The organism is Streptomyces sp. NPDC048257, from assembly GCF_043201855.1.
Classification (GTDB): Bacteria; Actinomycetota; Actinomycetes; order Streptomycetales; family Streptomycetaceae; genus Streptomyces.
The window spans coordinates 222,687-333,525 of record NZ_JBICZI010000005.1 but is presented as its reverse complement, the minus strand read 5'-3'; the positions used below and the strand labels follow the sequence as shown (position 1 = coordinate 333,525).

The following is a 110,839-nucleotide window of genomic DNA, read 5'->3' as shown; positions in this document are numbered from 1 at the left end:
ACCCCGTCCTCAGCGAACTCCGGCTCCACCTCCGAGAACAGCACACCGAGCGCGGCCTCCGCGTCCATCCGGTGCACGGTGGTCTCGTGGGCCTGCCGCCGGGCCCAGAACGCCAGCGGCGAGGGCGGCGCCGTCGGGAGGAAGGTCCAGCACTGAACGTCGGCCGGGGCCTCGGTCAGGGTCCGCACCAGGTCCGCGTGGCCCTCCCGGAACCAGGCCAGCAGCTCGCCGCCGACCAGCTCCGGTGCGTCCGGGAAGCCCACCGGCTCCAGCCGCCGCTCCGCGACGTACGCGGCGGCCCAGCGGTGCACCGCCCCTGTGTGCCGCAGCAGGTCGGTGACGCGCCACCCCGGACAGGTGGGAACCGCGGCGTCCGTACCTGCGCGTTCGGCCACCTCGGCGAGCAGCTCGCCCTCGCGCGCGAGGGTCTTCAGATGTTCGGTGATCTCCATACCGTGAGTCTTATCAGCCCGCCCGCGACAATGGAGAGCATGGACGGGGAACTCTTCCCGCGCGAGCGGACCGTGATCGCCCCCGGCGCCGTGCACGTGCCCGACTGGCTCGGGCCCGGGCGCCAGGGTGAGTTGCTGGCGGCCTGCCGCGCCTGGGCCCGGCCGCCCGCCGGCCTGCGCACCGTACGCACCCCGGGCGGTGGAGTGATGACCGCCCGCCAGGTGTGCCTCGGACTGCACTGGTACCCGTACGGCTACGCCCGCACCGCCGTCGACGGCGACGGGGCGCCGGTCAAGGCGATGCCGCCGTGGCTCGCCGGGCTCGGGCGGGAGGCGGTGACCGCCGCGTACGGCCACCCGCCGGAGCCCGGGGACACCTACGACATCGCGCTGATCAACTTCTACGACGGCGACTCCCGCATGGGCATGCACCGCGACGCCGAGGAGAGGTCCACCGCGCCGGTGGTCTCGCTCAGCCTCGGCGACACCTGCGTCTTCCGCTTCGGGAACACCGCCTCGCGCGGGCGCCCGTACCAGGACGTGGAGCTGCGCAGCGGGGATCTGTTCGTCTTCGGGGACGCGAGCCGCCTCGCCTACCACGGGGTGCCGAAGGTGCTGCCGGGCACGGGCCCGCGCGAGCTCGGGCTGACCGGACGGCTGAACATCACGCTCCGGGTCGGCGGGCTGGGCTGAGCGGCGGCGCCCGGCACCCTCCGATCATGCGAGGATCGATGCCATGAACGGCAACGGGGCCCCGCCGCGGGTGGGGGATGTGACCACGCCATCCGCGTCCGGCGCAGCCACACGGAGCAGGCTGGAACGGGGTCGCGGCGCGCTCGGGCCGGCGCTGGAGCTCGTCCACACCGGCCGCGCCCCGACCCGCGCCGTCCTGACGGCCGAGCTCGGGGTCACCCGCGCCACCGCCGGAGCGGTCGCCGCCGAGCTGGAGGCGCTCGGGCTGATCCGCGTCGACTCCCGCCCCGGCGGCGCCGGGGGGACCGGCGGCGCCCAGGGCCGCCCCTCCCACCGGCTGTCGGTGGCCGAGGACGGCCCGGTCGCGCTGGCCGCCCAGGTGCACTCCGACGGCTTCCGCGCCGCCCTGGTCGGCCTCGGCGGCCGGATCGTGGCCACCGCCCCCGGCAAGGTCACCGTCTCCGCCGATCCGGCGCAGGTGCTCGGCGCGGTGGTCGAGGCGGGCGCGGCGCTGCTCGCCGAGAGCGGTCGCCGCTGTGTCGGCGCGGGCCTCGCGGTCCCCTCGGCGGTCGCCGAGCCGGACGGTACGGCGCTGAACCCGCTGCACCTGGCCTGGCCGGCCGGTTCTCCCGTACGGGCCATCTTCGCGGAGTGCGTGAAGGCGGCCGGGATCGACGGCCCGGCCCTGACGGGCAACGACGTCAACCTCGCGGCCCTGGCCGAGCACCGGCACGGCGCGGGGCGCAGCGCCCAGCACCTGCTGTGCGTGGCCACCGGGCACCGTGGGGTCGGCGGGGCGCTGGTGCTGGACGGCCGCCTGCACAGCGGGAGTTCGGGCCTGGCCCTGGAGGTCGGCCACCTCACCGTGAACCCCGAGGGACGCGCCTGCCACTGCGGAAGCCGCGGCTGCCTGGACGTGGAGGCCGACCCGCTGGCCTTCCTCACCGCGGCGGGCCGCAGCCCGGGCCCCGAGGTCTCGCTCCTCCAGCAGGCCCGTGACCTGCTGCGCGACGAGCCGGCGGAACCGGCCGTACGGGTGGCCGCCGAGGAGCTGATCGACCGGCTGGGGCTCGGCCTGGCGGGCCTGGTGAACATCCTCAACCCGGACCGGATCATCCTGGGCGGGCTGCACCGCGAGCTGCTGTACGCCGATCCGGAGCGACTGCGCGCCGTGGTCGCGGACCGCAGCCTGTGGGGGCGGAGCGGTGGGGTGCCCATCCTGCCGTGCACCCTGGACCACAACAGCCTGGTCGGCGCGGCGGAGCTGGCGTGGCAGCCGGTGCTCGACGACCCGCTGGGGGCCCTGGCCTAAGGGCTGTCCCGTAATCCCCGGCGGGCGCACGACGACAGCTACGGCACCTCGCTGCGTTGTCGGAGCGCCCGAATACGCACAGTATGAGGACGGCCTCCGCCTTGCGATGCACCGCATCTGACGCCGTGCGCTGATCCACCGGGGATTACGGGACAGCCCTTAGGGGTGTCTGGCCGATCGGGCCGGGCTCGCGTCACCTGGCACGCACGCCCGCCGCGTTCTCGTCGGTCGCCGACGCTCCGCGTCGCCTCCCTCCTCGGCCTTGCGATCCCCCGCACCAGGCACCGCTCCCTGATCCGGCCCGACCGGCAGGACACCCCTAGACGGTGTCCTGCCGGTCAGGCCGGGGCCCGGCCGTCGCGTTCCGATCGGGCCGGGCCCGGGCGCCGGCGGGGCGTCACCCGGGGCGGGCGCCGACCGGCGATGCCACCGGCAGTCCTGTCGCGACGGCTCCGGGGTCGACGGCCAAAAGCACCGCGCGCGCGGGTTCCCGTACGGGCGTGGCCTTGATCGGGACCGGCCGTGCGGGCGCCGCCTGGGCCGGGGCCGCGGTGAGCGAGAACCACACCGCCTTGCCGGGTCCGTCGGGCCGCCGGCGCGTCCCCCACGCCTCGCTGAGCGCCGCCACGAGGGCCAGCCCGCGTCCGCAGGTCTCCAGCGCCTCCGCCCGCGGCTCGTGCAGGACCGGCAGGCGAGGATCGCTGTCGATGACCGAGACCGTGAGCCGCCCGAGCCGGAGTTCGATCTCGACGGTGCAGGTCTTGTCCGGCTGCGCGTGCCGGTGGACGTTGCTGAGCAGTTCCGTCACGCCGAGCGCAGCCCGGTCGATGAGCGGGTCGAGCTCCCAGTGACGCAGTTGCGCAGAAACGATTCTGCGGATTTGGCCGATCCGCGACGGCAAGGCCTGCAGTTCGACGACGCAGTGCCTGCGGGAATGACTGATCACGGCTGCGACTCCCCGACATGAGTGTTACGGGTGCTGCACCCTCGGTAATGCTCCACCAGGGTCACCCACGGTGCCGCGCAGTGCAACCGAACGCGATCGAAAGGGATTCGCATGGATCCCCAAAGCGAACGTTTGTGCAGGTGGGAGGGGTACATTGCGAGGAAGGGGGGCGAAGTTCACCCACGAAGGAGCGCGGCACATGAGCACCACCGGCACCACCAGAACCACCGGTATCACCGGTACGACTGCCACGACCCTCGACGTCGATCGCAGCGACGCGGACTACCGTGCCTGGCTGAAGGAGGCCGTCCGCAAGGTCCAGGCCGACGCCAACCGCTCCGCCGACACCCACCTGCTGCGCTTCCCGCTCCCCGAGGAATGGGGCATCGACCTCTACCTCAAGGACGAGTCCACGCACCCGACGGGCTCCCTCAAGCACCGCCTCGCGCGCTCGCTCTTCCTGTACGCGCTCTGCAACGGCTGGATCCGCCCCGGCCGCCCGGTCATCGAAGCGTCGTCCGGCTCCACCGCCGTCTCCGAGGCGTACTTCGCCAAGCTCATCGGCGTCCCCTTCATCGCCGTCATGCCGCGCACGACCAGCCCGGAGAAGTGCCGCCTCATCGAATTCCACGGCGGCGAATGCCACTTCGTGGACGACTCCATGAAGATGTACCAGGAGTCCGCCGAGCTCGCCGCCCGCACGGGCGGGCACTACATGGACCAGTTCACGTACGCGGAGCGGGCCACCGACTGGCGCGGCAACAACAACATCGCCGAATCGATGTACCAGCAGCTGCGCCTGGAGCGGTACCCCGAGCCCGCCTGGATCGTGGCGACCGCCGGTACCGGTGGCACCTCGGCGACCATCGCGCGCTACGTGCACTACATGCAGCACGACACCCGCATCTGCGTCCCGGACCCGGAGAACTCCTGTTTCTTCGACGGCTGGACCAACAACGACCCGGACGCGAGCAGCGATTGCGGCTCGCGCATCGAGGGCATCGGCCGGCCCCGGATGGAACCGAGCTTCGTGCCCGGGGCCATCGACCGGATGATGAAGGTCCCGGACGCGGCGAGCGTCGCCGCCTGCCGCGCCCTGGAGACGGCCATAGGGCGCAAGGCGGGCGGCTCCACCGGCACGGGCCTGTGGAGCGCCCTGAAGATCATCTCGGAGATGGTGGCGGAGGGCCGCACGGGCAGTGTCGTCACCCTGCTGTGCGACCCGGGCGACCGCTACCTGGACAAGTACTACTCCGACGAGTGGCTGGCGGCGCAGCGGCTCGACATCGCCCCGTACGCGAAGACCCTCGACACCCTGCTGACGACCGGGGTCTGGAGCGAGCCCACGGCCTGACGCCGTGCCGGGCGAGAGGGGCCGGGCCCGGGCGGTTCTACTGGTCCGCCCCGCGCCGGGCGGTGAGGCGCCGGTCCAGGGTGCGGACCGCCGTGCGGAAGGAGTGGCCCAGGCCCGGGCGGGCCGCGGTCAGGCCGAGGCGGAACGGGGTCGGGCCGTCCGCGGCGAAGGTCCAGCGGACGTGCGTTCCGGAGCCCGCCGGTGTCAGCCGCCACTCCTCCAGCAGAGCCCGCACCCCGGGCGCGTTGGTGGTGTCGACCCGGTACGCGTAACGCTGCTCGGGATCGGCGGCCATGACGGTCTCCTGGAAGCGCACGCCGCCCTTCAGCCGGATCTCGCGGCCCGCGCCCCCGCGCGTGGGACGGGCCAGGGTCACCGCCCCGAACCATCCGGGCCAGCCCTCCACTTCCTCGGCGAGCGCCTGGTACACGGCCTCGGGCGGCGCCACGGTGTCGGTGGCGAAGACCAGCCGGACCGGCGCGTCGTCGATGAAGTCCAGCCCCACCGGGCGGAGTCGGCGAGCCATGGGCGGTACCCCCTGGGGTGAGGAGCTGAACGGCGTGCGCGCCACCATAGCCCCGCGCCCGTGAGAAGTCCGTAGCGATCTCGACCGATCCTGATCGGACTTCGCCGATCTCTGCCGATCCCCGCGCGGGACCTGGGCAGCGGGCCCCTCGCGCGGGATGCTGGAGTCGCGCCGATCCCGCCCCGCGAGCGGAGGCCGCTGTGCCCGAACGCCCCCAGCCCGACACCCCCCTCGCCCTCGAACTGCTGGTCCACGGAGTCGCCGGCGCCGCCCCCGCCGAGCTGCTCGGAGACCCGCGCACCGTCCGCCTCACCGGCGACTCCACCGCGGCCGTCTTCCGCCGCACCGAGGACGCCGACGCCGAGGCCCACCCCGAGCGGTACGCCGGACGCCCCGTCCCCGAGGCCTACTGCTGGTCCCGGCTCACCTCCGGCAACGGCGCCCGCGCCCTGTGGCTGCTGCTCCTGCCCTTCATGGTGGCCAACCTCGCCCACTGGGCCCGGCCGGCCACGCCCGCCGCCGACCCCGCGCCGCGCGCCGTGCGCACGTACGGGGTCCTCGTACGGATCCTCGCGCTCAGCCTGACCGTGCTGCTGATCGCCGCCGCCTGCGAGGTCGCGCTCGACCTCCTCGCCTGGCAGTGCGCCGGCTCCGGAAGCTGCGCCGGCTCCCACTCCTGGCTCGAATTCATGTCGCCCGGAGGCGGCTGGTGGGCCCAGCCCGGGCGGCGCCTCACCCTTGGGGCCCTGATCCCCGCCGCGCTGACCGGCCTGCTCTGGTACCTGTCGAACCGCACGTGGAGCGCCTACGAGTCCCAGCCCCCGCCCGTCGGCGCCGCCGACCCGGACACCGCCTCGGACACCGCGCCCGCGCTCGGGCGCCCCGGATTCTGGTACGGCCGCCGGCTCGTGGCCCGGCTGCGCGCCGCGCACACCGCCGCCGGACTGCTCACCGTGGCCGTGGCCGTCTCCGTCCCCACCGCCCGCTACGACCGCCGGGCCGGCGCCCCCGTCCTCGCCGCCCTCGGCTCGGTCACCCAGGCCCTGCTCGCCGCCGGGGCCCTCACCGTGGCCTGGGTCGTCTGCCGGCGCGGCCGCACCGAGGCCCGGCCCGACCACCGGCTCGACCGGGCGGCCGTCACACTGCTGCCCGGCGCCGCCCTCGCCCTGCTGGCCGCCGTCCTGCTGCACGCCTGCTGGTCCCGCCCCGGCTGGACCTCCACCGGACGGCTCCCCGGAGACCTGACCTTCGGCGTGCTGATGCTGGGTCAGGGGGTCTGCGTCCTCGCCCTCGCCGCCGTCGCCCGGTCACTGCACCGCCGCGCCCCCGACCCGTCGGCCGCCCTGCACGGCCTCGGCGGGCCCGCCGTCGCCATGCTCGGCTGCGCGCTCGGCGGGGTGATGTCCGGCGGGGTCGCCCAGCGCGTCGCCGACTGGCTGGACGGGGGCGCCACGCCCGGGATGCCCGGCGCCCCGCTGCCCGGGCCGCCCGTACTGCTGTCCTGGCAGGCCGCCGTGCTGCCCCCGCTGCTCCTCGTACTGGCGCTGCTCGCGGCCTGGTTCGCGGTGCGCGGAGCCCGGGCGCGGGGCCGTCTCGCCGCCACCGTGGCCGCCGAATACCCGGGCGAGATCCCGGACCGGGCCCGCAGCCGCCGGATCGCCGGGGCGCGGACCGCGGCCGCACTCACCGACTCCGCGCCCTGGTTCGTGGCGGCCGTCTCCGGGATCACCCTGTTACTGGGCGCGGGCGCGCTCGCCGGAGCCTGGCTCAGCGGACGGGTCCCGGGCGAGGCGGCCCGCGGCACCGGGCCGCTGCTCGAAGCCGCCGCCCGCGCCGCCCAGGACGCCGGGTCCTGGCTCATCGGGCTCGGCATCGCCGCCTTCGTCACCTGGGGCCGCCGCGCCTACCGGGACCCCGCCGCCCGCCGGACCATCGGCATCCTGTGGGACGTCGGCACCTTCTGGCCACGCGCGGCCCACCCCTTCGCGCCGCCCTGCTACGCCGAGCGCGCCGTCCCCGACCTGACCTGGCGGATGGCCGGCTGGACCGGCCGCACCGGTGGCCGCCTGGTCATCTCCGGCCACTCCCAGGGCAGCGTGCTCGCCGCGGCGGCCGTCTGGCAACTGCCGCCGCCCGCCCGCCGCCGGGTCGCCCTGCTCACCTACGGATCCCCGCTCTGCCGCCTCTACGGCCGCTGGTTCCCCGCCTACTTCGGCCCCGGGCCGCTCACCGCCCTGCACCGCGAGGTCGACTGCTGGCGCAACCTCTGGCGGGCCACCGACCCCATCGGCGGCCCGGCACTGCCCGGCGCGGGACCGGACGTCGACCGCGGCCCGCTCGCCGACCCGCTCGCCTACGGGCGCAGCGCCCGCCACCCGCTGCCCGCCCCGATCCTGGGACACTCCGACTACCAGGCCGATCCGGCCTTCGCCGCCGAACGCGCCGCGCTGCTCACCCGGTTGGACACGGCCGCACGGGCCGACGTACCGGGTCAGCGACCCGTCGTCAGCACGGAGCGGGCAGAACCGGCAGAGCGGGCAGGTCCGCCGGGAACAGCAGGGTGAGCTCGTCCGTGCTGGGCTCCGAGAGCTGAGCCACCCGCCCCGCGTGCCGCTCGACCATCGACTCGAACGTCTGGCGTGCCGTGCGGCCGTTGCCGAAGGCCGGGCCTTTGGGCAGCTCGGTGAAGTACGTCAGCAACGCCTGCGAGGTGCCCTCCCCGAGCCGGTACTCGTGCTCCTCCGCCTGCTGCTCCACGATCCGCAAAAGCTCCTCGGGCCCGTAGTCGCCGAAGGTGATGGTCCGGGAGAACCGTGAGGCCACCCCCGGATTCACCGTCAGGAAGCGCTCCATCTCCGCCGTGTACCCGGCGACGATCACGACCACCGCGTCCCGGTGGTCCTCCATCAGCTTCACCAGCGTGTCGATCGCCTCGCGCCCGAAGTCCCGGCCCGAATCCTCCGGCGCCAGCGCGTACGCCTCGTCGATGAACAGCACCCCGCCGCGCGCCCGGTCGAAGGCCTCCTGCGTACGGATCGCAGTGGAGCCGATGTGCTCGCCGACCAGGTCCACCCGGGACACCTCGACCAGATGCCCGCGCTCCAGCACCCCGAGCGAGGCCAGGATCTCCCCGTACAGCCGGGCCACCGTGGTCTTGCCCGTGCCGGGGGAGCCGGTGAACACCAGGTGCCTGCGTACGGAGGCGGCCTTGAGGCCCGCCTGCTGCCGCCGCCGGCCCACCTCGATCATGTCCGTCAGCGCCCGCACCTCGCGCTTGACGCTGTCCAGGCCCACCAGCGCGTCGAGCTGGCCCAGCATCTCGCCGGAACCCCGCGCGAGTGCTGCGGAGCCGCCCTCCGCCTCCTCCACGGGCAGCGGTACGGGCGGTGGGGGTGCCTGAGCAGCACGCACCGCCGGGCTCTGCACCCCGGTGACCGTACGGATGCCCGCCTGCGCCCCGACGGGGCCGCCGCCGGGGGCGGACCGGTCCGCGAGACGTGCGCCGGTCTCGTCGCTGGTGCACTCGTGCGCGGTCGGCCCGTCCTCCGCGAACTCATAGCCCCGGCGGGCGCAGCGCTCGGTGTGGCAGCGCGTCAGCGTGGTGCGGCAGCCGTCCATGACGTGGAAGCCGAAGCCGGAACTGCCCGTCACCCGGCAGGCCGTGAAGGTGCCCCGGCCGCCCGCCGACACGTAGAAGCCGGCCTCGGCGGGGGAAGTGACCGTGCACCGCTCCAGGGTGGGGTCGGCGCCCTTGGTGACGATCACCCCGGTCTGTACGGCGTCGATGGTGCAGCCGGCGAGCGTGCCGCCGCTGCCGTGGTCGCGGAACCAGGCCCCGGTCGCCGCCTCGCGGATCCGGCAGTCGTCGAGCTGCGCGGTGGCTCCGTCGCTCACCGAGACGGCGCTGTTGCGCACCTGGGACAGATCGCTGTCGACCACGTCGACGCGCGACCCGCGGTCGAGCACGAACAGTGCGTCCGGCACGTCGTGCACCCGGCAGGAGTCGAGGGAGACCGTGGCCCCGTCACTGATCCACACCGCCGGATAGTCACCCGTACTGTCATGGATCTCGCAGGACTCGGCGTCCACCCGGGTACCGGGGTCCCACACCGACAGTCCGTTGCGGCCGAACCGGCGCACCTTGGTGCGGCTGAGGGTGAGCACCGAACGGGACCGCAGATCGACCGCGTTCTCCGGGATGTCGTGGATGTCGCAGCCGGCCAGGGCGAGCACGGCGTCCGTGTCGAGCGTGACCCCGTCGGCGGAGGTGCGGTGCACCGAGCAGTCGGTGAGCCGGGCCGTGGCGCGCGCGGCGATCTGCACCCCGGCGCCCTTGACCTCGTACACCTCGCAGCCCAGCGCCTCCAGCCCGGACCCCTCCCCGGTGACAGCGATGCCCGCGCCCGTGGCGTGGTGGATCCGGCAGCGCTCCAGCCGGGGCCGGCCACCGCCGCGCACCGAGACGCCGTTCTGCCCGGCGGCCACGACCTCGCACTCCTCGAACACCCCGCCGCCGCCGTCCAGTACGGCGATGCCGACGCCGGCGGGATTCTCCACCGTGCACCGCCGCACGAGGGGCCGGGCGCCGGCGCCGCGCACCTCGATGCCGGCCGCGGAGTGGGTGCTCACGCGCAGATCGGTGAGCTCGGGGGAGCCGTCCTCCACCAGCAGCGCGGGGGCCGCCCGGTCCTGGCCCTCCAGATACAGGTCCTGGATCACGGCCGAGGCGCGCACGGTCAGCGCGACGCCGTCGAGCGGGGCGATCCGCACCGACCCCGCGCCGCCCTCGGGCCCGCGCAGGGTGACGGCATGGTGCAGCACCAGGTTCTCGCGGTAGGTGCCGGGGGCGATGGACAGCACGTCCCCGTCGCCCGCGACGGCGAGAGCGGCGGTCAGTGTCGGATACTCACCGGAGCGGCGCCGCCACCGCGAAGACCCGCCGTGCGTCACCTGGACCGTGCCCTGAACCATGGTGCTGTCGTGCCCCCACCCTCGTACTCGCGCTGCCGATACGACCGAAGCCACTGAAGCGGCTGAAGCCTGAAGTCACCGAAGCCACTCACGTCACTGGAGCGACCGGTCCGGCCGCTCCACCGTAGCGCGCGCGGAGCCGATGAGCTGCCAGGTCAACTGCCCGCACCCGCTCGGCCCCAGTCCGGTCCGGCGGCCGCCCAGGCCCGGTCCAGACGTATGTACCGCCGATGCATGAGCCGCCGTACGACCAGCCGCCGGACCGTCTCCACCAGCGTGGCCACACAGATCGCGGCGGCCAGGCCCGCCATCCCCGCGTGGAACACGGCCGCGGAGGGGTCGAGCGGCTGCCCCACCAGACGGCCGCGCGCATCGGTCCAGATCCGGAACCGGTCGCCGGGCCGCGGCGGTTCCTCCGCGGCCGGCACCGTGCCCTGGTGGCTGCTGCCGTCCGGTGCGGTCCACGCAGCCACGATCCGCGTCCGCTGCGGGGCGGTCCGCTGCGCCGACGGGTCGGCGGACGTGCCCGCGGCCGCGGCCGTCTCCGGGGCCGGCCGGACCACCACCGCCGGCACGAGATGACGCTCCTGGCGCTGCACGTGCGCGGCCCGCTGCAGCGTACCGTCCACCTGAAGCCCCGCCACCCAGCCGATGGCCGGAGCCACGACCAGGACACACACCAGCGCGGCGAACGCCATCCACGCCTCGAAGAGATCGGTCGGCCGGCGCAGCGGATTGCGCCGCCAACGCCACACACCCATTGCTGTCCGCACGGTCCGGCTCCCCCAACCTGTGCCAGTCTCCGCCTGTCTGCGCCTCTGTCCTGACTGATCCAACGGCCTGGTCGTGCCTGTTGGTTCCAGCTCGGGCGCCGAGCCCCTCGAAGGTGTCAATCCGGTCGGCCGGTCGCCGGTCCGCGACCGCCCGCCCCGCGCCTCACACGTCCTGCGCGCCCGCCCCGCCCACCCCGGGACGGCACCGGACGCGTCATGCGAGGACGCGGACCTCGTCGCCGACGCGCACCGTCCCGAGGCGCACCGGGGCCAGCATCCGCCCGAACGTGAGCGACCGGCCGATCCGCCGGTGCCTCGCCAGGGTCTTCAGCGGCTCCTTCCCCCGCTCCGCCGTCTCCTGGTCGGTGGTGGTGACGACGCACCGGCCGCATTCCCGCACGCCGCGGAACACAGCGTCGCCGATCCCGATGCGGAGCCAGTCGTCCTCCGCCCACGCCTCGGCCCCGGAAACCACCACATTGGGCCGGAAACGGTTCATCGGCAGCGGGCCCTCCTCGGGATGGTCCCCCTGTGCGATCAGCGAGTTGAGCGCGTCCAGCGAGGCGAGGGTGGTGATCAGCAGCGGATAGGCGTCGGCCAGGCTCACCGTCTCGCCCGGCAGGGCGTAATCCGGATCCACGGGACGGCGTACGGCCGGGTCATCCAAGTGCACCAGGCGTACCGGCTCCCCGAGGTACGCGCTGAACCAGTCGGCCGCGGCGGTCGCCGCGACCACGATCTCGACCTTCTTCCCGAACAGCACGGCCGGCTCCAACGGGCCCGGTTCCGGCACCTCGACGCACAGCTCCGCCATGCCCGGCGCGGTCAGGGCGATCCGGCCGCCGCCCGCCGGACGGGCCGCGGCCAGGGCGAGGCGCGGATGGCGGCGCTGGGTGAGGACCGTGCCCTCGGGGTCGATCAGCGCCCAACGCCGGTCCCCGGCCAGACCCCAGGGCTCCACGGCCACCTCGTCGGGAGCGGTCCCCGCTACCGATTTGACGGGATGGATGTGCAGCGCCTGCACGCGCAAGTTCGACATGGGGGCATCCTGCCAGCCGCTGCGCCGCCCCGCGTCCGGAGCCCCGTCAGTAACCGCGTCCCTGGTAGGGGCGGCCGTACGGGTCCTCGTACGAGGCGGCCGGCACGGGTGCGGGCACCTGCATCGGACGCGGCGCGGCCGGGCGCATGGCCTCGTACCCGGTGGCCATGGCGGCCGGGCGGGGCTGCTGCGGCTGAGGCTGCGGTACGTACCCGCCGCGGGCCGCCATCGGCTGCTGCTGCGGGATGTACGGGGCCGGGGCGTGCTGCAGCGGCATCGGCTGCGGGGCCGACTGCTGCTGGTAGGGATATCCGTAGGCCGGGGCCTGCTGTTGCTGGGGCTGGGCCGGCGGCAGCGCGGGCATCGACGACGCGAGAGCCGGCAGGTACCCGCCGCTCGAGTATCCGGCACTCGGGGACTCGTAGGCGGCCGGGACGCGGATCGGGGCGATCTGCGGAGTGCCGCGTTCGGCGACGAGGGAGTCGTAGATGGGGGTGTCCGGGAAGGAGGGCGCGGAGTAGTAACCGCCGCCATAAGTGGAGCGGGGGGAGGTCATGGGACCTAAGTTAAGCCCACGACTTCACCGGGTCCATAGCGAGGTGTCGTCAACACCGCCCTGACCTGCATATTCGCAGGTCAGGGCCACAGCTTTCACTTGGCGTCCACGTGCACGATTCGCCACTTCCGCCCCACCTTGTTCCTACTCGTACTCACCGGTTGGGTGTTGCACCGACTTCGCGCTGACGCAGCGTCACAATGCGGTGACCTCGGATGACGCCCTCCCGGGCAGCAGTTCGCCGTTTCAGGCATCACTGGGACGGGCATAGGTACGGCCCTTCCAGGACGCCCCGCGGCCCCGGTAGTGCTGAACCGCCGAATCGGCCGTCATCAGGAGGTACAGCAGCGCCGTGAGCGGAAGCAGCGGCGCGAGCACGGCCGGCTGGCGGTAGTACCGCAGCATCGGTACGTAGGTGCCGGTCATCAACAGCCAGGCGAGGCCGCCCGCCCAGGCGATGGCCGGGCGTCCGGTCGCGAGGCCCGCCGCCAGGGCGGCCGGGGGCACGAGGTAGACGAGCACCAGGCCGGCCACCGTCCCGGCCAGCAGGAGGGGCTGGTGGCGCAGTTGTGCGTAGGCGCTGCGCGAGACCATCCGCCACAGGTCCGCGAGCGCGGGGTACGGGCGCACGCTGTCCACCCGCTCCGCCAGCCCGAGCCAGATCCGGCCGCCGGAGCGCTGCACCGCGCGGGCCAGGGAGACGTCGTCGATGACCGCCTGGCGGATGGAGTCGGGGACGCCGGCCCGCACGGCGGCCTCGGTGCGCAGCAGCACGCAGCCGCCCGCGGCCGCCGCCGTCCGGGCGGAGGGCCGGTTGATCCGGCGGAAGGGATAGAGCTGGGCGAAGAAGTAGACGAAGGCCGGTACGACGAGCCGCTCCCACAGGCAGGCCACCCGCAGCCGGGCCATCTGGGAGACGAGGTCCAGGTCGGCGGAGGTGGCGGCGGCGACCAATTCGCGCAGACTGTCGGGTTCGTGTGCGATGTCGGCGTCGGTGAGGAGGAGGAAGTCGGGCTCGGCGGCGTGCGCGGTGCGCGCGATCCCGATGCCGTGCCGGAGCGCCCAGAGCTTGCCGGTCCAGCCGGGGGCGGGGTCGCCGGGGGAGGCGACGGTGAGGGGTAGTCCGGGGTGCTCCGCGGCGAGCCGGCGCGCGAGATCACCCGTGCCGTCCGTGCTGCCGTCGTCGACGAGGACGATTTCGGCCTCTCCGGGATAGTCCTGGGCGATCAGCGAGGGCAGGCTCCGGGGCAGCACCTCGGCCTCGTCCCGGGCCGGGACGACGATCGCGACGGACGGCCAGCGGGTGGGGGCCGTGCGCGGAGGGAGGCGCACGTCGGTCCGCCAGAACATGCCCTGGGCGAAGGTGAGCCAGAGCCAGGCGGCGAGGGAGGCGTAGGCCGCGCAGGCGGCGGTGATGAGGCCCATGGCGGCAGTGTGCCGGGCCCCGGCGGGTGTGTCGCGCATCCGCGCGCCCCGGTGCGGCGGCCCCGTCCGGCCGTGGTCCGCGGGCCTGCGGGTGTTGCGGAGGAAGGGCCGCGCGGGGGCGCCCGTCGACTAAGGTGGCCGGGTGAAGATCGCGCTCATGGACTCCGGAATCGGCCTCCTCGCGGCGGCCGCGGCGGTGCGCCGGCTGCGGCCGGACGCGGATCTGGTCGTGTCCTCCGACCCCGACGGCATGCCGTGGGGTCCGCGGACCCCCGCCGACCTGACCGGGCGGGCTCTCGCGGTCGCCCGGGCCGCCGCCGCACACCGCCCGGACGCGCTGATCGTCGCCTGCAACACCGCGTCCGTGCACGCCCTGTACACCCTGCGGGCGGAGCTGGAGCCGGCCATCCCGGTCATCGGGACCGTGCCGGCGATCAAGCCCGCCGCGGCCGCCGGGGGCCGGGTGGCGATCTGGGCCACCCCCGCCACCACCGGCAGCACCTACCAGCGCGGGCTGATCCGCGACTTCGCCACCGGGGCCCGGGTCACCGAGGTGCCCTGCCCCGGGCTCGCCGACGCGGTGGAGACGGCCGACGACGCCGCCGTCACGGCCGCCGTCGCCGCGGCCGCCGCGCTGACCCCGCCCGATGTCACCGACGTGGTGCTCGGCTGTACGCACTACGAGCTGGTCGAGAGCGCCATCAGGGCCGCCCTCGCCGCGCGGACCCAGGGGGCGGAGCTCGTCTACCACGGTTCCGCCGAGCCCGTGGCGGTCCAGGCGCTGCGCCGCCTCGGCCTCGGACCCGCGTCCGGGCTGCCGCGCACGGGCGGACTGACCGTGCTGCGCAGCGGGCGCGAGGGGACCCTGCCCGCCGCCGCACTCGCGTACGCCGAGGGCCGGCTGCTCGCGGGCCAGAGCGCCCCCGTCGGCTGACGACGGGCGACGGACGCCCGACCCCGACCACCCCTGGCGAGACGAATCGTCTTGCATGTGATCCGGACCTGATCTACGGTTGTCGATGTAACGAGACGCAACGGTTCGTCTCCGATTGCGCCTTTCGCGTCGTCTCTTGCTTCGTTCCATCGCCTGGAAGGATCGCCCTTGCCTGCTCCACTTGCCACCAGCCGGATCGTCCTGTCCGAGGTCACCAAGAGCTACGGCACCCGCGTCGTCCTGGACCGCGTCAGCTGTACGGTCCGGCCCGGCGAGCGGGTCGGCGTCGTCGGCGACAACGGCTCCGGCAAGTCCACCCTGCTCACGCTCCTCGCCGGACGGGAACGGCCCGATCACGGCGAGGTCACCGTCACCGCCCCCGGCGGCCTCGGTCACCTCGCGCAGACCCTCGACCTCCCGCCGACCGCCCGCGTCGGCGAGGCCGTCGACCTCGCCCTCGCCGACCTGCGCACCCTGGAACGCCGCATCCGCGCCGCCGAATCCGGCCTCCACCGGGCCGGCCCCGAGGAGCTCGCCGCGTACGGAGACCTCCTCGCCGCCTACGAGGCGCGCGGCGGCCGTGATGCCGAACGGCGTGTCAGGGCCACCCTGCGCCGCCTCGGCGAACGCGGCGATCCCGACCCGGACCGCCGGCTCGCCACCCTGTCCGGCGGCCAGCGCTCCCGGCTCGCGCTCGCGGCGACGCTGGCCGCCGAGCCGGAACTGCTGCTGCTCGACGAACCCACCAACGACCTCGACGACGAGGCGGTCGCCTGGCTGGAGGAGCATCTGCTGGCGCACCGCGGCACCGTCGTCGCCGTCACCCACGACCGGCTCTTCCTCGACCGCGTCACGACCACCATCCTCGAAGTGGACCAGGACCACCGGACGGTACGCCGGTACGGCAACGGCTACGCGGGCTACCTCACCGGCCGCGCCGCCGAACGGGCCCGCCGGGAGCGGGAGTACGAGCAGTGGCGAGAGGAGGTCCGCGATGCCGAGCGCCTCGCCGACACCAACATCGGCCGGTTCGCCGCGATCCCCCGGAAGCTGCCGCGCGGCTTCAGCGGAGCCGGCGCCTTCCGTGCCCGGTCGCGGAGCCACGGCGCCGCGAGCCGCATCCGCACCGCCCGCGAACGGCTGCACCGGCTGACCGAGCACCCGGTCGCGCCGCCCCCGCGACCGCTCGTCTTCACCGGGCGGTTCGCCGAGGGCTCGGCGGGGACGGTGGAGATCGCGGATGCGGCCGTGCCGGGGCGGCTCGCACCCCTCTCGCTCACGTTGACGCCGGGCGAGCGGCTCCTGGTGACCGGACCCAACGGCGCGGGGAAGTCCACCCTGTTGCACCTGCTCGCGGGGGAACTGGAGTCCGCGCAGGGCGGCGTACGGACACCCCCGCGCGTGGGACTGCTCCGGCAGGACGATCCGTGGCAGCGCGAACTGCGCTCCGTCGTCGAGGTGTTCGGCCAGGAGTACGCCGATCAGGTGGCCGCTGACGGTCTGCTCGCCCCGGAGGACCTCACCCGACCCGTACGCGCCCTCTCGGCCGGTCAGCGCCGCAAGCTGGAGCTGGCCCGGCTGGTGGCGCGGCCGCTCGACCTGCTCCTCCTGGACGAGCCGACGAACCACCTGGCCCCGGCCGTGGTGGAGGAACTCGAGGCGGCCCTGGCCCACTTCGGCGGCACCCTGGTCCTGGTCACGCACGACCGGCGGCTGCGTGCGGCCTACCGGGGACGGCGCCTGGAACTTCAGCGGGAGCCGGCCGCCGCGAGCCGCTGAGCCAGCGCACGCAGGTCGTCCGCGTCCAGGGCCCGGTCCCCGAAGCCGGGCAGCGGCACATGGAGCGCGGCCGTCCAGTGCTCCGGGACCGCCCCCTGGCCGTACCGGGCCCCGGCCAGGGCTCCGGTCACCGCGGCCACCGTGTCGGTGTCCCCGCCCAGGTCCACGGCGGCCCGTACGGCCTCCGCGAAGGTGGCGGTGGTCCGCAGGGCCCACACCGCCGAGCCCAGGCAGGGCCACACCGCCCCGTTGAACTCGGTGGCCAGGTCCGGATGCCAGTCGGGCGCGAGCACCCGCCCGTACCGCTCGCGGTGGTCCGGGTGCACCGCGGCGAGCGTCGCGGGGAGCTCGGCCAGCGGATCGGCTCCCGCCAAGGCGACGCGGACGAGCTCGTGCAGGATCGCGGTCCCCTCCCAGGCCGCCCGGTCGCCGTGCGTCAGCGCCGCGATCCGCCGGGCGGCGTCCATGGTTCCCCGCTGTCCGGCGGGGGCGAAGTAGAGCGCAGAGGTGGCCGCCCTCATCAGGGAACCGTTGCCCGCGGCCCGTGCGTTGCACTGGAAGCGCAGGGCCGCGGCGCGATCCCAGGGCTCGCCGTTCGTCAGCACGTCCTCGGTCTGCAGTCCGATGTCCTTGGGCTGCCCCGCCGCCCATCGCCGGAACCGGCCGAAGATGTCGGGCAGTTCGAGACCGCCGCACTCCAGCAGGGACTGCGCGACCAGGACGGCCATCTGTGTGTCGTCCGTCGCCTCGCCCGGGTCCCAGCCGCCGCCCCCGGCCATCTCCGCGCCACGCGCGGTCAGTTCCCCCGCCGCCCCGAACTCGTAGGGAGCCCCCAGCGCGTCACCCGCGGCCGAACCGAGGACGGCTCCGACGGCCCGGTCCCTCCGCGTGATCACGAGGCCCTCTCCGCGCACACGGCTGCCAGCAGTTCGTGTGCGAAGCGGTCCAGGTCGTCCAGACCGGCCGCGGCCAGGGTCGCCGGAGCGCCGGTCAGCAGGTGGAGGAGCGCGCCGTGCAGAGCGAGGGTCAGGGAGCGGCCCCGCTCCGGTCCGGCCGGCAGTCCGGCCGTGCGCAGCAGATGCGCGTGCGCCGTGAAGTCGGCCGCCGCGACCGGGTCCAGCAGCGCGGCCAGCCACGGCCGCCGCGTCGCCTCGGTCCGGAGCTCCAGATAGGCCAGTGTGCGGGGGCGTCCGTCCCCGGTCGCATCCCGCAGCAGACCCGCGAGCAGTGCGGCGAGCTGCGCCGCATCGGTGGGCCCGGGCCCCGTCAGGGCGGCGGCCAGCGCCCGGTACTCCTCCGCGCAGCGTTCGGCCGCGCCCCGCAGCAGGGCGTCGCGGGTCGGGAAGTAGTTCTTGGCGGTGCCCGGCGGCACGGCGGCGGCCGCGTCGACGGCCCGGTGCGTCAGCCCGCGCCCGCCCGCTTCCGCCAGTACGGCGATGGCCGCGTCCCGCAGCCGGTCCCTCCGGTCCTGATTCACGTTGCCAGCTTAACCACACCCGTGGTACTACAGATGTGGTACCACGGGTGTGGTGGTCGTGGGCGGACGGTGCGGCGAAGGGGATGGCCATGGGCGAAACCGGGAGCGAGAACGACAGCGGGGCGGGCACGGCCGTGGTCGTCGGCGCGGGAGTCGGCGGACTCGCCACCGCCGTCGGCCTGCGCCGCGCGGGCTGGGAAGTGACCGTTCTCGAACGGAGGACCGAGCTCGAACGCTACGGAACCGCCTTCGGGATCCACCCCACCGCCCAGGCCGCGCTCGACCGGCTCGGCCTCGGCGAAGCGCTGCGGGCGCGGGCGGTTCCGTACCGGGGAGCCCGGATCCGGCGCCCCGACGGTTCGGTGCTGGCCGCCCTCCCGCTCGAACGGATCGAGCGCAGGGCGGGCCGTCCCGAACTCCTCATCGCCCGGCCCCACCTGATCGACGCGCTGCTCGCCGGGCTCGACCGGCTCGGCGGCGTGCGGATCGCGTACGGGCAGCACCTCACCGACCCGGCCGCGCTCGGCGCCGATTTGGTCGTCGGTGCCGACGGCATCAACAGCGTGGTCCGTACGGCGTACCTCGGCCGCGCCGGCGGTCCGCGCCCGATCGGCACGGTCGCCTGGATCGGCATCGCCGGATTCGAGACCGGCGTGTACGGCGAGACCTGGGGCCAGGGTCGCTTCTTCGGCATGACCCCCGTCGAGCCCGGCCGCACCAACTGGTACGCCACCGTCCCCGCGGCCACCACCGCCCAGCAGGTACGGGAGGCCTTCGCCGGCTGGCACGACCCCGTCCCGCGCGTGCTGGCCGAGACCGACCCCGCGACCTGGATCCGGTACGAGATGCGCCACCTGTACCCCGCGCTCCCCACCTTCGTCGCCGACGGCCGGGTCGCCCTCGTCGGAGACGCCGCCCACGCCATGACCCCCAACCTCGGCCAGGGCGCCTGCACCGCCCTCCTCGACGCCGAGGCCCTGACCCGCGCCGTCGCCGCCGGGGGGCCGGCCGGGCTGCCCGGCGCCCTGCGCGCGTACGACACCGAGCGCCGCCGCAGCGCCCAGCGCGTCGCCTTCGGCTCGCGGAACCTGCACCGCTTCATGACCGGCCCCCGCCCGGCCCTGCGCGACGCGCTCGTCCGCCTGCTCCCGGGCAGCCGGACGGCCCGCCGCGCCGAGCCGCGCTGAACCGACCGGACGGGAGACGGTGGCGGGCAAGCGGAACGTGAGTACGCTGCTACTCATGACGGGTCACCCTCCGGGTCCGCTCTGGGCGGGCCGGGCCTCCAACCGTGCGCAGTGGCTGCTCGCAGCCGCCGGTGCGGCCTGTCTGGCGCTCGGCATCGAACTCGCCGTCGACAACGCCTGGACCGCCGGCATCATCCCGCTGCTCATGTCCGTGATCGGCTGCCTCGCCGCCGGGCTGCTCATCCTCTACGGCACCCTCGCCTTCGTGCACGTCGCCGTCACCGTCGACGCCGAGGCCCTGGAGGTGCGCTGCGGTTACATAGGGGTGCCCCGCCGCCGGATCCGGCTCACACAGGTCGCCTCCGCCGAGTTCGTCCCCAGCATCACCCCGCAGCAATGGGGAGGCTGGGGCCACCGCTGGCGCCCCGAGAAGGGCACCGCGATCATCGTCCGGCGCGGCGAGGGCATGGTCCTCGTCCTCGACGACGGCAAGCGGTTCACCGTCACCGTCGACGACGCCGAGAACGCGGTCCGCGTCATCCGCACCCACCTGCGCGCCCTCGCCCGCTGAGCCGCGTCCCGCTGAGCCGCGTCCCGCTGAGCCGCGCCCCGCGGCCGGGTGCTTACCGGTCTGCGAGGCGCGGGGACGTACACTCCGCCAGATGAGCAGCAGTGTCACCCGCGCCACCGGGAACGAGCCCTCGCAGTCCCCCGACGGGCCCCCGGCCGAGACGGCCGTGCCCCCCGTCACCGGCCGGTCCGGCGCCCCGCGGAAGGGGGCCTGGCTGGTGCGCGCCGTGCTCGCCGCCGTCTCCGGCGTCCTGCTCTACCTCAGCTTCCCGCCCCGCCCGCTGTGGTGGCTGGCCCCCTTCGCCCTCGCCCTGCTCGCCGGCTGCCTGCACGGGCGCCGCGCCCGGGCCGGCTTCGGCCTCGGGCTGCTCGCCGGGCTCGGCTACCTGCTGCCGCTCCTCGTCTGGACCGGTGAGGAGGTCGGCCCGGTGCCCTGGCTGGCGCTGTGCACCCTCGAAGCCCTCCTCATCGGCCTCACCGGACTCGGTATCGCCCTGGTCAGCCGGCTCCCGGCCTGGCCGGTGTTCGCCGCCGCAGTCTGGGTCGCCGGCGAGGCGCTGCGCGCCCGCGCCCCCTTCGGCGGATTCCCCTGGGGCAAGCTCGCCTTCGGACAGGCCGACGGCGTCTTCACCCCGCTCGCCGCCCTCGGCGGCACACCGCTGCTCACCTTCGGTGTCGTCCTGTGCGGATTCGGCCTCTACGAAGCCCTGCGCACCGCCCGCAACCACCCCGGCCGCACCACCGCCGCGCTGACCGCCCTCACCATCGCCGCCCCGATCGGCGCCGCCCTCGCCGCCCGCCCGCTCGTCTCCGACGCGGCCGAGGACGGCACCGCCGTGGCCGCCGTCATCCAGGGCAACGTGCCCCGCCTCGGCCTCGACTTCAACTCCCAGCGCCGGGCCGTCCTCGACAACCACGCCAGGCGCACCGTCCAGCTCGCCGAGGACGTCAAGGCCGGGCGCGTCCCGAAGCCCGACTTCGTCGTCTGGCCGGAGAACTCCTCCGACCTCGACCCCTACGCCGAGCCCGACGCCCACGCCGTCATCGACCAGGCGGTCAAGGCCATCGGCGTGCCCGTCGCGATCGGCGCCGTGGTGGCCCCGGAGACGGGCCCGCTGCGCAACACGATGATCCTGTGGGACCCGGTCAAGGGCCCGACCGTGACCTACGACAAGCGCAAGATCCAGCCCTTCGGCGAGCGCATCCCGATGCGCTCCGTCGTCCGGCTCTTCAGCTCCGACGTGGATCGCGTGCGCCGCGACTTCGGCCCCGGCAAGGACCCCGGCGTCTTCGACATGGCAGGCAGCGGCGTCGGCATGGTCACCTGCTTCGAGGCCGCCTTCGACGACGCCGTCCGCTCCACCGTCCAGGACGGCGCCCAGGTGATCGCCGTACCGAGCAACAACGCCACCTTCGGCCGGACCCAGATGACCTACCAGCAGCTCGCCATGGACCGGATCCGGGCCGTCGAACACAGCCGGACCGTCCTCGTCCCCGTTACCAGCGGGGTCAGCGCGGTCATCCGCCCCGACGGGAAGGTCGTCTCGCAGACGAAGATGTTCACCGCGGACGCGCTCGTCGCCGAGATCCCGCTGCGCTCCGGCCGCACCCCGGCCACGGTCGTCGGACCGCTGCCGGAGTACGGGCTGCTCCTGCTGGCCGCCGGCGGCTTCGGCCTGCTCCTGACCCGCCGGATCCGCGCGCGCCGCGCCGCCTGAGACGGACCGGGGGCGGTGGCCTCGTAGGGTCGGGGCATGAGCACACCCGAGTTCATCCGTCAGATCCGCGCCAGTGCCGGACACCAGCTGCTCCTGCTGCCCGGGGTCACGGCGATCGTCTTCGACGACCTCGGCCGGGTGCTGCTCGGCCGGCGCTCCGACACCGGGCAGTGGGCAGTGATCGGCGGGATCGCCGAGCCGGGGGAGCAGCCCGCCGAGACCGCCGTGCGCGAGGTGTACGAGGAGACGGCGGTGCGCTGCGTCGCCGAGCGCGTGGTCCTCGTCCAGATGACGGAGTCGATGACCTATCCCAACGGGGACGTCTGCCAGTTCCAGGACATCACCTTCCGCTGCCGCGCGACGGGCGGCGAGGCGCGGGCCAACGACCACGAATCCCTTGAGGTGGCGTGGTTCGCGGTGGATGCGCTGCCGCCGCTGGATCCCTTCGGCCTGGACCGGATCCACCGGGCCCTGCGCGACGAGCCGACCTGGTTCGACGCCCCTGCCGAGATCATGGAGTAGCACCCGCCGGCACTGGCCGACAAACCGGGGCGTACCCGTCCCGGCCGCCGGGCAGGCGCTGTGAGCTGCTCGGACGTGCGTTGTAGGGTTCCGCTGACCTGAGGCGGTAATCGGACAGTCGTACGTTGGAGGAGGGTGGTCGGGGGATGATCTCGCGCAGTTCAGCCGGAGAGTCGCGGGTGGGCGGCGGCAGCCGCGCGCCTGCCGGAGCGGCCCCCGGCGGGCGCCTGGCGGTCCTCGACGGGGTCCGGGTCCTCGCGGCACTCGGGGTGCTCTTCTACCACTACTTCGCCCTGTCCAGCGCCTGGGGCGAACCGCCGGAGGGCATCTTCCCGGTCGCCCACCGGTTCGCCGTCTACGGCTGGCTCGGCGTCGAGATATTCTTCCTGGTCAGCGGGTTCGTCATCTGTATGAGCGCCTGGGGCCGGACCGTGGGCGACTTCGCGGTGTCCCGGGTCTCGCGGCTCTTCCCCGCCTATTGGGCGGCTGTGGCCTTCACCACCCTCGTGCTCTTCACCTGGCCCGAGGTGCGGGAGGTCAGTGCGTTCAGCGATGTCGTGGTGAACCTGTCGATGCTGCAGGGCGGCATCGGGGTCCCGAACATCGACGACGCGTACTGGACCCTCTTCGTCGAGCTCAAGTTCTACGTACTGTTCGCGATCGTGGTCATGCGCGGTGTGACCTACCGCAACTGCGTCCTGTTCTGTGCGGCCTGGACCCTCGCCGGCGTCGTGGCCCCCACCGCCGACAGCGGCGTGCTGTCCTTCTTCGCGGTCTCGTCCTCCTCCCCGTACTTCATCGCCGGCATCGGCTTCTACCTGATGCGCCGCTTCCGGCCGAACGCCGTCCTGTGGGCCGTCGTCGGCGTCCAGTTCCTCCTGGCGCAGCACCATGTGCACGCCCGCATGATCTCCAGCCTGGGCCGGGCCGCCACCCACCAGACGCCTGCCTGGCCCGCCCATCTGGTCATCGCGCTGGGCTTCGCCCTCATGGCGGCGATCGCGCTCGGCGCCCTCGACGGCGTCCGGTGGCGCTGGCTCCCGCACGCCGGATCGCTCACGTACCCGCTCTACCTGATCCACATGATGGCCGGGCTGACCCTCATCCACACCTTCCGCCGCGACGTGGCGCCCCTGCCCCTGGTCATCGGGGTGACCGCCACGATGCTGCTGCTCGCGTGGCTCATCCACCGGTTCGTGGAACGTCCGCTCGGCCGGCTGCTGCGCGACGGGCTGCGCCGCGGGCTGCAGGACATCCGCTCGGGCACCCCCCGCGGGCCGTCGATCGGCCGGCTTCCCGCCCAGTCCCCGGCGCCCGACACGGAACGCGTCCCGGCCCGCCGCTGAAAAACATCTCCCTACACTGACCGGCATGGCATGCCGCATCAGTGAGCTGGTCATCGACTGCGCCGACCCCGAGCGGCTCGCCGCGTTCTGGAGCGAGGTCCTCGGCTACGCGGAACTGGGCCGGGAGGACGGCGGAAGCATCGAGATCGGACCGCCCTACGCGGGCTTCGGCGGACCGCAGCCCACCCTCGTCCTCAGCCCCAGCGCCGATCCGCGATCCGGGAAGCTCCGGCTGCACATCGACGTCAACGCCACCGACCGCGACCAGGACGCCGAGCTGGAGCGGCTGCTCGCGCTCGGTGCCAGGCCCGCCGACGTCGGGCAGACCGGCGCCGAGGGCTGGCACGTCCTGGCCGATCCGGAAGGCAACGAGTTCTGCCTCCTGCGCAGGCGGCTCCCGCCGCTCTGACCCCACTCGGCCGGACACGGTTCACGGCTGCGCCTGCCGGTACAACTCCACCGCTTCCTCGCCCAGCACCGCGCTGTACGAGATCTCCGGGACGCTCCCGCCGCCCTCGTAGCCGCCGAGCACGCCGGCCAGCGCGCCGTCGACCAGCCAGGGGCTGCCGCTGGTGCCGCCGCTGAGGTCCGGGCAGCCGATCCGGCGCTGCGTCCCGGAGAACAGGGCCGTGGTGTTCGCGCAGCGCAGCGGGGCCTCCAGCGTCCGCGGGTAGCCGATGACCGTCACCGTGGCGTCCTCCGGCTGCTCGGCGGCGACCGGGAACCCGCCCACGAGGTCTTCGACGGCCGAGGCCGGCCCGCCGTCCACCGGGGCCACCGTCGCGAAGGCGATGTCGTCGTCCGGGTCCTGCCCGTCCGTCCAGCCGGGCGCGATGTACGCGCCGGTGATCTTCCAGACGCCGTACGGAGCCTTGCCGTCGCGGTAGCCCGGCGCGAAGACGGTGGTGTAGGGACTCTCCAGGCAGTGCGCGGCGGTCGCAATCACATCGCGCCCCTCGCTGTGCACCACGGCGGCGGTGCAAAAGTGCCCGCCGTCGAGCCCGCCCGCGAAGAGCGCGCCCACCCGGTCCGCGGCGTCACCGGGCCGTGCCTGCGCGGTGACACCGAGCGGCGGTCCGGCCGCGGCGTCGGGCAGGTCCACGCCCAGCAGCGCGGCCATGGCGGTGAGCGCGAGCAGGATCCGGGACGCCCGCCGCGCACGGGTGCGCCGGGCCGTTCGGGGGAGCGTGGAGTGGATCATTTTTCCACCCTGCCCGCCGAACCTATGTCCGGAGGCTGGTCTTCCGTATGAATCTCCTGTGAATCCCGTGAACCCGGTGTGAAACCCGGGACATGCCCGGACAGGCCCCTTTTCGTCGGCTATCAGCGGCTATCGGAGGCGATCCGCCGGCTACCCGAGCCGCTCGTACCGTCACCCGGCGCCCCCGCACCTGCCGGTCCGCCACCACCGCGAAATGCTCCCGCAGCACCGCCGCCTTGGCCTGCTCAGCGGAGGTAGCCACGACACCTGTTCGGACTGGCCCCGGCTGAACAGGATCAGCGGCAGCGCCGCCCCCCGCAGGAGCAACCGAGTCTATGGACGCCACGGACGGTTTCCGGGCCGGGTGTTGTGCAGCACGGTGCGTGAGCATTCCGCCCACCCGCCCCTAGCCTCGCCGCAGGAGCACGAACGAGGGGCGGTACCCGGTGAACTGGCTCATCCACGACTACCGCGAGAGCGATCTCGCAGCGGTGGTCCACCTGATCGACACCACGGCCGAACTCGGCCAGGAGTCCGTCTTCTCGCTCGCCGAGTGCATCAGCGCGCTGACCGACCGCCAGCCCTGCGTGGTGGCCGTCCACCAGGGCGTCCCCATCGGCGCCGCACTCGCCTGCGTCACCGGGGAGCGGGCCTGGGTCATGCGCATCGCGATCGCCGCCGGCTGGCGCGGCCGCGGCCTGGCCAGCGCCCTGCTCGTCGAGCTGGAGCGACGGCTCATCGCCGCCCGCGTCGGCCGCATCGCCTACGTCCTGCCCGAGGAGGACATGCTCGGCGAGGGCCTGCTCAACGCCGGGTACACCCGGCAGCCCGCCGTCGCCTACTTCGAGAAGACCGAGCCCCTGCACGGACCTGCCGCCGGACTCCTCGACGACCTGGGCGGCCGCTTCCTCCAGGGCGACCTGTGGGCGAAGGTCGCCGGCATGGAGAAGGAGAAGGACCTCATCGAGCGGCGCGTCGTGCTGCCGCTCGCCGAGCCCGAACGGGCCGCCGCGCACGGGGTGCGGCCGCCGCGCGCCATCACCCTCTTCGGCCCGCCCGGCACCGGCAAGACCACCTTCGCCCGGGCCATCGCCTCCCGGCTGGGCTGGCCCTTCGTCGAACTGCTGCCCTCGCGCCTCGCCGACGAGGGCAACCTGGCGGCCGCGCTGCGCGACGCCTTCGCCCGGATCGCCGAACTGGAGCGCGTCCTCGTCTTCATCGACGAGGTCGAGGAGATCGCCCCGGTGCGCACCGAGCCCGCGCAGCCCGGCGGGATCCACGGGGTGACGAACGACCTGCTGAAGCTGATACCGGGCTTCCGGGAGGGCGACGAGCGGCTGCTGGTGTGCGCCACCAACTCCATCCGCTCCCTCGACCCCGCCTTCCTGCGGCCCGGCCGCTTCGACTACCTGATCCCGATCGGGACCCCCGACGCCGGAGCGCGCGCCGCGATCTGGTCCCGCTACACGGCGGGGCGCGCGGACGTCGACGTGAGCGCCCTGGTGGCGGCCACCGAGCTGTTCACACCGGCCGACATCGAGCACGCGGCGCGGATCGCGGCGCAGGTGTCCTTCGAGCGGGACCTGGAGGCGGTGGGCGCGCGGGGCGTGGCGGCCGCGCAGCCGGGCGCGACCACCCGGGACTACCTGGAGGCGGTCCGGCAGTGCCGGCCGACCGTGACCCCGGCGATGACCGGCGAGTTCGAGGCGGACATCACCGCGCACGCCCGGTTCTGACCCCGGTCGCCCTCCCTGACGTCCGTCCTCGTCATGCGCGACGACGAGGAGGACGGCGCACCGCCGCGCACCCGGGTGGACCTCGCCGGCGGGCTCGCCGTCATCCGGCTGCCCGCCCCGGCCGTCCCGCCCGCCGTGCCCGCTACGGGGAGCAGCGGTACGTGAAGTCCACCGCGGCCGTGCGCTGCTGCGGGGAGACCAGCCGCAGCTCAGCCTTCGCGGGGTAGGTCCCCGTGCCGTGGAAGGTCCACAGCAGGTGCAGCCGGGCCTCCCGCTGCCCGCGCGGCACCCGCTCCGTGAGCTGCTCGGACTGTGTGCCGTCGCTGCGCACCCACCGGTAAGTGAGGGTGCCCGGGCGTCCGTTGGTCCCTACGACGGCCACGACATCGGCCGTCGCATCACAGGCCGGCCCGTTCGGATCGGTGCTCACGGCCACCTCCCGCACCTCGATGCCGGGCCCGAGCCGCTGCCACCCGAGATACGCGATGACCGCGGCCAGGACCACCGCCGCGAGGGCGTACCGCCGCAGACCGGCCCCCCGGCGCGGCCGGGGCGCAGCCGCGACTGCCACGGCCGCGTCCAGCGGGAACGGCGCGGGCATGGCCGCGGTGACCCCCGGCCCGAACCGCAGTACGGACCCCTCGACCCGGTCGGGAACCACGGCCTCGGCCGCGGCCGGAGGGCCGCTGAACCAGTGGCTGCCGAGGACGGTGGCGCTGTAGTCGTCGCCCTGGGGGGCGCCGGAACCGCTCATCGGGGCACCTCCACACAGCGCAGCAGGTACTGCGAGGCCGACGCGGACTTGTTTCCGGCGGTGGGCTTGGTGGTGACGCGCACGCCGCCGTAGCAGCCGCGCTCGCGCGAGAAGCTGTGCGGCTTGACCACGGTGGCCATGGAACCGGCCGGGACCTCGAACGACTCCGAGCCGTCGGGGACGGAGTAGGAGCCCTGCGCACCGCCCAGGAACCACTCCACCACCACCGTGACCGACCCGGCGCCCTGGCTGGCGACCGAGATGGTCGCGTCCCCCCGGTAGACCCCGGTCTTCAGCGACACGGCCACGTTCGTGACCTTCAGCGTCGGTGTGGGCGTCGGTGTCGGGGTCGGCGGCCAGCTCACCGTCGGCTTCGGGGTGGGGCTCGCCGACCACGACGGGGAAGCGGCCGGGGACGTGGACGGTGAGGGGCTCGGGGACGCCGAGGTGCTCGGACTCGGCGAAGGAGAGGCGGAGACCGTCGGGCCCGGGGTCGGCGAAGCCGATCCGGGAGGGGCCGCGCTCGTCGTCGCGAAGGCGCTCACCGCCGAGGCCCCGTCCGGGGCCGCGCCGATCGCGTCCGTCGTCAGGATCAGCACCGTTCCCATCACCAGCGCCACTCCCGTCGCGAGCCAGCCGCGCCGCCCCGGAGCCCAGCCCGAGCCACTGGGAACCGTGGTCGTCGCCACCGCCGTGGTACCCGCTGCCGGTGCGCCCGCCGAGGGGAACAGCAGCGGCAGCAGGGCGGCCAGCGCCGCCAGCTTGCGCTGTCCGCGTTCCTCCCACTCGGGCCCGTACGCCGCCAGCGCCACGCCCTCCAGCTCCGCCACGAACGCCTCGGCGTTCTCCGGCCGCTGCTCGGGCGCCTTCGCGAGGCCGCGCCGGATCAGCGGACGTACGGGCTCCGGCGCCTCGGTCTCCGGCACCGGCGCCTCGATGTGCTGGACCGCGAGCTCCGCGAAGTTCTCCCCGTCGTAGGGCTTGCGGCCGGTCAGGCACTCGAAGAACGTCGCCGTCGCCGCGTACACGTCCGCCGCGGGCGAGGCCGGCCGGCCCTGCCACTGCTCGGGAGCCATGTAGGCGGGGGTTCCGGCCACGCCGGGCGTGCTGCCCCGGTTCGCCGCGATCCCGAAGTCCACCAGCTTCGACGAGCCGTCCGCCGCGACCAGCACGTTCTCCGGCTTGTAGTCCCGGTGGACGACGCCCGCCCGGTGCGCTGCCGCCAGCCCCAGCAGCGATCCCTTGAGGACCACCAGGGCGGCCTCGGCGTCGGCCCGCCCGGACTGCTTCAGCAGCGCGCGCAGGGAGATGCCGTCGACCAGCTCCATGACGATGGCCGCGCCGCCGGACGCCTCCACGTACTCGTACAGCCGGACCACGTACGGGGTCTCCAGCCCGCCCAGGAGGCGGGCCTCGGCCCGGAACTCCCCGACGAACGCCGGGTCCTGGCGGAGCCGGTCACTGAGGTACTTCACCGCGACCGGTGTGCCCGTGCCGTCGTGGACGGCGAGGACCACCCGGCCGCTGCCGCCCGAGCCGAGCTCGCGGACCTCGGTGTACCCGGGGACCGACCATGCCGCCCGCGTGTCGTTCATCGTTCTTGCCCCCTGCCTGCCGTGTGGCGCCGCCGTGCCGATCGGACCACCGGTCCGGGACCGGCCGTCCACCGGCCCTCCCCGGACCGGACGCCACCTGGGACGTGGTTCGCGCCGTGGCCGGTTCCCGGCCACGGCGCACGTCTCACGCCGCGGCCGCCAGCGCCCCGATCAGGGCGTGCAGCCGGTCGGCGGCCGCCCGCCCGAAGGCCGGGTCGTTGATGTGCGTGTCGTAGTCGTAGAGCCGGGCGGCGCTGCCCCGCAAGCCGTCGCGCAGCGCCGAGAACAGGGCCCGGTCCGCGCCGGGGTCATGGTACGGGCCGCCCGGCGCGCCGAGCGTGGACAGTCCACGGAGCGGGATGCACACGGCCGTCGGGCCGCTCGCCGCGCGCAGTTTGGCGGAGACCCGCCGGCCGAGCTCCGCGCACTCGGCCGCGGTCGTACGGGTCACCGTGATGGACGGATTGTGGACGTGGACCCCGCGGTCGCGCACCCGCCGGGGCAGGCTCTCCAGCGGGCCGAACTTCACCATGTCCAGCGCCCCCAGGCTCACCACCTGCGGGATGCCGGCCCGCCCGGCCGCGCTGAGCCGGTCGGGGCCCGCCGTGAGGATGCCTCCGCACAGGTCGTCGGCGAGCTCGCTGAGGGTGAGGTCGAGGACGCCCGCGAAGACCCCCTCGCCGGCCAGCGTCTCCAGGGTGCGGCCCCCGGTGCCGCTGACGTGGAAGACCAGCACCTCGTAGCCGAGTTCCGTCAGCCGCTCGCGCGCCGCGTCCACACCGGCCGTGGTCACGCCCGCCATGCTCGCCGCGACCAGCGGGCGGCCGCCCGCCCCCAGCCGGGGCGGGCGGCCCTCCGCGGAGGTGCGGGCGTAGGCCCTGGACATCCCGGCGATCGCCTCCACGGCGTTCGCCAGGACCGGCGCGGAGACGCTGTTGATTCCCGCGATGTCCACCACGCTGTACATCATCGTGATGTCCGAGGAGCCCACGTAGGGGCGGACGTCCCCGGACGCCATGGACGAGACCATCAGTTTCGGTACGCCCAGCGGCAGGGCGCGCATCGCCCGGGTGGCGATGGAGGTGCCGCCGCTTCCGCCGATGGCGAGCACCCCGTGCAGCCTGCCCTCGGCGTGCAGGCGTAACAGCGTGGCCTCCGCGCCCCGCGCCATCGTGGTCACGGCCGCCCCCCGGTCGGCGGCCGTGCGCAGTTCCGACAGTTCCGTTCCCGCTGCCCGGGCCACCGCGTCACGCGGCACATCGGCGGGCACCCGGGGTTCGCCCATGATTCCTGTGTCGACCAGTACCACTTCGACGCCGGCGCGCAGCAGCCTCTCGCGCAGCCAGCCGTACTCCACACCCTTGGTGTCCAAGGTTCCCACCAGCACGACGTTCGTCATGTGTGCAATGTCCATGCAGGTAAGGGTGTTGGCAAGTGCAAGTGTGGGTCAAACCTTGAGTAGCTCCAACAGCCTTTCGATGAAGGGGAGTTGCGAGGGAATCAGCAGGCTTTGCGCCAGCGGTGGAGCAAACCAGGCCACCCGGTCCAGCTCGGGGAACTCCTGTACGTTTCCGGAGTGCGGCGGCCACTCCATGGTGAAGGTCCCGGGCACCATCACATCGGGGTCGAGATCCGCTTCCACCGCCCAGATGGTCACCACCTTTCCGCTGGTCAGCCGTACCTCGCCCAGCGGCAGGTACGCGCCCTCCGGCGGCGGTAGCCCGATCTCCTCGGTGAACTCCCGGCGGGCCGCGGCCCGCGGGGTCTCCTCCGGCCCGTATTCACCCTTGGGGATGGCCCAGCCCCCGGCTTCCCGCCCGGCCCAGAGCGGGCCGCCCATATGGCCGAGCAGGACCTCGACACCGGTCTCAGGCTCCGTGCCGGTCCGCCGGAACAGGAGCAGTCCGGCACTGCGCTTGTGCGTCATGGCTCCATGCATGCCCCGTACGGGCCCCGGCCAGTGCTCCCGGGCCGGTGATCCGCGGGACCGGGCCCGCGGGACCGCGGAACGCGACCGGGTGCGCGGTCGCGTTCCGCGGTCAGTGCTCGTGCGGGCCCTGCCGGTGGACGGGTCCGTGCGCGTCCGCGCAGTGCGCACCGGGCGGGCCCCCGCCCGCGCGGCCGACCGTCAGGAGGGAGTCCTGGGCGTGGTCCACCTGGAGGGTGGTGTGCGTGATCCCGTACTCCTTGTCGAGCAGCTGCTCCAGTTCCCGGCGTACGGCGTGGCAGTCGCCCTCCGGTTCCACCAGCACGTGCGCGGAGAGCGCCGCCTGACCCGAGGTGATCGTCCAGATGTGCAGGTCGTGCACCTCGGTGACGGGCGGCTGCCCGACCAGCCGGTCGCCGACCGCGTCCGGGTCCACATGGGCGGGGGCGGCCTCGAGGAGTATCCGGCCGGACTCGCGGATCAGCCCGTAGCCCGCCTTGAGCATCAGCAGCACCACGACCAGCGTGGCGATCGCGTCCGCCTGCCGGAAGCCGGTGGTCAGCACGATCAGACCGGCGATCGCGGTCCCGATGAAGGCGAAGAGGTCGTTCAGGATGTGCTGGTAGGCGCCCTCGACGACGAGCGTGGAACGGTTCGCCCGGGAGATGCACCAGGCCGCGGCCACATTGACGGCGATGCCCGCGAGCGCGGTCACCACGACCAGCCCGCCCTCCACCGGCGGCGGGTCCATCAGCCGCTGCACCGCCTCGTAGGCCAGCCAGACCCCCAGCAGGATCAGCGTCAGCCCGTTGGCCTGGGCGGAGAGTATCTCCGCCCGCTTGAGGCCGTACGTGAAGCCGCCGCGGGCGGGCCGGGCGGCCAGCCGCATGGCGATCAGCGCCAGGACGATCGAGACGGCGTCGGTCAGCATGTGGGCCGCGTCGGAGATCAGGGCCAGCGAGTTCGCCAGGACGCCGATGACCACCTCGACGGCCATGAACCCGCCGATCAGGGCGAGCGCGATCGCCAGCCAGCGGCGGTCGGCGTCGGCGGCCACGCCGTGGCTGTGCCCTCCGGGTCCGTGCCCGTGCGACTGCCCGTGTCCGTGGTCGTCGTGCGCGTGGTGCGCGTGGTCGTGCCCACTCATGGCGTCCCCCGTCTCCTCGCGGCACCCGTGTGTTCGGTCCCGTCGCGTGAAGTGAAGCGCACCCCGGCGCGATCGGCAAAGGCTGCAACGGGGACCGTTGTCATTACCCATAAGAGGCCTCTGACCTGCGGTGATGCCCGGCCGGTGCCGGACCCTCGGGATCGTGGGAAAATCTGTTCATGGTCCAGCGCCCCGGAGTGCCGACCGCGCCCCAGCTCGTTCTGGTGACCGACTGGGGCGCCACCGAGATGGATCCCGACCGGATCTACCACGTCGGTCGGGACCCCCTCTGTGAGATCTGCCTCGACGATGCCCGCGTCTCCTGGCACCACGCGATCCTGCGCCCGGACGGCGACCACTGGACGCTGGAGGACGAGGGCAGCACCAACGGAACCTGGGCCGACGGCCACCGCATCCACGAGTGGAGCGTCGGCGTCGGCACCGAACTGCGCTTCGGCAGCGCCGACGACGGGCCGCGCGCCGCGGTCGTCGGTGCCGAGCCGCCCGCGCCGCCACCCCCCGCACCCGCCGCCCCCGGGACCGGCAGCCCGTCCCGGGTCACGACCCCGGCGATGACCGGCGCCTTCCGCCAGCCGACGACCGTACGCCCGCTGCCCGTGCGCACCGCCGTCCGGATCGGCCGCGCCCCCGACAGCGACCTCGTCGTCGACGACCTGACCGTCTCCCGCCGGCACGCCGAGCTGCACGCCCTCGCCGACGGCAGCTACCAGATCGTCGACCTCGGCAGCCACAACGGCACCTACCTCAACGGCACCGCCGTGAACCGGCCCACCCCCGTCACCGAGGGCGACATCGTCGGCATCGGCCACTCGGTCTTCTGCCTCGTCGGCGACCAGCTCCAGGAGTTCGTGGACACCGGAGAGGTCTCCCTCGACGTCCAGGACCTCACCGTCGCCGTCGACAAGGGGCGCAAGGTCCTCCTCGAACGGATCTCCTTCCCGGTCGGCGCCAAATGCCTGCTCGCCGTCGTGGGCCCCAGCGGAGCCGGCAAATCGACCCTGCTCGGCGCACTGACCGGCCTGCGCCCCGCCGACGAGGGCACCGTCCTCTACGACGGACGCGACCTCTACCGCGACTACGCCGAACTGCGCAGCCGCATCGGACTCGTCCCCCAGGACGACATCCTGCACACCCAGCTCACCGTCCGGCGTGCCCTCACCTACGCCGCCGAACTGCGCTTCCCGCAGGACACCGCCGAGGCCGAACGCCAGGCCCGCGTCGACGAGGTGATCGGCGAACTCGGCCTCGAACAGCGCGCCGACCAGCCCATCCACAGCCTCTCCGGCGGCCAGCGCAAACGCGTCTCCGTCGCCCTGGAACTGCTCACCAAGCCCTCCCTGCTCTTCCTGGACGAGCCCACCTCCGGCCTCGACCCCGGCATGGACCGCTCGGTGATGAACATGCTGCGCGCCCTCGCCGACGACGGCCGTACGGTCATCGTCGTCACCCACAGCGTGCTCAACCTCGAAGGCTGCGACCGCCTCCTCGTCCTCGCGCCCGGCGGGCGCATCGCGTACTACGGCGCCCCCGGGGAGGCCCTCGCCTTCTTCGGCTTCGACCAGTGGCCCGAGGCCTTCGAAGCCTTCGAGAACGAGCGCGAGCGCGACTGGGCCGGAGAGTTCCGGGACTCGCCCCTGCACCGCCGCAACGTCGACGTGACCGCCGGCCGGCTCCCGCTCACCGGGCAGGCCGAACGGGCCGCCGGCAGCCCGCCGAAACCGCCGCCCAAGGCCCAGAGCTGGGGCTCCCAGCTCTCCACGCTGATCCGCCGGTACATCGCGGTGCTCAAGTCCGACCGCACCTTCCTGGTCATCATGGTCGGGCTGCCCTTCGTCATGGGCGCCATGACCCGCGCCCTGTCCGGCAGCGCCCTCACGCTCGACACCGCGCTGAACGCCCTGTTCATCCTGTGCGTGGGCGGAGTCCTGATGGGCGCCGCCAACGCGGTGCGCGAACTCGTCAAGGAACGCGTCATCTACCAGCGCGAGCGCTCCGTGGGCCTGTCCCGCTCGGCCTACCTGATGTCCAAGGTGGTGGTCCTCGGCGCGATCACCGTCGCCCAGGCCGTGGTCCTCACCGTGGTCGGCCTCGCCGGAGTCAAGACCAATGCGCCCAATGGCCGGGGCCTCTTCATGCCACCGCTCGTCGAGATCACCCTCGCCGTCGCCCTGCTGTCCGTCACCGCGATGCTGCTCGGCCTGCTGATCTCCGCCCTGGTGACCAAGGAGGAGGTCACCATGCCCCTGCTGGTCCTCCTCACGATCGTCCAGGTGGTCTTCTGCGGCTCGCTGCTGAAACTCACCGGAGTCCCGGTCATCGAGCAGTTCGCCTGGTTCGTACCCGCCCGGTGGGCCATGGCCGCCATGGCGGCCACCATCGACCTCGGCGCGATCATGCCCGGCACCATCACCGAGGACCCGCTGTTCGACCACAAGCCCAACCTGTGGCTCATCGAGATGGGCCTGCTCGTCGCTCTGTCCGTGCTGTTCGGCTTGCTGGTCGCCCGGCTGCTGCGCCGCCACGAGCCGACCATCATGCGGAAGTAGGCTTCATGAGCAGCTCGATGGGACGCCCGGGAGGTGAGGTGGAGGACTTCCGACCCACCCATGTGGTGCCGCAGGAGGGCATGCCCGCCTGGGAGGGCCCCGACGTCACCCGGCCGACCGTGCCCCTGGACGCGTTCCTGCCCGTGCAGCTGCTGTCCCGGCGCGGGGAGTGGGGGGAGGTCCTGTGCGCCAACGGGTGGTCCGCCTGGGTGGACGGGCGGCTGCTGGTCGCCGTGCCGCACCCGCCACCGACGGCCGGGGGACGGCCCCCGGTGCGCTCCGAGGACCCCAGGCCGCTGCTCACGCGCGGCGCCGAGACCCTGGAACGCTACCGGCGTGCCGTCGACGAGCTCGCCTCGGGACGGATCGACACCGACGCCTTCCGGCGCTCCGTACGCGGGCTGCGGGCCGGAGTGGTGATCGAGGGGGAGTCGGTGTGGCTCTACGACGAGAAGTCGGGACGGTGGCTGTACGACGACGGGGACCGCCTGACGACCTACGCGGTCGTGGCCGGGCCCGGGGGCGGCGCGCCCGGACCCGGGCCCGGACCCGGCCGGGGGCCGCAGCAGCCGCCCGAGGACACGGATCCGGGCGGCGGCCGGGGCGCCGTACGGAGGCCTCCGGCACCGACCGACGCGGTCGGGGTCCCGCGCGAAGGGGCCGGGGACCGGCCCGACCGGGCGGTGGCCCATGACCCCACGCGGATCGTGGACACCCACGACCCCGGAGGCGGCTGATGGGGGAGGCGGCACGGGCGGAACCCGGCGAAGGATCCCCCACCGACCTGAGCGGGAAGCAGATCGCCGGGTACCTGGTGGAGAGCGAGCTCGGGCGCGGCGGGATGGCCGTCGTCTACCGGGCGCGGGACCTGCGGCTGGACCGGAAGGTGGCACTGAAACTGCTCGCCCCCGAGCTGGCCCGGAACGACACCTTCAGGAAGCGGTTCGCCCATGAGTCGAAGGTGGCCGCGACCATCGAGCACCCGCACATCGTGCCCGTGTTCGAGGCGGGGGAGGCGGACGGGCTGCTCTACATCGCCATGCGCCTCGTCGAGGGGCCGGACCTGCGGGTGCTGCTGGACCGAACGGGCCCGCTGCCGGTGGAGACGGTCGCGCGGATCGCGGGCCAGGTGGCGTCGGCCCTGGACGCGGCCCACGCCCACGACCTGGTCCACCGGGACGTGAAGCCGGGCAACATCTTGATCGCCCCGGGCACGGACCGGGACCACCCGGAACACGCCTACCTCACGGACTTCGGGCTGACGAAGAAGTCACTGTCGCTGACCGGGTTCACGACCGACGGGCAGTTCGTCGGGACGGTGACCTACGTGGCGCCGGAACAGATCTCCGGGAAGCCGGTGGACGGCCGGTGCGACGTCTACAGCCTGGGGTGCGTCGTCTACGAGGCCCTCGTCGGGGAACCGCCGTTCCAGCGGGACGACGACATCGCCCTGCTGTGGGCCCACCAGTACGACGCTCCGCCGCCGCCGAGCTCCCGGCGCCCCGGGCTGCCCGAGGCGGTGGACGAGGTACTGGCGAAGGCGCTGGCCAAGTCGCCGGAGGACCGGTGGAACAGCTGCCTGGAATTCACCGGGGCCCTGCGGCGGGCGGGCACGGGCGCCGCACCTCCCCCGAAGGGGCCGGCAGCCGGTGCGGCCCGGCCCGAGCCGGGCGCGCTGCCCGCCCCGCCGCCGGTGCCGCGATGGGCGCTTCCGGTGTTCACCCTGCCGGACTCCGAGGGGCCGGGGACCGACTAGGCCGTCTCTTTCGGATCTTGCCGGATGAGCCCGGGTCGTCCGGTGCGGTGCATCGCAAGGCGGAGGGGCGCCCGGGTACTGGACGTACTCGGGTGCCCCGACATCGCGGCGAGGTGCCGTGCCGGGCGGGCCGGGCCCGGCAAGATCCGGAAGAGACGGCCGGGAGGCAGGCTGGCGGCGTCCCCACCGAGGCGCGTCCCCAGCTACCGGGGTGCCGCGCGGGTCGCTGCGGACGGTTCGTCGACCCGGCCGCGGCGGCGCAGGGGACGGGCCAGCAGGGCGCCCAGGAAGCCCGCCACGGCGCCCCACAGGAGCCCGAGCCCGACCGTGCGCCACAGCACCGGATCCAGTTCGACCTGGGCCCCGAGGCCGTCCACGTCGCCGATGCCCACGAGGGAGAGGCCGAACTGCGCCTGGATCCGGCCCAGCAGACAGACCGCCAAGGTCGCGAGGGCCAGGGCCACGCCCAGGTGCAGGGCGTGCTGCCAGGCGCGGACGTGCGCGGGGGAGCGTACGGCCGCCAGCACGCCCGTACCGAGCAGCAGGACGGCAGCCACCACCACCAGCCACCACGCCCGGGAGTCCTGCTCCGCGAGCGAGGCCACGTCGACCGTGGACGGGTCGGAGCCGCGCAGGACCTCGTCCAGCAGCTGGGGCATCGGCAGCCCGAAGGGGCCCTCGACCCGGCCCTGCCAGGCGCCGCCGAAGCCCAGGGTGAGCGCGAGCCAGGCGAGGTTCGGCAGCCCGAGCAGGATCACGGCCGCGGTCCGGTCGGCATGGCCCTGGGTGGCGGCCACGACCACGCCGACCCCGATGCCGAGGACGACGTAGGCGAGGAGCAGCAGCATCGTGGCGAAGGCGGCCGGGCGCAGCGCCGAGTGGAAGCGGACCAGCCGGGCCGGGAGCGGGGCGCGCCGCGAGACCAGCAGGGCGATCAGCAACAGGCCCAGGATCCACAGGAGTCCGTAGAGGAGGGTGGCGGGCAGGTCGGCCCGGAATCCCACCGTCGGGGCGGAGTCCAGGAGTTCGGTGATCGTCCCGATGGGGGAGTCGTCGACCGAGATGCCGAAGGTCGCGCGGGCGAGGAAGGCGGCGCCGGTCAGGGCGGCCAGCCACAGCAGGACCAACGGGACGGCCCGGCCGATGAGTTCGCGGGGCCGGGCCACGGCCCGGTTGTGCAGGGGGCGCAGGAAGAAGTAGCCGGTGGTGAGGGCGCCGGCCAGGCTCACCGAGAGCGGGACCACCGACAGCGTCGCGTCCGCCCCCGCCAGCGAACCGGCACCGCCCGACACCTCGAGCGAACCTCCGGCCGCCATCATCACGACCGCGGCGACCACGTGTGGGAACGCGCCGTCCGGCAGGCCGCCCGCGCCCGCGCACATCAGCCCGGCGGCGGCGACCACGGTCATCACCACGAATCCTGCGATGACGGCGACGAGGGCGTCACGCCATGCCCTCGCGGAGCCCCCCGGCGATGACGTTCTCGGCGTCTGACTCACCCTGCCACCGTGACACTCTCGGCTTGCGGCCACCACCCGGACGGCGCACACAATGGTCCCCAGGGAACTCACTCCTCCTGGGAAGAAGAGCCCGTGACCACACAACCATCCGGCCGACCGCCGTCTTCGGAACGCCCCACCGGGCCCCCTTCGGGCCCGCTTTCGGGCGGGCAGCAGGGGCCCCCGCCACCACCGCCCCCGGCGCCTCCGGGCGGGTCCGGAGGCCCGGGCCAGGGCCCGGCCAAGGGCCCCTGGTGGCGATCGGTGCCACGGCTGGTCACCGCGCTCGTCGCGGTGGTGGCGGTCGTGGCCCTGGCCGTGGTCCTCACCCGCCCCAGCGGGACCTCCAACGCCGGTGGCGAGGTGTTCCTCCAGCCGGCCGCCGCCTCCGGCCCCGACCCCTTCACGGAGTCCACGGCGGTCAAGGAGGCCACACCGCCGCCGGAGAGCCCGACGGCGCAGAGCCGGCCGCCCTCTCCCCAGGGCACCGGAAGCGCCCAGGTCAGCCCGAGCGCCAGCGCCAGCGCTCCGGTGGGCACCAGGAGCGTCAGCGGCTCCTCGCCGGGCGTCTACACCGGCACCAGGGACGCCGCCAGCTGTGACGTCGAGAAGCTGATCGGATCGCTGAACGCGGACCCCAGCAAGAACGCGGCCTTCGGCTCGGCGCTCGGGCTCCAGCCGGCCGCCGTTCCCGGGTATCTGCGCTCGCTGACTTCGGTGCAGCTGCGGATGGACACCCGGGTGACGAACCACGGCTACCGCGACGGCAAGCTCGACTCCTACCAGGCCGTACTCCAGGCCGGGACGGCCGTGCTGGTGGACGACCGGGGAGTGCCGCGCGTGCGCTGCGCGTGCGGGAACCCGCTCGGTCCGCCCGTGGCCCTGAAGGCCAATCCGAAGCGCTTCGGCCAGACGTGGCCCTCCTACCAGCCCGCGAAGGTGGTGGCCGTCGCCCCGTCGGTGACCGTCATCAACAAGATCGTGATCTACGACCCCCATAACCAGCGCTGGTACGAGCGCCCGAAGGGCGGCGACCACCAGGGCAAGCCGCTGCCCGACAAGCCCGTACCGCCGCCGCCGCTCCCGACGCCGCCGTTCACGTCGACCCCCTCGGCGACGAGCCCCCGGCCGACGGTGACCACCCCCAGCCCGTCGGGGACGAAGCCGACCCCGTCGGGTACGTCGCCCACGCCGACCCCGTCGGGAACGTCGCCCACGCCGACCCCGTCGGGAACGTCGCCCACGCCGACCCCGTCGGGAACGTCGCCCACGCCGACCCCGTCCGTGACGTCGCCCACGCCGACGAGCCCGGCTCCCACGACGCCGACCCCGACGCCGTCGAAGCCGACCCCTACGGAGCCGAGTCCGACGAAGCCGAGCCCTACGACGCCGGCCCCGACGACGCCGACCCCGGCGGAGTCACCGTCCGACGCGAAGACGCCCTCAGAGTCACCCAAGCAGTCACCGACGCCGAAGACGGAGCCTGCGACTCCTGCGACCACCGCCCCGCCTGCGACCACCGCCCCGCCCGCGACGACCGCGCCGCCCGCGACCACTGCTGCGCCGCCCGCGACGACTGCCGTGCCGCCCGCGACGACTGCCGTGCCGCCCGCGACGACTGCTGCGCCGCCCCGTCCGCCGACCTCGGCCGCACCGGAGCCTCCGCCTCCGCCGCCGGTAGCGACGGAACCGGAGCGGGAACCGGCCCAGACGGCCCCCGCCCCCGAGCCTGAGGGACCCGCTCAGGAGAGCTGACCACCCCGTCACATGACCGCGCCCCCTTCCCGTGCCGGGGAGGGGGCGCAGCGGCGGTGCGTCGCGGCAGCGGATCGAGGATCAGGCGCGGCCGCGGCGGGCGAGCGCGTCACCCGCCGCGCCCACGGCGAAGCCCAGGGCGATCATGACGACGTAGCTGTAGATCTCGTAGCCGTCGGGGGCGAGGAAGCGGACGAAGCCCATGAAGTGGATCCAGCCGAGCCACTCGTGCAGCAGGCCGCTCGCGCCGCCGACGACGAGGACGAAGCAGAGCGCACCCGAGACGGCGGCCGGCGGGGACTTCGGGGTGGTGGAGGTCATGCTCCGACGTTAGGCGGCACGCGCCGTGCCGGGGATCGGTCTTAGGGCTGCCCGCGGTCGTACTTAAGTATCCGGTGCGGGCCGCGGACGTCCGCGGCCCGGCCGGGCCCGCGTAGATTCCCGGGACATGCGCCGTATCCACCGCACCCGCCGGGACTGGGCCGCCGACCTGGGCCTGTTCCTCTTCGCCGCGTGCTTCGCCGCCGTCAGCTCACAGTCCATCCCGGTGCCGGAGAGCCTCGGCCCGGCGTGGCGGGCCGCCGACCAGGCGGCCGGCGGGCTGGCGTGCGCGGCGGTCCTGCTGCGGCGGCGCCGGCCGGTCCAGCTGGCCGTGGTGCTGCTCGTGACCGGTGGCGTGGCGCACTACCTGACCGGACCGGCGATGGTGGCGGTGTTCACGGTGGCCGCGACCCGGCCGTGGAAGGCCACGGCGTGGGTGGCGGCGCTGGCCTTCGGCCCCCTGCCGTTCTTCCTGTGGCAGCTGCCGGAGATGTCCGAGGAGCGGGCGGGCGCGGCGGTGACCTACTTCGCCCTGATCGTCGGATCCATCGGCTGGGGGCTGTTCCGGCGCTCCCGGCAGCAGCTGATCGCCTCACTGCGCGAGCGCGCCGAACTGGCCGAGGCGGACGCGGAGTCGCGGGCCGAGCGGGCCCGGATGGAAGCGAGGGAGGAGATCGCCCGCGAGATGCACGACGTACTCGGCCACCGGCTGTCGCTGCTCAGCGTGCACGCGGGCGCCCTGGAGTTCAATCCCGGCGCCCCGCGGGCGGAGATCGAGCGGGCCGCCGGGGTCATGCGGGAGAGCGCCCACCTGGCCCTGCACGACCTGCGCGAGGTGATCGGCGTACTCCGGGCGGGGTCGGGTGACGGGCCCGCGGAGGGCGAGCGGCCGCAGCCCGAACTGGCGGACCTGACCCGGCTGGTGGCGGAGGCGAGGGCCGCGGGCGGGCGGATCGAGCTGGCCGGACCGCCCGAAGGGGCCGCGCCGCCGCCCCTGGTGGGGCGTACCGCGTACCGGATCGTGCAGGAGGCGCTGACCAACGTACGCAAGCACGCGCCCGGCGCGCCCGTCGACGTGCGGGTGACCGGGGGCCCGGGGGACGGGCTCACGGTGGAGGTCCGCAACGCCCGGCCACCGGGACCGGATCCGGCGCGGGGCGCGCTCGCCGGGACGGCCCAGGGCGGCGGCCAGGGGCTGATCGGGCTGGCCGAACGCGCCCGGCTGGCCGGCGGGGAGCTGACGGCCCTCCCTTCCGGCGGCGGCTTCCGGGTGCAGGCCTGGCTACCCTGGCAGGGCTGATCGAGGGGCGAGGGAAGAGGCGCAGGTGATCCGGGTACTGCTGGTCGACGACGACGCGATCGTCCGGGCCGGGCTGCGCCTGATGCTCGGTGGCGCCCCGGACATCGAGCTGGTCGCGGAGGCCGCGGACGGGGCGCACGTGCCCGGTCTGGTCGCCGAGCACGGCCCGGACCTGGTGCTGATGGACATCCGGATGCCCGGCGTCGACGGACTGGCCGCCACCGAGCGGCTCCGGGAGCGGCCGGGAGCGCCGGAGGTGCTGGTCCTGACCACCTTCCACACCGACGCCCACGTCCTGCGCGCGCTGCGGGCCGGCGCGGCCGGGTTCCTGCTCAAGGACACCCCGCCCCAGGAGATCGTGACGGCCATCCGGACGGTGGCCGCCGGGGACCCGGTGCTGTCCCCGGCCGTCACCCGGCGGCTCATCGACCAGGTGGCGGGCGACTTCGGCCAGGACGCCCGGGTGAGCGCCGCGCGCGCCCGGCTGGCGCTGCTGGCGGGGCGCGAGCGGGAGGTGGCCCTGGCGGTCGGCCGGGGCCTGTCCAACGCGGAGATCGGGCGGGAGCTGCACCTGGCACTGCCCACGGTGAAGACCCACGTGTCCCGGATCCTGACCCGGCTCGACCTCAACAACCGCGTCCAGATCGCCCTCTTGGTCCATGACGCGAGCCTGCCGGGCAGCGGTGGACCGCAAGGTTGAGAAGTGCCGTGAGGGCCGGTGCCCACCGGTGCGGACGGGACTCCCGTACCGCGTCCGGGACCGGTGGAATCGGTGCGGCCCGCCGGTCGGACCTCCCGCGGCCGCCCCCTGCGCCGTGTGGGGGCGGCCGGGGGCCGGGGGCCTGGGGTGTCCGGCCGTCCCGCAGGGACACGGGCGGGGGAGAGTGAGACCCTGGCAGCATGGCCCGTAGGGCAGAGAACCCCGCCGTCGAGTGGCCCGCGCGGCCCAACACGAGCCTCGCGCTCAACCGCATGGGCACATTCGACTGGGACCTCGACAGCGGGCGGATGTATCTCGATCCCACCGCGCTCGAGGTACTCGACCTGCGCCCGGACGAGTTCGACGGGACCCCCGCCGGGCTCAGGCGGTGCCTGGCGCCCGGTGAGGAGGCCCGGCTCGACACCCGGGTCGCGCAGGCGATCAAGGACGGCCGGAGCCACTACGGGGCCTACGTCCGCAGCCGCCGGCGCGACGGTTCCCCGACCTGGACCCACATCCAGGGCCACATCCTGCGCAACCCGGCCGGCCGGCCGTACCGCGTCATCGGGATCCTCCGCGATGCCGCCCACGACCCGGGCGAGCCCGGCGCCGCCGGGGAGCAGGTCGAGGGACGCCGCCGGATGACCAACGTCGTCGAGCGGACCACCGCCATCCTCGCCCACGCCCGCACCGTCAACGACGTGACCGACATCCTCAAGGACCCGCAGGCCCTCGGGCACCTCGGTGCGGTCAGCGTGATGCTGGGCGTCGTCGACGGCGGCCGCATCCACCTCGTCGCGGAGGGGCAGCTCGGCTCGTACGTGCCCGAGATCGAGTACACGCGGATCGACGCGCGGTTCCCGATGAGCGAGGCCGTCCGCACCATGCAGTCGGTCTTCCTCGTCTCGCGCGAAGAGTTCCAGAGCCGCTACCCGGAGCTGTGGCCGTACATCGAGCCGCTGTCCGTCCGCAGCGGCGTCTACCTGCCGCTGATCGCCCAGGGGCGGCCCATCGGGGCCCTCGGGCTGCTCTACACGCGCGACGGCGATTTCACCGCCGAGGAGCGCAACCTGCTGATGGCGCTCGGCAGCGGGGTCGCGCAGAGCCTCCAGCGCGCCATCCTCTTCGAACAGGAGCACGACCTGGCCGAGGGCCTCCAGCGGGCCATGCTGCCCCGCCGGATCCCGGAGGTGCCGGGCGCGCTGATCGCCGTACGGTACCGCTCCGCCCGGATGGGACGGGACATCGGCGGGGACTGGTACGACGTGGTCCCGCTCGGCGAGGGCCGGGTCGGGGTGATGATCGGCGACGTGGAGGGGCACGACACGGACGCGGCCGCCGTCATGGGGCAGCTCCGCATCGTGATGCGGGCGTACATCGTCGAGGGGCACACGCCCGGCACGGCGATGGCACGGGCCTCGGCCTTCCTGCGCGAACTGGAGACGGAACGGTTCGCCACCTGCACCTACGCCGAGGTGGACCTCACCACCGGAATGCTCCGGATGGTCCGCGCCGGGCACCTCGACCCGGTCGTGCGGCGCGGCGACGGCACCGTCCACCGGGTCCAGGTGGCGGGCGGGCTGCCGCTCGGCCTGCCGCCCCGCGAGCAGACCGGCACCGGCTCCGGCTACCCCGTCACCAGCCTCGAACTGCACCCCGGCGACACCCTGCTGCTGTGCACCGACGGCCTGATCGAACGCCCCGGCGCGGACCCGGACAGCGGCATGCGGGAACTCATGGCGGCGGTCCACAGCGGCCCGGTCGACGTGGAGGAGCTCGCCGACGTGCTGTGCGACCTGATCGGGGACTCGGGCGGCGGGGACGACATGGCCCTGCTCGTCCTGCGCCGCCGCGGCACCCCCACCGCGCGCGGTGGCGGTCCGCTGCACCACCGGCTGGATCCGGGCGACGCGAAGGCCCCGGCGCTGGTCCGGCACCTGATCCGGGCGGCCGTGGCCGCCTGGGGCGCGCGGCACCGGGCCGACGAGATCGAGCTGGCGGCGGACGAACTGATGACCAACGCCCTGGTCCACACGGAAGGCGGCGGCCACGTCAGCATGCGGCTCACGGCGCAGGGGCGGATCCGGATCGAGGTCGAGGACAGCAGCAGCGCCCTGCCGAGACGGCGCGAGGCGGGGGACTGGGCGGTGTCGGGGCGCGGGCTGATGCTCGTGGAGCGGCTCGCGGACGAGTGGGGCGTGGAGCCCCGCGGCGGCGGCAAGTGCGTGTGGTGCGAGTTCGCCCTGGCCGCCCCGGAGGACGCCGGCTGACCGGTCGGCCGCAGCAGCTCCGCCCCGCACCTCAGAGGCGTACCAGCGTGACCTCGGTGGCCTTCACGCTCGTCCACACCGGGACACCGTCCACGATGCCCAGCTCGGCCGCCGCCTCGGGGGTGATCTCGGCGACCAGGTCGGGCACGGCGTCCGAGGCGATCAGCACGCGCAGCCGGCTGCCGACCGCGGTGATCTCCCGTACGGTGCCCGGCCAGACGTTGCGGGGGCTGCCGCCCGGGCGGTCGCGGTGCACCGACACCGCCTCGGGGGCGATGATCGCCAGTGCTTTCGCCCCCTCGGGCAGCGCCTCGGCGACCACCAGCCGGCCGCGCGCGGCGAGCTCGAGCCCGTCCACCGTGGCCGTTCCGGGCCAGGCGTTGCGCCCCAGCATGCGGGCCACCCACGGGGAGCGCGGGTGCCGGGCCACCTCCGAGGGCGGCGCCTCCTGCAGGGCCTGGCCGTCGGCCAGTACGAGGACCCGGTCGGCCAGCGACACCGCCTCGACGGGATCGTGCGTCACGATGAGGCAGACCCCGCCGAAGCCGGCCAGGTGGGTGCGCAGGGTGTGCCGCACGCGGGCCCGGGTGGTCTGGTCGAGGGCGGCGAGCGGCTCGTCCAGCAGGAGGAGCCGGGGGCGGGCCGCCAGCGCCCGGGCCAGCGCCACCCGCTGCGCCTGACCGCCTGACAGCTGGGCGGGCCTGCGGTCGGCGAGGTGCAGGACGCCGAGCCGGTCCAGCCAGGCCCGGGCCTCGCGGAGGGCCTCGGCGCGCGGCACACCGCGGGCGCGCAGCCCGTACGCAGTGTTGGCCACAGCGCTCAGGTGCGGGAACAGCGCCCCGTCCTGCGGGACCCAGGCCACCTGGCGCTTGTGCGGGGGCAGGGCCGTGACGTCGGTGTCCCCGAGCCGCAGCTCCGCGTGGGCCCGCGGGGTCAGGCCGAGCAGGGCGCGCAGCAGGGTGGTCTTGCCGGCGCCGTTCTCACCCACGACGGCGATGGTGGTGCCGGGCTCCGCGTCGAGGGTGAGCCGGTTGAAACCGGTGACCTCGGCGTGCAGGGGCCAGCGGCCGCTGCCCTGCGGCTGCGGCAGCACGGTGTCGTCGCCGCTCGTGGTGGCGCCTGCGTCGTGGAGGGCCGGCTCGTCCGGGACCGGCGCCGTACGCGCGGCCCCGCGGGCCACCGGGATGCCCGTCCAGCGTCCGCGCAGGGCGATCAGTACGCCCATGGCGATCGCGAGGAGCAACAGTGAGACGGAGGTGGCGGCCTCGGGCTTGTCCTGCAGCAGCAGGTACACCTGGAGCGGCAGGGTCTGGGTGGTGCCGGGCAGGTTCCCCGCGAAGGTGATCGTCGCCCCGAACTCGCCCAGCGCACGGGCCCAGGTCAGCGCCGCACCGGCGACCAGGCCGGGGGCCACCATGGGCAGCGTCACGGTGAAGAACACCCGCACCGGCGAGGCGCCGAGCGAGGCGGCGGTCTCCTCGTAGCTCTGCTTGAGACCGCCGAGGGCGCCTTCGAGGCTGATCACCAGGAACGGCATGGCGACGAACGTGGCCGCCACGACCGCGCCCGAGGTGTGGAACGGCAGGGTGATCCCGAAGGTGCCCTCCAGCCAGGGCCCGAGCAGCCCGCGCCGCCCGAAACCGAGGAGCAGGGCGACGCCGCCGACGGTCGGCGGCAGCACCATCGGGAGCAGGACGAGGGAGCGGACCAGCACCTTGCCCTTGAACTCGACGCGGGCCAGCAGCCAGGCGAGCGGGACGCCGAGGAGCAGCGAGAGGGCCAGGGCCCACAAGGACACCAGGAGCGAGAGCTTCAGGGCCTCGACCACACCGGGGCTGGTGAGGTGGGCGCCGAGCTCGCCCCACTGCGTGCGGACGAGGATGCCGACGAGGGGCAGCAGCAGGAACGCGACGGCGAGCAACGCGGGGAGCGCCAGGGTGAGGGGCGGCCCGGTACGGGTGCGCGTACGCGGGCCGGCACGCTTGCCGGACGGGGTGCGGAGTCGGCTCATGTGGGTTCCTGGCTGCGGGTGTCGGCTGCGGGGGAAGCGTATGCGGCTGCGGACGGGTCCGGGCGTGGGCGCGTGGACCCGTACGCGACCTCGTGGGCGGCGTGGTGCGCGAGGACGCCGAAAGGGGCTGCCTGTTCCCCCCGGTTCAGGCAGCCCCTCGGCGTCCGGCCGTGGCCGGTGCTCAGGCCTTCTGGAAGCCCGCGTCCTGGAGGATCTTCTGCGCCTCGGGGGTGCTCAGCCAGGTCACGAACGCGGCAGCGTCCTCGGCGTTCCTGGATTGCTTCAGCGTGGCGGCCGGGTACGAGGCCACGGCGTTCTGCTCGTCCGGGATGTCCACGGTGGCGACCTTGTCGCCGGACTTGGCGGAGTCGGTCTTGTAGACGAGGCCGGCGTCGGCCTCACCCAGCTCGACCTTGCTCAGCACGGCACGGACGTTGGGCTCCTGGGAGACCGGCTTCACCTCGATCTTCTGGGCGTCGAGGATCTGCTTGCTGTAGCGGCCGACCGGGACCTCGGGCGCGGCGAGCACGACCTTGATCTTGGTGTCGGCGAGGTCCTTGAGCTCGTCGATCTTGAACGGGTTGGCCTTGGCGGCCGCGATGACCAGGCGGTTCTTGGCGATGATCGTGGCCTCGCCGGTCTCGGCCTTCAGCCCGTCCATGGTCTTGGTGTCCGCGGTGACCAGCGCGTCGGCCGGAGCGCCCTGCTTGACCTGGGCCGCGAGCTCCTGCGAACCGGCGAAGGAGAAGGTGACCTTCGTGCCGGGGTGGGTCTTCTCGTACTCCCCACCCGCGGCCTTGAAGACGTCGGTGAGGGAGGAGGCGGCGAGGACCGTGAGATTCACGGCCTTCGGCGTGGGGGTGGTACCGGCGGCGGCCTTGTCATCGCTCTTGCCACAGGCGGCCAGCGGCACGAGCAGGGCGGCGGTCAGGGCGGCGCCGGCGGCGGTACGGCGGCGGATCGTGATCGGGGACATGAGCAGGTGCTCCTCGGTCGGGTCGGCGGCCGGCCTGGTGCCGGAACCGCGCCGCGGTGACCCGCGCCGGTGACGGGCGGAGCGGGTGGGGACGGTCGGTGATGCCGAGCGGGTGGTGCGGGGGACCGCGGGTGGACGGCGGGCGGCGCCGTCCGGATCAGGTGCGGTCGATGTGCACGCCGGTGGACTTCACGCGGGCAGTGGCCTGCATGCCGACCTCCAGCCCGAGCTCCTCGACGGCCTCACGGGTGAGCAGGGAAACCAGGCGGTGGGGACCGGCTGGATCTCGACCTGGGCGGCCACGTCGCCGAGCTTGACGGCCGTGACGATGCCGGGAAAGGCATGGCGCGCCGAGGTGTACGGTTCCCCGTCCTCGACGTGGGCGCCCTGGCTCACCTCGACGGAGAAGGCGGGCAGATCGCGGTCGTTGATCAGACGTCGGCCGCCTTCGTCGCGATGGGTCACGACCCGGCCGGCGTCGGCCCAGCGGCGCGCCGTGTCGGGGCTGACGCCCAGCAGACGCGCTGCCTGTCCGATGGTGTAGGACTGCATGGGCGACAACGTAGGGCCCCTAGTGGCGCATTTGCAATTCTCTTGGCCTGATCTCCATGGCAGATGCCATATCTCTTGGCGTATCTGCCAAAACTCGTTCCGTGCCTCCGGGCCCGGCTCGCTAGAGTCGGGGCATGGCTGATGAGGTAACGGGAACGGGCACGGTGCGGGTCGACGCGTGGATCTGGTCCGTGCGCCTGACCAAGACCCGCTCGACCGCGGCGACCGCCTGCCGGGCGGGCCACGTGAAGGTCAACGGGGAGCGCGCGAAGCCGGCGCAGCCGGTGCGCGCGGGGGACGAGGTACGGCTCTTCCACGCGGGGCGCGAGCGGATCGTCGTCGTCAAGCGGCCCGTGTCCAAGCGGGTGGGCGCCCCGGTCGCCGCCGAATGCCTGATCGACAACAGTCCGCCGCCGCCGACCCCCGTGGAGGCCGCCGTGGTCGGGATCCGCGACCGGGGCGCGGGCCGCCCGACGAAGCGCGAACGCCGCGAGATCGAATCCCTGCGCGGCCGCCCGTAAAGGCTCCCCGGCCGCGGGGAGGCTCCCCGCGGCCGCGGGGTCGGGCGACGGGGGTCAGGCCTTGCGGTACGAGTACGCCTCGGCGGCGGCGTCGGCGACCGCCGCCAGGGGCGCTCCGGTGGACGCGGTGACCACCGCCGCCACCGCGCCCTCGAGGAACGGAGCGTCCAGCAGCCGGGAACCCGGCGGGAGTTCGTCCTCCATCAGCAGGACCTTCACCGTCAGCACCGAGCTCCCCAGGTCGGCCAGCAGGGCCACCCCGGCGCCCCGGTCCACCTCCCGGGCGGCCGCGAGGATCCGCTCCGCGCTCGTGCCGAGCCCGCCGAGGGCCGTACCGCCCGCCGCGGCCACCGGGGCCACGGGCCCGCCCGCGGCCAGTTCGCGCGCCAGCTCGGCCACCGCCTCCGCGACCGGCGCACTGTGCGACACCAGCACGATGCCGACCAGGGCCGGGCCGGATCCGGCGTCCGCGCCGGGATCGGGGTGCCCGGCGTTCACCGCGCACCCTCCGGATCCGCCACGTCCGCCAGCGCCCCCAGCAACAACGCCGACGAGGTCGCCCCCGGATCCTGGTGGCCGATGCTCCGCTCGCCCAGGTAGCTGGCCCGTCCCTTGCGCGCCTGCATCGGCACCGTCGCCAGCGCGCCGTTCTCCGCCGCGATGGCGGCCGCCCGGTACGACGTGGCCAGCGCGGCCACTCCCGGCACGAGCGCGTCCAGCATCGTCTTGTCACCCGGCGCCGCCCCGCCCAGCTGCGCCACCGCGGCGACCCCCGCGGCCAGGGCCTCGCCCAGCTCCTTGTCGGAGACCTCGGCCGCCTCCCGGAGCGCCTTGCCCGTGCGCCGCAGCAGCGTCCCGTACAGCGGTCCCGACGCCCCGCCGACCGTGGAGATCAGCGTCCTCCCGGCCAGCTGGAGCACCTCGCCCGGCGCCGTCACGGGCTCCGCCTCCAGGGCGGCGAGCACGGCCGTGAAACCGCGCAGCAGATTGCTCCCGTGGTCGGCGTCCCCGATGGGGGAGTCGAGCTCGGTCAGGCGGTCCGCCTCGCGCTCCACCGCGGCCGCGGCGGCCGCCATCCAGCGTCGGAAGAAGTCTGCGTCACGCACCGTCTCTCCTCGCCTCGCACCCGTCCGGCCCGTCCCACCGACACCTTACGTTCAGCGGCCCCAGCGCAGCGCCGCCGTCTGGACGGGCGCGTCCCACAGCCGCAGCAGTTCCTCGTCGGCCCGGCACAGCGTCACCGAACACCCCGCCATGTCCAGCGACGTGACGTAGTTTCCGACGAGCGCCCGAGCCACCGGCACACCCCGGTCGGCCAGCACCCGCACCACCTCCGCGTGGAACCCGTACAGCTCCAGCAGCGGTGTCGCACCCATCCCGTTGACCAGTGCCAGCACCGGCCCGTCGGCCGGACCGACCTGCGCCAGATCCTCCAGTACGGCGCCCACCGCGACCTCCGCGATCTCCCGCGCCGACATCATCGGGCGCCGCTCCCGGCCCGGTTCCCCGTGGATGCCGATGCCCAACTCCAGCTCCCCGTCCGGCAGGTCGAAGGTCGGGCTGCCCTTCGCGGGAGTGGTGCAGGCGCTCAGCGCCACCCCGAAGCTCCGCGAGGACGCGTCGACCCGCCGGGCGAGCGCGGCGACCCGCTCCAGCGGCGCCCCCTCCTCGGCGGCCGCCCCGGCGATCTTCTCGACGAACAGGGTGGCCCCGGTGCCGCGCCGCCCGGCCGTGTACAGGCTGTCGGTCACCGCGACATCGTCGTCGACCAGGACGCGCTCGATCCGCAGGCCGTCCTCCTCGGCGAGCTCCGCGGCCATCTCGAAGTTGAGCACGTCCCCGGTGTAGTTCTTGACGACGAACAGCACCCCCTGGCCGGAGTCCACGGCGGCCGCCGCCCGTACCATCTGGTCGGGCACCGGAGAGGTGAACACCTCACCGGGGCACGCGGCCGAGAGCATCCCGTACCCCACGAACCCGGCGTGCAGCGGCTCGTGCCCGGAGCCGCCCCCGGACACCACCCCGACCCGCCCGCCGGCCCGCGCGTCCCGCCGTACGACCACCCGCCGCTCCACGTCGACGTCCAGGTCGGGATGGGCGGCCGCCATCCCCCGCAGGGCGTCGGTGACCACGGTCTGCGGACTGTTGATCAGCATCCTCATGTCACTCCATCCGGTCTTTCGGCGGGCGTTCGACCGGGCCGGAGCACCGGCGGGCGCCCCGCGGCGGTCCGTCCGTCGCCACGATACGAGGCCCGGCGGCCGACGGCGCAGCGGCGACGCCGGGATCAGTGACCGCCGCCCAGGGGCCAGGCCTCGATGTCGCGGTAGTGGATGGGGCCGGGACCGCGGCCCGTGTTGCTCCCGACCAGGTGGAGGCGCCGGGTCTCCCACGCGCGGCCGGTGAACCCGGCGAGTCCGGCGGCCGCCTCCACCGCGCCGGTGGTGTCGTGGCGGCGGGCGCGCGCCAGCGTCAGATGGGGACGCAGGGGCCGGCCGTGGAAGGGGATGCCGCAGTCGGTGACCGCGGCGCGCACGTCGGCGGCGAGCAGGTGCAGGCCTTCGAGGTCGCCGCCGATCCCGGTCCACAGGACCCGCTCGTCGAAGTGGCCGCCGCCGCGCAGGGACAGCCGCAGGGGCGACCGGGTGGCGGCGAGGTCCGCGAGCGGCTCCCTCAGCAGTCCGACGGCGGTGACCGGGAGCTCGCCGAGGAAGGCCAGGGTGATGTGCCAGTCCTCGATGCGGTTCCAGCGCATGCGCGGGTACGCGGTGTAGGCGGGCAGCAGCCGCTGCTCCAGCTCTTCCTTCGCGCCGTCGGGCGGGGCCAGCGCTATGAACACGCGGACGGTCGCTGCCTGGGTCTTTTCGTTCACGAGGGTCTTCGTATCCTGCCGGGACACCTCCCGTCACATCCCCGCCGCCGACGGCCGGGCGCGACGCGGGTCACCCCGTGGCCGGGCCCGAGCCGATCGTCACCACGCGGGCCCACGCCGGAGGCGACTTCGGCACGTAGTCGGGGTTGTCCTCGTTCCACCGGCCCGCACGCTCCCGGGGGAAGAGACCCACCACCGTCCGGCACGGCGGTCGCGCGGCCGGCCAGGACGTCTGTCCGTCGGTCAGGACCACGATCACGTCCGGCCGGGGCGCCGCCCGCAGCGCCGCGGCGAAGCCCGTGCGCAGGTCCGTACCCCCGCCGCCCACCAGCGGAATGCCCTCACCGCTGCACAGGGGATGCACGATCCGGGCCGCCGCGTCGCACGGCACCACACTGACCATGTCGCTCCGGCCGCCCACCGCACGGGCGATCGCGGCGACCTCCAGCAGCGCACTGCCCAGTTCGGCGTCGCTGACCGAACCGGAGGTGTCGATGACCACGCAGACGCGCGGCGGCCGGCGCCGCAGGCTCGGCAGTACGGCCCCGGGCACCGCGGCCGAGCGCCGGGAGGGCCGGGCGTAGCTGTAGTCCTCACCCGCGCCCGCGCCGGAGGCCGCCGACCGGACGGCCGCGCCCAGCAACTCCCGCCAGGGCTGCGGCGGGTGGAAGGCCTCCTCGGCCCAGCGCCGCCACCCCGCGGGGGTGCTCCCGGGACGGCCGGTGATCCCCTGCGCCACCCGGAACCGGACCGCGTCCTGCTCCTGCGCGCTCAGGCCGTGCGCGCCGTCCGGCCCCAGGTCCCACTCGCGTTCCAGCCCGTCGGCGCCGCTGCCGCAGTCCAGCCAGACCAGGTCCTGCGTCCGCGCCCCGAGCCCGAACTGCCGCAGGTAGTCCTCCATGAGTTCGCCCGGGCGCAGCCCCAGGTGCTCCGGTGTCAGTGCCCCTTCGGGCCGCACCAGCCCCTCGCCGTACACGTCGTCGTTGATCTCGCAGTCCGCCGCGATGTTCATCCGCAGCCGTTCCCCCGGGCCGGTCAGCCCGCGCTCCCGTGCCACCCGGTCACCGCGTCCGTGGTGGTCGCGCAGCAGGTGGGACACCTCGTGGACCCAGACCCCGGCCAGCTCCTCCACCGGCGTCCGGTCCACGAACCCGGGTGAGACGTAGCACCGCCAGTGCCGGTCGACGGCCATCGTCGGCACCTGCCGTGACTCCACGGTGTGCAGGGCGAACAGCGCGGTCGCCAGGTAGGGCCGGACCCGGGCGGCGTGCAGTCGCGCCGCGAAGAGCTTGTCGACGTCCAGCGCCCCGGCCGCCTGCGCGCCCACCGCGTGTGCGCTCATCGGCCGGCCCCCACGGGGGCCCCGGTCCGGGCCGCCGCCCGCTCGACCGACCGGTCCGCCCGCCGGGACAGGGTCACCACTCCGGCGAGCCGTTCGATCGACTCCGGAACGTCCCAGTCCTCCTGGCGCAGCGCGGCCAGTGCGGTCGCGGGGACGACGACCAGGTCGGGGGCTCCGGTCTCCAGCGCCCGGACGAGCAGGGCCCAGGCCGCGTCCCAGCGGGACTTGTCCGGGCGCTTGCGGACCGCCGCCACCACGCCGTCGAGGGTGGCCTGGCGCCGGTCTCCCCGCTCGGGCAGGTCGGCGCCCTCCGGGTCGGCGAGCAGCTCCTCGGGGTCCGGCAGGTCCATCCGGTCCATGACGGCCAGCAGTTCCAGCCCCGGGCCGTCCCCAACGGTGCCCCTGACCAGCATGGACAGTACTTCCCTGGAGGAGGCGGCCGCGTTCGCGAAGGCGAGCAGACGGATCGTCATGTCCCAGCTGCGGGGCGAGGGCCACGCACCTCCCCGGCGGGCCTCGCTGCTCGGCAGGCGGTGCACGAGCGGGGGACGGGTGGTGAGCAGCCCGCACACCGCGCGCCGGGCGTGCTCCACGGCCGTCGGCAGCTTCGCGGCGTCCAGGCGCGGCAGTGTCGCCCGGGGCCAGACCCCGCCGAGTCCGCGGAGCACGACGTCGTGGTCGTGGGTCCACTGGAGGTGGACGAACCGGTTGGCCAGCGGCGGGCTCAGCTCCCAGCCGTCGGCCGCCGAGCCCCGCGGGTTGGCGGCGGCCACGATCCGGACCCCGGGCGGCAGTTGCAGGGAGCCGATCCGCCGTTCGAGGACGAGCCGGAGCAGGGCGGCCTGGACGGCCGGCGGCGCCGTGGACAGCTCGTCGAGGAACAGCAGCCCGCGCCCGGCGCGTACGAGTCGCACGGCCCAGTCCGGCGGGGCCATCGGGACGCCCTGCTCGGCGGGGTCGTCGCCGACGATGGGCAGGCCGGAGAAGTCGGACGGCTCGTGCACGCTGGCGATCACCGTGGTGAGCGGCAGGTCCAGGGCCTCGGCGAGCTGTGTCAGGGCCGCGGTCTTGCCGATGCCGGGCTCACCCCACAGGAGCACGGGCAGGTCGGCGGCCACGGCCAGGGTCAGGGCCTCCAACTGGTCGTCGGGGCGCGGTTCGGTGGTGGTGTCGCGCAGCAGGGCCAGCAAGGCGTCGGCGACGTCGAGCCGGGAGAGGTTCGATGCGGTGGACGGGGTGGACGGGGTGGACGGGGTGGACGGGGTGGACGGGGTGGACGGGGTGGACGGGGTGGACGAAGGCATGCGTGTCACCTATGGGTTCGAGAGGAGCGGGTGGTCCGGCGGGATCGGGGAGCCGGGTCCCGCGGGTCAGCGGGCGTGTGCCTGGCGCGGGTGGGGCCGGTGGCTCCGGGGGCGGTGTTCGCCCGGGCGGATCCGGCCGGGTCCGGGTCCGGCCAGGCCCGACCGGAACAGCCCGTAGGTGATCCGCCGTTGCGCCGCCGCCTCCAGTTCGTCCCGCAGCGCCCCGGCGCGCAGCAGGGCGTCGGGGCCGAGCAGCCCCTCCACCACGGCCAGCGCACCGGAGATGTCGCCGTGGTCCAGGCGTTCGCGGACCCCGGTGAGGCAGTCCGGCCGGCGGTGGGCCGCGTCGATGGCCTGCAGGCAGGGCAGCGGAGTGCCGGTCAGGGCGGTCAGCAGCTCCTCCCGGCGGACCTCGGCCGGATCGTGGTCCAGCGGGGCCAGTACCCCGTCGACCAGGCCGATACGGTGCCGGGCTCCCCGGCACTCGACGACGCGTGGCCGTCCCGCGCGGTCCGCGGCCGCGGGCGGACCGGCCGGCGTACGGCCGGGCGCGAGCGCCGAGGCGACCAGGGGGTGCAGCCGGTCGACCTCGATCGATCCGGTGCGGATCAGTTCGAGGTCGGGCAGGGTACGGGCCGCCGCGTCGGGCAGGACCGGCAGTGCGGAGGTGCTGCCGGGGGCGGGCGCCGCCCCGATCCGCAGCACGGGCGGTCCCGGGCCGTCGGCGCTCCGGTCCAGCAGCAGCCGCTGCCGGGCCCCCAGCCGTACGGCGACGACGCCGGTGGCCCGCCCCTCGGCGTGGAGCAGGATCCCGGCCTCGGCGGCCCAGCGGCCGACGGAGTACCGGTGCCCCGGCGGGAGGGCCCCCAGCAGCTCGGGGGCCGGCGCGGGAAGGCGGTCGGCGGGCGGCAGACCGGCCCCGGCCCGGACCCGCAGTTCGTCGGTCCTGCGGGCGTCCCACAGGTGGCGGTGCAGGTCGAGGCGGAACCGCCGGTCGGGACGGGCACGGCGGCGCGGATCACCCCAGGAGCCGTCCGCGGAGCGGGATCCGTCCCACAGGGCGAGGCTGATCCGCTGACCGCCGTCCGCCCACGCGGGCGGAGTCCGGGCCACGAGGTACACGGTTCGTGGCTCGTCCCGCGCGGCCGTGCCGTCCCGGGCGACCGTGCCGTCCCGCGCAGCCGTGTCGTACCGGGCCAGGGGGACGGTCAGCCCGGGGCGCAGCAGTCCGTCGGGAGCGATGCGCGGCATGTGCCAGCGCAACAGATCGGGTGCCAGATGGCGCAGATCGGCCCGGATCCGGGCCGCGAGGTCATGGCCGCGCGAGCGGGCCAGGAAGCGCAGATCGAGATCGACGTCGATGCCTGCGGCGGCGCACGCACCGGCCCAGTCGCCGACGGATCGGCGGGCGGTCGCAGTCTCGATCATGGACGGTGGCACGGCGTACTCGCGCACGCGCAGCCAGAAGGAAAGGCGGGAATCCCCGTGCACGTTCTGAGTGAGCATCAGCGCTCACCTTGCGTGGACGGGACCCCCGATCTGTGAAGAGAGTCAGTGGTCATCCCGACGACCGTACCGCTCCTCACCGCGACCGGCCAGCTGTTTTCCCGGGCGGCAACTCCGGGTGTACGTGTTCCGGCCGGTACGGGTCACGAGCCGGCCAGATCACCGCCGCGGCCGTGGCGGCGCTCAGGGCGACGGCCCCCAGCACCAGCACGGTCAGCGGCAGCCCCGCCCCCGCCGCGAGCCACCCGGCCAGCGGATAGGTGAGCAGCCAGCAGCCGTGCGAGAGGGAGAACCGGGCGGCGAACGCGGCGGGCAGGTCCGCGTCGGCGGTGGAGCGGCGGACCACCCGGCCCCCCGGGGTCAGCACCGCGGAGCAGCCCGCGCCGATCGCGGCCCAGACGGCCAGGAGTGCGGGCCAGGACCATGTGCGCGGCCCGGTCGCGGTGAGCGCCGCCCCTGCCGCCAGGACCACCGGGAGGGCGAAGCCGGCGCGGAGCATCACCGCACGGTCCGTGGAGCGTTGCAGGAGGCGGGGCAGGAGCAGCGCGGTCAGCATGGATCCGGCGCCGTACGCTCCGAGGGCGAGCGAGACGGCGCCGGCCGGGCGGTCGAGGTAACCGCGCACCAGAGAGACGGTGTTGACGAAGACGACGGCTCCGGCGGCGGCGACGGCGAGGTCGAGTGCGAGCAGGGCGCGCAGCGGGGGAGTGGCCCACAGCAGGCGGGTGCCGAAGACGGCCCGGGCGCGGAAGCCGCCGGTCCGCTCGACGGGTGCGGGCGCAGGCGCGGGCGCCCGCCCGGGCATGGGCGTGGGCAGCGCGGTCGCGACGATGAGCGCGGCGGAGGCGAGGAAGCCGACGGTCGTACCGGCGAACAGCCAGTCGTACGAGACCAGGCTCAGCAGGGCCGCGGCCAGCACCGGGCTGAACAGGCTCTCCAGGTCGTAGGCGAGCCGGGTCATCGACAGGGCCCGGGTGTAGTCGCGTTCGGCGGGCAGGATCTCGGGGACGGTGGCCTGGAAGGTCGGGGTGAAGGCCGCCGACGCCGCCTGGAGCAAGAAGATCAGGACGTGGATCTGCCAGATCTCGGTGACGAAAGGCAGGGCCGCCGCCGCGCCGGCGCGGGTCAGGTCCATCGCGGTCATGAGCGCGCGGCGGGGGACCCGGTCGGCCAGCGCGCCGACCACCGGGGCGATGGTGACGTAGGCGACCATCTTGATCGCGAGGGCGGTGCCGAGGACCGCCGAGGCACTGCCGCCCGCGAGTTCGTAGGCGAGCAGGCTCAGTGCGACGGTGGCGAGGCCGGTCCCGACGAGGGCGATGACCTGGGCGGTGAACAGGCGGCGATAGGTGCCGTTGCGCAGTACGGACAGCACGGTCCCCGTCCCGGTGGGCGGATCGATGACAGCATGTCGCCTTCAGCGTAGACAACATGTGCGCACCTGTGCACCCATCGCGGGCGGCTTCAGGAATCGTGTCGGTCCCGTGCGTCCGCCTCGAGCGCGGTGAGGAAGGCGGACGCCGCGGGCGTGCGGCCGGCGCGGCTCCAGACCACGTACTCGACGCGCGCCGGGGCATCGGTCACCTCGACGGTGACCACGCCGGCGAGCCGGGGCGCGTAGGCGGAGGGGAGCATGGCCACGGCGAGGCCCGGCCCCACGAGCCGGGCGACATAGTCCGCAGAGGTCACCTCGAAGGCGACGTCTCGGACCAGACCGGCGGCCGAGAAGGCCAGGTCCGACTGGACGCGGCCGGCCGTCCCGGCCGGCAGGTCCACGAACACCTCGCCCGCGAGCCTGCGGAGGTCGACCGCGGCTTCGCCGGCGAGCGGATGGTCCGGCGCGACCACAGCGACGAGCCGGTCCCGGGCGAGTTCACGGGCGGCGACCCCCTGGGGCCGGCTCGTGGTCGGCAGCCCCAGGAAGGCCACGTCGAGCGCCCCTTGCCGGACCTGCTCGACCAGGTCCTCGCTCGCGCCCACCCGCAGGCTGATGCGCACGTGCGGGTACCGCAGGCGGAAGTCGCCCAGCGCACCCGGGATGTCGACCGCGGCGACCGTCGGGATCAGCCCCACGGCGAGCCGTCCGCGCACCTCCCCGACGGCCGCCGCGACCTCGGCGGCCGCCCGCTCGGCGGCGTCCAGGCACTGCCGGGCGGCCGGGAGGAACGCCTCACCGGCCGGGGTCAGCCGCACCCGGCGGCTGGTGCGCTCGAAGAGCCGCGCGCCCAGTTCCCGTTCCAGGCGCGCGATCTGGTGACTGAGGGCGGACTGCACGACCAGACACCGCTCGGCGGCCCGGGTGAAGCTGTTCGTCTCGGCGACGGCGAGGACGTAGCGCATCTGCTGGAGCTCCATGGATCCATCGTGGATCGCGATCGATGAGCTGACAAACATGTATTGGACTCATCGATCGGGCCGCACGAGACTCCGCAACATGACAAGTCCAGCCGCGCACAGCGCCCGTGGGAACCTGCCCCGCACCCTCCTGACCGCGCTCGCCCCCCTGACCTGGGGCACGGTCTACATCGTCACCACCGAGCTCCTCCCGCCGGGGCACCCCCTGTTCGCGGGGCTGCTCCGGGCCTTACCCGCCGGCCTGATCGCACTGGCGCTCACCCGGACCCTGCCGCGCGGAGCGTGGTGGGGGAAGGCCGCGGTGCTCGGCACGCTGAACATCGGAGTGCTGTTCCCACTGCTGTTCATCGCCGCCGAACGCCTGCCGGGAGGCGTGGCCGCCACTTTGACGGCGGCCATGCCCCTCATGGTCGCCGTCCTGGCCATGCCCGTCCTCCACGAGAGGCCCTCCGCCCGGCGCCTCACCTGGGGTGGGCTCGGAGTCGGGGGCATCGGCCTGGTGGTCATCGGCCCGGACGCGGCGTTCGACGGCGTCGGCATCCTGGCCGGCCTGGCCGCCGCGGCGACCCTCGCGCTCGGGGTGACCCTCACCAAGCGCTGGGGACGTCCCGCCGGTGTCGGCCCCACTGCGTTCGCCGGCTGGCAGCTCACGGCCGGCGGCCTGTTCCTGGTCCCCGTCACCTTCCTCGCCGAGGGGGCGCCGCCCGCGGTCGGCCCGGCCGAAGCCCTCGGCTACCTCTGGCTCGGCCTGGTCTGCGGCCTGGTCACCTTCGTCCTGTGGTTCCAGGGGATCACCACCCTGCCCGTCACCTCCGCCGCGGTGCTCGGTCTGCTCTCGCCGCTGGTCGCCGCACTGCTCGGGGCGGTCCTGCTCGGCCAGACGCTCGGCCCCGTCCAACTCGTGGGCTTCGGGCTCGCGCTCGCCGCGATCGTCGCGGGACAGCTTCCCGCGGCCGGCCGCTCGACCGGCCCCGGCGGCGGTGGTGGCCCCGGGGGCCGTGGTGGTCAGTCGTGGGGCGGGAGCGAACCGAGCTGGTGGTCGGCGACGTTCAGGGCTTCGTCCACCAGCCGCCGCAAATGCCCGTGACCCAGGGCGTAGACGACCCGGCGCCCGTCCTTGCGGGTGGTGACCAGCCCGGCCAGCCGGAGCTTGGCGAGGTGCTGGCTGACGGAGGGCCGGGCCGCTCCGCACGCCTCGGTGAGGGTGGTGACATCGGCCTCGCCCCGGCCGAGGCGTTCCATGAGCGCCAGGCGGGTGCGGTCGGCGAGCAGGGCCAGAACGGACGCGGCGGCCTCGAGCCGGTCCCCCCGTTCCTGCGCGTCCGCCGTGTCCTGCGTGTCCTGCGCGATGTGTGCACCTGCGAGATGCGTGCCTGCACTCATGCGCCCATCGTAGGGCGGCCCGGGAGCGAAGCGGGCGCCCGTGCGCGCCTGTGCACGGGCCCCGCCACCCCCACAAGGGGGGCCGCGGGGCCCGTGCAAAGGCGGCGGGTGGCGTCAGCCGAGCGCGGGTGCCTTCTGCTCGGCCGGGGCCGTTGCTTCCGCACCGCCGGCGCGCGCAGCCAGGAGCCGCTGGGCGAGCACACCGAAGACGACGGCGAACACCGCCCACAGCACGAGCTGGACGGCCAGCGAGGCGACCCGGAACTCCCACAGCAGAGCGGCGGGGAAACCGGGCTGGACGGCATCGCTGTTGTCCGGCAGGAACACGAACGCCACGGCGGCGGCGACGACGAAGCCGCCACTCGCGGCCAGCGTCGCGTTCCAGTTGCCCAGGCGCGGTGCCAGCCGCCGCCCGAGGATGATCGCCCCGACGCCGAGCAGCACGCTGAGCAGGATCATCAGGAAGAACAGCGTGGTCCGCTGCCCGATCGTGTCCGGGTTGCCCACCGCCGGCGGGGTGGCCGGGTACTTCAGGAACGGCACCAGGTAGACCGTGGCGAAGGCACCCGCCGCGGTGAGTGCCGCCGTGGCCCGCGGGCTGAACCCGCCGACGCGACCGAGGGCGAACGAGAACGCGAGCGAGGCGATGCCGCCCAGCGCGACCCCGTAGACCAGGACACCCGTGGCCAGGCCGAGGGTCGACTGAACCGGCCGGCTGACCAGCTCTTCCTCTTCCTCGGCGGCTTCGCCCGACGCGGCGTCACCGCCGTGGCCGGCGTGACCGCTCGGGGCGCTCGCGGCGTCCTGGGCGGCCTGGGCCTCCTCCACGGCGATGGAACCCCGTACCGGCGGCTCACCCACCACGTAGGCGACGGCAAAGGCGAACAGTCCGGCTATCAGACCCGCGAGCATGCCGCGGACCAGCAGACCTCTGACGGTGGAGGCGTACATGTGCGCGGCCTCTCAGTGGCAGGGGAAGCCGAGCAGGTGACGACCGTCGTGCACCCACTCGTGCACGCCCTCACCGGCGAACAGGGCGGTGGCGCCCTGCTCGGCGCCGACGAAGTACAGGGCGACGAGCATCAGGAGACCGACGAAGAGCGCCCAGGGCAGCACCGCGCGCACAGGCAGCGGAGCCGACAGGGAGCCGGCGGGGTTGGATACGGCAGCGGAAGCGACAGCCTCGGCCATGATGGAACCTCCTCGGGGAACAACGCGTCCCATACGGTGGTGCAGGACGACGGTCCTCGGGTCTGACTCGCCACGACGCCACCCCGGGGGGTGTCGCCGCAGCACACAGTGGCGCGACCATGCCGGATTCACACCGGGCTTCCGTCTCGCCGTCGTCGCTATGTGGAAATGTCGCCGTGACGCTACCGTGTGGCGGGCTTTCGGCCAAGACCGTGAGTCCCTGATCACACGCCTACGCTGCGGTAATGCCGTTCCGGCCCGCTGCGGGCGACCCGAAGTGTCCACCAACTGGACCGGCGGGACTGCTAGAATGACCCCGTTGGCCTTCGGTGTGCGTGCCCCCGTGCATGTGTCCGGAGGCTTTTTTCATGCCTTCACACGACTCGACGCGCCGTGACACCCGCGATGACACCCGCCGTGACACCCGCCGTGACACCCGCGATGACACGCCCCCCGCCACCGATCGCTCCACCGGCTACCGCGCCCTGCTCCGCAACAAGGAGTTCAGCGGCCTGTACGTCAGCTTCACCCTCACCGTCGCCGCAGGCACTGTGTCCGGCTTCGCGCTCGGCACCCTGGTCAACCAGCAGACCCGTTCCCCGTTCCTGACGGCCGTGAGCATGTACGGGGCCACGTTCGCGACGGTACTGGGCGCGCTGACGCTGATGTCGGTCGCCGACGGGAAACGGCCCCGCCGCACCCTCGTCCTGCTCCAACTCGCCTCGCTGGTGGGGGTCGCCGCCCAGGCCGTCCCGGGGCTGCCGCTCGCGGCCCGGTTCGCTCTGCTGCTCACGCTGGGCTTCTTCCAGTCCCTCGGTACCGGTACGCGGCTGGGGCTGCTCGCCGAGGTCGTCCCCACCTCCGCCTACGCGCCCGCCCGTTCGCTGATGAACATCACCTCGGGCGGCACGGCGATCGCCGGCTACGCCATCGGCGCCGTCCTGCTGCGGCACCTGGGTCCCCAGGGGGTCTTCCTCGTCGCGGCGGCCCTGGCGGCACTCGGGCCGGCCGTGGTGGCGTCCACCGTCCGGGAGCGCTCGATCCGGCTCACCCGCCGCCCCGGGCTGCGCCGGACCTGGGTGGCGAACGCCGAGCTGTTCTCCCACCCCGGCCGCCGGATGCTGCTGCTGAACCTGTGGGTCCCCAACGGCCTGATCGTCGGCTGCGAGGCCCTGTTCATCTCCTACGATCCCGCCCACGCGGGCACCTTCCTCGCCGCCGGATCGGCGGGCATGCTCCTCGGGGACCTGACCGTCGGCCGACTGCTCACCGCCGACCGGCGACGGCGCTACGCCTTCGCCCTGCGGCTGCTGCTCGCCGCGCCCTTCCTGCTGTTCGCCGTCCACCCGCCCGTCGCGGTGGTGGCGCTCGCGGTGTTCCTCGCCAGCGCGGGGTTCGCGGCCACCCTGCCCCTGCAGGAGCAGCTCCTCGCGCAGACCCCCGACGCGATCCGCGGCCAGGTGCAGGGAGCCGAGTCGGCCGGCCGGATGACCTGGCAGGGTCTCGGCGCCGCGATCACCGGCGGCCTGGCCCAGTACCTCGCTCCGGGCACGGCGATCGCCGTCGCCGCAGGGGTCTCCGTAGCCCTCACCGTCCTGTGCAGGCCCTCGCGCGATCCGGATCCCGATGCGGCGGGTGCCGTACGCCGGGACGGCTGACGGGCGGCGGCGCGCGCACGTACTCGCGTGCCCGCCCCGTAAATCGTGCATGTGTTCGGTTAATGGGGCTAGGCTGGAGGCATGCACGCAGTCCAGGGCCTTCAGGGTTCCCTCTTCGACCAGGGCGACGAGATCCGGCTCGGGCCCCTCGGCGGCATGCGGCGGACCGAGCTAGGGGCCGGGGCCTGGGTCGATCACCTGCCCGGCTGGCTGAGCGGGGCCGACGCGCTCTTCGAGCGGCTGGCCGCCGACGTGCCCTGGCGGGCCGAGCGGCGGCAGATGTACGAGCGTGAGGTGGAGGTGCCCCGGCTGCTCGCCTTCTACGGAGCGGGCGAGCCCCTGCCACACGCCTCGCTCACCGGGGCCCGCGAGGTGCTGACCCGGCACTACGCCGCCGAGCTCGGCGAGCCGTTCACCACCGCCGGCCTGTGCCTGTACCGCGACGGCCGCGACAGCGTCGCCTGGCACGGGGACCGGACCGGACGCTCTTCGACCGAGGACACCATGGTGGCCATCGTCTCCGTCGGCGACCCGCGCGATCTCGCCTTCCGCCCCCGCGACGGCGGGGCCACCCTGCTGCGGCTGCCGCTGGGGCACGGCGACCTCGTCGTCATGGGCGGCTCCTGCCAGCGGACGATGGAGCACGCCGTACCCAAGTCGGCGCGGGCCGTCGGCCCCCGCATCAGCATCCAGTTCCGGCCCCACGACGTCCGCTGAGCCCCGGCCGGACCCTCACGGCCGGAGTTGCGACCCGATCCGGCGGCGTCCAGGCTGGAGCGCATGGATCTGGGAGCCTTCTCCGTGAGCCTCACCGTGCGCGACCTCGATGCCTCGAAGGCGTTCTACGAGAACCTCGGATTCGCCGTCTTCGGCGGGAACCCCGAGCAGAAGTGGCTCATCCTCAAGAACGGCGACGTCGTGATCGGGCTGTTCGTGGGCATGTTCGAGAAGAACATGCTGACCTTCAACCCCGGCTGGGACGCCAACGCGAGCGCGCTCGGATCCTTCACCGACATCCGCGACGTGCAGCGGCAGCTCAAGGCGCGGGGCGTGGAGTTCCTGACGGAGGTCGACGAGTCGGGTTCCGGCCCGGGCAGCTTCCTCGTCGTCGACCCGGACGGCAATCCGGTCCTCTTCGACCAGCACGTCTGACGCGTCCGGCTCAGGCGGCGGCGCCGGGCTCCTTCGTGGGCCGGACCGCTCCGGCCGCCGCGTGCAACGAGCGCAGCGCCAGCAGCAGGACCCCGATGTCGTCCAGGTACACGGGGTCCGGAATCAGGTCCACCGGCGAGATCGTGTAGACGACGGCGACCCAGAACAGGGCCTTGTCGCGCAGCGGGATCCCCGCGTCGAGCAACAGCCGCCGGGCCGCGAAGACCCGTACGAGCAGCACGGCCGCGGCGATCGCCAGCCCCAACGCGACGACCACGACCAGGGTCAGCCAGACCTTTCCGTCCATGGCGGCCCTATACCCCGATATCGGTGGGGGATACCCGGGATACCCCGGATACCCGGACGGCGTCCGGATCCACTCAGGCGCCCTGTCCGCGCAGCCGGCGGCCGACCTCTCCCAGTCCGTCGGCGAGCGCGTCGAGCTGTCCGGGGGTCAGGACGTCGACGAGGATCTCCCGGACCGTGGCCACGTGCCCGGGCGCCGCCTCCTCCAGCTTGGCGCTGCCCGCGTCGGTGAGGACGGCGAAGACGCCGCGCACGTCGGAGGGGCAGCTGCGGCGGCGGACCAGGCCGGCCTTCTCCATCTGCGTGACCTGGTAGGTCAGTCCGCTCTTGGAGTTGATCAGCCCGTTGGCGAGCTCGGTCATCCGCAGCTCGCGCCCGGGCGCCGCTGCGAGCCGTACGAGGATCTCGTACTGGGGATGCGAGAGCCCGGCGTCGTCCTTGAGCTGCTGGTCGAGGCGGCGGTTCACCAGGGCCGACGCGGCGAGGAATCCGCTCCAGGCGCGCATCTCGCGGTCGTCCAGCCATCTCGGTTCAGCCATGGCGCCAGACTACACGGGTTGTTCCAATTTGAATCAGTGGTTAGGGTCGGGGCTCAGCGGTTCGAATTTGAACAATCTTCTCCTGCCTCCCCCGGACCGCCCGACCGGAAGGACCCCCCATGACCAGCCCCTCCGTCACCACGACGAAGCCGCAGGCCACCGCACCGGCCACGCACCCCCACCCCTCCGTCCTCTCCACCCCGGGCCACGACACCGGCCTGCTGCTCCTGCGCCTCGTCCTCGGCCTGACCATGGCGGCGCACGGCGCGCAGAAGCTCTTCGGCTGGTTCGGAGGCGGGGGCATCAGCGGCACCGGCCAGTTCTTCACCGCCAGCGGCTACCCCGCCGGTGAGGCCATGGCCGTCCTCGCCGGCCTGACCGAGACCCTCGGAGGGCTCGGCCTCGTCCTCGGGCTGCTCACCCCGCTCGCCGGCGCCGCCGTCGTCGGCACCCTCATCAACGCGATCGCCGTCCACGGCGCCGGTGCCTTCTTCGCCCCGAAGGGCATCGAGTACGAGCTGCTGCTGACGGCGGGCGCCGCCGCCCTCGCCCTCACCGGCCCCGGACACTACGCCGTCGACCGCTTCCTGCCCGTCCTGCGCAGCCACCGCCTCGCGCACGGAGCCCTCGCCCTCGCCCTCGGCGTGCTCCTCGCCGCCGCCCTGCTCCTCGTCCGCGACTGAGGGCTGTCCCCTCACCGGAGTCGAACTGCACGGCTGACGCGGGGTTTCGGGGTCAGCGGCCGGCGGTGATCCATCGGACGAGGGCTGCGTTGGTCGTGTCGTCGAGTGCGGAGAGGGTGTGGATGGCCGCCAGGTCGCCTGGGAGTGGTGGGATGCCGACGGTGGTCAGCGCTGTGTGGAGGTCGAGGCGGCGGCGGTCCGAGGCCTTCAGGGACCAGGTGTGGCGTGGATCGGACGGCTGCGGGTCTGTGCGCGGGTTCTCGTCGCTGAGGAGATGCGGCCTCTTCCCTTCACCCGGCTTCTGCGGCGGGACATCGCAGGCTGTGGGCTCCACGATGTCGGCGCCGGGGAAGCGGTAGGGGTCGAGGGTCAGCTGGGGGAGCGTGGCCGCTGAGGGGGAAAAGTGCCAGGGCTCCACAAGAACCTCCTGGGTTGGATGTGCCGCTGCTGTTTCGGGAGTGATCGAGCCCGCCTCCTGCGGTGGAGGGGGGGGCGTGCCGCGGCTGGTGGCCGCGGCACGCGGTGGCCGGCAGTTCACTCTCCCCGATGGTGTGGCTGCCGGTCCGGGTCAGCGCCGGTGGTTGTCGTGGTGTCCGCGGCGTCCCCAGGACTCGGTGTCGATGACGTTGCCTCGGTTGTCGCGGAGGGTGGCGGTGTCGCGCTCGTCCCAGATCTGGTGGCGGCGGTCCTGGTAGACGTCGCGGCGGGTGTCGTGTCCGTTGCCGGTGTGGACCTTGACGCTGGAGCGGCCGTCCAGGCGGAGGTGGTCGAAGCGGTAGCGGTTGCCCTGCTGGTCGGTGAGGGTGTAGCCGCGCAGGTTGACGGCGTTGCGGCCGGTGTTCTTCACCTCGACCCATTCCCGGTTCAGGGCGCGGTTGTCGCGGCCCCGGCTGTCGTGCTGGACGTCGCCGATGACGATCGAGGAGTGCCGGCCGTGGTGGCCGTGCCGGTCGTCGTCGTGGGCGGCGGCCGGCACGGCGGCAGCGCCGACCAGGGCGCCGGCGGCCAGGGCTGCGGCGAGAAGGCGGCGGGGGCGGGTGGTGGGAGAAGCGGACATGCAGGCGGCTCCTTGAACAGTCGGTCCCGTCCGGGCTTGTGCAGGCCGGGCGGGCTTCGTGCGGTTCCCGGCGTCCTGCCGGGAAGCGACACTCTGGCCCTCACCACGGCCAACCGCCACAACACGTGATGTGTGTTTCTCAATGCGGACATGTCCGTAACCCTCCCTTGTAAGAGGCAACCGTCAGGCTCCGGTTGACGGAAGGGAGCTCGGGCGGGAGGACAGCCTGCGAGACGTCGAAGCCAGAGGTTTCAGCCACATAAGCAGTTCATTCGCGCCAGGCCGCGTGCTGTGCGCCGAATGGGTTCAGGGCTCTGTAACAGGCACTTCTGCCGTTTCCTCGCGCGCAGTTACGTGCCCCCGTGCCGAGGTGCAGGGCTGGGGGCCGGCGGGGGTGGCCGCCGAGCCTGGCGGGGCGCCGCGTACGGTCGGCGCATGCACGATCAGCGAGACCGGGATGAGGACGGCGGCACGCCGGAGCGCAGGCAGTCCGCCCTGCACGCTGACGTCACCGACGGGGCTGCGGAGGGTGAAGCGGTGGTGTTCGTGTGCGCGACATGCGGCATTGCGCTGACGGGCCCACTCACCCGGCTGCCCGAGGTTCCCGAGGCTCCCCACTACGCCTGGTGGGACGCCGATGAGCGGGGTCCGTCACCGGCCACCGTGCCGTCATGCCGCTACGCGATCGAGACGCAGCCCTACGGTGCGCCCTTGGTCGTTGCCCAGGAGCCCGGTCCGGTGATGCCGCGCCACGGGGAGCACCGGAACGTGGAGGGAAAACCCTTGGTGTCGCAGGGCCCGCGAGGCAACATCGTCATCAACCCCGACGACGCCCGCGGCCTGGAGCTGCAGCACGCGTCCCCCGCCTGCTGCGGAGCGACTCCAGACGGCGGAATGAACCAGCTGTGCGCCTGCGGAACCCTCGTCGCGACACTCTGCTCCGACTGCTGCCTGCCGTACGAACTCCATCTCTCGGCCCGCAACGTGCGCGCGGTTCGCCCCTGAGCTGGAAGGCAGCGAAGTCCTTCGATGGCAACTGTGATCACCAATCCCGGCTGTCCGACGCGAACGCTCGCCTCGTAGCCTCCGCACATGACTGACGATCCGTTCCAGTGCCGCTGCATCCTCTGCCATGACTACGGTGACGGGGACGAAGCGGACCAGGCTGATCTGACGATCATCGAGAACGTGCAGCAGCACGGGTGGCACGTCGTGATGGTTCCCGAGGACGAGATCGGTCCTGGATTCGCCTACACGATCGGCCTGTCACACACTCACGGCGCACCTGAGCTCGCCATGTTCGGGCTCGATATCCACACCATGCACCGCATGCTCAACAAGCTGGGAGAGAAGGCCGCCGCGGGCTCTGTTCTGGCTGACGGCCAGAGGCATGCTGACGTTGTCGACGGTCACCAGATCGCGCTCAGGCGGGTCGATCTCCGCTGGTACCGGACCTTCTTCGGGCGGGCCATCGGGTTCTACCGGCGGCCTCCTCTTCCTGTGCTGCAAGTTGCGTGGCCCGACGGGGCCGACCGCTTTCACTGGGACGAGCAGGCTGAGGAGAAGCATCGGGAGTCCCAGCCTCAGTTGTGGCTCCCCCCGAGTGAGCATCCTTTCGGGATCTGGACGACCGAACTCTGACCTCAAGACGGTGGACGGTGACCGTCGGCCGCATCGTCGAACCGGGGTGGTGATCAAGGGCCGGGTAGGTTCTGACCATGGTTGACGACTGGCGGACGGACCGGATCGGAAGTGCTCTGCGAGGCGAGAACCCCACGGTGCTGCGGCGCTTGAACGCCGGGTTCGCAGTGATCGGCGATGTGCAGTTCCTGCCGGGCTACTCGGTGCTCCTGGTGGATGATCCCAAGGTGGAGAGACTGTCGGACTTGGCCAAGGACAGGCGGCTGGCCTTCCTGTCGGACATGGACCGACTCGGAGAAGCGGTCGAGCAAGCATCCCGTCGCATGGATGCGGCTTTCCGGCGGGTCAATCTGGAGATCCTGGGCAACACCGACGGGTTCTTGCACGCGCACGTATGGCCACGGTTCGACTGGGAACCGGCCGAGTTGGTGGGTATGCCGGTGTGGCTCTATGCCCGCGACAGGTGGTCCGACAGGCGGTTCGCACTCGGTCCGCGGCACGACCCGCTGCGCAAGGCGATCGGGGACGAGCTGGACCGTCTGCGCAGTGCGTGAACTGGGGCGCGAACGGTCGGCTCACGGGCGTGGTGCGGCCTCCTCGAGGTCGTCGACGGTGCCGGACATGACGGTCCGGATGTGCTCGGTGAGGTGTGCTGCGGGCCAGTCCCACCAGGCGATCGCGAGCAGGCGGGCGATGTCGTCCTCGCTGTAGCGGGTGCGGATGAGCCGGGCCGGGTTGCCGCCGACGATGCCGTAGTCGGGGACGTCCTCGACGACTACGGCACCAGAGGCGATGACCGCGCCGTGCCCGATGCGCACTCCGGGCATGACCATGGTGTCGTAGCCGAACCAGACGTCGTTGCCGACGACGGTGTCCCCCTTCGCGGGCAGGCCGGTGAGCAGGTCGAAGTGCTCGGCCCAGGAGCCGCCCATGATGGGGAAGGGGAACGTGGAGGGGCCGTCCATGCGGTGGTTGGCCCCGTTCATGATGAACCGCACCCCGGTGCCCAGCGCGCAGAACTTCCCGATGACCAGCTTCTCCGGCCCGTAGTGGTAGAGGACGTTCTTGGTCTCGAAGGCGGTCGGGTCCTGCGGGTCGTCGTAGTAGGAGTACTCCCCGGCCTCGATCAGCGGTGAGGTCAGCAGAGGCTTCAGCAACACCACGCGCGGCTGGTCCGGAAACGGGTGAAGCACGGTCGGGTCCGCGGGCAGACGATCCATGGCAGTCGCTTTCCGTACGGCAATGGCTGGCGAAGGTTCCCATTCTGCGCGCCGAGGCACGACTCGCCACCCGGAAGAGGTGGACACCCATCCCTGGGCGGAGGGCGACACCCTGCCCCGGCGTGTCGATCCCCCTGGGCCGGAGGATCAGCTACGGCGTCACGCGGCGTTCGCCCACTCCTCGCGAAGCATCCCGAAGAGCACGCGGTCGTAGCGCTCTCCCCCCAACAGCACCGCCGACCGGCGGCGGCCTTCCTCACGGAAGCCCAGCCTGGTGAAGGAGCGCATGGCGCGCTCGTTGCCGCTCCAGGTGTCCAGCTCCAGCCGGTTCAGGAAGTACGCGCCGAACAGGTGGCCCACGAGCAGCCGCAACGCGTCACTGCCATGGCCGCGACCCCAGAACTCTCGCTCGCCGATGGTGATTCCCAGCGTGGCCACCCCGGCGTGCGGGTCCAGGTCCCGATAGTCGGCCATGCCTATCACCCTTCCGCCTGCCAGATCCTCGACCGTGAACACGGCCGACTCCCTCGGGATCAGGCGCAGCATGGTGTCGAAGCCGATACCGATCGCCTCTGCAGAGACCGGGCCGAAACACGGATCGCCGGCCGCGGCCCAGCGCACCACTTCCGGGTCGTTGCGCCACCGAAGATGATGCTCCGCGTCCTCGGAGCGCAGCGCACGCAGCCTTACCAAATTTCCTTCGAACATCGCGCCACCCTATTCGATCACTGAACCGCTCAAGGCCGGCGATCCATGCGCAGTCGCCCTATACGTCTGCATCGGATGAGCAACAGAACTCCCTTGCCATGGTGCGCCGATGTCAACGATCAAGCAGTTGCAGGTAGCCGCGCTCGAGGCCGAATGCGCACGACTGGTCGCGCTCGGCGCGGTACGCGTGCGACTCCTGCTTGCCGATGAGGACAACGAGTCGTGCACCGGGATGCAGGACATCGAGGGCAACGAGTTCTGTCTCGACTGAGCGTCCTCCGGGCCGCTACTCCGCGGCCCAGTACGCCGCCCGTACCTCCTCCTCCGCGAACTCCCGGCGCGGCAGACGCAGGCCGAGCGACTCCTCCAAGGCGTGGAAGTACAGCTCGAACGTGCTGGTCAGTTCGGGGTGGTCCAGTTCGGCACGGCGCACGGCGCGGTTGAGGAAGTCCAGCTCGCCGCCCCGCAGATAGGGGGCGCGGCCGCGCTCGTACCAGATCAGCTCCAGCGCGCCCCAGTCGTCGTCGACGCGGCGACCGTCCCGCATGTAGTCGAAGGTGTAGATGGCCTTCGCGGAGGTGGCGGTCAGCCACACGCTCTCCTCGATCCCGAGCGCCGCGTACGCCTCCTTGTCGGCGAAGGACCCCGGCGGCGTGTCGTGGTACAGCAGGAACGTCCATTCGCCTGCCCGCCCGAAGCAGCAGCTTTCCCACTGGCGGTCCCGGTGGGCGCGGCCGCCGTCCCCGGCCCGCAGGTCCTTCAGGCGTGTACCGGCCGCGACCTGCACGGGATCGGCCCCGTACAGACCGGCCAGCCGCTCGGCGTCGACGGTCCGCCCGGGCGCCGCGCGGAAGAAGGAGAGCGTCGTGTACGGGTCCTGCTCACGCCAGGACCCGGCTATCCAGGCGAGCCCCTCCAACGGGTCGCGCCCGCACGCCTCGACCGTCCCCGTGTCGTCCAGGCCGCCACTGCGGAACCGTCTGCCCCACGCCGGATCGATCCGGTCCAGCGCGTCGGCCACCTCCTCGAGGCTGCCGCAGCGCCGACGTATCGCGGCCTCGGCGATCAGGTAAAGCACCTGTTCGAGGTCGCGGGTGGCGAAGACCTCCCGGTAGGCACCGCGATGCCCGCGGACCGTGCCGTCCTCGCCCAGCAGCAGGCACAGGCCGCCGTCCTCCGCATCCCCGGCGCGCTCGGCCCACTCTTCCAGCTCGTCTGCCGAGAGCGCCACGCGCGGCAGCCCGACCTCGTCGAGCAGGGGGTGTCCGGCGGCCCGCCGCTGCCAGGCCTCCGCAAGTGTCCGCTTGGTGATCTCCATGGCGTCAATATAAGAAGGGTCACTGACAATCACTGACGACCGACGTCCGCGGGCCCAGCCCGGTGAACGCAGCTGTCCAGGACGGCTCGAGACGAGACGCCGCCGGGAAGCCGGGGTCCAGAATCAGGGCATGGACGTCCCCAGGCTGCTGGAAGCCGCCTCCCTGCTGGTCCCCGAAGCGAGCGCCACCGAGAACGACATCACGATCAACGACGTGGGGGACCACCTCGCCCACGACGAGTGGGAAGGGCTCTCGGCCTGCTGGAGGAACTCGCCGGCGTCCACCGGCTTCCGCTGGGTTTCTGGGAGACTCTGGCCGCTGCCGCCGAGCGGCTGCGGCTGAGCAACAGCGCGGCCTGGTGTCATTGGCGCTGCTACGAGACACGCCACGGAATCATCCGGGCCGACCTCACCCTCCGCCCCGTCGGCGAGAGCCCTCGGCGGACTCCCTTCTCCGGAGCCGGCGTCCTTCGACCGATGTGGAACATCGGCAACCGAGCACCCCCGACCGGAGAGCCGGCCCTGAACATCGCCCGCCCCTGGGCGGAGTTCACGCCCCCCCCCTGGCGCCCGGCGAACGCTCCACGGTCCGGCTCGCCCCCCTCGATCCCTCGCAGTGGCAACACCTTCGGCCCGGCGAAGTGATCACCATGCACGAGGACCGGACCGTGGGCGGCACGGCGGTCATCCTGGAGGTCCAGCGTCCTACGGCGACACCCGCCGCCTAGTGATGCCCGGTTCGGCGGCGCCACGAGGGCCAAGCCCGGCGCCGCCGAAGCCTGCGAAGCCGTGGGAACGCCCGGACTACGCTGTCGGCCATGCCGATACCCCGCCCGTCGTTCAGCGTGGGCCCAGACGTTGAGCAGCCCGTCCCCGCACCCGGTGAGGTCTGGACCGTCGGTGCCGTCATCCTCAACGGCAACGGCGAAGCGTTCGCCCAGAAGCGGAGCCCGACCCGCCGCCTCTTCCCCGACACCTGGGACATCGTCGGCGGCCATGTCGAGGCCGGGGAGACGCTTCTGGACGCTCTCGCGCGCGAGGTGGAGGAAGAGACCGGCTGGCGCCTGCGCCACGTACGGCTTTTCCTCGGCACCACCACCTGGACCGGGGACGACGGCGACGGGCTCCGGCATGAGGCCGACTACCTCGTCGAGGTCGACGGCGACGTGGACCACCCCACGCTGGAATGGTCCAAGCACACCGCCTTCGGCTGGTTCGGCCCCGACGACCTCGACCACCTCAAGGAAAACCATCCGCCCGGAGAGTCCTCGATCCACGATCTGATCGCACGAGTCGTACGCGTCGTACGAGATCGCCCGGACACCCGCTAGGGGGACCGTGACGCCGGGTGGGCCGACGTGGTCCGCCCGGCGTCGACATATGCCCACCGGCCATGCGGATTTGCGCCAACTCTCCTTGACTTTAGGCGAGTTGCTGTTGTGCTCACCTATGTTCTGTGCGGCACATCAGCTCGCCCCAGGAGGTCAGATTGCAGTCCAGGCGCTTCTTGGCCCTGCACCGCGTGATACGCCGCTCCCACCTGCTCATCGCCTTCGGCCTCGGCGCGCTGCTGATCGGCCTGATCCCGTGGCTCGGGGTCACGAGCACGGCAGCGGCCGGCCGGGCGCCGGCGCCCCGGCCCGCACCCGTGCCCGCCGATCAGCAGACGGCGAAACAGTCGCCGCATCACGGCATAGCCCCGGCGAACGCGATGGAGCCGGCGGCTCCGACGCTCGACCGTACCGGATGGACGGCCACGGCGAGCGACGAGGAGACCGGCAGCGAGAACGGCCGCGCCGCCCATGTCCTCGACGGCAATTCGACCACCATCTGGCACAGCAAGTGGTCGGGCACCCCTGCCCCCCTGCCGCACAGCATCACCATCGACATGCACCGCACGGCGGTCGTCTCCGCGCTCGTCTACCGCCCCCGCGCCGACGGGCCCAACGGGCGCGTGGGCGAGTACAGCATCAGCGTCAGCCCCGACGGCCTGAGCTGGGCGAGCCCGGTCGCCACCGGCACGCTCGCGGACGACGCGAGCGCCAAGACCCTCGGCTTCGCCCCGCAGGGGGCCCGGTTCGTCCGGCTGACCGCCCTCACCGAGGCCGGCGGCCGCGGATCCTGGTCCTCCGCCGCGGAGATGGACCTGCTGGGCGACCCCGGCACCCCGGCGGCCACCATCGACCTGTCCCGTACCGGATGGACGGCCACGGCGAGCGACGAGGAGACCGGCAGCGAGAACGGCCGCGCCGCCAACGTCCTCGACGGCAATGACAACACCATCTGGCACAGCAGGTGGGCTCCCGCGCCCGCCCCGCTGCCGCACAGCATCACCATCGACATGCACCGCACGCTGGCCGTCTCGGCCCTCGTCTACCACCCCCGCCCCGACGGGCCCAACGGGCGGGCGGGCGCCTACACCATCGCCACCAGCACCGACGGCTCCACCTTCGGCACACCGGTGGCCGCGGGCACCTGGCGGGACGACGACTTCGTCAAGACCGCCACCTTCACCCGCGCCGAACAGGCCCGCTTCGTACGGCTCACCGTGACCAGCGAGGCCGGCGGCCGCGGGCCGTGGACCTCGGCCGGTGAGATACGCCTGAGCGGACCGGCCAGCCCGGCCGTACACGGCTCCTGGAGCCGGATCACCGGCTTCCCCCTGGTACCCGTGGCCACCGCCGCCCTGCCCGGCGACAAGCTGCTGGCCTGGTCCGCGTACGCCGTCGACCGCTTCGGCGGCAGCAACGGCTACACCCAGACCGCGATCCTCGACCTGAAGACGGGCAAGGTCACCCAGCGCCGCATCGACAACACCGGACACGACATGTTCTGCCCCGGCATCGCCATGCTCGCCGACGGCCGTGTGCTGGTCACCGGCGGCAGCAACGCCGAGAAGGCGAGCATCTACGACCCGGCCACCGACACCTGGTCCGCCACCACGAGCATGAACATCGCCCGCGGCTACCAGGCCATGACCCTGCTCTCCACCGGCGAGGCCTTCGTCCTGGGCGGCTCCTGGAGCGGAACCGCCACCACCGAGAAGGCCGGTGAGGTCTGGTCGCCGGACACCCGCACCTGGCGCAGCCTCCCCGGCGTCTCCGCCGCCCCGGCCCTGACGGCCGACCCGGCCGGGCCCTACCGCGCCGACAACCACATGTGGCTGCACGCCACTTCGGGCGGCAAGGTCCTGCACCTGGGCCCGAGCAAGCAGATGAACTGGATCTCCACCAGCGGCCGGGGCGGCATCACCTCCGCCGGCACCCGGGCCGACAGCCAGGACGCCATGACCGGCAACGCCGTCGCCTACGACATCGGCAAGCTGCTCACCCTCGGCGGCTCGCCCGCCTACGAGAAGACCCCCGCCACCCGGCGCGCCTACACCGTGGGCATCGCGGGCGACCAGGTCCGGGCAGCCCGTACGGGCGACATGGAACACGCCCGCGCCTTCAGCAACAGCGTGGTCCTGCCCGACGGCAAGGTGGCCGTCTTCGGCGGCCAGGCCTATCCGGTGCCGTTCAGCGACGCCACCTCCGTCCTGACCCCCGAGCTGTGGGACCCGGCCACCGGCAGCTTCACCCCCCTCGCCAGCATGGCCGTCCCGCGCAACTACCACAGCGTGGCCAACCTGCTGCCCGACGGACGGATCTTCTCCGGCGGCGGGGGCCTGTGCGGCGACTGCGCGACCAACCACGCCGACGGGGCCGTCTTCACCCCGCCGTACCTGCTCAACGCGGACGGATCACCGAAGCCGCGGCCCGCCATCACCGCGGGCGTACCCCCGAGGGCGGCCCCCGGCGCCTCGCTCACGGTGCGCACGCAGAGCCCGGTCGCGTCCTTCGTCCTGATGCGGGCCGCGGCCGCGACCCACTCCACCGACAACGACCAGCGCCGGGTACCGCTGGTCTCCACGGCCGCGGGGGGCGGTACGTACACGGTGGCCATCCCCGCCGACACCGGAGTGGTCCTGCCGGGGACCTACATGCTCTTCGCCCTCGACGCCCAGGGGGTACCGAGCACCGGCCAGTTCGTCACGATCTCCTGACCCACCTCTCCTGACCCGCTCTCTCGTGTGACCGACCTCTCCTGACTCCATGAGCGGTGTCCGGGGCCAGAGCTGATTGGCCCCGGACAATCAGGGGAATAGCGCACGAATGACACAACCCATCGAAGACTACGCACTCATCGGCGACCTGATGACCAGCGCTCTGGTCGGCCGCGACGGGTCCATCGACTGGCTGTGCCTTCCGCGCTTCGACTCGGCGGCCTGCTTCGCCAAGCTCCTCGGCGACGAGGAGAACGGCCACTGGCGCATCGCCCCCCTCGACGCCGCCGACGGCGAGCCCTGCACCCGTCGCGCCTACGTCGACGGCTCGCTGATCCTGGAGTCGTACTGGGAGACCGAGACCGGCACGGTCAAGGTCACCGACTTCATGCCCCAGCGCGACGTGGCCCCCGACGTCGTGCGCATCGTCGAGGGCATCAGCGGCACGGTCAGGATGCGCAGCACCCTGCGCCTGCGCTTCGACTACGGGCACGTCGTGCCCTGGGTGCGTCGCAGCGACGGCGACCGGGTCGCCGTCGCCGGACCCGACTCCGCCTGGTTCCGCAGCGAACCCCCGGTCCGCACATGGGGCGAGGAGAACAGCACCTGTTCCCAGTTCCCGGTCAGCGCCGGCCGGCGCATCGCCTTCGTGCTGACCTGGCACCCCTCGCACCGCCCGCGCCCCGAGCCCACCGACCCCTTCGACGCACTGGACCAGAGCCTCGCCGACTGGCGGGAGTGGACCGCGCAATGCCGCTACGAGGGCCCCTATCAAGAGGCGGTGACCCGCTCCCTGATCACCCTCAAGGCCCTCACCTACGCCCCGACCGGCGGCATCGTCGCCGCGGCGACCACCTCCCTCCCCGAGGAGCTCGGCGGTGTCCGCAACTGGGACTACCGCTTCTGCTGGCTGCGGGACTCCACCCTCACCCTCGGCTCGCTCCTGTCGACCGGCTTCCTCGACGAGGCCCGGGCCTGGCGCGAATGGCTGCTGCGCGCGGTCGCGGGCGACCCCGCCGACCTCCAGATCATGTACGGGATCGCCGGCGAGCGGCGGATCCCCGAGAACGAACTGCCCTGGCTGCACGGTTACGCCTCCTCCGCCCCGGTCCGCGTCGGCAACGCGGCCGTCGACCAGCTCCAGCTGGACGTGTACGGCGAGGTCATCGACTCCCTCTTCCTGGCCAGGTCCGCCGGTCTGCCCTCCGAGCGCCACTCCTGGAGCATCCAGATCGCCCTCCTCGACTTCCTCGAACGCAACTGGCACCGGCCCGACGAAGGCCTGTGGGAGGTCCGCGGCCCCCGCCGCCACTTCGTGCACTCCAAGGTGATGGCGTGGGTCGCGGCCGACCGGGCCGTGCGCACCCTGGAGAGCGACCCCTCGCTGCCCGGCGACGTGGAACGCTGGCGCGCCATGCGCGACGAGGTGCACCGCGACGTGTGCGACAACGGCTACGACCCCGAGCGGGGCACCTTCACCCAGTACTACGGCTCGGCCGAACTCGACGCGGCGACCCTGCTCATCCCCAGGGTCGGATTCCTCCCGCCCGAGGACCCGCGGGTCATCGGCACCGTGGACGCGGTGCGCGCCGAGCTCGGCAGCAGCGGACTGGTCCGCCGCTACAGCACCGCGGACGCCACCGTCGACGGCCTGCCGGGCGACGAAGGAGCCTTCCTGGCCTGCTCGTTCTGGCTGGCCGACGCCCTGCACATGACCGGCCGGGAGGAGGAGGCCCGCGCCCTGTTCGAGCGGTTGCTGGCCGTACGCAACGACGTCGGCCTCCTCGCGGAGGAGTACGACCCCCTCGCCGGACGCCAACTCGGCAACTTCCCGCAGGCGTTCAGCCACGTCGGCCTGGTGAACACCGCTCTCACCCTGGCGCGCTCGTACAAGGGATGACCGCGGACCGTGTGGGGTCCCGAATCTTGTGTCCTCGTCCGCGTGGCGATGTCCACCTGATGTCCATTTGGGCATGGCTGCGGGATCCATGCCTCCAGTGCTGGTCATTCGCCTCTTCGTGTACGGGACCCTTCCGGCTGCCATCGGTGCGTACGGACCGGGGCAGGACCCAGCGGTCGACGGCCATCCGGGCCGCCTGGCACAACGCGGATGGGGGTCCGATGGGGACAGCGGAGCCGGCGACACGTCACCCGGGGGCGCCCGGCCGGGCGCCCCCGGGGTTCTGGCGATCAGCGGTTCCGGCGATCCCGGCGGATCACCGGATCACTTGGCCTCCATGTCGCTCCTGATCATGGACATCGCGGAAGCCAGGATGCCGATGGCCCTCTGCACCTCGCGGATGCCCTCGTTGGTCTGGGGCTCGTCCTTCTGGTCGACCCCGGCGACACACGCGTTGCTTCCGTGCTCGAAGTCGGTAAGGGCTTCCGCCCAGAAACCCTTGGCCTTCTCGCTCGGAGGGGTGCCGTACTTCTTCGCCTTGGCCACCGCTGCCAGCAGCTCCTGACAAGCGGTGCGCTTGTCGTCCATCACTTGCATGCTCGCCGTGTTGACGTGGCTCGAGCTGTCGGACAGCGCCTTGACCCTGTCGTCACCCCCCGAAGACCACCAGTCCTCCAACTCATCGGCCGGGGTCGAGGAGCAGCCGACGAACAGCACTCCGGTGGCGACGGTAGCGGTGGCGACAGTGAGCAAGCGGACGCCGAAACGCATGGAACCCCCCTGTGTTCGAATCTCAGTGATGTTGCCAGGAACCACCTTGCCGGGTAGGGCCAACGCGCGAACTGCCCATCGCAAGCGCTCCCGCTGCCCAGCGGCGGCCTCCTCCGGCCGGCGAGGCCTTCTCGACGACATCGACGCGACCCGAACCGCATTCTCCGCGGCGTCCACAGCTTCTACTGCCGGTACTTCGCCTACGGCGGGTGAGGAAGGGCGCGCTCGTCATCTGGTCAGTCAGTCCCAGCTATTCCTCTTACGCGAGCGATCCCTCACCAAACGACGGACCCGATCCCTCACCAACCAACGAACATGCGGCTCTGCAGCGGACCGTCCTCGCCTTCGGCGCCGGCTTCTTCGACCCGGGCGAGCAGCACGCGGTCGGCCGGTCCAGCCCCCTGAGAGCAGAGCTCGGGTCGGGAGCGCCGAGGACGCAGCTCCCACGGGAAGGCCAGTGAGGTCGCGAGGCCGTTTCCGGGAGTCGGAGTGCCCCTCTCTACCCATTCGAACCGCTGTGCGCCGCTGTGAGCGCCTCTCAGGCCCTTGATCGCCGCTTCGCAGAGCGCCGCAGGAGGCCGTACAGCGCCGGGAAGGATCATGTGTGCCGAGCGGCAGCCGGTGGCGATACGACGCTCACCTGCTCGCCGCCATCGTCGAGCTCGGCGGTGAGCTGGAGCTCCCAGCCACCCGTAACGGGCGCTTCGGGGGCGCGGTCATCCCAGAAGGCTGCGCGGTCAGCGCCGGCCGCCGCCGATGCGGCGGTCGTCGGCCAGTGCGGTAAGCGGGCCGAACTCGCGGGCAAGCTGGTTCCACGTCAGAACCTCGCCACAGCGGGCCGGGAACTCCTTCGGGTTGAACTCGGGCATGGTCCAGGTGCCAGTGCCCCGGTCCCGCAGCCACAGGTCCCCGTCACCGTCGACCACAGTCGGCGGGACCGGTACGGGCTCGGCCTGATCGGTGGGCTCCCAGGTGACCCGGCCCGGGTGGGAAACGCGGCGCAGCTCGGTGGTGGCCAGCCGCGCGGCCAAGTCACGGGTGGACTCTTCGGCGTCCTTGACCGACGCGAGTCGGTATGCGTCGTCAAGTACGGGCAGGGCTGGATTCTTGCTGCGCTTTGAACTCATACGCTGACTACCTCCGGCGGGGGGGCGCCGTTATGGCACCCCGTGGAGGAACACGGTATCCGAGGCGTGAGCCGGGCCGGCTACGACCACTGTCCAGGTGGAGGCGCTGGCACACCGGGCGGTGGGGCCAGGTGGTGGGCTGGTCCTGGACGTGGCGCAACCCGTGGTGGTAGCGCTGACCGGGACTCCTACGTGTCGCCGCCCGTACGGGAGGCCAGCAGCAGGGCGATGTCGTCCGGCCGGTCGGCGCTGCCGCCCGCCTCGCTGACCAGCCGGTCGGCGGTCTCGGTCAGCGGGGACGGCCGGGCGGCGGCCAGGGCCCCGCGCAGCCGCTCCACCCCGACGTCGATGTCCACGCCCGGCCTCTCCACCAGCCCGTCCGTGTAGAGGGCGAGCACCGAACCCGTCGTCAGGCGCAGCTCCGTGACCGGGTACGAGGCCTCCGGGTCGATGCCGAGCACCACCCCGCCCGCCAGGTCCAGGACCTCCGTCCGGCCGTCCGGGTGGCGCAGCAGCGGCTGCGGGTGCCCGGCCCGGGCGGCCGTGACGGACCCCGACGCCGGGTCGAGCAGCATGTAGCAGCAGCTCGCGAACTGGCCCGGATCCAGATCGATCAGCAATTGGTTGGTGCCGCTCACCACCTGCTCCGGGGTACTGCCGCTGAGCGCGAAGGCCCGTACCGCGCTGCGCAGCTGGCCCATGGTCGCCGCGGCGGCCACACCATGGCCCTGGACGTCCCCGATGACCAGGGCCAGCAGGCCGGCGCCCGTCTCGATGACGTCGTACCAGTCACCGCCGACGTCCATGCCCAGGGTGCCGGGGAGGTAGCGGCCCACCGTGGCCACGTGCTCGCGCACCGGCAGCCGGTGCGGCAGCAGGGCCGACTGCAGACCGCGGGCGAGCGCCGCCTCGCTGTCGTAGCGCCGGGCCCGCGCCAGGGCCTGCGCGATCAGACCGGCGAGCGCGGTCAGCACCGTACGCTCCTCCGCGCTGAAGCCACGGGGAGAGTCGAAGCCGAGGATGCACGAGCCGACCGGCCGGCCGGAGGCGATCAGCGGCAGGAAGGCGCGGGCGCCGACGTCGGCGTCCAGCGGAATGCCCGGATAGGCGGCGGCCAGGTGCTGCATCGACTCGAAGAACATCGGGCGGCCCGTGGTCAGCGTCTCCACGCCCGGCAGCCGGACGTCGAGCGAGACCCCGTCGAACCGGTTGAGGAAGCCCCGCGGGAAACCGGTCTCCCAGGCCAGGTACAGGTGCCGCTCGTCGAGCAGGTAGATCGCCAGCTGGCGGCCGCCGAAGGCGGGCAGCAGCTCTTCGGTGACCACCGCCGACACCTGGCGGGCCGTGACGGCCTCCGTCAGCGCGATCGCGAGGGCCACCGGCCGGTACAGCGACGAGGCCTCGTCGGCGGACATGCCGAGCGCCGTCTGCGTCGCCGCCTCATGCGCCGCCTCCGCCTCCGCATCCGTCCCCGGCCCGGCCCGCGACGTCGGCGCGTAGGCGGGTTTCGCGGACGTGCCCAGCGTCAGGGTCACGCCGTCGGCCGCGGGGTACAGGTCCACCGACAGCCACTCCCCGCGTGCCTGCGGGCCGCGCCGGGCGGGGAAGTGCACCGGCTCACCGGACATGAAACCGGCCCGGAAGTGGTCCTCGTAGGCGGGATGCCCGAGCCACGGCAGCGCCTCCCAGAGCAGCCTCCCGCGCAGCTGCGGGGCGCCGAGGCCGAGCAGGTGCTCCGCAGCGGTGTTCACGAAGCCGATCCGGCCCTCCCGGTCCAGCGAGAGCACCGCCTGCGCGAGCCGGTCCGCGGCCCTGCGTGCGCCCTCGGCCCCGGCCTCGGGGGGCGGCATGGGCACGCCCACCGGGTCGCCCTCCCACAGCACCGGCGCCCCGGCCGCCGTGAGCGCGGCGAGGTCGGCGGCCAGCTGCTCCGAGGCCAGCCGCAGCCGTTCGCGGTCCGCGGTCCCGACCGGGACGCCCGGGGTCGCCTCGCGCAGCACCACCAGCACGCCGAACCTCTGCGTCCCGGCGGTCACCGGCTCGTACAGCGAGGCGAAGGGGAACGGCAGCCCCGCCACCAGCTGCGGGAAGCGGCTCATGGCCGACTCCGCGTCGGGCAGGAGAACGGCCTGCCCGGAGCGGTAGGCCTCGGCGACCGGGTACGGGCGGTTCACCTGCATCCGCCACCAGGGCCGGAACAGCTGCAGCGGCAGCCCGGTGAACACGGCCATCAGGAGCAGCCCGGCGGTGGGCGAGCGCAGATAGACCCCGGCCGCGTACCCACCGACGGCCTCCATCGCCTTCACGGCGGCCCGTGCGAGCACCTGGGCCGTCGCATCAGGGGCATCCGTGGTGTCGGGCGCGGCGCCGACGCTGTCCGCTCTCGCCATCACACAGCCAGGATGCGCCCTCGGCGGCGGCCCCTGCATCCCGGCTGCGTACGGCCCGGTCCCGGCCCGATCGGCAGGACACCCCCGGACCGCGCCCGGCCGATAGGCCGAGCGGTTCCCTCGTCCGGGGGACGCACGGGTGTGCGGACCACCCCCCGGACGCGCCGCGGGGCACGATACGCAGGCGTCCCACCCCCGGCAGGCCCCCGGAAGGCAGAGCATGCGGTTCCAGTACGACACCATCGGCGAGCGCTACGCGGAGTCCACGAGCACGGCGGCCTTCTCCGCGGCCGACACCTACACCCTGCACGGAGCCCTCGACGCCCTCGGCGGGGTGCGCGGGCTCGACGCCCTCGACCTGGCCTGCGGATACGGATACAACACCCGGCTGCTGGCCCGCGGCGGGGCCCGGCGGACCGTCGGCGTCGACGTCTCGGAGGAGATGATCCGGCTGGCCCGGGAGCACGAGGCGACGAAGGGTCGGCCCGACGTGGAGTACCACGTCGCCGACGCCACCGGCCTGCCCCACCTCGGCCCCTTCGACCTCGCGACCGCCGCGTACGTCTTCAGCTACGCGCCCGACCGCAGGTCCCTGCACGCGATGTTCCGGTCCGTCCGCGCCAACCTGCGCTCCGGCGGGCGCCTGCTCGCCATCGTGGCCAACGCCGGGGCGTTCCCGCGCGTGGACTGGTCGCCGTACGGGGTGCGCATCCTCGACCGGGTCGCGGACGGCGACGCTCCGCTGCTCAAGGCGCACTTCCTGACCGAACCGCCGGTGCCCTTCGAGATCCGCGAGTGGGCCCACGCCGACCTCGCCGAGGCCGCCGTCGACGCGGGCTTCGTCACCGTCGGCTGGCAGCCGAACCGCACTCCGCCCGCCGACGCCGTACGGGACGAGGCGTACTGGACGGCGTACCGTGCCTGGCCGATCAGCTCCCTGATGACCTGCACCGCCTAGCGGGTCCTTGCCGATCAGGCCGGGCTCCGGCCCGGCCGGCAAGGCACACCCAGCCGCCCCGTCGCCGGGAGGGAACCGCGTGCCGTCACAGCTCCGCCGTCGACCTGATCAGCTCGACGATCCGCTCGCGCGCCGCCCGTCCCTCCGGCACGGGCAGCAGCGGGTAGCCGTGCGGCAGCCCCGCCTCCTCGTGGAACTCCACCTCGGCCCCCTCCGCACGGGCCCGGCGCAGCAGCTCGCGGCTGTCCGTGGTCAGCACGTCCCGGGTGCCGGTGAACACCGTCATCGGCGCCAGTCCGGCGAAGCCCCCGTGCAGCGGGCTGACCCGGGGATCGTCGGCGGCCAGGGTCCCGGCGTACAACCGCCCGGCCTCCCGCAGCCCCGGCCGGGCCAGCAGCGGATCGGCCGCCTCGATGGCCGCCTGGTCCGGATGGCTCATGGTCACGTCCAGCCAGGGGGAGATCAGCACGATCCGGGACGGCTGGTCCCCGGTGCGGTCGCGCAGCCGCTGGGCGGCCGCGAGCGCCAGCCCGGCCCCGGCCGAGTCCCCGATGAGCACCGTCCCGCCGGAGCCGCCGCTCGCGATCAGACCGCTCAGCAGGTCGGCGGCGACCGGCACGGTCCGGTCGGCGGTTCCGCGCGGGGCGAGCACGTACGCCGGTACGACGACCCGCGCCCGCGCCTGCGTGACCAGGGTCCGGATCAGCGCCCAGTGCGGGCGCACCAGCTCGTTGATGTAGCCGCCGCCGTGTACGTACAGCACGTGGGCCGCGGGCTCCGCCCCGAGCGGGGAGACGTCGTACACCGGCCAGGCCCCGACGAAGGTCCGTGAGACGTCCGCGAGCCGCCCCAGCCGGCGCGGCGGCAGATGCGAGGCGGGCCTGCGGGCGGACTCCGCCACCCGGGTCCGGACCGCCTCCGCGCTCGCGAACCGTCTTCGGCGTCCCGCCGCGGCCAGCGCTGCCGACAGCGCCCTGCTGCGCAGACTCGGCACGCCCCTCACCTCCCCTTTTCCCCGCGCCGTCGCCAGCGCGGGCCCCTGCCCCGTCACGGGAGGAGCATAGGCGTGAAGCTGCGCTGTCGACCCGCTTAAGAAAGTCTCGATGGACTGATCACCGCGCTGATCGGCAGATTGGTGCACGTCACCGACGCCGCCCGGGTCCGCCCGCCCGCGGCGCCCCCTTCCGCATGCCTGGAGCCACCCCATGAAGGCACTCGTCAAGCACAAGGCAGAACCCGGCCTGTGGCTCATGGACGTACCCGAGCCCGAGTACGGCCCCGGCGAGGTGCTGATCAAGGTGCTGCGCACCGGCATCTGCGGAACGGACCTGCACATCCGCGCCTGGGACGGCTGGGCGCAGGGCGCCGTCAAGACCCCCCTGGTCCTCGGCCACGAGTTCGTCGGCGAGGTCGCCGCGGTCGGCGCGGACGTCCAGGACATCGAGCTCGGCGCGCTGGTCAGCGGCGAGGGCCACCTGGTGTGCGGCAAGTGCCGCAACTGCCTGGCCGGCCGTCGCCACCTGTGCCGCAGCACGATCGGGCTCGGGGTCGGCCGCGACGGCGCCTTCGCCGAGTACGTGGTCCTGCCCGCCCAGAACGTGTGGGTGCACCGCACCGCCGTGGACCTGGACGTCGCCGCGATCTTCGACCCCTTCGGCAACGCCGTGCACACGGCGCTGTCCTTCCCGCTCGTCGGCGAGGACGTACTGATCACCGGCGCCGGCCCGATCGGGATCATGGCCGCGGCCGTGGCCAAGCACGCCGGTGCGCGCAGCGTGGTCATCACCGACGTCAGCCCCGAGCGGCTGGAGATCGCCCGCAAGGCGGGCGCCACCCTCGCCGTCAACGTCGCCGAGTCCTCGATCGCCGAGGCGCAGACCAAGCTCGGCCTGCGCGAGGGCTTCGACATCGGCCTGGAGATGTCCGGCCGCGCCGAGGCGATGCGCGACATGATCGACAACATGACGCACGGCGGCCGGATCGCCATGCTGGGCCTGCCCGCGCAGGAGTTCCCGGTGGACTGGGCGAAGGTCGTCACCTCGATGATCACGATCAAGGGCATCTACGGGCGTGAGATGTTCGAGACCTGGTACGCGATGACCGTGCTGCTGGAGGGCGGGCTCGACCTCAGCCCCGTCATCACCGGCCGCTACTCGCACCGCGACTTCGAGGCCGCCTTCGACGAGGCGTCGACCGCCCGCAGCGGCAAGATCATCCTGGACTGGACGGCGTAACCGCACCGCCCCCTCCACCCCACCGAACCATCTCCCTCCGGCCGGGCCCCGCACACCCTCCCCCCTCCGCGGGGCCCGGCCCCCTCCCTCGTCGCCCTCCGCCGCACAAGGAGAACCGCCCCATGTTCGAGACCGTCCGCGAGGACCTGCGCTCCACCCTCGACGAGATCCGCGCCGCCGGGCTGCACAAGCCCGAGCGCGTCATCGGCACCCCGCAGAACGCGGCCGTCGCCGTCACCTCGGGCGGCGCCGGCAGCGCTGCCGGTGAGGTGCTCAACTTCTGCGCCAACAACTACCTGGGGCTGGCCGACCACCCCGAGGTCGTCGCCGCCGCGAAGGACGCACTCGACCGCTGGGGCTACGGAATGGCCTCCGTCCGCTTCATCTGCGGCACCCAGGAGGTGCACAAGGAGCTGGAGGCGCGGCTCTCGGCCTTCCTCGGCCAGGAGGACACGATCCTCTACTCCTCCTGCTTCGACGCCAACGGCGGCGTCTTCGAGACCCTGCTCGGCGCCGAGGACGCGGTCATCTCCGACGCCCTCAACCACGCCTCCATCATCGACGGCATCCGCCTCTCCAAGGCCCGCCGCTTCCGCTACGCCAACCGCGACCTGGCCGAGCTCGAAGCCCGCCTCAAGGAAGCCACCGAGGGCGGCGCCCGCCGCAAGCTGGTCGTCACCGACGGCGTCTTCTCCATGGACGGCTACGTCGCCCCGCTCGCGGAGATCTGCGACCTGGCCGAGCGCTACGACGCCATGGTCATGGTCGACGACTCCCACGCCGTCGGCTTCGTCGGCCCCGGCGGCCGCGGCACCCCCGAGCTGCACGGCGTCATGGACCGCGTCGACATCATCACCGGCACCCTCGGCAAGGCCCTCGGCGGTGCCTCCGGCGGCTACGTCGCGGCCCGCGCCGAGATCGTGGAACTGCTGCGCCAGCGCTCGCGCCCGTACCTCTTCTCCAACTCCCTCGCCCCGGTCATCGCGGCCGCCTCCCTCAAGGTCCTCGACCTGCTGGAGTCCGCCGGTGACCTGCGCGAACACCTTGCCGCCAACACCGCGCTCTTCCGTACGAAGATGACGGAGGCCGGCTTCGAGGTCCTGCCCGGCGACCACGCCATCGCCCCGGTCATGATCGGCGACGCGGCGGAGGCGGCCCGGATGGCGGAGCTGCTCCTGGAGCGCGGCGTGTACGTGATCGGCTTCTCCTACCCGGTGGTGCCGATGGGTGCGGCGCGCATCCGCGTCCAGCTCTCCGCGGCCCACTCGACGGCCGACGTGGAGCGCGCGGTGGCCGCCTTCATCGACGCCCGTGCGGCGCTTTCCGCTGCTCAGGGCTGACATCATGGAGGGGTGATCGACCCCCGCCGGCTGCGCATCCTGCGGGCCGTGGCGGACCACCGTACGGTGACCGCCGCGGCCGCAGCCCTGTACCTCACCCCGTCCGCCGTCTCCCAGCAGCTCGCCGCGCTGGAACAGGAGACGGGCCACGTGCTCCTCACCCGCAGCGGGCGCGGGGTACGGCTCACCGCGGCCGGTGAGATCCTGCTCGGCCACGCCCACCAGGTGCTCGCGCAGCTGGAGCGGGCGGAGGCCGAACTCGCGGCGTACGCGGGCGGTTCGGCGGGCGAGGTCACCGTGGCCGCCTTCGCGACGGGCATCGCGGAAGTCCTGGCCCCGGCCATCGCCCGGCTGGCGCGGGAACAGCCGGGGATCCGGCTGCGGGTCCGGGACGCGGAGGGCGACCAGAGCCTGCCGCTGCTGCTGGACGGCGAGGCGGACCTCGCGCTGGCGGTCGAGTACCGGGGCGGCCCGGGCGCCGACGACGGGCGGCTCTCCATCCTCCCGCTGTACGCGGAACCCTTCGACGCGGTCCTGCCGTCGGGGCATCCGCTGGCCGATCCGCCCGCCGTTTCGCTGGCGGACCTCTCCGACTCGGACTGGGTGGGCCAGTACCCGGGCAACCCGTGCCACGACGTGACGCTGCTCGCCTGCGAACTGGCGGGCTTCCAGCCCCGGTTCGTGCACTCCTCGGACGACTTCCGTGCGGTGACGGCGCTGGTGGGCGCGGGGGCCGGAGTGGCCCTCGTCCCGCGCTCGGCCCTGCGGGGCATGGACCTCAAGGAGGTCCAGGTCCGCCCGGTCACGGGCCCGGCGGCCACCCGCCGCGTCTTCGCGGCCACCCGCCGCGGCGCCGAGACCCACCCCCTGATCGCCCCGATCCTGGCGGCCCTGGTCCGCGAGTCGGAGCGCCTGCCGACGCACTGAGGCGGCTGCGGGCTGCGGGCTGCGGATTGCGGGCAGAGGAGCCGCCGCGTGTTCGACCGGGCCCGCCGCGGGCCTCACACCCGGACCACCTCCACCCCCGCCCCGCCGAAGGCCTCCGCCACCGCGTCGGGCAGGCCCGTGTCCGTCACCAGGATGTGGACCGAGGAGGTGGCGCAGATGCGGGCGAAGGCGCGGGCGCCCAGTTTGCCGGAGTCGGCCGCGATGACCACCCGGCGGGCGCGTTCGCACAGCAGGCGGTTGATCGAGGCCTCGTCCTCGTGGCGGGTCGCCGCGCCGTCCGTCGGGTCGAAGCCGTCCACGCCGAGCACCGCCGTGTCCACCGTGAGCTGTCCGAGGACCTGCTCGGCGAGCGGGCCCGTCAGCTCATAGGACCGGGGGCGGGCCACGCCACCGGTCATCACGATCTTGAACTGCGGCCGGATCACCAGCTCGCCCGCGATGTTGAGGGCGTTCGTCACCACCGTGAGCGCCGGGGAGCCCCGGGCCAGGTCCGGGCGTCCGGCCAGGGCCCGGGCCACCTCGGTGGTCGTGGTGCCGCCCGTCAGGCCGATCACCTCTCCCGGGGTGATCAGGGCCGCCACCGCCTCGCTGATCCGGCGCTTCTCGGCCGCGCGGCGCGACGTGCGGTAGCGCAGCGGGAGTTCGTAGGAGACCCCGTGCAGCACGGCTCCGCCGCGCGTGCGGACCAGCAGCTGCTGGTCGGCGAGCCGGTCGAGGTCGCGGCGGATGGTCGCGGCGGACACGCCGAGGGTCTCCGCGGCGGGCTCCACCTCCAGCTCGCCCTGTTCCACCAGCAGGTCCAGCAGTGTCTGCCACCGCTCCGTGCGGGTCACGGGCCGCCCCCCTTCGTGCTGTGCGACATTCGTTCCACGGCGATTCCGACGGCCCCCCATCGGCCTACCGGGCGACACTAACTCAGCCGATCAACCCGCAGATGCTTGAAGTTGCGTGAAATCGGCCGCTACCTTGCAGGAAAACGCATTCAGACCCGTCTGTCGCACGAGGGAGCCTGTATGAGTCACGTTGCGTACGAGTTGGGCACGCAGCCCGCATGCTGGGAGCGGGCCGCCGAACTGGCCCCGGCGCAGCGGGCGGTGCTGCCGCAGGCGGGGGAGCGTACCGCGATCGTCGGGTGCGGGACCTCGTACTACATGGCCCAGGCGGCCGCCGTGCTGCGCGAGGAGGCCGGCCAGGGCGAGACCGACGCCTTCCCGGCTTCGGAGTTCCCGCGCCACCGCCGCTACGACCGGGTTGTCGCCCTGACCCGGTCCGGCACGACCACCGAGGTACTGGACCTGCTGGCCGGCCTGCGGGGCGCGGGCGTGCCCACGACCGCGATCATCGGCGATCCGGCCACCCCCGTGATGACCGCCGCGGACGAGCTCGTCGTCCTCGACTTCGCCGACGAACAGTCCGTCGTGCAGACCCGTTTCGCGACCACCGCCCTCACCCTGCTGCGCGCCCACGCCGGGCTGCACACCCCCTCGGTGGTCGCCGACGCCCGCACCGCCCTCATCGAACCGCTGCCCGCCGGGATCGCCGGCCGGGGGCAGTTCACCTTCCTCGGCCGCGGCTGGAGCGTCGGGCTCGCCCACGAGGCCGCCCTGAAGATGCGCGAGGCATCGCTGTCCTGGGCCGAGTCCTACCCGGCGATGGAGTACCGGCACGGGCCGATCAGCGTCTCCGGGCCCGGCACCGTCACCTGGTCGCTCGACGAGGCCCCCGACGGGCTCGCCGAACAGGTGCGCGCCACCGGCTCCCAGTGGGTGCCCGGACGGCTCGACCCGCTCGCCGAACTGGTCCGCGTACACCGCCTCGCCCTCGCCGTCGCCGCCCACCAGCAGCTGGATCCGGACGCGCCGCGCAACCTCACGCGCTCGGTGATCCTCACCACCGGCGAGGAGGCGGTCCGATGAGCCTCGTCCGCGCGGGCAACCTCGTCCTGGAGGCGGCCGCGGGTGGCCGCGCCGTCGCCGCCTTCAACATCATCACCCTCGAGCACGCCGAGGCCGTGGTCGCCGGGGCCGAGGCGGCCGGCCTGCCGGTCATCCTCCAACTGAGCGAGAACGCGGTGAAGTTCCGCGGCGGGCGGCTGCTGCCCATCTCCCGGGCCGCCGCCGCCTGCGCGGAGGCCGCTGCGGTCCCGGTCGGCCTGCACCTCGACCACGTCAAGAGCCCCGAGCTGCTCCGGCAGGCCTGCGACGCGGGATACAGCTCGGTGATGTACGACGCCGCACAGCTCCCGTACGCCGAGAACCTGGAGGCCACCCGGTCCGCCGCCGACTGGGCGCACGCCAACGGGCTGTGGATCGAGGCCGAGCTGGGCGAGGTCGGCGGGAAGAACGGCGCCGCGCCGCTGGATCCGCACGCGCCCGGAGCCCGTACCGACCCCGACGAGGCCCGGCGGTTCGTCACCGACTCCGGCGTCGACGCCCTCGCCGTCGCCATCGGCAGCAGCCACGCGATGACCAGCCGGACCGCGGCGCTGGACCACGTGCTGCTGGCCCGGCTGGCCAAGACCGTGGAGGTGCCGCTCGTCCTGCACGGCTCCTCGGGCCTGCCGGACGCCGAGCTCGCGGCGGCCGTCGCGGGCGGCATCCGCAAGGTCAACATCGGCACCGCGCTCAACGTGGCCATGACCGAGGCCATCCGTGCCCACCTGACCCCGGCGGACCCCCGGCCGTACCTGACGGCCGCCCGTACGGCGATGACGGCGACGGCCACGGCTATGATCGGCGCCCTGAACTGAGGAACGACGGGGGGCGGCGATCGTGGACGTGCAGCGGGGACAGCCGCGGGGAGACCAGCGGGGAGACCAGCGGGGACGTACGAACCGCCGCCGGTTCCTGCTGATCGCCGGCCTTCCGCTGCTGACCGTCGGCGCGGGCCTGACGTACCTGATGTGGCCGGAGCCGCCGCACCGGCCCGAGGTCCGCACCGACCCGGAGCCGCTGAACCGGCGGCTCGGGCCCTTCCTGGGCGAGCTGACCGACGCGCACTGGCTGGGCTACGACATCGACGGTGCGGGCGACGACCGGAGCATCCCCGGCCCCGACTCCCGGATCCGGGTCGTCGGGGTCGCCCACCTGCCGGCCGGCGGCGCGGCCGCGATCACCGGCGGGCCCGACCACGCCTTCGCCCCGGGGGTGCCGGCCGATCCGCCCGCCCCGCTGAAGCCGTACCTGCCCGCCGGCGCATCCTGGCAGCACAGCCCGGCGTTCGACGCGTACGCGGACGGCGAGGGCGCCAAGACCCAGGCCGCGGACGGGTCCCCCACGGGCCGGTACCACTTCGACACGACCCGCGACCTCGTCCACTTCGACGTCCTGTACCTCTTCGCCTGACAACGGCTTCGCCTGACAACGGGCCACCCCGGCGCGGCTCGCCGGCGGGGATCAGTGCGCTGTGAGGCGGGCCTGGTGGGCCTGGATCGCGCGCCACTGGGCCCGGTCCGGGCGGGCACCCCGGTCCAGGGTCCGGGTGCCCTCGGCGAGCGTCAGGGCGCGCCCGCTGGACAGTGCGAGGGCGACGAACCAGGTGGTCCGCTCGGGCTCGACGGTCTCGTCGTAGTACCAGTCGGCGGTGACGGGGGCGTCCCCGGCGAGGAAGGGCCGCTGCAGGAAGTCCTGTACGGGGAGCGGGAAATGCCCGAGCACGCCCTGGGCCTCGGGGGCCAGGTCCAGCCGCAGCACGGGAGCACCCGGCAGGCCCGGGGCGGCACTCCGCCCGTCCGGCGAGGGCTTCCCGTCGAAGGAGCGGCTCTGCAGCGAGCCCGGCTCCACCCGGGCCCGCTGTCCGCGGTACTCCGCCACCCCGTCCCGCAGCACCTGGCCGACGCGGCACAGTCCGCGGTCCCCGACCACCACCGCCGAGGGGCGCCCGTCGGAATCCGGCCCGGCCCACCAGGTGAGGGACCGGCCCGCCTTCTCCAGCAGCCGGCCCCGTACGTCCCCCGGAAGCAGCTCCCAGTACGCGTGCCTGGCGGGGATCCCGGAATCGACGGGGAGGGCGCCCGGCTCGTGGACCTGGGTCACCGCCCGCGTGAACTCGGGGTCTTCGCGGCGCCATGCGTCGATGTCCATATCGGCCCATTGTGCGGCAGCCGGGCCCAACCGCACAGGTATTTCAGGTGAGTTGGGGCCGATCCCGAGCCCGATCACCCTACGGATCCCAAGCCCGATCGTGAGCTCAGATGCCTATGGCCCCGTCTATCCGCTCGCGCAGCAGGTCCGCGTGCCCGTTGTGCCGCGCGTACTCCTCGACCATGTGGATGAGCACCCAGCGCAGCGACACCTTCCCGCGCCACGCGTCCACGGCCTCGACCTCCAGGTCGGGGGCCTCGGCCACGAAGCGTTCGGCGAAGGCCACTTCGGCGCGCCACGCCTGCCAGGCCGCCTCGATCGCGGCGGAATCGGCCACGGCTCCGTCGAAGCCCCCGTCGGGGTCGTCCGCCGAGGAGAACAGCGGCGGCGCGTCCTGACCCGCCAGGACCTTGCGGAACCAACGGCGCTCCACATCGGCCAGGTGCCGGACCAGCCCGAGCAGGGAGAGGGTGGACGGTTCCACCGACCGCCGCGCCAGCTCCTCCTCCAGTCCTGCGCACTTCAGTTCCAGGGTGGCGCGGTGGTCCGCCAGGAATGCGGCCAGCATCCGCCGTTCGTCTCCGGTCGCAGGGCCGCTGAAGCGGCCGTCCCGCTCGGGTTCGACGAAGAAATCCGCTCTGCTGCGTGGGCTCGTCATGGTCGAAAGTATGAATGCCGGTCCTGAACGGCCGGCACGCGGGTCCTTCCGAATTCTTGTAACAGGTTCTACTCTGACCGCCGCCACCCAGCGACCGATGGACCGCGAGACTCCCGGAGGGGCCGTGCACCTCGAATACACGCCTGAGCAGCAGCAGTTGCGCACCGAACTGCGCGCCTACTTCGCCGAGCTCGTGCCGCAGGACGTCTACGCCCGCTACGAGGACCCGGCGGCCCAGAAGCGCTTCTACCGGGACACCATCCGCCGGCTCGGCGCCGACGGCTGGCTCGGGGTCGGCTGGCCCAAGGAGTACGGCGGCCGCGGGATGACGCCGATGGACCAGTTCATCTTCTTCGACGAGGCCGCACAGGCCGTCGTACCGCTGCCCCTGATGGCACTCAACACGGTCGGGCCGACCATCATGCAGTTCGGCACCGACGAGCAGAAGGCGTACTTCCTTCCGAAGATCCTCGCCGGGGAGATCGACTTCGCCATCGGCTACAGCGAGCCCGACGCGGGCACCGACCTCGCCGCCCTCAAGTGCAAGGCCGTCCGCGAGGGCGACGAGGAGACCGGCACCTACGTCGTCAACGGCCAGAAGATCTGGACCACCAACGGGGACACCGCCGACTGGGTCTGGCTCGCGGTGCGCACCGACCCGGAGGCCCCCGCCCACAAGGGCATCACCATGCTCCTCGTCCCGACCTCGGACCCCGGCTACTCCTGCACCCTCATCAACACCCTCGCCTCGCACGACACCACCGCCAGCTACTACGAAGACATCCGCGTCCCGGCCGACCGCCGCGTGGGCCAGGAGAACAAGGGCTGGCGCCTGATCACCAACCAGCTCAACCACGAACGCGTCACCCTCGCGGCACACGGCACCATGGCGATCCGGGCCCTCCACGACGTCCAGCGCTGGGCCGCCGCGACGAAACTCGCCGACGGCCGCCGGGTCATCGACCTCCCCTGGGTCCGCGGCCGCCTCGCCCGCACCCACGCCCGGCTCGACGCGATGAAGCTGCTCAACTGGCAGATGGTGGGCGCGGTCCAGACCGGCACCCTCACCCCGCAGGACGCCTCCGCGGTCAAGGTGTACGGCTCGGAGGCCCGCCGGGACGCGTACGCCTGGCTGATGGAGATCGTCGGCGCGGCGGGCTCCCTCAAGGACGGCTCCGCGGGCGCGGTCCTCCACGGCGAACTCGAACGCGGCTACCGCAGCGCCGTGATCTTCACCTTCGGCGGCGGCAACAACGAGATCCAGCGCGAGATCATCTCCTGGATCGGCCTCGGCATGCCCCGCGTACGCCGCTGACGGCCTGTGACTCACCAAGATGGCTGGCACTTGACAACGGTCGCTGTCACTGGACATGCATGCGAACGCTCGGCATGCTGCGACTCTTGTCCTGTCGCACCGGCTGTCGGATTCTCACTGTGTCGCATGCGGCGCGTGTCGGTTCTCATCCAATCGAGGCATCCGCTCGGGCTGGAGTGCTGGCGTCGGCTCATAGCCGGTGGGCTACGCTGTGCGGCTATGAATACCGGGACGGCCTTGCGCCACACACGGATCGGTGACCCGGGGCTCTTCTGAGCGCCGTACGGGCCGGTTTGGGCCCGCTGTTTGATCGAGGCTCTTGCGCTGCTGCGCGGGCTCCGCCTCCGTCGTGTTGATCACAGGCTCTGCACATCAACCACGACAGGAGCATTCATGCCCACCAAGACGCTGCGGATTCCCACGGCAGACGGCCAGGCCGACGCCTTCGTCGCCTTCCCCGACCACAGCGAGCGGCACCCCGGGGTGCTGATGTACGCGGACGGCTTCGGCATCCGGCCCGTGCTGCGGGAGATGGCCCGCGAACTGGCCGGGCACGGCTACTACGTGCTCGTCCCCAACTCCTTCTACCGGCACGGCCCGGCACCACTGGTCGAGCTTCCCGAGTACATCGGAGAAGAGGTTCGGCCCGCGGTCTTCGCCCAGCTGATGCCCTTGATCGAGGCGCACACCGCCGAACGCGTTCTGAGCGATGCCGACGCCTACCTCAGGTTCCTCACCACCCAGCCCGAGGTCGGCGCCGGACCGGTCGCGGTGACCGGCTACTGCATAGGCGGCCTCTACGCGATGCGCACCGCCGCGGCCCACCCCGACCATGTGGCGGCCGTCGCCGCCTTCCACGGCCCCGTGGGTGTCGATGGGGCCAACCTCTTCTCCAAGCTCGCCGCCCAGGTCCACCTCGGCCACGCCGAAGGCGACATGACACCCGAGGCCCTCGGCGAGCTCAACCAGGCCCTGGATGCGGCAGGTGTCGGCTACACCTCCGAGATCTACCCCGGCACCGTCCACGGCTTCACCATGTCCGACACCGACGCTTTTAGCGCCTCCGGGCTGAAGCGCCACTGGGATCGCCTGCTCCCCCTCCTGGATCGCACCCTGGCCAACAGCTGAAGCTCCAGCCCGGAAGCCAAGCCTGAAGCGGCCGCGACCAGCAGACGGCATGGCGGGCCACACCGATGTCTCCATGTGGTTGTAAGCCGGTCGTCACGTTCGCCGTGGTCGGCTTCGTCCTGGCGGATCCAGTTGCGCAAGGCCTCCGGGTGGACCCCGAGCTCTCCGGCCATACGGCGGATCACGGGCTTCGGGTCCGCTTCGCGGTACATCTGGACCGCACGTCGGCACAACTCGGGCGGGTACTTCATCGGTGCAGCCATCACACAAGGCTCCCTTCTCACGGCGGCCCATCAGGCCATGGACGGCGACCTTCCGCATCTCGGGGGAACCTCACTTCCGGTCGCTCTGGAGCTGGTCCGTGCGATGCTCCGCGACCAGGGAGCCTGGTGCCGGCTGGAGGTCGGCGACGTGTTCACCGTGCACGTCGGGTGGGATCAATACACGTGTGTGCGCAGCGACCGGCCCTGCGCGGACGCCGTGGCGCGTACCCGGGAACTCGGCCTCTTCCCTGAGCAGCTGACGGCCTCACCCTGCGCAGCCGAGTTCGACGAGCGGAAGTGACGGAGCTGATCGACGAGCACTTCTGGATACGCGTGCACGCCGCGCTGGCCTCACAGCATGCGCTGCTCCTGGAGGAAAGCTACGTCCGCGGTGCCGCACGCTGGCACCGAATCACGCCGAAGAACCTCAACACGGTGCGCGCCGGTCTTCGCCCGCGCGCCTTGCTGACCGTCTGGCCCGACCTGAACCCGAACGTCGGCGCCGTCAAAACCTGCAGAGTCCTCAATCGCTCCTACGGCAAGCGGGAGCGCCTGGCCCAGACCATCGATGCCGCCGCGTCCTTGGCCTCCGATCGGGCGGTCCGCCGCCGATCACCCACGCCACAACGGCCAGGCCAACAGGTGCTCAGCTCACTCTCAGGGCCCTCTTGAGGTCGGCTGCCGTGGTAAAGAGCCGGCCCTCAAGGCCGGCCGTACGTGCCGCCTCGATGTTCTCTTCGCGGTCGTCGATGAACAGGATCCGCTCGGGTGCGGTGCCGAGTGCGTCGTAGGCCCAGCGGTAGGCGCCTGGCTCCGGCTTGGCGTGGCCGATGCGGCAGGAGAAGGCACACACCTCGAAGTGCTTGAGCCAGGCGTGGCGTCGTTCGTAGTGGGTGGCCAGTTCCTCGGGGATGTTGGAGAGCAGGGCGATGCGGCGACCGGCCGCGGCCAGCTCCTCGATGAGCGCCACCATTTCACCGTCCACCGCGCTCCAGCTCGCCAGGTCGGCGTCGATCAGCTCGGCGGTCCGCTTCGGGCCGAAGGACGTGCCCAGGATCTCGGCCACGCGTTTCCAGTACGTGCTGCCGTCGATGTCGCCACGGTCGTACGGCTGGCGTTGGGACCAGTACGCGGACCAGAGGGCCTCGGCCGGGCCCCCGGCGGTTGCTGCGAGGCGGGCCTTTCCCTCCTCGGACTGGTGGTGGGCGATCACTCCGAACATGTCGAAGAGCAGGACGTGTTCGCGGGTGCTGTCGTGTGTCATGGCGCGGTCATGCCTTTCGTACGGTGACGCCCGCGGCCCTCAGGGCCTCAGTCGCCTCGGTGGGGGCGTTGTCGTCGGTGACGACGGCGTCCAGGCCGGAGGCGGGGGTGACGTGGGCGAGGGCGGTGCGGCTGAGTTTGGCGCCCTCGGCAACCGCGATGATGCGGCGGGACGAGGTGATGGCGGCGCGCTTGACGGCGGCGTCGGCCAGGTCGTACGCGGTCAGGCCGTCCTCGGCGGTCAGGCCGCAGCAGCCGACGATCGCCGTGTCGAAACGCAAGGCGGCGAGCGACGCCTCGGTCAGCGGGCCGGTCAGCGACAATTCCCCCCGGCGCGGCTGTCCGCCGGGAAGCAGCAGTGTCAACTGGGGTGCGTCGGCGAGGGCGTTGGCCGCCTGCAGAGACAGCGGCATCACGGTCAGCCGACGGTTCACGAGTAGTCGCGCCACCTCGAGGCAGGTCGTGCCGCTGTCGAGTACCACCGACTCGCCGTCGGCGATCAGCGCGGCCGCCTCGGCGGCGATCCGCTGCTTGGTCTCGAGTCCCTCCTGAGCGCGCAGCGCGAAGGGCGGCTCTTCGCCTCGTAGCAGCAGGCTCCTCGCGCCGCCGCGATAGCGCTCCAGAACGCCATGCGCCGCAAGGGCCTCAAGGTCGCGCCGGATGGTCATCTCGGAGGCGCCGGTGAGCTGCGCAAGCTCGGTCACGCTGCTGCGGCCGTGCTCGCGTACGGCGTCGGTGATCTGCCTCAGTCGCTCTGTGCTCATGGCTTAAGTGAACATGGTGAATGTTCGAAACGCAATTTGCGAACATCGTAAATGGTCATTATGTTCGAAGGCATGCAACGTTTCCTACGGCTCGGACGGGGCGCGACCTTCGCCTATTTCGCCCTCAACGGCTTCCTCATGGGCATGTGGATCGTCCACATCCCCGTCGTCGAGCAGCGCACCGGCATCGGCCACGCCCTGCTCGGCTGGCTGCTACTGCTCCTGGGCGGCGGCGCCTTCATGGGGATGCGGCTCGCCGGTCCGCTCACCGACCGGATCGGCCCTCGCAGAGCTGTCCCATGGGGCGCCGCCCTGTGCAGCGGCGCCCTGGTCCTGCCAGCACTCGCCACGGACGCCTGGACACTGGGCGGGGCCCTGCTGGTCCTCGGCCTGGGCAACGGGATCCTGGACGTAAGCATGAACACCCATGCCGTACAGGTCGAGCGCGGCTACCGACGGCCGGTGATGTCGGCCTTCCACGCGGTGTTCTCCGTGGGCGGTGTGCTTGCCGCGCTGGTAGGCGCGCTCACGCTCAGCGCCGACTGGAGCGTGGTCACGACCCTCGCGTTGACCGCCGTGGCGGGCCTTGCGGTCGCGGCCCTGGCACTACCGGGCCTGCTGCCCCATCAGTCCGTATCCCAAGCGAACGAGGCCCCCGAGGCAGTCCGGGCACCTGGGCGCCGGAGAACCCCGCGCCGGATCTGGTTCCTCGCCGTACTGGCCTTCATGCTCATGCTCTGCGAGGGCGTCGCCAACGACTGGAGCGTGCTCCACCTCAAAAGCGTGCTCGGCGCTCCGGCCGCGGCCGCCGCCTTCGCCTATGGCACATTCGCCACCGCCATGACGGTCGGCCGACTACTCACCGACCGTCTGGCCAACCGCTTCGGCGCCACCGCGATCCTGCGCTACGGCTCCGCGCTCGGTGCGGCCGGACTGGCCCTGGCAGCCTTCGCACCCACCGTCCCGCTGGCACTGATCGGCTGGACCCTCGCGGGCGCGGGTCTGTCCGGCTGCATCCCCCAACTGTTCAGCGCAGCCGGGCACTTCGACCCGGCTACGACGGGCGCCAACGTCTCCCGAGTCGCGGGCCTCGGCTACCTCGGCATGCTCGCGGGCCCGGCCGTCATCGGCCCGCTGACCCATCTCATCCCGCTCAATCTCACACTGCTCCTCCCCACGGCGCTCTGCGTGATCGCCGCGGGCGTGGCCGCACACATCCTCAAGCCCACCCCGTCCACAGCTGCACCCGCTGATCTCGAAGGAGCGACCTCCCGATGAACACCACCCTCACCGGCCTCGTCGGCAGGCCCTGACGCCCTCCCACCCCGCGAACGGCTTGACTCGATATAGCAGCCTCGGGGGAAGGGCCGCGGCCGTACGAGGGCCGCCCCCGGCCATCATCCGTTCCGGATGCCGACGGGTGCCACGTGCGGAGACGGAGCGAAGGCTGGGCCACGTCTGCCAAACGGATCGTCTACCCGACGGATGTGCAGGGCACGGTTACCGCGGATCGGTTTTCTTGACGTTGGGAGGCTGGTCTAGGCTGCCGCCGTCGTCGGCACCCAGGCCGGCGCGGCAAGGAGAGGCAGACGATGCCGCAAGCGGGACCCGCGACCAGCCCGGCGGGCAAGCCGGGGCGGCAGACGCTCAGTGCTGTGGAAGAAGCAGCCCGGATGGACGCGGTGCGCCGCTACGACATCCTCGACACCCCTCCGGACGGCGCGTTCGACCGCGTCGCGGCGATGGCGGCCCGGCTGTTCAAGGTGCCGGTGGCGAGCGTGACGATCGTGGACGAGGACCGGATCTGGTTCAAGGCCGCCCACGGCCTGGAAGGCGTCAGCGAGATCGGCCGGGAGCCGGGCCTGTGCGGCTCGGCGATCCTCACCGACGAAACACTGGTGATCCCGGACACACTCACCGACCCCGTCGCCTTCAACAACGGCCTCGTCACCGGGCCGATGGGCGTCCGCTTCTACGCCGCCGCGCCGATCATCACCGGCGACGGGCACCGGCTGGGCACCGTCAACATCCTCGACACCAAGCCCCGCCTGATCACCGAGGACGACACCGCCACCCTCGCGGACCTGGCCGCGATCGTGCTCGATGAGCTGGAGATGCGCCTGGCGGCGCTGAACGCCCTGCGCACCGAGCAGGAGCGGCGCATCGAGCAGGAGGAGGCCCGGCAGCGCGCGGACCGGGACAAGAACGCCATCCAGGCGTTCGCCTCCACCCTCCAGCGCACCCTGCTGCCGCCGGCACTGCCGGTGGTACCGGGCCTGGAGCTGGCCTGCCACTACGCCACCGCCTCCCCGCAGAACGTGGGCGGCGACTTCTACGACGTCTTCCCCCTCGGCGGGAAGAGGTGGGCGTTCTTCCTCGGAGACGTGTGCGGCAAGGGCCCAGAAGCCGCCGCCCTGACCTCCCTGACCCGCTACACCCTGCGCGCTGCAGCCCTGATCGACCCCGACCCCGACGTCGTCCTCACCTCGCTGAACACGGCGCTGCTCCTCGACCCCGCCGTCGGCACCCGGTTCTGCACCGCCGTCTTCGGCGTCCTCGAACCGCACGAGAGGGAAGGGTTCACCATCACGGTGGCCACCGGCGGGCACCCCCCGGCCTACCACCTGCGCGACTCCGGAGCGGCAGAAGCGGTGCAGCCCAAGGGAGGCATGCTCATCGGCGCGCTCGCCGGCGCGCACTTCGCCTCCCTCACCGTTCACCTCGCCCCGGGTGAAGGACTGCTCCTCTACACGGACGGGCTGACCGAGGCCCGCACCCTGGGCGGAGACATGATCGGAGAAGAGGGCCTGACCCGTTTCCTCGCCGCGCGCACCGGGCCCGTCAGGGCGGCGGAGGTCATAGAGGACACCGTCGACCTCATCGACGCCATGCCCCATGGTGCCGGTGACGACGTCGCCCTGCTGGCCCTGTCCGTCCCCCTCGCCGAAGACACAGACGGCCTCACCGCGACCGCCACCGCCCACACCATCGCCCCCGCTGGCGAGACGTCGGAGAGCCGACCGTGACCGATTTCAGCCTCACCGCACAGCACACCGACGGCGACCTGGCCCTGGCCCACGTCGCCGGGGAGCTCGACATAGCCACCGCCCCCCGCCTGCGCACCCAGGCACTGGCCCTGATCGAACAAGGCCACCGCCACCTGATCCTGGACCTCGGGGCCGTCACCTTCTGCGACTCCTCCGGCTTCAACGCCCTCGTCGGCATCTTCCGCTGCGCCAAGACCGCTGACGGCACCCTGGTCCTTGCCGCCGTCCCCGACCGCCTTGAGCGGCTGCTGGACCTCACCGGCCTGAGTTCCCTGCTGCCCGCCCACCCCACCGCCGCCCACGCCCTCGTCGCGCACACCCGCGGCCAGGACACGGCCACCGCGTAACCTCTCCCGCGGTGGCCGTCGGGAAAAGGCGGCCACCGCAGCCGTAAGGGATGGCACCGTCCCTTGTCGGTGGAGCCGGACGGGCGGTGCACGATGCCGGGTGGCTGGGGTCAGAGGGGGAGGTAGTCGTCGAGGTAGGTACGGGCCGCGGCTTCGCTCGTGCCGAGCGCGGTCGCCACCTGCGCGATCGGCACATCCCGGGCGGCGAGTTCGTAGGCCGCGTCCTGGCGGTCTGGGCGATGACGTACCGCAGGTCGGCGAGGGCCTTCAACATGACCAGCGGCTCCTTGGCGGCCAGGTCGTCGAGCCGGCGGACGAGTTCGGTGAGGAGTCCGGTGAGCTCTTCGGGTAGTTGGGCGGCCGTGTCCCGGATGACCGACAGGTGCGCTTCGTAGTCCGCGATCGGCCCCGACCGTTCGATCTCCGCCTCGTAGAGGGCTCGTCGTGGGGGAGGGTGGTCCGGTCGAGCGGGTACTCAGCCGCGCCCCGCCAGCCGCACGAGCAGCTGCCCCGCAGGACCGCGGCCCGCGGCCGGCCGTGCCGGCCGTCGTAGGCGTGCCACTCGCGCGACGACGGCATGTTCGAACCGCTGCCGACGTCGAAGTAGACCGGGCCCGGCTCGGCGCCGTCGTCCAGCAGCACCCCCACCGCCCCCTCGTGCGCGGCCCCCAACGCCCGCGACAGTCCCCGGAACCCTGCTGCACGATTACGCGGACGAGATCGACGGGGTACGCGTCATTTACCTCATGGACCGCTGCGGATCTCGTCGATGCGCTTCGCCAGAGCCTGTGTCTCCGCGACCAGCCGCCCGTGCGCCTTCTTCTGCTCCTCGGCACCCCGGTCCCTGAACGCCCCGCTGAAGTGGGGTCGGAGCTGGGTCCACCAGCCGTAGTCCAGCATTGCCCACGCCTGCGGGCAGAGGGGGGCGCGGGTCTTGGGGAGATAGCCGCTGCCGACCAGGGACTGCTGGTACTTCTTCGGGTCGCTGCCCTCCAGGTAGCACAGGAAGTTGAAGGCCCGCTGCTGGGTAACGGGGTGGTCGCTCGACATGCCCTCCAGGGTCGGCGTGCCTTCCTTGCGTGCGATCTCGTCGAAGAGGATCGCGGCGGCCAGCGACGGGCCCGGCCCGACCTCGTTGACGGTATAGAAGGACGCGAAGCCGTCCGCCGCGTCCTCTTCGAGACCGAGGTTGGCCAGGAGGAGCTGGCGCTGCAGGGCATGGCCCATCTCGTGGCCGAAGACGAATTCGGTCGACAGCACGGTCAGGTCGTCGGTGTTGTACTCGGACGCGGGGAACGGGGCGGGCCGTTCGACGGTCTTCACGACGTCGGCGAGGGCCTTCTCGATCTCGGTCAGGAACGGTGGCGGGACGAAGATCGTCCTGCCGTCGGGCTGGGTGACGGCATCGGTGACGCCGGGCGGCACGGCGGCGGTGACCTTCACGACCATGTCGTGCGGGAGGGTGAGTGATCTGTTCACCCAGTCGGCCGTACGCTCCAGCACGCGGGAGTTCCGGATCAGTGCCACGGCCTCCCGGTCCTCCGGTTTGACCGTTTGGGCCTCGTAGACGACGGTGACCCGGCCGGAGCGCGCCGCCTGGGGGCGGGGCCCTGCTCCAGGCCCCTGCCCGGCGTCGCGGGCCTCGCCGCTGCACCCGGTCGAGACGACCCCGGCGAGGAGCAGCACACCTGACAGGACGATGCGCGCCCTCTTCGAGCGACCGGCGGTGTTCGGCATCCTTGATCGGCTCCCGTCGCGTGTCCCCGCACTGATCCTCCGGCCGTCCGGAGGCGGCTGCCCGTTGAGCCGCCCGTACGGGGGACCGTTCGCTGTGTGGGCGACCTTCGGGAGGCCGCCTGGTTCGACCCGTTCGACAACCGCAGCATCAGGGCATTTCCTCTCCATGAGATTGAAGCGGTCTCCTGACTTCCAATCCTTTGACCTGCGACACCTCACAAAATGAGAAGACGATCTCTGTTCGTGATTCTGGCGTCGTCAGGGTGATGTGCTGGGCTTGCTTCGTGCTGTGCGCCCGCCCATGAACTGCATGACTTCAACGGATGAGAGACCCCGTCATCCCGGTTGAGGCGCACTGCGTGGACATCAGCCGAACCCAAACCGTCCGGGGTCTCCTGTCCCTCCTTGGCATGCCGCGCCGCGACCTGATCAACACGGACTTCGGCCGCGGACACCGGCCGGTATGCGGTGTAGCGTCGCGGCAGGTCGGCGATGTGGCTGGGTGCCAACCATGAATCCTGGTCACACGGCCGCCCGAAGGTCAGCCGGTCGGCGGGAGCGCCACGAGTTCGACCTCGAAGCCGTCGGCGTTCTCCAGGTAGGCCGCGTAGTGCCCGGGGCCACCCGCGTGGGGATGGCGGTCGGGGAACAGCAGCTGCCAGCCGTGGTGGGCCGACTCCGCGGCCAGTCGCTCGACCTCGGCCGCGTCCTCGACGTGGAAGGCCAGGTGGTTCAGGCCCGGGCGGCGGCGGTCGTGGTGGTCGGCGGTGAGGGCCGGGGACTGTTCGACGACCAGGTACGTCGGCCCGAGGCGCCAGCTGCGGCCGTCGGCCCAGTGCTGGAAGGGGGTATGGCCCAGCGCCTCCAGGAGCCAGCCGAGCGAGGCGATCGCGCGGTCGAGATCCGGCACCCACAGTTCGACGTGATGCAGCGTGCCGCCGGCCGGCCGGCTCACGTGTAGAGCTCGCGGGCGCGGGCCAGGTCGACGGGCCCGTCCCCGTTCCCGTCCCCGCCCCCGTCCAGGCGCAGGAAGTGCTCCAGCTGCCACGCCTGCGCCGCCCCGGCCTGGCGGTTGGTGGTGGTCACCCAGGGCGGGTAGATCCGGAAGGCGCGCTTCCCGCCGGAGCCGTCCGTCGATACGACGCCATGCCGGCGCAGCGCCTCCAGGGGGAGGACGAACTGGCCGAAGCGCTGGCCGTCGCGGGTGCCGATGACGAAGAGGTCCACGGGGTCCGCGGCGTCGAAGGGCGCGATGGGTCCGGCCGGGGACCGCTTCCAGACGGTGACGAACTGGCCGGCCTTCGTGGGGGTCGTCCTGGCCGAGCGGAACCGGACGGCGAGGCCGTCCAGGGTGAAGGTGTGGGCGGCGTACTCGGCTCCCTCCGCCTCGGGGACCGGCTGCGAGCAGGTGAATCCGCAGGGGTCGTAGACGAGAGCCTTGGCCGCGACGAGGTCGGCGTGGACTGCGGCGGTGTCCGGCCACGGCCCGGTCGTGCGGGGAAGGGAGGCGGGCTCCCGGTACGTCGGCATGCCCCCACCCTGTCACGGCCCGGACCCCGCCTGCGGCCCGCATGGCGATCACCGGGGCGGGCCCCGAGAATGAGACTGCGTGCGGGAAGTGCCCGGGCGGTCGAGGCCCGGGCCTCGCCGTGCCGAAGCCATGGTCCTCGCGGCCCGAGGGCCGCCCCGCGATCCGTGGAGGGCCGATGCGCGCCTATCCCCCCATTGCCGAGCACGGTCTGATCGGGGATCTCCAGACGTGTGCGATGGTCTCCTCCGAGGGCGTACTGAACTGGTTCTGCTCGCCCCGATTCGACTCGCCCAGTGTCTTCGCCGCTCTGCTCGACCACGAACACGGCGGATACTTCGCGATCACCGCGATCACCGCGATCACCGCGGACGCCGCAGAGGCCGAGGGGGGCGAGGTCGTCACCCGCCAGCTCTATCTCGCCGACACGGCCGTCCTGATCACCCGGTTCCTGACGCGTGAGGGCGTGGGGGAGGTGGTCGACTTCATGCCCGTCCACGCACCGCACACCGTCACCGACCGCCACCAGGTGGTGCGGGTGCTGCGCGTGGTACGGGGTTCCGTGCGCTTCGCGCTGGAGTGCCGGCCCCGCTTCGACTACGGGCGCGCCCGCCACGACCTCGTCCTCGACGCCGCCGGCGCGCGCTTCGACGGGCCGGGCATCACCGCCCACCTGCAGACCGTCGGCAGTCTCACGCTGGAGGCCGACGGCAGCGACGTACGGGCCACGGCGACGCTGTCGGCCGGTGAGCGCGCAGCCGTCGTCCTGACGGTGTGCGACGCGGGCAGCGAGGTCCCGCGGGCGCCGAGCCCGGACGAACTGACCGAGGAGTTCTCGGCCGTGCGCCGCTTCTGGCACGACTGGATCGGACGCTGCAGCTACCGGGGCCGCTGGCAGCAGATCGTCAACCGCTCCGCCATCACCCTCAAGCTCATGACGTACGCGCCCACCGGCGCGCCGATCGCCGCCGCGACCATGGGACTGCCCGAGGAGGAGGGCGGTGAGCGCAACTGGGACTACCGCTACACCTGGGTCCGCGATGCCTCCCTGGCGGTGCGCGCCATGCGCGACATCGGCTTCACCGAGGAGGCCGACGCCTTCAGGGGCTGGCTCCTGGACCGGCTGCAGGACGGGGGAGCCCCCAACGGCGAGCCGCTGCAGATCATGTACCGCGTCGACGGGGATCCGTACCTGTCCGAAGAGGCCCTCGGCCATCTGGCCGGGTGGCGGGGCTCGGTTCCGGTGCGCGCGGGCAACGGCGCCGTCGGACAGCTGCAGTTGGACATCTACGGAGAGGCCGTCTACGCCGTCTCGCAGGCGGCCGGGTCCGGCGAGGCGGCCGGCTACGACGGCTGGCGGTACTCCGCCGCCGTCCTGGACTGGCTGTGCGACAACTGGGACCGCCCGGACGAGGGCATCTGGGAGACCCGGGGCGGCCAGAAGGACTTCACCTACAGCCGCGTCATGTGCTGGGTCGCCCTGGACCGTGGCATCCGGCAGGCCACCGCCCTCGCCCGCCCGGCGGACCTGCCCCGGTGGACCGCCGCCCGCGACGCCATCCTGGAACAGATCATGACCCGCGGCTGGAGCGAGGAGCGCCAGGCGTTCGTCCAGCACTACGGCACCACCGTCCTGGACGCCTCCTTGCTGATGATGCCGATGGTCGGCTTCATCACCCCGAAGGATCCGCGCTGGCTGTCCACCCTGGAGGCCATGGACGCCGAACTCGTCTCCGACAGCCTGGTCTACCGCTACGACCCCGCCGCCTCGCCGGACGGCCTGCTGGGCGGGGAGGGCACCTTCTCCCTCTGCAGCTTCCTCTACGTCTACGCCCTCGCGCGGTCCGGCAAAGTCGAACAGGCCCGCTACGCCTTCGACAAGATGCTCACCTACGCGAACCACGTGGGGCTGTTCGCCGAGGAGATCGGGCCCACCGGTGAGCAGCTGGGCAACTTCCCGCAGGCCTTCACCCACCTCGCCCTCATCGCCGCGGCCCTCGCCCTCGACACGGAACTCGACAAGCAACCCCACCGGCGCTGAGCCGGGCGATCAGCCGGGGTCGGTCAGTCGAGGTCGATGTGGACGCTGGTGGACTTCACGCGGGCGACGGCCCGTACGCCGACCGCGAGCCCCAGCTCCTCGACCGCCTCGCGGGTCAGCAGGGAGACCACGCGGTGCGGGCCGGCCTGGATCTCGACCTGGGCCGCGACCTCGCCGAGCGTCACCGCCGTCACGATCCCGGGCAGCGCGTTGCGGACCGAGGTGACCGACTCGCCGTCGCCCTCGGAGGCCTCCTGGGCCAGCGCCACGCAGAAGGCGGCCAGATGTGCGCCCTCGATCATGCGCTTGGTGCCTTCCCGGACCGTCGGGAAACGGCCGGCGTCCGCCCACCGGCGGGCGGTGTCGGTGCTGACGCGAAGGAGTTGGGCGGCCTCGCCGATCGTGTAGAGCTGCACCCCGCAACCCTATGCCTCCGGCGACCGTCCCGGATCGGTAGGCTGGGATGCGCCGGGCGCCTGCGAGGGGGAGGTACGGGATGGGGAACACCGCGAGCGGACCCGGACCTGCCGCCGATCCGGGGCTGTACGGCCCCGCCTCCGTCACCTGGCAGTGCCACGGCGACCCGATGATGTGGATCGCCGGGATCCGCGCGCTCTACCTCCAGGCCCTCCACCCGCGCGCCGTCCGCGGGGTCATGGAGAATTCGGCCGCATTCGACCGGCACGGCAACGGCGGGGGCGACGCCTGGGGACGGCTGCTGCGCACCGCCGACTTCGTCGGCACCCTCACCTACGGCACCACGGAGGCCGCCGAGCGCGCCGGCCACCGCGTCCGCACGATCCACCGCAAACTGTCCGCAACCGATCCGGACACCGGCGACCGCTTCCCCGTCGACGACCCCGCGCTGCTGCTGTGGATCCACTGCGCGCAGATCGACAGCTTCCTGCACGTCCTGCGCCGCTCCGGCGTCCCCCTCACCCCCGCCCAGGCCGACCGCTACGTCGACGAGAACCGCGTCAACGCCCGGCTCGTCGGACTCGACCCGACCGGGGTCCCCGCCGACACCGCCGGGCTCGCCGCGTACTTCGACCGGGTCCGCCCCGAACTCGCCGCCGGCCCCGACGCCCTCGCCGTGGACGAGTTCCTGCGCGGCCCACCCGTCCACCCCCTCCTCGTGGGTGGCCGAAACCTGCTGTGGTCACCCCTCGCGGGTCTGGCGTACGGTTCCCTCCCCGGCTGGGCACACCAGCTGTACGGGCGGCCCGCACCGGCCCCACGCAGCGTCACCCGGCGCCTGCGTCTCACCGGACGCGTACTGCGCAGCATTCCCGCAGGTCTACGCTGCAGCTGCCTCCAGGTCACATCTTGAAAGCGATGCGCCGCATGGGCCCCGGGAGCCGCCCCGCACCGTACACACTGCGTACATCAGCGGCCATACTGGACCGGCCGGGGAGGGCGTAGCACGACAACGGGGGCGGCTTTAAGACATGGCGGAGTCCAGACTGATCCAGGGCCGGTACCGGTCGCTCGATCTGATCGGGCGCGGCGGCATGGGCGAGGTATGGCGCGCCCGGGACGAATCGCTGGGCCGGCAGGTCGCCGTGAAGTGCCTCAAGCCGATCGGCGCCGAGCAGGACGCCCACTTCACCCAGGTGCTCCGCGAGCGGTTCCGGCGCGAGGCGCGCGTGGCCGCGTCCCTCCAGCACCGCGGTGTCACCGTCGTCCACGACTTCGGCGACGACAGCGCCGCGGGCGGCCCCCTCTACCTCGTCATGGAGCTCCTCGAGGGCCGCAACCTCAGCCAGCTCCTGGAGGACAACGACACCCGCCCGCTCCCCGTGGACGTGGTCGTCGACATCGCCGAGCAAATGGCCGCCGCCCTCGGCTACACCCATGACCAGGGCGTCGTCCACCGCGACCTGAAGCCCGCCAACATCATGCGGCTCACCGACGGCACCGTGAAGATCTGCGACTTCGGCATCGCCCGCCTCGCCCACGACATCGGCTTCACCGCCAAGCTCACCGGCGGCGGCATGGCCATGGGCACCCCGCACTACATGTCGCCCGAACAGATCGCGGGCGGCGAGGTCGACCACCGCAGCGACCTCTACTCCTTCGGCTGCGTGCTGTACGAGATCGCCACCGGCGCCCCGCCCTTCGACCTCGGCGACTCCTGGTCGGTGCTGGTCGGCCACCGCGACAACGCGCCCGTCCCGCTGCGCGAGCACCGCCCCGAGCTGCCCGGCTACTTCGAGCAGGTGGTCCTGGACCTGCTCGCCAAGCGCCCCGAGGACCGGCCCGGCGACGCCCGCCACGTGCACCGCGTGCTCGTCGAGGCACGGCTGGGACCGGGCGGGCTGCCCGGTGCCCAGGCCCCGCTGCCGGCCTGGGCCTCCGGCATGACCGCCGGGCGCAAGGCCGGGATCGACGCCCGGCCCGCGAGCGGCGCATGGGCCGTGCTCACCGGCTCCTGGACGGCCGCGCGCCCCACCGGCGGCCGGCCGGTGCCGCACCCGGACGGCGAGCACCCCGCCCCCCGCCCCGGCGCCACCATCGTCCGCCCCGAGCCCGCCGAGGACCCGAGGCTCACCGCGGCGTACGGATTCCCGCGCCCCGCCGGCCCGCGGGGCGACGGCCCCGACGCGCTCGCCGCCGGCCACGCCCGCGCCTACGCCCTCAGCCGCGCGGGCCGCCCCGAGGAGGCCCTCGCCGGGTACACGGCCGTCGCCGAGGGGCGCACGCGGGTACTCGGCGCGGACCACGCCGACACCCTCGCGGCGCGCCAGGAGACGGCGTACGAGCTGGGCCGGCTCGGACGCCACCAGCAGGCGCACGACGTCTACCGCGCGGTGCTCCTCGCCCGCGAGCGGACCATGGGGGCGCTCCACCCCGACACCCTGCGCTGCCGGCACAACCTCGCCTGCGCGCTGGGTGCGCTGGGCCGGTTCGCGGACGCCCACGCCACCGCCGCCGAGGTCGCCGCCGACCGGGCGGCCGTCCTGGGCGCCGAGCACACGGACACCCTGCTGACCCGCTACGAGGCGGCGTACGCGCTCGGCCGGCTGGAGCGCTGGCAGGAGGCCCTGGCCGGGTTCCGCGAGGTCGCCGCCGTACGGGACCGGGTGCTCGGCCGCGACCACCCCGACACCCTCGCCGCCCGCTACGAGGTCGGCATCGCGCTCGGCCGCACCGGGAACAGCGCCGAGGCCCTCGACCTGTTCCGGGCCCTGGTCCGCGACCGCACCCGCGCCTACGGGGTCACCGACCCCGAGACGCTCCGCGCCCGGCACGTCCTCGGGGTCAACCTGGGCCGCCTGGAGCGCTGGGAGGAAGCGGCGGCCGAGGCCCGCCAGGTGGCCGCCCTGCGGGCCGAGGTGCTCGGCCCCGAGCACCCGGACACCCTGGTCAGCCGCCGGGAACTGGCCGGAGGGCTGGGCCGGCTGGGCCGCTGGGACGAGGCACTGCCCATCTACCGGGACCTCTCCGGCATCCGCGAGCGGGCCCTCGGCGACGAACATCCCGACACGGCCCTGGCCCACGCCGACGAGGCCCACTGTCTGGAGCGGCTCGGCCAGGTGTGCTACCAAGAGCCATGACGACCTTCGGGCGGGACGTGTACGACGACGTGATCGTGGGCGGTGGGCACAACGGCCTGGTGGCCGCCGCCTACCTGGCCCGGGCGGGCCGCTCGGTGCTGGTCCTGGAGCGGCTCGGGAACACGGGCGGGGCGGCGATCTCCAGTCGCCCCTTCGTCGGCGTCGACGCGAGACTGTCGCGCTACTCGTACCTCGTCTCCCTGCTCCCGGCGAAGATCGTGCGCGACCTGGACCTGCGGTTCTCGGTACGCCGGCGCACGGTCTCCTCGTACACGCCCACCGAGCGCGGCGGGCGGCCCGGCGGACTGCTCGTGGGCGGCGGCGAACAGCGCACCCGGGAGTCCTTCGCCCGGCTCACCGGCTCGGACCGGGAGTACGAGAGCTGGCGCGCCTTCTACGGGACCACCGGGAGGGTCGCCGAGAAGGTGTTCCCCACCTTGACCGAGCCCCTGCCCACGCGGGCGGAGCTGCGGGCCCGGATCGACGACGAGGCCGCGTGGCGGATGCTCTTCGAGGAGCCGCTGGGCCAGGCCGTGGAACGGCACTTCGCCGACGACCTGGTCCGCGGGGTGGTCCTCACGGACGGGCTGATCGGCACGTTCGCGGACGCGCACGCCCCCTCCCTCGCGCAGAACCGCTGCTTCCTCTACCACGTCATCGGCGGCGGGACCGGGGACTGGGACGTGCCGGTCGGCGGCATGGGCGCCCTGACGGACGCCCTCGCCGCGGCCGCCCGGGCCGCCGGGGCGGACATCGCCACCGGCCACGAGGTGCTGCGGATCGACACGGACGGGGTCGCTCCGGCCGAAGTCGTCTTCCGCACCGCGACGGGGGAGGGCCGGGTCGTCGGCCGTACCGTGCTGGTGAACGCCTCGCCGCAGGCCCTGGCCGAACTCCTCGGCGAGACCCCGCCCGAGAGCGCGGCCGCGGCCCCCGAAGGAGCCCAGCTCAAGGTCAACATGCTGCTGCGCCGGCTGCCCCGGCTCCGGGACACCACCGTGGACCCGCGCGAGGCCTTCGGCGGCACCTTCCACATCGCCGAGGGTTACGCCGAACTGGCCCGGGCCTACGGGGAGGCCGCGTCCGGGGAACTGCCCTCCGTACCGCCCTCGGAGATCTACTGCCACTCGCTGACCGACCCGACGATCCTCGGCCCGGACCTGGTGGAGCAGGGCTACCAGACGCTCACCCTCTTCGGACTGCACACCCCGGCCCGGCTGTTCGAGAAGGACAACCAGCAGGCCCGCGAGGCCCTGCTGACGGCCACCCTCGCGCAGCTCGACGCGCACCTGGCCGAACCGCTCACCGACTGCCTCGCCTTCGACGCGGACGGCCGCCCGTGCATCGAGGCGAAGACCCCGCTGGACCTGGAGCGCGAACTGCGCCTGCCCGGCGGCCACATCTTCCACCGGGACCTGTCCTGGCCCTACGCGGACCCGGGCGGCCGGTGGGGCGTGGAGACCGCCCACCGCAACGTACTGCTGTGCGGGGCCGGCGCGGTCCGCGGCGGCGGCGTCAGCGGTGTCCCCGGGCACAACGCGGCGATGGCGGTACTGGGGCACTAGGACACCAGGGCACCAGGACACCAGGACACCAGGGTGGCCGACCCGAGAGACTCCCGGGGCAGCTCTTCGCTAGGGTTGCTACCGGGAATCTTGTGACGGGTACATGCAAGGGGAGACGGGTGGGTTCGTTCGAGGAGGAGTGGGTGCTGCTCCACAAGAGTGGCGCCCCGGGTGGGCCGGACATGAGGCTCGCGAGCGCCGCGGCCGCGGACGGCGGCGGTGGCGGCGGCGAGGGGGACGTGAAGTCCAGCAGAGCCGCGTGGACGGTGGCGGGCACTGCGGTCGGGGGCCTGGGCGGTGACGTGAAGAAGGCACTGACCGGCCTCGAGACCGGCCAGACGGGCCTCGCCACCGGAGGCTCGGTGGAGACCGCGGGGGCGCAGTCCGAGGCGTACCAGACCTGGAAGACGTACCTGGAGGCGTTGTCCGGGCGGTGCACCGCGCTGCAGGGCAAGCTGGAGCGGGCGGGCATCGACCTGTTCCTCACCGACGAGAACATCAAGGGCCTCTTCACGGAGCTGGGGAAGCAGTACCAGGACACCCCGGCCACCGGCGGCCAGGAGAGGTGACTTGAGCCATGGATCTGGAGGCACTGAAGACCCTCAAGCCGCACGAGTTCGAGGAAGCGGCGAACGGTTACCGCTCGGCCAGTGACATGGCGAGCCAGGCGAAGGACGCGCTGGAGCAGCGGATCGCCGCCCAGATGCAGAAGGCGCTGAAGGGGGTAGCGGTCGAGGCCGCGGTGCTCCAACTGCGCGAGGTCGCCAAGGACTTCCACTACGTCCAGGTCGAGTGCGGCCTGATGGGCACGGCCCTGAAGGCCTTCGCGGCGGACGTGCGCCCCGCTCAGAAGAAGCTGGAGCAGGCGCTGTCGGAGGCGTCCGGGCACAAGTTCACGGTGGGCGCGGACGGTTCGGTGGCCTATCCGGCGGCCGGTGAGAACCCCGGCGGTTCGCCGCCGCAGCCCGGCTCGGCGAAGGGCACCCTGTCCGAGCCGGCCCGCGGGATCCTGCGGCAGGCGGGCAACATCGACCCGAACCCGAACTACAAGATCGCCCAGGAGATCGCCAACCGCATAGCGGAGGCCGTGAACGAGGCCACCGAGGCCGACCACAAGTGGGCGCCGCAGGTGCGCAAGCTCAAGGCGGACGACGACCTGGTCGTGTCCGACGGGGACTGGGCGGACGTCGGGACGGACACGGAGGGCGTCCGCGGGGCGGGCCGGCACTACCTGGACTCCCTGCCGCAGCCTCCGAAGGACGGCTCGCCGCAGGCCAACGCGGACTGGTGGAAGGGGCTCGACGCCGACCAGCAGGCAGCGTGGATCGCGCTGCGGCCGGACGCCGTCGGCGGGATCGACGGCCTGCCCGCCACGGTCCGGGACGAGGCCAACCGCGCCGTCTTCGACGAGAAGCGCGGCCAGTACCA

102 protein-coding genes and 7 pseudogenes (2 of these 109 only partly in view) are annotated in these 110,839 nt (G+C 73.1%); 55 read left to right on the top strand and 54 right to left on the bottom strand.

Going from position 1 to position 110,839, the window contains the following annotated elements; genetic code table 11:
* Nucleotides 1-452 carry the 5' portion of a maleylpyruvate isomerase family mycothiol-dependent enzyme gene (locus tag ACGFZK_RS14725; protein ID WP_393849232.1) on the bottom strand. The gene continues 292 nt to the left of window position 1, outside the view, so the window shows 452 of its 744 coding nt (coding positions 1-452); it begins with the start codon at nucleotides 450-452; its stop codon lies off the left edge, out of view.
* 39 nt (nucleotides 453-491) lie between these two features.
* On the opposite strand from ACGFZK_RS14725, the gene ACGFZK_RS14720 reads away from it, so the two are divergent.
* Together ACGFZK_RS14720 and ACGFZK_RS14715 are read left to right on the top strand one after the other, a co-directional pair.
* Nucleotides 492-1,145 carry an alpha-ketoglutarate-dependent dioxygenase AlkB family protein gene (locus ACGFZK_RS14720; protein ID WP_393849231.1) on the top strand — a complete coding sequence of 218 codons (654 nt, stop codon included), beginning with the start codon at nucleotides 492-494 and terminating at the stop codon, nucleotides 1,143-1,145.
* Between the two features lie 43 nt (nucleotides 1,146-1,188).
* Entirely contained in the window at nucleotides 1,189-2,457 is a 1,269-nt protein-coding gene (locus tag ACGFZK_RS14715; RefSeq protein ID WP_393849230.1) for an ROK family protein, read from the top strand.
* A gap of 397 nt (nucleotides 2,458-2,854) precedes the next feature.
* Here the strand turns inward: ACGFZK_RS14715 and ACGFZK_RS14710 are convergent, their stop codons facing one another.
* A complete protein-coding gene (locus ACGFZK_RS14710) occupies nucleotides 2,855-3,403 on the bottom strand; it encodes an ATP-binding protein (RefSeq protein ID WP_393849229.1) in 549 nt (182 codons plus the stop codon).
* A 199-nt stretch (nucleotides 3,404-3,602) separates the two neighbouring features.
* Between ACGFZK_RS14710 and ACGFZK_RS14705 the strand changes: the two genes are divergently transcribed.
* Nucleotides 3,603-4,757, top strand: coding sequence for a PLP-dependent cysteine synthase family protein (locus tag ACGFZK_RS14705; protein ID WP_393849228.1), 1,155 nt, complete (start codon nucleotides 3,603-3,605; stop codon nucleotides 4,755-4,757).
* Between the two features lie 37 nt (nucleotides 4,758-4,794).
* Here the strand turns inward: ACGFZK_RS14705 and ACGFZK_RS14700 are convergent, their stop codons facing one another.
* Nucleotides 4,795-5,283, bottom strand: coding sequence for an SRPBCC family protein (locus tag ACGFZK_RS14700; RefSeq protein WP_393849227.1), 489 nt, complete (start codon nucleotides 5,281-5,283; stop codon nucleotides 4,795-4,797).
* 200 nt (nucleotides 5,284-5,483) lie between these two features.
* Here ACGFZK_RS14700 and ACGFZK_RS14695 point away from each other — a divergent pair, with 200 nt between their 5' ends.
* Nucleotides 5,484-7,847 (top strand): hypothetical protein, encoded by a 2,364-nt coding sequence (locus ACGFZK_RS14695; protein WP_393849226.1) that lies wholly within the window; start codon nucleotides 5,484-5,486, stop codon nucleotides 7,845-7,847.
* On the opposite strand, the gene ACGFZK_RS14690 is transcribed toward ACGFZK_RS14695, so the two are convergent.
* The 5 genes from ACGFZK_RS14690 to ACGFZK_RS14670 all read right to left on the bottom strand — a co-directional run bounded on the left by ACGFZK_RS14690 (nucleotide 7,789) and on the right by ACGFZK_RS14670 (nucleotide 14,047).
* Complete coding sequence (locus ACGFZK_RS14690) at nucleotides 7,789-10,254, bottom strand: right-handed parallel beta-helix repeat-containing protein (protein ID WP_393849225.1); 2,466 nt, start codon at nucleotides 10,252-10,254, stop codon at nucleotides 7,789-7,791. The genes ACGFZK_RS14695 and ACGFZK_RS14690 overlap by 59 nt on opposite strands.
* Before the next feature lie 155 nt (nucleotides 10,255-10,409).
* Nucleotides 10,410-11,027 carry a hypothetical protein gene (locus ACGFZK_RS14685; RefSeq protein ID WP_393849224.1) on the bottom strand — a complete coding sequence of 206 codons (618 nt, stop codon included), beginning with the start codon at nucleotides 11,025-11,027 and terminating at the stop codon, nucleotides 10,410-10,412.
* Nucleotides 11,028-11,241: 214 nt separating this feature from the next.
* Nucleotides 11,242-12,066, bottom strand: coding sequence for an MOSC domain-containing protein (locus ACGFZK_RS14680; protein ID WP_393849223.1), 825 nt, complete (start codon nucleotides 12,064-12,066; stop codon nucleotides 11,242-11,244).
* A 46-nt stretch (nucleotides 12,067-12,112) separates the two neighbouring features.
* A complete protein-coding gene (locus ACGFZK_RS14675) occupies nucleotides 12,113-12,622 on the bottom strand; it encodes a DUF6643 family protein (RefSeq protein ID WP_393849222.1) in 510 nt (169 codons plus the stop codon).
* A gap of 246 nt (nucleotides 12,623-12,868) precedes the next feature.
* A complete protein-coding gene (locus ACGFZK_RS14670) occupies nucleotides 12,869-14,047 on the bottom strand; it encodes a glycosyltransferase (protein ID WP_393849221.1) in 1,179 nt (392 codons plus the stop codon).
* Between the two features lie 142 nt (nucleotides 14,048-14,189).
* Between ACGFZK_RS14670 and ACGFZK_RS14665 the strand changes: the two genes are divergently transcribed.
* Nucleotides 14,190-14,981: a glutamate racemase gene (locus tag ACGFZK_RS14665; RefSeq protein ID WP_393849220.1), complete on the top strand. Its 792-nt coding sequence runs from the start codon at nucleotides 14,190-14,192 to the stop codon at nucleotides 14,979-14,981.
* A 168-nt stretch (nucleotides 14,982-15,149) separates the two neighbouring features.
* Nucleotides 15,150-16,760: an ABC-F family ATP-binding cassette domain-containing protein gene (locus ACGFZK_RS14660; RefSeq protein WP_393849219.1), complete on the top strand. Its 1,611-nt coding sequence runs from the start codon at nucleotides 15,150-15,152 to the stop codon at nucleotides 16,758-16,760.
* Here the strand turns inward: ACGFZK_RS14660 and ACGFZK_RS14655 are convergent.
* Nucleotides 16,730-17,653, bottom strand: a complete 924-nt coding sequence (locus ACGFZK_RS14655) for an ADP-ribosylglycohydrolase family protein (RefSeq protein WP_393849349.1) — start codon at nucleotides 17,651-17,653, stop codon at nucleotides 16,730-16,732. The two genes, ACGFZK_RS14660 and ACGFZK_RS14655, sit on opposite strands and share 31 nt — an antisense overlap.
* Nucleotides 17,653-18,237, bottom strand: a complete 585-nt coding sequence (locus ACGFZK_RS14650) for a TetR/AcrR family transcriptional regulator (protein ID WP_393849218.1) — start codon at nucleotides 18,235-18,237, stop codon at nucleotides 17,653-17,655. The genes ACGFZK_RS14655 and ACGFZK_RS14650 overlap by 1 nt, the downstream gene beginning before the upstream one ends.
* 89 nt (nucleotides 18,238-18,326) lie before the next feature.
* Between ACGFZK_RS14650 and ACGFZK_RS14645 the strand changes: the two genes are divergently transcribed.
* The 6 genes from ACGFZK_RS14645 (at nucleotide 18,327) to ACGFZK_RS14620 (ending at nucleotide 23,989) form a co-directional block, all read left to right on the top strand.
* Nucleotides 18,327-19,424 carry an FAD-dependent oxidoreductase gene (locus tag ACGFZK_RS14645; protein WP_393849217.1) on the top strand — a complete coding sequence of 366 codons (1,098 nt, stop codon included), beginning with the start codon at nucleotides 18,327-18,329 and terminating at the stop codon, nucleotides 19,422-19,424.
* Between the two features lie 55 nt (nucleotides 19,425-19,479).
* Nucleotides 19,480-19,995, top strand: coding sequence for a hypothetical protein (locus ACGFZK_RS14640; RefSeq protein WP_393849216.1), 516 nt, complete (start codon nucleotides 19,480-19,482; stop codon nucleotides 19,993-19,995).
* Nucleotides 19,996-20,086: 91 nt separating this feature from the next.
* Nucleotides 20,087-21,712 (top strand): apolipoprotein N-acyltransferase, encoded by a 1,626-nt coding sequence (lnt, locus tag ACGFZK_RS14635; RefSeq protein ID WP_393849215.1) that lies wholly within the window; start codon nucleotides 20,087-20,089, stop codon nucleotides 21,710-21,712.
* A gap of 36 nt (nucleotides 21,713-21,748) precedes the next feature.
* Nucleotides 21,749-22,234, top strand: coding sequence for an NUDIX domain-containing protein (locus ACGFZK_RS14630; RefSeq protein WP_393849214.1), 486 nt, complete (start codon nucleotides 21,749-21,751; stop codon nucleotides 22,232-22,234).
* Between the two features lie 146 nt (nucleotides 22,235-22,380).
* Nucleotides 22,381-23,580, top strand: coding sequence for an acyltransferase family protein (locus ACGFZK_RS14625; protein WP_393849213.1), 1,200 nt, complete (start codon nucleotides 22,381-22,383; stop codon nucleotides 23,578-23,580).
* Nucleotides 23,581-23,605: 25 nt separating this feature from the next.
* On the top strand, nucleotides 23,606-23,989 hold the full coding sequence (locus tag ACGFZK_RS14620) for a VOC family protein (protein WP_393849212.1): 384 nt from the start codon (nucleotides 23,606-23,608) through the stop codon (nucleotides 23,987-23,989).
* Nucleotides 23,990-24,010: 21 nt separating this feature from the next.
* On the opposite strand, the gene ACGFZK_RS14615 is transcribed toward ACGFZK_RS14620, so the two are convergent.
* On the bottom strand, nucleotides 24,011-24,781 hold the full coding sequence (locus ACGFZK_RS14615) for a trypsin-like serine peptidase (protein ID WP_393849211.1): 771 nt from the start codon (nucleotides 24,779-24,781) through the stop codon (nucleotides 24,011-24,013).
* A 446-nt stretch (nucleotides 24,782-25,227) separates the two neighbouring features.
* On the opposite strand from ACGFZK_RS14615, the gene ACGFZK_RS14610 reads away from it, so the two are divergent.
* Together ACGFZK_RS14610 and ACGFZK_RS14605 are read left to right on the top strand one after the other, a co-directional pair.
* Nucleotides 25,228-26,517, top strand: a complete 1,290-nt coding sequence (locus ACGFZK_RS14610) for an ATP-binding protein (RefSeq protein WP_393849210.1) — start codon at nucleotides 25,228-25,230, stop codon at nucleotides 26,515-26,517.
* A gap of 21 nt (nucleotides 26,518-26,538) precedes the next feature.
* Nucleotides 26,539-26,682, top strand: a pseudogene (locus tag ACGFZK_RS14605) (DUF6191 domain-containing protein); the annotation flags it as partial.
* Here ACGFZK_RS14605 and ACGFZK_RS14600 read toward each other — a convergent pair.
* The 5 genes from ACGFZK_RS14600 to ACGFZK_RS14580 all read right to left on the bottom strand — a co-directional run bounded on the left by ACGFZK_RS14600 (nucleotide 26,660) and on the right by ACGFZK_RS14580 (nucleotide 31,940).
* Entirely contained in the window at nucleotides 26,660-27,271 is a 612-nt protein-coding gene (locus ACGFZK_RS14600) for a hypothetical protein (protein WP_393849209.1), read from the bottom strand. The pseudogene ACGFZK_RS14605 and the gene ACGFZK_RS14600 overlap by 23 nt on opposite strands.
* Nucleotides 27,268-28,866, bottom strand: coding sequence for a serine/threonine-protein kinase (locus tag ACGFZK_RS14595; protein ID WP_393849208.1), 1,599 nt, complete (start codon nucleotides 28,864-28,866; stop codon nucleotides 27,268-27,270). Before ACGFZK_RS14595 ends, ACGFZK_RS14600 begins: the two co-directional genes overlap by 4 nt.
* Nucleotides 28,867-29,011: 145 nt before the next feature.
* The gene (locus ACGFZK_RS14590) at nucleotides 29,012-30,265 is read right to left on the bottom strand and encodes a Tm-1-like ATP-binding domain-containing protein (protein ID WP_393849348.1); all 1,254 of its coding nucleotides are present in this window, start codon (nucleotides 30,263-30,265) and stop codon (nucleotides 29,012-29,014) included.
* 48 nt (nucleotides 30,266-30,313) lie between these two features.
* Nucleotides 30,314-30,793, bottom strand: coding sequence for an NUDIX domain-containing protein (locus ACGFZK_RS14585; protein WP_393849207.1), 480 nt, complete (start codon nucleotides 30,791-30,793; stop codon nucleotides 30,314-30,316).
* A 112-nt stretch (nucleotides 30,794-30,905) separates the two neighbouring features.
* Nucleotides 30,906-31,940 (bottom strand): cation diffusion facilitator family transporter, encoded by a 1,035-nt coding sequence (locus ACGFZK_RS14580; protein WP_393849206.1) that lies wholly within the window; start codon nucleotides 31,938-31,940, stop codon nucleotides 30,906-30,908.
* Between the two features lie 179 nt (nucleotides 31,941-32,119).
* On the opposite strand from ACGFZK_RS14580, the gene ACGFZK_RS14575 reads away from it, so the two are divergent.
* From ACGFZK_RS14575 to ACGFZK_RS14565, 3 genes are read left to right on the top strand one after another with little or no spacing between them, the layout of a single operon-like run.
* On the top strand, nucleotides 32,120-34,507 hold the full coding sequence (locus ACGFZK_RS14575) for an FHA domain-containing protein (RefSeq protein ID WP_393849205.1): 2,388 nt from the start codon (nucleotides 32,120-32,122) through the stop codon (nucleotides 34,505-34,507).
* Nucleotides 34,508-34,512: 5 nt separating this feature from the next.
* Complete coding sequence (locus tag ACGFZK_RS14570; RefSeq protein WP_393849204.1) at nucleotides 34,513-35,244, top strand: hypothetical protein; 732 nt, start codon at nucleotides 34,513-34,515, stop codon at nucleotides 35,242-35,244.
* Complete coding sequence (locus ACGFZK_RS14565) at nucleotides 35,244-36,263, top strand: serine/threonine-protein kinase (RefSeq protein WP_393849203.1); 1,020 nt, start codon at nucleotides 35,244-35,246, stop codon at nucleotides 36,261-36,263. The genes ACGFZK_RS14570 and ACGFZK_RS14565 overlap by 1 nt, the downstream gene beginning before the upstream one ends.
* Nucleotides 36,264-36,466: 203 nt before the next feature.
* On the opposite strand, the gene ACGFZK_RS14560 is transcribed toward ACGFZK_RS14565, so the two are convergent.
* On the bottom strand, nucleotides 36,467-37,762 hold the full coding sequence (locus ACGFZK_RS14560; protein WP_393849202.1) for a streptophobe family protein: 1,296 nt from the start codon (nucleotides 37,760-37,762) through the stop codon (nucleotides 36,467-36,469).
* Between the two features lie 93 nt (nucleotides 37,763-37,855).
* On the opposite strand from ACGFZK_RS14560, the pseudogene ACGFZK_RS14555 reads away from it, so the two are divergent.
* Nucleotides 37,856-39,133, top strand: a pseudogene (locus tag ACGFZK_RS14555) (DUF6777 domain-containing protein); the annotation flags it as partial.
* Between the two features lie 465 nt (nucleotides 39,134-39,598).
* Here ACGFZK_RS14555 and ACGFZK_RS14550 read toward each other — a convergent pair.
* Nucleotides 39,599-39,838, bottom strand: coding sequence for a hypothetical protein (locus ACGFZK_RS14550; RefSeq protein WP_393849201.1), 240 nt, complete (start codon nucleotides 39,836-39,838; stop codon nucleotides 39,599-39,601).
* 127 nt (nucleotides 39,839-39,965) lie between these two features.
* On the opposite strand from ACGFZK_RS14550, the gene ACGFZK_RS14545 reads away from it, so the two are divergent.
* From ACGFZK_RS14545 to ACGFZK_RS14535, 3 genes are all read left to right on the top strand, one after another.
* Nucleotides 39,966-41,138: a sensor histidine kinase gene (locus ACGFZK_RS14545; protein ID WP_393849200.1), complete on the top strand. Its 1,173-nt coding sequence runs from the start codon at nucleotides 39,966-39,968 to the stop codon at nucleotides 41,136-41,138.
* 25 nt (nucleotides 41,139-41,163) lie between these two features.
* Entirely contained in the window at nucleotides 41,164-41,838 is a 675-nt protein-coding gene (locus ACGFZK_RS14540) for a response regulator (RefSeq protein WP_393849199.1), read from the top strand.
* 200 nt (nucleotides 41,839-42,038) lie between these two features.
* Nucleotides 42,039-44,108 carry a SpoIIE family protein phosphatase gene (locus tag ACGFZK_RS14535; protein ID WP_393849198.1) on the top strand — a complete coding sequence of 690 codons (2,070 nt, stop codon included), beginning with the start codon at nucleotides 42,039-42,041 and terminating at the stop codon, nucleotides 44,106-44,108.
* Nucleotides 44,109-44,139: 31 nt separating this feature from the next.
* Here the strand turns inward: ACGFZK_RS14535 and ACGFZK_RS14530 are convergent, their stop codons facing one another.
* The 3 genes and pseudogenes from ACGFZK_RS14530 to ACGFZK_RS14520 all read right to left on the bottom strand — a co-directional run bounded on the left by ACGFZK_RS14530 (nucleotide 44,140) and on the right by ACGFZK_RS14520 (nucleotide 47,647).
* The gene (locus ACGFZK_RS14530) at nucleotides 44,140-46,119 is read right to left on the bottom strand and encodes an ABC transporter permease (RefSeq protein ID WP_393849197.1); all 1,980 of its coding nucleotides are present in this window, start codon (nucleotides 46,117-46,119) and stop codon (nucleotides 44,140-44,142) included.
* Between the two features lie 181 nt (nucleotides 46,120-46,300).
* Complete coding sequence (gene modA / locus ACGFZK_RS14525) at nucleotides 46,301-47,095, bottom strand: molybdate ABC transporter substrate-binding protein (protein ID WP_393849196.1); 795 nt, start codon at nucleotides 47,093-47,095, stop codon at nucleotides 46,301-46,303.
* A gap of 157 nt (nucleotides 47,096-47,252) precedes the next feature.
* Nucleotides 47,253-47,647 (bottom strand): annotated as a pseudogene (locus ACGFZK_RS14520) (molybdopterin-binding protein).
* A 134-nt stretch (nucleotides 47,648-47,781) separates the two neighbouring features.
* Between ACGFZK_RS14520 and ACGFZK_RS14515 the strand changes: the two are divergent.
* Nucleotides 47,782-48,168: an RNA-binding S4 domain-containing protein gene (locus ACGFZK_RS14515; protein WP_327261038.1), complete on the top strand. Its 387-nt coding sequence runs from the start codon at nucleotides 47,782-47,784 to the stop codon at nucleotides 48,166-48,168.
* A gap of 54 nt (nucleotides 48,169-48,222) precedes the next feature.
* Here ACGFZK_RS14515 and ACGFZK_RS14510 read toward each other — a convergent pair whose 3' ends face one another.
* From ACGFZK_RS14510 to ACGFZK_RS14470, 9 genes are all read right to left on the bottom strand, one after another.
* Nucleotides 48,223-48,666, bottom strand: coding sequence for a PTS-dependent dihydroxyacetone kinase phosphotransferase subunit DhaM (locus ACGFZK_RS14510; protein WP_393849195.1), 444 nt, complete (start codon nucleotides 48,664-48,666; stop codon nucleotides 48,223-48,225).
* Complete coding sequence (dhaL, locus tag ACGFZK_RS14505; protein WP_393849194.1) at nucleotides 48,663-49,274, bottom strand: dihydroxyacetone kinase subunit DhaL; 612 nt, start codon at nucleotides 49,272-49,274, stop codon at nucleotides 48,663-48,665. Before dhaL ends, ACGFZK_RS14510 begins: the two co-directional genes overlap by 4 nt.
* 51 nt (nucleotides 49,275-49,325) lie before the next feature.
* Entirely contained in the window at nucleotides 49,326-50,330 is a 1,005-nt protein-coding gene (dhaK, locus tag ACGFZK_RS14500) for a dihydroxyacetone kinase subunit DhaK (protein WP_393849193.1), read from the bottom strand.
* Between the two features lie 125 nt (nucleotides 50,331-50,455).
* Nucleotides 50,456-51,040, bottom strand: coding sequence for an RNA 2',3'-cyclic phosphodiesterase (gene thpR, locus ACGFZK_RS14495; protein WP_393849192.1), 585 nt, complete (start codon nucleotides 51,038-51,040; stop codon nucleotides 50,456-50,458).
* Between the two features lie 70 nt (nucleotides 51,041-51,110).
* A complete protein-coding gene (locus ACGFZK_RS14490; RefSeq protein WP_393849191.1) occupies nucleotides 51,111-52,382 on the bottom strand; it encodes a VWA-like domain-containing protein in 1,272 nt (423 codons plus the stop codon).
* On the bottom strand, nucleotides 52,379-53,686 hold the full coding sequence (locus ACGFZK_RS14485; RefSeq protein WP_393849190.1) for an AAA family ATPase: 1,308 nt from the start codon (nucleotides 53,684-53,686) through the stop codon (nucleotides 52,379-52,381). The genes ACGFZK_RS14490 and ACGFZK_RS14485 overlap by 4 nt, the downstream gene beginning before the upstream one ends.
* A gap of 66 nt (nucleotides 53,687-53,752) precedes the next feature.
* Nucleotides 53,753-55,192, bottom strand: a complete 1,440-nt coding sequence (locus ACGFZK_RS14480) for a hypothetical protein (RefSeq protein ID WP_393849189.1) — start codon at nucleotides 55,190-55,192, stop codon at nucleotides 53,753-53,755.
* 76 nt (nucleotides 55,193-55,268) lie between these two features.
* Nucleotides 55,269-56,567, bottom strand: coding sequence for an MFS transporter (locus ACGFZK_RS14475; protein WP_393849188.1), 1,299 nt, complete (start codon nucleotides 56,565-56,567; stop codon nucleotides 55,269-55,271).
* A gap of 89 nt (nucleotides 56,568-56,656) precedes the next feature.
* A complete protein-coding gene (locus ACGFZK_RS14470) occupies nucleotides 56,657-57,547 on the bottom strand; it encodes a LysR family transcriptional regulator (protein ID WP_393849187.1) in 891 nt (296 codons plus the stop codon).
* A gap of 79 nt (nucleotides 57,548-57,626) precedes the next feature.
* Here ACGFZK_RS14470 and ACGFZK_RS14465 point away from each other — a divergent pair, with 79 nt between their 5' ends.
* Nucleotides 57,627-58,634: an EamA family transporter gene (locus tag ACGFZK_RS14465; protein WP_393849186.1), complete on the top strand. Its 1,008-nt coding sequence runs from the start codon at nucleotides 57,627-57,629 to the stop codon at nucleotides 58,632-58,634.
* Here the strand turns inward: ACGFZK_RS14465 and ACGFZK_RS14460 are convergent.
* From ACGFZK_RS14460 to ACGFZK_RS14450, 3 genes are all read right to left on the bottom strand, one after another.
* Entirely contained in the window at nucleotides 58,553-58,930 is a 378-nt protein-coding gene (locus ACGFZK_RS14460; RefSeq protein ID WP_393849185.1) for an ArsR/SmtB family transcription factor, read from the bottom strand. The genes ACGFZK_RS14465 and ACGFZK_RS14460 overlap by 82 nt on opposite strands.
* A 114-nt stretch (nucleotides 58,931-59,044) precedes the next feature.
* Complete coding sequence (locus ACGFZK_RS14455; protein WP_393849184.1) at nucleotides 59,045-59,881, bottom strand: CbtA family protein; 837 nt, start codon at nucleotides 59,879-59,881, stop codon at nucleotides 59,045-59,047.
* Between the two features lie 12 nt (nucleotides 59,882-59,893).
* Nucleotides 59,894-60,121, bottom strand: coding sequence for a CbtB-domain containing protein (locus ACGFZK_RS14450; protein WP_393849183.1), 228 nt, complete (start codon nucleotides 60,119-60,121; stop codon nucleotides 59,894-59,896).
* A 368-nt stretch (nucleotides 60,122-60,489) separates the two neighbouring features.
* Between ACGFZK_RS14450 and ACGFZK_RS14445 the strand changes: the two genes are divergently transcribed.
* The 3 genes from ACGFZK_RS14445 (at nucleotide 60,490) to ACGFZK_RS14435 (ending at nucleotide 62,931) form a co-directional block, all read left to right on the top strand.
* Complete coding sequence (locus ACGFZK_RS14445; RefSeq protein WP_393849182.1) at nucleotides 60,490-61,779, top strand: hypothetical protein; 1,290 nt, start codon at nucleotides 60,490-60,492, stop codon at nucleotides 61,777-61,779.
* Nucleotides 61,780-61,860: 81 nt separating this feature from the next.
* Nucleotides 61,861-62,496, top strand: coding sequence for an alpha-ketoglutarate-dependent dioxygenase AlkB (locus tag ACGFZK_RS14440; RefSeq protein WP_393849181.1), 636 nt, complete (start codon nucleotides 61,861-61,863; stop codon nucleotides 62,494-62,496).
* Nucleotides 62,497-62,559: 63 nt separating this feature from the next.
* Nucleotides 62,560-62,931: a VOC family protein gene (locus ACGFZK_RS14435; protein ID WP_393849180.1), complete on the top strand. Its 372-nt coding sequence runs from the start codon at nucleotides 62,560-62,562 to the stop codon at nucleotides 62,929-62,931.
* 10 nt (nucleotides 62,932-62,941) lie between these two features.
* On the opposite strand, the gene ACGFZK_RS14430 is transcribed toward ACGFZK_RS14435, so the two are convergent.
* Complete coding sequence (locus ACGFZK_RS14430; protein ID WP_393849179.1) at nucleotides 62,942-63,238, bottom strand: YkvA family protein; 297 nt, start codon at nucleotides 63,236-63,238, stop codon at nucleotides 62,942-62,944.
* 73 nt (nucleotides 63,239-63,311) lie between these two features.
* A complete protein-coding gene (locus ACGFZK_RS14425) occupies nucleotides 63,312-63,776 on the bottom strand; it encodes a MarR family winged helix-turn-helix transcriptional regulator (RefSeq protein WP_382516285.1) in 465 nt (154 codons plus the stop codon).
* A gap of 119 nt (nucleotides 63,777-63,895) precedes the next feature.
* On the opposite strand from ACGFZK_RS14425, the gene ACGFZK_RS14420 reads away from it, so the two are divergent.
* Nucleotides 63,896-64,459, top strand: coding sequence for a DoxX family protein (locus tag ACGFZK_RS14420; RefSeq protein ID WP_393849178.1), 564 nt, complete (start codon nucleotides 63,896-63,898; stop codon nucleotides 64,457-64,459).
* Between the two features lie 52 nt (nucleotides 64,460-64,511).
* On the opposite strand, the gene ACGFZK_RS14415 is transcribed toward ACGFZK_RS14420, so the two are convergent.
* Nucleotides 64,512-64,877, bottom strand: coding sequence for a hypothetical protein (locus tag ACGFZK_RS14415; protein WP_393849177.1), 366 nt, complete (start codon nucleotides 64,875-64,877; stop codon nucleotides 64,512-64,514).
* Nucleotides 64,878-65,027: 150 nt separating this feature from the next.
* Nucleotides 65,028-65,516 (bottom strand): lamin tail domain-containing protein, encoded by a 489-nt coding sequence (locus tag ACGFZK_RS14410; RefSeq protein WP_393849176.1) that lies wholly within the window; start codon nucleotides 65,514-65,516, stop codon nucleotides 65,028-65,030.
* Between the two features lie 435 nt (nucleotides 65,517-65,951).
* Between ACGFZK_RS14410 and ACGFZK_RS14405 the strand changes: the two genes are divergently transcribed.
* From ACGFZK_RS14405 to ACGFZK_RS14395, 3 genes are all read left to right on the top strand, one after another.
* A complete protein-coding gene (locus ACGFZK_RS14405; RefSeq protein ID WP_393849175.1) occupies nucleotides 65,952-66,521 on the top strand; it encodes a hypothetical protein in 570 nt (189 codons plus the stop codon).
* 87 nt (nucleotides 66,522-66,608) lie between these two features.
* Nucleotides 66,609-67,157, top strand: coding sequence for a DUF4262 domain-containing protein (locus tag ACGFZK_RS14400; RefSeq protein ID WP_393849174.1), 549 nt, complete (start codon nucleotides 66,609-66,611; stop codon nucleotides 67,155-67,157).
* Between the two features lie 77 nt (nucleotides 67,158-67,234).
* Entirely contained in the window at nucleotides 67,235-67,711 is a 477-nt protein-coding gene (locus ACGFZK_RS14395; protein ID WP_393849173.1) for an HIT family protein, read from the top strand.
* A 21-nt stretch (nucleotides 67,712-67,732) separates the two neighbouring features.
* Here the strand turns inward: ACGFZK_RS14395 and ACGFZK_RS14390 are convergent, their stop codons facing one another.
* Both ACGFZK_RS14390 and ACGFZK_RS14385 read right to left on the bottom strand, forming a co-directional pair.
* Entirely contained in the window at nucleotides 67,733-68,377 is a 645-nt protein-coding gene (locus ACGFZK_RS14390; RefSeq protein ID WP_393849172.1) for a CatB-related O-acetyltransferase, read from the bottom strand.
* 159 nt (nucleotides 68,378-68,536) lie between these two features.
* On the bottom strand, nucleotides 68,537-69,085 hold the full coding sequence (locus ACGFZK_RS14385; protein ID WP_393849171.1) for a GNAT family N-acetyltransferase: 549 nt from the start codon (nucleotides 69,083-69,085) through the stop codon (nucleotides 68,537-68,539).
* Nucleotides 69,086-69,215: 130 nt separating this feature from the next.
* Between ACGFZK_RS14385 and ACGFZK_RS14380 the strand changes: the two are divergent.
* Nucleotides 69,216-69,356: pseudogene (locus ACGFZK_RS14380) on the top strand (VOC family protein); the annotation flags it as partial.
* 15 nt (nucleotides 69,357-69,371) lie between these two features.
* On the opposite strand, the gene ACGFZK_RS14375 reads toward ACGFZK_RS14380, so the two are convergent.
* Nucleotides 69,372-70,403, bottom strand: coding sequence for a hypothetical protein (locus ACGFZK_RS14375; RefSeq protein ID WP_393849170.1), 1,032 nt, complete (start codon nucleotides 70,401-70,403; stop codon nucleotides 69,372-69,374).
* 130 nt (nucleotides 70,404-70,533) lie between these two features.
* On the opposite strand from ACGFZK_RS14375, the pseudogene ACGFZK_RS14370 reads away from it, so the two are divergent.
* From ACGFZK_RS14370 to ACGFZK_RS14355, 4 genes and pseudogenes are all read left to right on the top strand, one after another.
* Nucleotides 70,534-71,131, top strand: a pseudogene (locus tag ACGFZK_RS14370) (hypothetical protein).
* Between the two features lie 90 nt (nucleotides 71,132-71,221).
* The gene (locus ACGFZK_RS14365) at nucleotides 71,222-71,734 is read left to right on the top strand and encodes an NUDIX hydrolase (protein ID WP_393849169.1); all 513 of its coding nucleotides are present in this window, start codon (nucleotides 71,222-71,224) and stop codon (nucleotides 71,732-71,734) included.
* A 158-nt stretch (nucleotides 71,735-71,892) separates the two neighbouring features.
* Entirely contained in the window at nucleotides 71,893-74,448 is a 2,556-nt protein-coding gene (locus ACGFZK_RS14360; RefSeq protein WP_393849168.1) for a discoidin domain-containing protein, read from the top strand.
* Nucleotides 74,449-74,557: 109 nt separating this feature from the next.
* Complete coding sequence (locus tag ACGFZK_RS14355) at nucleotides 74,558-76,348, top strand: glycoside hydrolase family 15 protein (protein WP_393849167.1); 1,791 nt, start codon at nucleotides 74,558-74,560, stop codon at nucleotides 76,346-76,348.
* A gap of 324 nt (nucleotides 76,349-76,672) precedes the next feature.
* Here ACGFZK_RS14355 and ACGFZK_RS14350 read toward each other — a convergent pair whose 3' ends face one another.
* From ACGFZK_RS14350 to ACGFZK_RS14340, 3 genes are all read right to left on the bottom strand, one after another.
* Entirely contained in the window at nucleotides 76,673-77,119 is a 447-nt protein-coding gene (locus ACGFZK_RS14350) for a hypothetical protein (RefSeq protein WP_393849166.1), read from the bottom strand.
* 737 nt (nucleotides 77,120-77,856) lie between these two features.
* On the bottom strand, nucleotides 77,857-78,246 hold the full coding sequence (locus ACGFZK_RS14345; RefSeq protein WP_185296817.1) for a hypothetical protein: 390 nt from the start codon (nucleotides 78,244-78,246) through the stop codon (nucleotides 77,857-77,859).
* Nucleotides 78,247-78,434: 188 nt separating this feature from the next.
* The gene (locus ACGFZK_RS14340; protein WP_393849347.1) at nucleotides 78,435-80,636 is read right to left on the bottom strand and encodes a SpoIIE family protein phosphatase; all 2,202 of its coding nucleotides are present in this window, start codon (nucleotides 80,634-80,636) and stop codon (nucleotides 78,435-78,437) included.
* A 220-nt stretch (nucleotides 80,637-80,856) separates the two neighbouring features.
* Here ACGFZK_RS14340 and ACGFZK_RS14335 point away from each other — a divergent pair, with 220 nt between their 5' ends.
* Nucleotides 80,857-81,594: a class I SAM-dependent methyltransferase gene (locus ACGFZK_RS14335; protein ID WP_393849165.1), complete on the top strand. Its 738-nt coding sequence runs from the start codon at nucleotides 80,857-80,859 to the stop codon at nucleotides 81,592-81,594.
* Nucleotides 81,595-81,679: 85 nt separating this feature from the next.
* On the opposite strand, the gene ACGFZK_RS14330 is transcribed toward ACGFZK_RS14335, so the two are convergent.
* On the bottom strand, nucleotides 81,680-82,588 hold the full coding sequence (locus tag ACGFZK_RS14330; protein WP_393849164.1) for an alpha/beta hydrolase fold domain-containing protein: 909 nt from the start codon (nucleotides 82,586-82,588) through the stop codon (nucleotides 81,680-81,682).
* Nucleotides 82,589-82,799: 211 nt separating this feature from the next.
* On the opposite strand from ACGFZK_RS14330, the gene tdh reads away from it, so the two are divergent.
* From tdh to ACGFZK_RS14315, 3 genes are all read left to right on the top strand, one after another.
* Nucleotides 82,800-83,828, top strand: coding sequence for an L-threonine 3-dehydrogenase (tdh, locus tag ACGFZK_RS14325; protein WP_393849163.1), 1,029 nt, complete (start codon nucleotides 82,800-82,802; stop codon nucleotides 83,826-83,828).
* Between the two features lie 122 nt (nucleotides 83,829-83,950).
* Nucleotides 83,951-85,168, top strand: a complete 1,218-nt coding sequence (locus ACGFZK_RS14320; RefSeq protein ID WP_393849162.1) for a glycine C-acetyltransferase — start codon at nucleotides 83,951-83,953, stop codon at nucleotides 85,166-85,168.
* Between the two features lie 12 nt (nucleotides 85,169-85,180).
* Nucleotides 85,181-86,095 (top strand): LysR substrate-binding domain-containing protein, encoded by a 915-nt coding sequence (locus ACGFZK_RS14315; protein ID WP_393849161.1) that lies wholly within the window; start codon nucleotides 85,181-85,183, stop codon nucleotides 86,093-86,095.
* Nucleotides 86,096-86,169: 74 nt separating this feature from the next.
* Here ACGFZK_RS14315 and ACGFZK_RS14310 read toward each other — a convergent pair whose 3' ends face one another.
* Entirely contained in the window at nucleotides 86,170-86,949 is a 780-nt protein-coding gene (locus ACGFZK_RS14310; protein WP_393849160.1) for a DeoR/GlpR family DNA-binding transcription regulator, read from the bottom strand.
* A gap of 180 nt (nucleotides 86,950-87,129) precedes the next feature.
* On the opposite strand from ACGFZK_RS14310, the gene ACGFZK_RS14305 reads away from it, so the two are divergent.
* From ACGFZK_RS14305 to ACGFZK_RS14295, 3 genes are read left to right on the top strand one after another with little or no spacing between them, the layout of a single operon-like run.
* Nucleotides 87,130-88,032: an SIS domain-containing protein gene (locus tag ACGFZK_RS14305; RefSeq protein WP_393849159.1), complete on the top strand. Its 903-nt coding sequence runs from the start codon at nucleotides 87,130-87,132 to the stop codon at nucleotides 88,030-88,032.
* Complete coding sequence (locus ACGFZK_RS14300) at nucleotides 88,029-88,865, top strand: class II fructose-bisphosphate aldolase (RefSeq protein ID WP_393849158.1); 837 nt, start codon at nucleotides 88,029-88,031, stop codon at nucleotides 88,863-88,865. The genes ACGFZK_RS14305 and ACGFZK_RS14300 overlap by 4 nt, the downstream gene beginning before the upstream one ends.
* Before the next feature lie 22 nt (nucleotides 88,866-88,887).
* Nucleotides 88,888-89,460 (top strand): hypothetical protein, encoded by a 573-nt coding sequence (locus ACGFZK_RS14295; RefSeq protein WP_393849157.1) that lies wholly within the window; start codon nucleotides 88,888-88,890, stop codon nucleotides 89,458-89,460.
* Between the two features lie 51 nt (nucleotides 89,461-89,511).
* On the opposite strand, the gene ACGFZK_RS14290 is transcribed toward ACGFZK_RS14295, so the two are convergent.
* Nucleotides 89,512-90,198 carry a hypothetical protein gene (locus ACGFZK_RS14290; RefSeq protein ID WP_393849156.1) on the bottom strand — a complete coding sequence of 229 codons (687 nt, stop codon included), beginning with the start codon at nucleotides 90,196-90,198 and terminating at the stop codon, nucleotides 89,512-89,514.
* Between the two features lie 106 nt (nucleotides 90,199-90,304).
* Nucleotides 90,305-90,856, bottom strand: coding sequence for a DinB family protein (locus ACGFZK_RS14285; protein WP_393849155.1), 552 nt, complete (start codon nucleotides 90,854-90,856; stop codon nucleotides 90,305-90,307).
* A 124-nt stretch (nucleotides 90,857-90,980) separates the two neighbouring features.
* On the opposite strand from ACGFZK_RS14285, the gene ACGFZK_RS14280 reads away from it, so the two are divergent.
* On the top strand, nucleotides 90,981-92,171 hold the full coding sequence (locus tag ACGFZK_RS14280) for an acyl-CoA dehydrogenase family protein (protein ID WP_393849346.1): 1,191 nt from the start codon (nucleotides 90,981-90,983) through the stop codon (nucleotides 92,169-92,171).
* Between the two features lie 393 nt (nucleotides 92,172-92,564).
* On the top strand, nucleotides 92,565-93,299 hold the full coding sequence (locus ACGFZK_RS14275; RefSeq protein ID WP_393849154.1) for a dienelactone hydrolase family protein: 735 nt from the start codon (nucleotides 92,565-92,567) through the stop codon (nucleotides 93,297-93,299).
* Nucleotides 93,300-93,397: 98 nt separating this feature from the next.
* On the opposite strand, the pseudogene ACGFZK_RS14270 reads toward ACGFZK_RS14275, so the two are convergent.
* Nucleotides 93,398-93,550, bottom strand: a pseudogene (locus ACGFZK_RS14270) (transposase); the annotation flags it as partial.
* Between the two features lie 49 nt (nucleotides 93,551-93,599).
* Between ACGFZK_RS14270 and ACGFZK_RS14265 the strand changes: the two are divergent.
* Together ACGFZK_RS14265 and ACGFZK_RS14260 are read left to right on the top strand one after the other, a co-directional pair.
* A complete protein-coding gene (locus ACGFZK_RS14265) occupies nucleotides 93,600-93,863 on the top strand; it encodes a hypothetical protein (protein ID WP_393849153.1) in 264 nt (87 codons plus the stop codon).
* Entirely contained in the window at nucleotides 93,860-94,234 is a 375-nt protein-coding gene (locus tag ACGFZK_RS14260) for a hypothetical protein (protein ID WP_393849152.1), read from the top strand. The genes ACGFZK_RS14265 and ACGFZK_RS14260 overlap by 4 nt, the downstream gene beginning before the upstream one ends.
* Here the strand turns inward: ACGFZK_RS14260 and ACGFZK_RS14255 are convergent.
* Nucleotides 94,209-94,826: an HAD family hydrolase gene (locus tag ACGFZK_RS14255; RefSeq protein ID WP_393849151.1), complete on the bottom strand. Its 618-nt coding sequence runs from the start codon at nucleotides 94,824-94,826 to the stop codon at nucleotides 94,209-94,211. The genes ACGFZK_RS14260 and ACGFZK_RS14255 overlap by 26 nt on opposite strands.
* Nucleotides 94,827-94,833: 7 nt before the next feature.
* Complete coding sequence (locus ACGFZK_RS14250) at nucleotides 94,834-95,589, bottom strand: DeoR/GlpR family DNA-binding transcription regulator (RefSeq protein ID WP_393849150.1); 756 nt, start codon at nucleotides 95,587-95,589, stop codon at nucleotides 94,834-94,836.
* 72 nt (nucleotides 95,590-95,661) lie between these two features.
* On the opposite strand from ACGFZK_RS14250, the gene ACGFZK_RS14245 reads away from it, so the two are divergent.
* From ACGFZK_RS14245 to ACGFZK_RS14235, 3 genes are all read left to right on the top strand, one after another.
* Nucleotides 95,662-96,867 carry an MFS transporter gene (locus ACGFZK_RS14245; protein WP_393849149.1) on the top strand — a complete coding sequence of 402 codons (1,206 nt, stop codon included), beginning with the start codon at nucleotides 95,662-95,664 and terminating at the stop codon, nucleotides 96,865-96,867.
* 314 nt (nucleotides 96,868-97,181) lie between these two features.
* On the top strand, nucleotides 97,182-98,615 hold the full coding sequence (locus ACGFZK_RS14240) for a PP2C family protein-serine/threonine phosphatase (RefSeq protein WP_393849148.1): 1,434 nt from the start codon (nucleotides 97,182-97,184) through the stop codon (nucleotides 98,613-98,615).
* Nucleotides 98,612-98,983, top strand: coding sequence for an STAS domain-containing protein (locus tag ACGFZK_RS14235; protein WP_393849147.1), 372 nt, complete (start codon nucleotides 98,612-98,614; stop codon nucleotides 98,981-98,983). Before ACGFZK_RS14240 ends, ACGFZK_RS14235 begins: the two co-directional genes overlap by 4 nt.
* Nucleotides 98,984-99,727: 744 nt before the next feature.
* Here ACGFZK_RS14235 and ACGFZK_RS14230 read toward each other — a convergent pair.
* The 3 genes from ACGFZK_RS14230 to ACGFZK_RS14220 form a co-directional block, all read right to left on the bottom strand.
* Complete coding sequence (locus ACGFZK_RS14230; protein WP_393849146.1) at nucleotides 99,728-100,720, bottom strand: DUF4344 domain-containing metallopeptidase; 993 nt, start codon at nucleotides 100,718-100,720, stop codon at nucleotides 99,728-99,730.
* Between the two features lie 541 nt (nucleotides 100,721-101,261).
* On the bottom strand, nucleotides 101,262-101,675 hold the full coding sequence (locus tag ACGFZK_RS14225; protein WP_393849145.1) for a VOC family protein: 414 nt from the start codon (nucleotides 101,673-101,675) through the stop codon (nucleotides 101,262-101,264).
* The gene (locus tag ACGFZK_RS14220) at nucleotides 101,672-102,250 is read right to left on the bottom strand and encodes a MepB family protein (RefSeq protein WP_393849144.1); all 579 of its coding nucleotides are present in this window, start codon (nucleotides 102,248-102,250) and stop codon (nucleotides 101,672-101,674) included. The genes ACGFZK_RS14225 and ACGFZK_RS14220 overlap by 4 nt, the downstream gene beginning before the upstream one ends.
* Nucleotides 102,251-102,426: 176 nt before the next feature.
* On the opposite strand from ACGFZK_RS14220, the gene ACGFZK_RS14215 reads away from it, so the two are divergent.
* Nucleotides 102,427-104,289 (top strand): glycoside hydrolase family 15 protein, encoded by a 1,863-nt coding sequence (locus ACGFZK_RS14215; protein WP_393849143.1) that lies wholly within the window; start codon nucleotides 102,427-102,429, stop codon nucleotides 104,287-104,289.
* A gap of 23 nt (nucleotides 104,290-104,312) precedes the next feature.
* Here ACGFZK_RS14215 and ACGFZK_RS14210 read toward each other — a convergent pair whose 3' ends face one another.
* A complete protein-coding gene (locus ACGFZK_RS14210; RefSeq protein WP_393849142.1) occupies nucleotides 104,313-104,705 on the bottom strand; it encodes a molybdopterin-binding protein in 393 nt (130 codons plus the stop codon).
* A gap of 80 nt (nucleotides 104,706-104,785) precedes the next feature.
* Between ACGFZK_RS14210 and ACGFZK_RS14205 the strand changes: the two are divergent.
* The 5 genes and pseudogenes from ACGFZK_RS14205 to ACGFZK_RS14185 all read left to right on the top strand — a co-directional run.
* Nucleotides 104,786-105,711, top strand: a pseudogene (locus tag ACGFZK_RS14205) (oxygenase MpaB family protein).
* A gap of 26 nt (nucleotides 105,712-105,737) precedes the next feature.
* On the top strand, nucleotides 105,738-107,846 hold the full coding sequence (locus ACGFZK_RS14200; RefSeq protein WP_393849141.1) for a tetratricopeptide repeat protein: 2,109 nt from the start codon (nucleotides 105,738-105,740) through the stop codon (nucleotides 107,844-107,846).
* Nucleotides 107,843-109,411: a phytoene desaturase family protein gene (locus ACGFZK_RS14195; RefSeq protein ID WP_393849140.1), complete on the top strand. Its 1,569-nt coding sequence runs from the start codon at nucleotides 107,843-107,845 to the stop codon at nucleotides 109,409-109,411. Before ACGFZK_RS14200 ends, ACGFZK_RS14195 begins: the two co-directional genes overlap by 4 nt.
* 119 nt (nucleotides 109,412-109,530) lie before the next feature.
* A complete protein-coding gene (locus ACGFZK_RS14190; RefSeq protein WP_393849139.1) occupies nucleotides 109,531-109,980 on the top strand; it encodes a hypothetical protein in 450 nt (149 codons plus the stop codon).
* Nucleotides 109,981-109,988: 8 nt separating this feature from the next.
* Nucleotides 109,989-110,839, top strand: partial view of an alpha/beta hydrolase gene (locus ACGFZK_RS14185; RefSeq protein WP_393849138.1) — the beginning only. Its footprint extends 961 nt past the window's final position; 851 of the gene's 1,812 nt are visible here — the first part of the coding sequence; it begins with the start codon at nucleotides 109,989-109,991; its stop codon lies off the right edge, out of view.

What these genes read in the sequence shown, in the direction of transcription:
- ACGFZK_RS14720 (WP_393849231.1), top strand. Translation starts at nt 492, where the DNA reads ATGGACGGGGAACTCTTCCCGCGCGAGCGGACCGTGATCGCCCCCGGC.
- ACGFZK_RS14715 (WP_393849230.1), top strand. Translation starts at nt 1,189, where the DNA reads ATGAACGGCAACGGGGCCCCGCCGCGGGTGGGGGATGTGACCACGCCA.
- ACGFZK_RS14705 (WP_393849228.1), top strand. Translation starts at nt 3,603, where the DNA reads ATGAGCACCACCGGCACCACCAGAACCACCGGTATCACCGGTACGACT.
- ACGFZK_RS14700 (WP_393849227.1), bottom strand. Translation starts at nt 5,283, where the DNA reads ATGGCTCGCCGACTCCGCCCGGTGGGGCTGGACTTCATCGACGACGCG.
- ACGFZK_RS14690 (WP_393849225.1), bottom strand. Translation starts at nt 10,254, where the DNA reads ATGGTTCAGGGCACGGTCCAGGTGACGCACGGCGGGTCTTCGCGGTGG.
- ACGFZK_RS14680 (WP_393849223.1), bottom strand. Translation starts at nt 12,066, where the DNA reads ATGTCGAACTTGCGCGTGCAGGCGCTGCACATCCATCCCGTCAAATCG.
- ACGFZK_RS14675 (WP_393849222.1), bottom strand. Translation starts at nt 12,622, where the DNA reads ATGACCTCCCCCCGCTCCACTTATGGCGGCGGTTACTACTCCGCGCCC.
- ACGFZK_RS14670 (WP_393849221.1), bottom strand. Translation starts at nt 14,047, where the DNA reads ATGGGCCTCATCACCGCCGCCTGCGCGGCCTACGCCTCCCTCGCCGCC.
- ACGFZK_RS14645 (WP_393849217.1), top strand. Translation starts at nt 18,327, where the DNA reads ATGGGCGAAACCGGGAGCGAGAACGACAGCGGGGCGGGCACGGCCGTG.
- ACGFZK_RS14640 (WP_393849216.1), top strand. Translation starts at nt 19,480, where the DNA reads ATGACGGGTCACCCTCCGGGTCCGCTCTGGGCGGGCCGGGCCTCCAAC.
- lnt (WP_393849215.1), top strand. Translation starts at nt 20,087, where the DNA reads ATGAGCAGCAGTGTCACCCGCGCCACCGGGAACGAGCCCTCGCAGTCC.
- ACGFZK_RS14630 (WP_393849214.1), top strand. Translation starts at nt 21,749, where the DNA reads ATGAGCACACCCGAGTTCATCCGTCAGATCCGCGCCAGTGCCGGACAC.
- ACGFZK_RS14625 (WP_393849213.1), top strand. Translation starts at nt 22,381, where the DNA reads ATGATCTCGCGCAGTTCAGCCGGAGAGTCGCGGGTGGGCGGCGGCAGC.
- ACGFZK_RS14620 (WP_393849212.1), top strand. Translation starts at nt 23,606, where the DNA reads ATGGCATGCCGCATCAGTGAGCTGGTCATCGACTGCGCCGACCCCGAG.
- ACGFZK_RS14615 (WP_393849211.1), bottom strand. Translation starts at nt 24,781, where the DNA reads ATGATCCACTCCACGCTCCCCCGAACGGCCCGGCGCACCCGTGCGCGG.
- ACGFZK_RS14600 (WP_393849209.1), bottom strand. Translation starts at nt 27,271, where the DNA reads ATGAGCGGTTCCGGCGCCCCCCAGGGCGACGACTACAGCGCCACCGTC.
- ACGFZK_RS14595 (WP_393849208.1), bottom strand. Translation starts at nt 28,866, where the DNA reads ATGAACGACACGCGGGCGGCATGGTCGGTCCCCGGGTACACCGAGGTC.
- ACGFZK_RS14590 (WP_393849348.1), bottom strand. Translation starts at nt 30,265, where the DNA reads ATGACGAACGTCGTGCTGGTGGGAACCTTGGACACCAAGGGTGTGGAG.
- ACGFZK_RS14585 (WP_393849207.1), bottom strand. Translation starts at nt 30,793, where the DNA reads ATGACGCACAAGCGCAGTGCCGGACTGCTCCTGTTCCGGCGGACCGGC.
- ACGFZK_RS14580 (WP_393849206.1), bottom strand. Translation starts at nt 31,940, where the DNA reads ATGAGTGGGCACGACCACGCGCACCACGCGCACGACGACCACGGACAC.
- ACGFZK_RS14575 (WP_393849205.1), top strand. Translation starts at nt 32,120, where the DNA reads ATGGTCCAGCGCCCCGGAGTGCCGACCGCGCCCCAGCTCGTTCTGGTG.
- ACGFZK_RS14570 (WP_393849204.1), top strand. Translation starts at nt 34,513, where the DNA reads ATGAGCAGCTCGATGGGACGCCCGGGAGGTGAGGTGGAGGACTTCCGA.
- ACGFZK_RS14565 (WP_393849203.1), top strand. Translation starts at nt 35,244, where the DNA reads ATGGGGGAGGCGGCACGGGCGGAACCCGGCGAAGGATCCCCCACCGAC.
- ACGFZK_RS14550 (WP_393849201.1), bottom strand. Translation starts at nt 39,838, where the DNA reads ATGACCTCCACCACCCCGAAGTCCCCGCCGGCCGCCGTCTCGGGTGCG.
- ACGFZK_RS14545 (WP_393849200.1), top strand. Translation starts at nt 39,966, where the DNA reads ATGCGCCGTATCCACCGCACCCGCCGGGACTGGGCCGCCGACCTGGGC.
- ACGFZK_RS14535 (WP_393849198.1), top strand. Translation starts at nt 42,039, where the DNA reads ATGGCCCGTAGGGCAGAGAACCCCGCCGTCGAGTGGCCCGCGCGGCCC.
- ACGFZK_RS14530 (WP_393849197.1), bottom strand. Translation starts at nt 46,119, where the DNA reads ATGAGCCGACTCCGCACCCCGTCCGGCAAGCGTGCCGGCCCGCGTACG.
- modA (WP_393849196.1), bottom strand. Translation starts at nt 47,095, where the DNA reads ATGTCCCCGATCACGATCCGCCGCCGTACCGCCGCCGGCGCCGCCCTG.
- ACGFZK_RS14515 (WP_327261038.1), top strand. Translation starts at nt 47,782, where the DNA reads ATGGCTGATGAGGTAACGGGAACGGGCACGGTGCGGGTCGACGCGTGG.
- dhaK (WP_393849193.1), bottom strand. Translation starts at nt 50,330, where the DNA reads ATGAGGATGCTGATCAACAGTCCGCAGACCGTGGTCACCGACGCCCTG.
- ACGFZK_RS14490 (WP_393849191.1), bottom strand. Translation starts at nt 52,382, where the DNA reads ATGAGCGCACACGCGGTGGGCGCGCAGGCGGCCGGGGCGCTGGACGTC.
- ACGFZK_RS14485 (WP_393849190.1), bottom strand. Translation starts at nt 53,686, where the DNA reads ATGCCTTCGTCCACCCCGTCCACCCCGTCCACCCCGTCCACCCCGTCC.
- ACGFZK_RS14480 (WP_393849189.1), bottom strand. Translation starts at nt 55,192, where the DNA reads ATGCTCACTCAGAACGTGCACGGGGATTCCCGCCTTTCCTTCTGGCTG.
- ACGFZK_RS14470 (WP_393849187.1), bottom strand. Translation starts at nt 57,547, where the DNA reads ATGGAGCTCCAGCAGATGCGCTACGTCCTCGCCGTCGCCGAGACGAAC.
- ACGFZK_RS14465 (WP_393849186.1), top strand. Translation starts at nt 57,627, where the DNA reads ATGACAAGTCCAGCCGCGCACAGCGCCCGTGGGAACCTGCCCCGCACC.
- ACGFZK_RS14460 (WP_393849185.1), bottom strand. Translation starts at nt 58,930, where the DNA reads ATGAGTGCAGGCACGCATCTCGCAGGTGCACACATCGCGCAGGACACG.
- ACGFZK_RS14455 (WP_393849184.1), bottom strand. Translation starts at nt 59,881, where the DNA reads ATGTACGCCTCCACCGTCAGAGGTCTGCTGGTCCGCGGCATGCTCGCG.
- ACGFZK_RS14450 (WP_393849183.1), bottom strand. Translation starts at nt 60,121, where the DNA reads ATGGCCGAGGCTGTCGCTTCCGCTGCCGTATCCAACCCCGCCGGCTCC.
- ACGFZK_RS14445 (WP_393849182.1), top strand. Translation starts at nt 60,490, where the DNA reads ATGCCTTCACACGACTCGACGCGCCGTGACACCCGCGATGACACCCGC.
- ACGFZK_RS14440 (WP_393849181.1), top strand. Translation starts at nt 61,861, where the DNA reads ATGCACGCAGTCCAGGGCCTTCAGGGTTCCCTCTTCGACCAGGGCGAC.
- ACGFZK_RS14435 (WP_393849180.1), top strand. Translation starts at nt 62,560, where the DNA reads ATGGATCTGGGAGCCTTCTCCGTGAGCCTCACCGTGCGCGACCTCGAT.
- ACGFZK_RS14430 (WP_393849179.1), bottom strand. Translation starts at nt 63,238, where the DNA reads ATGGACGGAAAGGTCTGGCTGACCCTGGTCGTGGTCGTCGCGTTGGGG.
- ACGFZK_RS14425 (WP_382516285.1), bottom strand. Translation starts at nt 63,776, where the DNA reads ATGGCTGAACCGAGATGGCTGGACGACCGCGAGATGCGCGCCTGGAGC.
- ACGFZK_RS14420 (WP_393849178.1), top strand. Translation starts at nt 63,896, where the DNA reads ATGACCAGCCCCTCCGTCACCACGACGAAGCCGCAGGCCACCGCACCG.
- ACGFZK_RS14410 (WP_393849176.1), bottom strand. Translation starts at nt 65,516, where the DNA reads ATGTCCGCTTCTCCCACCACCCGCCCCCGCCGCCTTCTCGCCGCAGCC.
- ACGFZK_RS14405 (WP_393849175.1), top strand. Translation starts at nt 65,952, where the DNA reads ATGCACGATCAGCGAGACCGGGATGAGGACGGCGGCACGCCGGAGCGC.
- ACGFZK_RS14400 (WP_393849174.1), top strand. Translation starts at nt 66,609, where the DNA reads ATGACTGACGATCCGTTCCAGTGCCGCTGCATCCTCTGCCATGACTAC.
- ACGFZK_RS14395 (WP_393849173.1), top strand. Translation starts at nt 67,235, where the DNA reads ATGGTTGACGACTGGCGGACGGACCGGATCGGAAGTGCTCTGCGAGGC.
- ACGFZK_RS14390 (WP_393849172.1), bottom strand. Translation starts at nt 68,377, where the DNA reads ATGGATCGTCTGCCCGCGGACCCGACCGTGCTTCACCCGTTTCCGGAC.
- ACGFZK_RS14385 (WP_393849171.1), bottom strand. Translation starts at nt 69,085, where the DNA reads ATGTTCGAAGGAAATTTGGTAAGGCTGCGTGCGCTGCGCTCCGAGGAC.
- ACGFZK_RS14375 (WP_393849170.1), bottom strand. Translation starts at nt 70,403, where the DNA reads ATGGAGATCACCAAGCGGACACTTGCGGAGGCCTGGCAGCGGCGGGCC.
- ACGFZK_RS14365 (WP_393849169.1), top strand. Translation starts at nt 71,222, where the DNA reads ATGCCGATACCCCGCCCGTCGTTCAGCGTGGGCCCAGACGTTGAGCAG.
- ACGFZK_RS14355 (WP_393849167.1), top strand. Translation starts at nt 74,558, where the DNA reads ATGACACAACCCATCGAAGACTACGCACTCATCGGCGACCTGATGACC.
- ACGFZK_RS14350 (WP_393849166.1), bottom strand. Translation starts at nt 77,119, where the DNA reads ATGCGTTTCGGCGTCCGCTTGCTCACTGTCGCCACCGCTACCGTCGCC.
- ACGFZK_RS14345 (WP_185296817.1), bottom strand. Translation starts at nt 78,246, where the DNA reads ATGAGTTCAAAGCGCAGCAAGAATCCAGCCCTGCCCGTACTTGACGAC.
- ACGFZK_RS14340 (WP_393849347.1), bottom strand. Translation starts at nt 80,636, where the DNA reads ATGGCGAGAGCGGACAGCGTCGGCGCCGCGCCCGACACCACGGATGCC.
- ACGFZK_RS14335 (WP_393849165.1), top strand. Translation starts at nt 80,857, where the DNA reads ATGCGGTTCCAGTACGACACCATCGGCGAGCGCTACGCGGAGTCCACG.
- tdh (WP_393849163.1), top strand. Translation starts at nt 82,800, where the DNA reads ATGAAGGCACTCGTCAAGCACAAGGCAGAACCCGGCCTGTGGCTCATG.
- ACGFZK_RS14320 (WP_393849162.1), top strand. Translation starts at nt 83,951, where the DNA reads ATGTTCGAGACCGTCCGCGAGGACCTGCGCTCCACCCTCGACGAGATC.
- ACGFZK_RS14305 (WP_393849159.1), top strand. Translation starts at nt 87,130, where the DNA reads ATGAGTCACGTTGCGTACGAGTTGGGCACGCAGCCCGCATGCTGGGAG.
- ACGFZK_RS14300 (WP_393849158.1), top strand. Translation starts at nt 88,029, where the DNA reads ATGAGCCTCGTCCGCGCGGGCAACCTCGTCCTGGAGGCGGCCGCGGGT.
- ACGFZK_RS14290 (WP_393849156.1), bottom strand. Translation starts at nt 90,198, where the DNA reads ATGGACATCGACGCATGGCGCCGCGAAGACCCCGAGTTCACGCGGGCG.
- ACGFZK_RS14285 (WP_393849155.1), bottom strand. Translation starts at nt 90,856, where the DNA reads ATGACGAGCCCACGCAGCAGAGCGGATTTCTTCGTCGAACCCGAGCGG.
- ACGFZK_RS14275 (WP_393849154.1), top strand. Translation starts at nt 92,565, where the DNA reads ATGCCCACCAAGACGCTGCGGATTCCCACGGCAGACGGCCAGGCCGAC.
- ACGFZK_RS14265 (WP_393849153.1), top strand. Translation starts at nt 93,600, where the DNA reads ATGGACGGCGACCTTCCGCATCTCGGGGGAACCTCACTTCCGGTCGCT.
- ACGFZK_RS14255 (WP_393849151.1), bottom strand. Translation starts at nt 94,826, where the DNA reads ATGACACACGACAGCACCCGCGAACACGTCCTGCTCTTCGACATGTTC.
- ACGFZK_RS14250 (WP_393849150.1), bottom strand. Translation starts at nt 95,589, where the DNA reads ATGAGCACAGAGCGACTGAGGCAGATCACCGACGCCGTACGCGAGCAC.
- ACGFZK_RS14245 (WP_393849149.1), top strand. Translation starts at nt 95,662, where the DNA reads ATGCAACGTTTCCTACGGCTCGGACGGGGCGCGACCTTCGCCTATTTC.
- ACGFZK_RS14240 (WP_393849148.1), top strand. Translation starts at nt 97,182, where the DNA reads ATGCCGCAAGCGGGACCCGCGACCAGCCCGGCGGGCAAGCCGGGGCGG.
- ACGFZK_RS14230 (WP_393849146.1), bottom strand. Translation starts at nt 100,720, where the DNA reads ATGCCGAACACCGCCGGTCGCTCGAAGAGGGCGCGCATCGTCCTGTCA.
- ACGFZK_RS14220 (WP_393849144.1), bottom strand. Translation starts at nt 102,250, where the DNA reads ATGCCGACGTACCGGGAGCCCGCCTCCCTTCCCCGCACGACCGGGCCG.
- ACGFZK_RS14215 (WP_393849143.1), top strand. Translation starts at nt 102,427, where the DNA reads ATGCGCGCCTATCCCCCCATTGCCGAGCACGGTCTGATCGGGGATCTC.
- ACGFZK_RS14200 (WP_393849141.1), top strand. Translation starts at nt 105,738, where the DNA reads ATGGCGGAGTCCAGACTGATCCAGGGCCGGTACCGGTCGCTCGATCTG.
- ACGFZK_RS14195 (WP_393849140.1), top strand. Translation starts at nt 107,843, where the DNA reads ATGACGACCTTCGGGCGGGACGTGTACGACGACGTGATCGTGGGCGGT.